The organism is Paenibacillus sp. T2-29, from assembly GCF_052921365.1.
The window spans coordinates 115,344-213,526 of record NZ_JBREVE010000009.1; the positions used below are offsets into that span (position 1 = coordinate 115,344).

Here is a 98,183-nt window from a genome sequence, read left to right on the forward strand (position 1 = left end):
CAATAGGTGCAACTTCAGAGCTCTTACGCTTTCCGTTTAGAATCAGTTCTTTTTTTCCTACAGTCAAATCCATCAGCACACCACCGCGCATAATGGTGATCCGTTGATCGCCCGCATTCCATTTGGCTTGCCCGCCAAATGCGTCCAACACATACTTGATTGGAACATACGTCGACCCATTGCGAGTCATCGGAGCTGCATCAATCGTTATTGGCGTTCCATTTACCGTCATCGATTTTTGACCGATCGTCATCTGAGCTGTTCCCTTTTTAAGTCCTTCTGTGCCGACTGTTCCTGGTGTATTAAAAGAGATATTATCAAAAGCGACCTTACCTGTCTTAGCACGCTCATCCTGACCTTCGGCTACATTGACCACATAGAGACGTTTCAGCTTCGCCGGATACGAAATATTCAAACCGCTCATATCTGCGTTAATCGTTTTCCAGCCGTTCCAGTCGATCACTTTGGCAAGATCAATATATACAGTTTTGCCTTGGGCATCTTCCAGCTCTGCACGCAGCCAGTTCAGACTCTTATCTCCTTTGACATCAATCGAGATGGATATAGCTGCCTGCTCCAGCGTCTTGCCGGATGTGCCGTTTAATTGAGCGTAAGCATACATTTTACCACTGCCGTTCGTCATGTCGTAGCTTAGCTCCAGCACTTTGGAATTGGCATGGTCTCCATCCCCTTGTACAACAGCCGCTGTACCGGTAACACCTTCCGCATTTGAAGTAAAATCAACCGGATACAAAACATTTTCGAAGTTTTCCCAGTTATTTGTACTTGCCCCGCCAGCAGACAGGAAGACAACCGCACTGAAACCATCGTAGCGACCAATGGCGTAGCCTGTTTTCACGCCCGCATCCACTGTATTTACCGTAAGCTGATTGTCCTTAACGCTTCCCTTAAAGCCGATGAACTCCCATTTGAGCGCATCTGATGTAATGCTGACACTCTGTCCATCTTTCGTCTTGGCCGTTATCGGTACTGCGATTTTAGCTCCTGCAGTAAGCGAGCCTGTCCCACTTCCTGCAGTAAGTGATGAAATTTCATCTGCTCCAAGCACGGTGACCTTGGTTGTCGCACTGGCTGAGCCACTGGATGCTGTTAAGGTAGCAGTTCCCGGTTGGGCCCCCTTCACAACACCGCCGCTCACGGACACAACAGCCGGATTGCTGGACTTCCACGTCACTTGCACTTTCGAGGTATCAAATGGATTGTAGTAGTTGTCGTAGCCTTTGAAGGAGTAGCTTCCGGTCTGACCAATCAGCAGCGTTTTATTGCCTTTGATGGTAAAGCCTTTGAGCGTTCCTTTAGGAGCAGTGGAATATACTCCCACTCCATTTACGATGCTACGTTGCTCTGTACCATATTCTGTATTGAATGTAAGCCCCGCTGTCGTATCTCCCAAATCACGAGTTACCATAGTGGTAGAGCCGCCACCATCAAGGTTCATCCCCTTCCAGACACCGATATCTTTCATCAGTGTTTGCAGCTCGCTCAGGGATACACCAACGCTATTCCCATTCTTCTCAACGGCAATGACATATGCGTATCGTTTGTCACGGGAATATCCCAAAGCCGTACGCGCACGTGTCCCGCCAATACTTGTTGTACTTCGGGAGAACGAGGTCTTCTGTCCGTCATTTACTAATATGGTATGTCCACCGATCATCATCTGAAGGTTGGAAGGATCTACTTCACTCCCTGTCGATTTGACGCGAAGGTGATAGTTCGTTTCTACGGTCTGTCCCACAGTCAGATGCGCTTTGGCATAATCAGCTGCTTTACCGTGTGTACGTAAAATATAGCCATCCTGCGGAACAGTCATATTCAATGTAGCATTTTCGGAGACTTGCGTAACCACGCCATTTTGTACCAATATTTCTGTAGGCGTTGTCGAACTGTTTTTTGGTCGCTCAATTGCTTTCCAAGCAGATGTATAAATATACATAGCATTGGAGTGACTGTAGCTGCTCCCACTCGTCTCTGGCGAGTACGAAGCCTTGTTCATCCCTGCCAAGGAGAAGGAAGACCCATCCCCAGCTTTTACTGTACCTTCGAAAGTAAATTGCTCAACCATCGGCGAGCCATCCTTCGTAACAGCAAAGGCATACATCCCTGTTAAATCAGAGGGTGTAGACATCAGCACGCCCTTGGATACCTGTCCACCGATCGGTGCTCCCTCACTAGAGGTATTAAAATAATCCCCGTTCACTCCAGCAACCGCACCGGTCTCTTTTGCCATACCGCCTGTGCTCTGACGGGTCGTAAACTGTCCGTTCTTCCCTGTCATAACATCCAGCTTTACGTACGGATTTTGCAGGTCTACTCGAATGATATCAGCCAGCGCTGTTCCTTTAGACCCTTTAAAGCGATATTTCAATAATGTTGCGCCCGAAGTAATAATCTCTTCACCCAATTTTACCGTTGAACCGGAGGCAGCACTCGCGATTGGAGCAGATATCCAATTGTTTAACGGGATTAGAACCCCAGTTCCAGCAACCGGACCGACCCATAATACTCCTGCCAGCGTTAATACAGCCCATCTTTTAGCGATTCCTTTGCCATCTACTTTCACTTTGCTGTGTTTTCTATTACTTAAAAACATTTGGATAATAGCTCCCATCTTCTTTGTATTCAAACGGATTAATCCGCACATGTACTCTACCAATAAACAAAAAAATCCTCTTATGTTAATAGACTTATTATAAAGACAAAAGTTCCGAAATCCCGCCAACTAATTCATAAAATCCAAAACAGTGAATTGACGAATACAATATTGGCGCACTATAATACACATGAACTTATGAGTTCAATTTAAACCAGTAAGTTTAAACAGAAACTTATGACCCTATCGGAAGGATGGATAATCATGAATAAACAACGGGCCATCATCATACTCACCTTATCACTGAGCCTCGCCATCACCGGATGCTCTACCGGAAAAAAAGATGCAGCTTCAGGTTCATCCGCACAGCCGACCGTTGTGCGCACTACAGTCGTCAAAAACACACCACTCCATACCGCCTATGACTTGTCAGGTACCCTTCAGGCCTATGAGGAACGTACACTAGCCTTTCAAAACGGAGGTACCGTCGCTAGCGCAGAAATCACGACTGGAACTCTTGTCCAAAAAGGTACAACCATTGCCCGTCTCGATGACGCCGACTACAGGCTACAGGTTGCACAGGCTACAGCCTCTATCCAAGAAGCTCTAGCCGGTATAGATAACGCACAGGCTAACTTACAGGCAGCTACCTCTGCGATTCAATCTGCCGATGCTGGTATTGCGAATGCTCGTGCAAATGTTAGCAAGGTCAACAAGGGTGCGCGCGCTCAGGAAAAACAGCAAGCTCAAACCACTGTCGATAAGGCACAAAGCGCCTATAACAAGGCCAAGACGGATAGCGAGCGGACACAAAAGCTGTTTGAGGCGGGGGCAGCTACCGCGTCGGATAACGAGAACGCCCGCCTGAACGCTACCACTGCTCTTCAAAATCTGGAGCAAGCGAAAGCTTCCTTATCTCTTTTGCTGGAAGGAGCCACAGCCGAAGAGCATCAATCTGTCCAAGCTTCCTTTCAGGATGCGATAGCAGGTAAAACTAAAGCTCTTGCAGCCAGCGAACAAGCAGAGGCTTCCCAAAAACAAGCACGTGCCAACTACGAGAAGGCCCTTGTTGCCAAGGATCAGGCAGAGCTGGCACTATCACGCACCCGTTTAACTTCTCCTGTGAACGGCGTAATCCTAGACAAAATCGTGAATACAGGTGATTTGGTCGCGTCGGGCCAAGCCGTCTATCGCATAGGCTCCATCGACCGCCTTAAAGTACTCCTTCCCGTACCAGACAGTGAAATTAAGGATTGGAAAAAGGGACAACAGGTAAAGGTGGCGCTCTATGAAGAAACTCGTCAGGGTACGGTGTCCAACGTCTATCCTTCAACCAGCACCGATACAGGGAGGGTTAACGTAGAGATTGTCATTGCCAATCCACAGCGAGACTGGTTACCCGGCCAGGTCATCAAAGCTGCGCATCAGGTGACAGACAAGAATGGTATTCTTGTGCCTGCTGAAGCAGTCATCAATACGGGAAGCAAGCCTTTTATTTTCAAAGATGTTCAAGGAAAAGCGGTTAGAACCCCTGTGGAGCTTGGCAATCAGGTTGTAGATAATCAATTGCAAATTGTATCCGGGCTTCGTGAAGGAGAACGTATTGTCATTAAAGGGGCAGAATCCCTATTTGATGGAAATGCGATTCAGTCGGAGGAAGGCGGACGTCCATGATTGAGTACATCGTAAAAAAACGAAAAATAACATTGCTGTTTTTTGTCATGCTGATTGTAGTTGGAACTTTTGGGTTTTTCCAGTTACCACAGCAGGAAATGCCCGATGTGACCATACAGAATGCTACGGTCACAACCGTCTATCCCGGCGCTTCACCACAAAAAGTAGAACAAACCGTAACTAAAGAGCTGGAGAAACGTATCAAGGAGGTTGAGGGTGTTAAAACGATTAATTCGACTTCTGGGAACGGATTCTCTTCTATTTTAATCGAATCCAAAAATGGAGTCGATCCTCAAACGGTTTGGGATAATATGCGTAAAAAAGTGCAGGATGCACAAGCTGATCTTCCTCAAGGCGCTGAAGTGCCTGTTATAAATGACAAGCTAACCAGCTCGTTTATCGGCTCTTATGCCCTGACTGCCGACTCATCTGCCCCACTGTATAAACTAAATGATTTGACCACCACCTGGAAAGATCAACTTAATACAATTTCCGGCGTATCCAGTGTCAAATTCAATGGTCTTCCCGATCAAGAAGTACGTGTCCATATCGACAACCAGAAGCTCCAGCAATATCAGTTGTCGTGGGGACAAGTGGCAAAAGCAATTCAATCTCAGATCGATCGGGTTCCTACTGGTAATATTGAATACAACGGACGTACCTATCAACTCATTGTTCGTGAGACTGAAAAAGCTGACGAATTAAATCAGGTCATTTTGACACGTACAAAAGAGGGTAACCCTGTTTACTTAAGAGATATCGGTACAACTGAGCTGGCACATCCTGAGGCAGAATATTTCGCTTATGTAGAGGGTAAACCGGCAATTACGCTAAGTATTGGAGCGGAAACAGGCACAGACATCCCCTCTATGAGCGAAAAGGTCAGTACCAAGCTCAAAGAGCTGGAGAAAACACTCCCTGCGGGTGTTCACTTACAGACTCTCTTTGCACAAAAGGATCAGGTAAGCCATATCTTTGACGACTTAAAGCGTGAAACGATTCTGGCCATTGCAGCGGTTATTCTTGTTTGTATGTTGGGCTTGAATTTACTCACCTCAGCTTTTGTCGCGCTGGCAATCCCTATTTCGGTTTCGATTGCCGTTATCTTTTTACCTATGTTCGGCATTACTCTAAATCAGATTTCCGTTGTCGGTCTGATCATTGTACTCGGCATACTCGTGGATGACGCTGTAGTGGTAAACGATAATATTGAGCGCAGACTTACGGAATTAGGAGAGCCACCCTCCGTTGCAGCTATAAAAGGTACCAAAGAGGTCATGCTATCTATTTTGATTGCAACATTGGCCACGATCTCTGCCTTTGCTCCATTGTTGTTTCTGCCCGGAAATGTAGGTGCCTTTATTAGACCCATTCCCACCATTGTTTCTCTGGCCATGTTAGCTTCTATGATCATGTCTCTCACGATCATCCCTATTTTTCGAGAGTGGTATGAGAAACGCAGACAGACTCGTCATCCTCAGAGGAAATCTAAACCAGTAGGCTTGCTCGGTCAGCAGATTCACTCTTTAAACAAGCTTTATTCACAAAAGCTGATGCCTAAAGTCATTCAGCGTCCCTTGCTGACGGCTATGGTTGGACTCATGCTTGGAACAGCCGCTTATGGATTAGTTCCCTTTACATCGGTTGAGCTTTTCCCTGAATCTGAAGATCCTCATGTTGCATTAAATGTAAAAATGCCTGTAGGCACTTCCATTGCGGAAACCGACCAGGTCGTTAAAGATCTTGCAGGCTGGATTAAGAAGCAACCCGAAACTTCCAAGGTCGTTTACAGTGCAGGTGGGACTGCCCCCCAACTGTTTAGTGACATTAATAGTGCGGGTGGAACTATCAGTTATAACGAAACCGTAGGTCAGATTGCTGTTGTCGGAAAAGAGAACGTATTCGATCTCAATTCGACAGTTGATGCTTGGGAACAACATGTTAAGAAATCCTACCCTGGCGTTACGGTTACCATGTATGTTCCCCGTCTTGGGATTCCAGTAGGTAAACCCGTTTCTATTCGTATCTCAGGTCAGGATCTGAATGAACTGCAAACCCTTGCCCAAAAAGCAAAGGAGCAGATCGCGACAGTTGAGGGCACAACGGGCATCGTAGATGACATAGGAATTGAACGATATGCCCTCGAGCTTGAGGTCAACAAACAAGCCATGGATCAGTATCTAGTAAGCTACACAGATTTGACTCGTACCCTTCTTCTGTTAAAAGAAGGAGCTCAAGTCAGTCAATTCGATACGGGAAGCAGTCTGGTAGATATCAAAATGTATTTGAATCACAGTAACGAGGAGCCAAGTAAGCTTTTCCAACAATTAAGTGTAGTGAATGCAGCTGGCAAGCAAATTCCATTAAACCAGCTTGTACAGATTAAACCGTCATTTGCTATTCAGCAAATCAAGCATTACAATATGGAGCGGACGATTACGGTCGAAGCTGACTTGAATGGAAGAACTGCAAGTGAAGCCATGGTAGATGTGGAAGGCAAACTGGCACAAATGAAGTTCCCTGAAGGCTATAAATGGGAGGTAGGCGGTGAAACATCCGATCAGTCCACCATATTCGGAGATTTAGGGAAGCTGGCGATTGTTGTAGTCTTACTCATTTTACTCTTGATCACGATGCAGTTTTATTCACTCTCCATTCCTATTATTATTATGACGACCGTGTACCTAGCAGCTGCCGGCGGGATTATTGGTATTTTTCTAACTGGTATGCCCATCGGTTTTATGAGTATCATGGGAATTATCGCACTTGCGGGTATTGTGGTACGGAACGGGATTGTCTTAATTGAATTTATCGAGGATGCAAGACATGAAGGAGTGGAGTTAAGGGAAGCCGTAATACAAGCCGCCGCTGCTCGCTTCAGACCGATTTTGTTGACTTCCCTGGCTGCCATTGTAGGTATGATTCCATTAGCACTATTAGGGAGCCTGCTCTTTAAGCCACTGGCGTTCACCGTCATTTTCGGTTTGTTATTTTCGGCCTTGTTAACTTTGTTTGTGGTGCCATCCTTGTATATGATTATGGCCAAGTACAAGATACACCGACAACTCAAAAAACAGCAGCACACAGAAATTACACGTGACCAATCTTTGTAATGTATGAAGTGGTAAATTCGCATGCTGTCGAGTTGGTTCCTGGAGGGAAGTATGTATGGAAAGTAAAAAAAATGATATTTTACAGGCGGCCATTCGGCTGTTCTCCAGAAAAGGCTATTATTCGACATCTGTTGAGGAAATCGCCAAAGAAAGCGGGATGGCAAAAGCATCCTTCTATAAATATTTTCAAGGGAAAGAAGAATTGCCTTTGGAAATGTGTATCATTTTGGAAAACAATATTGAACAAGACATCCGAGCTCTCTACAGTAAACCTGACCTATCTAAACACGATAAGCTGCACGGTTTTATTGTACTCTACTTGAAAAATCTTGTTGAAAACAAAGTGTATCTCATGATGGATCTTCCTGAGCCTTCCATGCTTATTTTTCAAAATGAACAACTCAATGGTGCGTTTGAACAGCATGAATACAAATTATACAAATGGGTTCGCGACTGCCTGATTGATATTTTTGGACCAGGCATTGAAGATCATGCATGGGATATAACCTTTGTGCTGAAAAGCATTGTGTTTGAATATATTCGCTTCTTTGCCGATCGAATGAATGATGAAACGATTGAGCATCTAACACAGTTTATCATCTTCTTATCCAGTTCCTTCGCAACCAGCCTGAGCAGTGCTGATCCCGCTCCACATTTGTTTTGGAGCAAGAAAGGCTGGTTACCCGAGAGCGCTTTAAGTAATCCCTTTGACCAAGGTCGTCAAATTAACGGCCTTCTCCACTCCCTGGAAGACAGTATACTGCTGTCTTCGTGGAGCTCAGAGGAGAAACAGGAGTGTCAGCAAATTTACGCTCAATTAAAGGAAGAGGCTCTGAAATCGAACCCTCAGAAAGGTCTCTTAAAAGCTCTTTTTGCGTATTTGGAGCAATATAAGGAAGTACAGAAGATATGTCATTTACTCAGAAATTTATTGGGTCTCGCACCGATATCCGAATAGTGGAGCGAAATTAAGTACACCGTGGCAAGTTCATAGTTAATAGCAAAGCATATCAAAAAAAGACTGTCTCATGCATAGCATGAACAGTCTTTTTAGGTTAATGCGTTATTCTGATGACCTACGAGGATTATAACCCCGCTTGCTCTCTCAGAATTTCCGCTTTATCTACACTCTCCCATGGTACATCCAGATCTGTGCGTCCAAAGTGGCCGTAGGCAGCTGTTTGCTTGTAGATTGGACGACGCAGATCCAACATGCGAATGATGCCTGCTGGGCGAAGATCGAAGTTATTTCGGATCAATTCAACGAGTTTTTCATCACTGACTTTCCCTGTGCCGTATGTATCGACGTTAATCGAAACAGGCGTAGCTACACCGATTGCATAAGCAAGCTGTATTTCAACCTTGTCAGCCAATCCAGCTGCCACAAGGTTTTTCGCTACATAACGAGCAGCATAAGCAGCAGAACGGTCTACTTTAGTTGGATCTTTACCTGAGAATGCTCCCCCACCATGACGTGCATAACCACCATACGTATCTACAATAATTTTACGGCCTGTCAGACCTGCATCCCCTTGAGGACCACCGATAACAAAGCGCCCTGTCGGATTAATGTAGTACTTGGTTTGCTCGTCCAGCAATTCAGCAGGAACCACTGGCAAAATGACCTTCTCTTTGATATCTGCTTGAATTTGCTCCAAAGTAGTATCTTCTGCATGCTGCGTGGAAACCACAATGGCATCGATACGGACAGGTTTGCCGTTTTCATATTCTACCGTTACTTGAGTTTTACCATCTGGACGAAGGTAATTCAGTGTTCCATCCTTACGCACTTCAGACAAGCGTCGTGCAATACGGTGAGACATAGCGATAGGAAGAGGCATTAGCTCAGGTGTTTCGTTCGTAGCAAAACCGAACATTAATCCTTGGTCCCCAGCCCCAATGTTTTCTGTTTCCTTATCTACTTCAGCAGGATCACGGCTTTCCAGGGCAGCGTTAACCCCTTGAGCAATGTCTGGCGACTGTTCATTCAAAGAAGTCAATACAGCGCAAGTATTATAGTCAAAACCGTATTTTGCACGTGTATAACCAATTTCCTTAATCGTATTACGAACAATGGATGGAATATCCACGTATTCCGATTTGGAGCTGATTTCACCAATGACGAGAACAAGACCGGTAGCTACCGATACTTCACATGCTACCCGTGCATTAGGGTCATTAGCCAAAAAGGCGTCCAATACAGCATCGGATATCTGATCACAAATTTTATCCGGATGGCCTTCTGTTACAGACTCGGACGTGAACAAATGACGACCTTTTACAGACATGAATTTCAACCTCCCACAATTAAAATACATGAGGATTTTTAATAAATCCTAACATGGCATGGCATTATTCAGTTACCTTCAACCCAACAAATGACGGAAGATATCTTTTACACCTGATTAACAAAAAATGAACCTTTTCCGGTAGGAAAAGGTTGCGTACAAGCCTCAAATGCCATGATATCCTATTTATAACAAGGTGTCAATTCATGTCATCCAAATAACAAAATTCGAAAATGAAGTGAGTTTACATGCGAACCATTTGGATCCACATGTAAATATCTCCAGTGTTTACCTACTATTTGTTTAAAATCTGTATCAATAATTACAATTTATAATGTACCAAATTCAGATAAGCTACGTTCAGCGGATTGTATCAATCTTTTAGTAATCTCTCCACCAACGGAGCCATTTTGTCTTGAAGTTAAATCGCGCCACGCTACATTTTGACTCCTCGTAAACTCTCCCAATTCTGTAGCAAATTCACTGTCAGCATTCGGATGTATATGTGCATATTGAGGATTATAAACAGGCAACCCAAACTCGGCAGCAATTTCATACTTCAAATCATCTAACCTGGCACGGCTTTCAGGAATTAATCGTCTTTGACCTCTCGACGCCATTGTATGCACCCTCCACTCAATGAATTATTTTTCATGAAGTTAGTGTGCAGTGTTTAAAGTCAACTTAGCCAAGAACAATTTGCTATCCCAAGCAGGATTTAAGAAAAAGAGTACCTTAAAAAGAGATAGACCCCAGTTATTGAACAGTATAGCCGCCACGTACCATAACGACTAAGCCATACTTTTGGCCTTCTTTTACTTGAATACCTCTTCCTTCTCTAGGAAACGATAATAAATGATTTTTTTCGACAGCCTGGTTATGAACAATTTCAGTTCCAGAAGTAATATCAATAGCACCACTGGCATCCATGCTATACACAACAGCATTTCCATTACGTAAAATAAATTCTGCTCCAGCTTTAGCAATTAGTTTCTGACCAGGCTTTACATCAACAACCTTCAAAGCCTCTGTCTGCTCCACCGTTGAACTTTTAGTTGCATTAGAGGTTCCTGAAGACGAGGTTGTATTAGAAGTAGTGGTGTTTGTTGCTGGAGCAGTTGAGCTAGTTGTTTTACTACTAATACTGCTTGCACTTCCCCCACCTTTGATGGCTTGAGCAATTTTTTGATCGACATAGCTTTTGGTTACGACTGGATCATCAGCTGTTCCAGGTTGTCCAGAACTGGAGGCTCCATTGACTGAATTGTTCATCAAAGAGCCAGCCACAATTCCTCCTCCAAGTAAAACAGCAGCCAACGATACTTTATAGCGTGATTTCATGAAGACCTCCTACTGCAGGTTATAACAAGTATAGGTAAGCTTAAATTATTGCGCACTTGCTCCAGCAGAACCTTGCATAGCCCATGGCTTATTGAAAGCCAGCTTCAAAGTATCAATACTTGAAACAATATCTTCCGCTTGTTGTTCAGCGGTAGTCACTTTCAAATTAGCCTCGTAAACCTGAAGCTCTGTAGCCAATCCAACATCAAACTGCTTTTTAGCCATATCAGCCGCACTTCTTGCACTCACCAAACCGGCTTGAATCTGTGAGTACTGACTTTCCAATGCTTTGATGTTGTTATAAATTGTTCTCACAGCTTCTTCCAATTGTCTCTTTGTGCCTTCTGTAGCATACTGAGCCTTTTCAACATTAAGTTGTTCAGCTTCATAAGGGGTATTTCCTGGAGTGCTAAAGTTATAAAGCTTCAAACTCAGTTCAGCCAAATCCACTTTTTGCTCACTCAACCAAATGGCAGTGCTGCTAGTGAGTACTTGGCTTACTTTTGTCTCTACATTATCTTTAAATTCAGAATATACAGGCTTATCCTTCAATTCATAACGTTGCTCTGGTTTGTAGCCAATCAATTGATTTAAAGATACATATGCACTATCCAAATCTTTTTTAGCTTTATCCAAAGCTGCTTGATTTTGAGTCAACTGATTGGTCGCTTGGGTAACTTCATAATCACTCGACATTTGATTATCTCTCTTGATTTGCGCAACTTTAAGTTTTCGCTCTGCATCTTCAATATTCAATGCTGCCAGTTTAACCGCATTTTGTTTTTGAAGGAGTTTATTGTATAGATCCTTCACGTTATATTCAATACCTTCTTTGGTCAGTTCCAGGTTCTTTTTAGCTGCTTCATAATTAAGGTTCGTTTGGGCATAACCTTTGTAAGCTTTATCTAGTGCTTCAACACCTGCCTCAGCGGGAACAAAGTCAATATTCTTACCCGCTTCTTTCATAATTTTCCCAGCCTGATCAATACTTGTTTCAACTGTTTTGATTGAAGTGCTATCAACAATAGCCAATTTAACTGCGTCATCATAACTTAAGGAATCATTATAGTAGGTATCATAAGTAACTTTGGTTACAGGGGCTGTGAGTGGCTTACTGGACAAGCTATTAGTGTCAGTGACGCTCCCATTAGCTTGATTCGAAATGGTCACTGTTCGTGTAGCTTGATCCCAATTTACTTTGGCGCCTAATGATTGGCTCACAAAACGTAAAGGAACGAGCACTTGACCCTTTTGAATTTGAGTTGCCGCATCGAGCTGTACAGGATTACTGTTTTTATAGGCAAGTTTAGAACCAATATTTAAAGTTAATGTATCATCATTTTTAGATGCTATTACTTTTTTGGCTTTGCTGTCCCACTCTACTTGCGCTCCCAAGCTTTCAAAAACACCACGAAGAGGCACTAGGGTTGTATTTTGACTGACTATCGGAGACTGTGTATATTGCTGAGTTACACCGTTAATAATAACCTTTATATCACCTGACTGAGCTCCTGCAAGATTAGCAAACGTAGAAGTAAGAACCAATGTGGTTAGTACGGCCACTGCAAAACGTTTCATAATTTCTCTCCTTTGTCAATAAGACTAATAAAAGAAAAGGGCTCCAAAAGGAACCCTCTTCTCATCTAATTCAGTTAACTCAAAAGAGTTGCTCTTAAATTAGTTGTTGTTTTCAACAGTTACTGTTTTAGCAGTTGCATCATAGTTGATGGATGCATTCAGCGCTTTACCAACCCAAGAAATTGGCAGTACAGTACGGTTTTTGTTAGTTACAGCTTTAACGTCCATGCGAATCACAGTACCGTTAACAGTCAACAGGTTAGTGTTCAATTTGATTTGAGCAACAGTGTCACCCTTGATCAGAGTAACTGTGGAAGTTGCTTTGTCAAACAGGATGTTTTGTGGGGATACACCCAAAGCTTCAGCTGCATAACGTACTGGCAAGTAAGTACGTCCGTTTTGAGCATAAGCAGCTACATCAGCTGTTTTAGTTTCGCCGTTCACAGTGTAAGAAGTGCTTCCCAGTGTGAAGACAGCTTTAGTTTTAGTAGCACCTGGAGCTGGAGTTCCAATAGTTGCGATTGCTGTTTCAGCAGCAGACGTATTATTGTCTTTCCAGTTTTGAGTTACACTGCTACCTTTGTACGCAGTGTAAGAAACAGCACTACCTTTCAGTTTAGCAACGATATCGCCTTGAGCTACAGTACGGTCAACAGTCAGCTTAGGAGCTGAAATTGTGATTGTACTTGGAGTTGTGCTTTCGCTATCAACGTAGAAAGTCAAACGACCTTTGTTGCTATCGCCGTAAGTATCTGTAGATACGCTCTTGATCTTAGCATCACCAGTTGTAACTTTCACATCTGGAGTAGAAGCAAAGCGAACGCCAACAGGCAATTCCAGAACTACTTCACGGTTTCCGTCTTTTGTCAAAGCTTCTTTAGCAGCTTCAGTGATTGTGATATCACCAATTTGCTGATCTCCCAGACCGATTGTCAGGGTTGGTTTGGAAGCAGCAGCCAAAGTAACTGCTTGTTTCACAGTTGCAACCTTAACAGTACCATTCAGACCTTGGCTACCAGCAACTTCAACATTCAGATCTCCGGAGAAACCTGGTTGAGTAGCAACTTCGAAGTTTTTCAAAGTCAGTTTACCTGGGTCATTAGTTGTTTTGCTTCCTTTGTAAGTCAATCTCAAAGTACGTTTGTCGGAATCGGTATAAGTAACATCTACTCCACTGAAACCATTTGCGTATTCAAGAGATCCACTAAATTCGTTTTTAGCAGGATCAGCTTTGTCAAAAGTAGACTGCCAACGAGCACCTTCTGGCAAACGCAAAGTTACTGTACGTCCTTCTACAAAAGAACCAGCTACAGCTTCTTTAACAACCAAGTCACCGATTTTTTGCTCGTCATGACCAGCAAGGATTGTTGTTGGTGTAGCTACAGATACACCACCACCGATTTGACCATAGCTACCTACTACAAGGGAGCTAACGTCAGTAGTAGCATTACCAGAAATATTAGCTACTACATCGCCTTCTTTAGTGTTAGTCTCATCATCAACGTAGAAGCTCAATGGGAGATTAATAGCACTTTGTTCGGTAGTAGATTTATCTGTGGACAAAGTCAAAGTGTCGCCATCTACAGAAGGAATTACTTTGACACCAGCACCACCATACAAGAATTGAGTGTTTGTGAAGTCAGGAGCGTTCCATTTGAAACCACTTGGCAGTTTCAATTTAATGTTTCCTGTTTTCAGTGATCCAGCCGTTTGTTCTTTAACATTCAAAGTGAAAGTAAAGTTGTCAGTGTTGGAAACAGTATCTTTAGCAGCCAAAGAGATTTGACCAGAAGAAACCACATTCGCAATCACTACTTCACCACTAGTCAAACCACTGTTGGAAGCAGCATCAATTGTTGCTTTAACTGGTCCATTGCTTGGTCCAGTTACATTAATTTTGCTGAAGTTCAGGTAAAGAGTAACATCATCACTCAGGTTAGTTCCACCAGAAACACTGATTTTTGCAGAGTTTACTCTGTTAGTACCATTGTACAAAGGTTGTGCGTCAACTTTAAGGCCAGTGTTGCCATCAAAGTCTGCATACACACCCAAACCGTAAGTAGCGTCGCTAACACTTCCAGTTTTAATGTCATTAACAGTGGTACCAATAACGCCAACAGTTTTATCAGCTTTTGAGTTATCAAACTCGAAGCCTTTAGGCAAAGTCACAGTAAAAGAAGAATTGTTTTGAAGGGATGCTTTACTAATTACTACTTTTACTCTGCCATCAAATGTACCTACACTATCTTTCACATACAATTTAGCATTGGCATCAATTGTAGGAGTATTTAGAGATGTGTAGCTGGAAGATGCATGGATAGCAGTTGGTGCAGTCAATGCTGCGATTGGAGCTGCTACACCAGCAACCAATGTTGCTGTTGCCAGCACGTTGATCATTTTTTTGTTAAACTTTGTCATAACCTTTTTTTCTCCTCCTTGAATATAAACAGAAATATTATTTTTGTCTTTTTGTCGGATCTTGTCACTCATCAGTCGTTACACCTCCTTTCCGAGCTTTATGAGAACCCTTATAAAATGATATCTGTGACAATATCACAGAAGCTTGGAATCTAGTTGAAAGAAAGCGTCCATTTATGACGTACTCCAGTATTATACAATGTGATAACAATGCAGTAAAGATTTTTTTTAGCGAATTTTGTCTTTACGCTTTTGTACCCCTTTGTTTCATACTCACCCAATTAGACGTAGCATGGGTCCAAAAAGTTGCGTCTGTTTCAAAAAAAATTTTATTTTTTTTGATTATGTATTCCGCTTTCCACAGTCATAATTATACTATTGAACCTGTTCCTCCGTCATCCTACAACTTTTACCTTCTCAACCTTAAATGTACAGGGGTATTTTCTGTACATTAATTAGGTCTTTAATGGAGTATATTCGTAACGAATAATCCATAGAATACATAAAGTACATAAAGACTATAGATTCCTTAGAAATCTAATACTCTAATACACTTTAAATAGTAGAAATGACGGAGAACAGCAATATAATGTAAATATAACGAAACAAATTATTTTACTACATTAATCTTCGCGCCATCTGAAAGCAAACTTACGCCCTTAACGACGACATTTTGTCCCTCAGTGAGCCCCTTGGTGACCTCAACCTGTTTGGCACTTTCCTGGCCTGTCTGCACTTCTACCCTCTTAGCAACAGTACCCTCCACTACATATGCATATTTCTTCCCTGCCTGCTCTGTAACAGCATCCTGCGATACTAAAATGTTTTTAGGAGCCTCTGTCTTCATATATACAGTTACAACCATCCCTGATTTTAATTCGCCAGAACCATTAGGAACCGAAATCTCGACAGGATATGCCTTGAGGTCATTATCCATTACCGGATTGACGGCCGACACTCTGGCTTCAATGCGCTTGTCTAATGAGTCCACACCTACAGTTACAGATGAACCCACCTGCATCTTCAGAAGCTCTGATTCAGAAACGTTGACTTTAGCAATGATAGGATTGGTATTTGCAATTGTAACAACTGCAGATTGCGCACTAACCATTTGTCCTTGAACTCCTGTTACTACCGATATCGTGCCGGAAATCGGAGCTTTGACTACAGCATCCACCAGTTGGCTACGTGCTGTGTCTAAACTGGCTTTGGCTTGATTTACAGAAGCGCGCGCTACGTCTATGCCTGTTTTCTGTTGTGCAAGACGCAATGATTTCTGAGCATTATTATATGTTGTTTGTGCACTTTCTTTGGATGTTTGTGCATTGTGAAGTGCGATCTGTGCATTTTCCACCGCAGTTTGAGCCTTTCGATACGCTATTTGAGACTGCTCTAACTCGGATTGAGATAGAGCTCCCGCACTAAACAACTGTTGGTTGCGATTAAGCGTATTTTGTGCATCACGTACGGAATTCTGAGCATCAAGCAAGCTGGTCTGAGCTTGAGTAATGGAATTGTCTTGCTGTACAAGCGCACTTTTGGCTTGATCCACACTGGACTCTGACTGTTGCACAGATTGTGCTGCGCCTGACTCAGCCTGTTTTAAATTGGCTAAGGCAACCTGGTATGATTCCTGGGATTGCTTAATTGAGTCCTGTATATCCTTTTGGTCTATAGTAAACAATGTGTCGCCTTTGTTTACCTTTTGTCCCACTGTAAGGTTAATACTTTGAATTTTACCGCTAATCTTTGGAGATACCTGAGCTGTCTCTTTGGGAGCAAAGCTTCCAATAATCCCTGTTGAATCCTTAATGCTACCTTTAGTCACTTTTGCCACTTGAACTGGGATTGCCTTCTGCACTGAAGCTGGTGCAGCAGGGGCCTCCCCCCCACCGCAGCCTGCTAATGCAACTGATAAAAGCAAAGTTGTGGCAATCAGAGCACTTTTTTTATTCATTATGTTTCTCCACCTCACCTTATATATGAACACTTTTTTGTAGTTTCGCTTCTTTTTTTAGTTGTTTCTTTTCTTGTCTTTTCAGTTTGCGATTTTTACGTTTTTGAATGATATTGTCCAAAATAACATAAACAACCGGAATAAGAATTAGCGTGACCAAAGCTGCGAAGGATAACCCGAATACAACAACAACCGCCATAGGAGCTTGTGTCTCATTACCGTCACCTTTAGCAAATGCCATAGGAATCAAAGCTAGTACAGTAGCCAGCGTTGTCATCAAAATCGGACGCAACCGCTCAGACGCTCCATGAATAATAGCTTCATCTCGATCTTCGCCTTCTTTTCGAAGCTGAATAATGTAATCAATCATAACAATAGCATTGTTGACGACCAAGCCGACGAGCATGATGTAACCAGTAAAAGCTGGTACACTGAGGCTCGCTCCCGTTACAACAAGACCAATAAGCACCCCAATTAACGTAGGCGGAATCGAAAACATAATAACAAATGGTGTAAGCAACGATTCAAACTGTCCTGCCATAACCATATAAATCAGAACTACAGATAGCAGAATAGCTATGGCTAAGTTTATAAAGGACTCCATCATTTGTTCATTTTGCCCGCCTCCCGTATCTGCACTATAACCTTCTGGGAAGTGGGTACTCTTCAAAAGAGCATCTATTTTTTGATTGACGCTTAGAATGTCACCTGATCCATCAATGTCAGCAGAAATCTGTACTTGACGCGTTTGATCTTCACGGGTGACACTATCCGGTACAGCGCGTTTATCAATACTTGCTACTGAAGATAAAGGTACATCAATCCCTTGTGAAGTGGTAATACGTAATGCATTCAGATAGGACCAGTCATGGCGATTCTGCTCTGGCAAAGATATTTTCACATCGATTTGATCATCACCTGTGCGATAGCTTGTTGCAACAGATCCATTAAAGGAAGTGTTCACAGCGGATAAAATTTGTGTTGCTGATAAGCCATATTGACTAGCAAGTTCTCGGTTAACAGTAATCTCATATTCTTCGCGAACCGCATTCAAAGAACTTTTTACATTGACCGTTCCCGGTATGTTCTTTACGCCAGCAACGAGATTGTCGGAGAGTTCCCTCAAGACATCCATATCGTCGCCTTTCAGATTAATGTTAACAGCTGCTCCAGTCGAAAGACCTGTTGCGGACGCCAGTGTAATCTCTGCATCCGGAATACTATCAAATTTCTTACGAAGGCCTTCAACTATAACATCTGTTGCTTGATGGCCATCCTTCAGCGTTACACTTAGTTGTGCCGAATTGGATGGAGCCGCCCCTGAATAACCAGAAAGACCACCAGAACCAACAGTCACCGTCATTTTATCCAGATCAGGAACTTTCAAAATTTCTTTTTCTATACCTTGAACAACTCTTTCAGTTTCCTCTAGAACTGTTCCATTAGGAAGTTTCACTGTAACTGAGAATTCCCCAGTGTCGGATTCAGGAATAAATTCAGCCTTAACCATAGAAATCAGAGCCCCAGCTGCCACAAACATTAATACAGTAATAATTAAAACAGATTTTCTATGATTAATGCCCCACTTCAGTACACGTCGATAGCCACCCTTAAATTTCTCAAATCCGATATTAAACCACACAATAGGGTTAATACCTTTATAAGTACCTGAAGAATATATAGATTCATCCGGTACGGTAGGCAACCAACGTGACCCCAGCATCGGCACAATCATAAGGGATACGAGCAAGGCTGCTATATGAGAAAAGATAACAGTTAGTGCCAACGGTTTAAACATAACTCCAGCAATACCATCAACAAAGACAACAGGTAAAAATACTACAATCTGTGCTAGTGCTGATGCCATAACCGCATTGCCTACTTGCTTGGAGCCGTCAATAGCTCCTTGTAGCATACTTTTCCCTTCATGTCGTTGCCTAAAGATATTTTCAATAATAACAACGGCAAAGTCGACAAAGGATCCTAGCCCCAGAAGCAAACCGCTCAGTGAAATAATATTAATGGTTTGTCCGGTGAAATACATCATCATAAACGTTGCTACGAAAGAAATTGGGATAACGATCGCAGCGATAATAGTAGAACGTATACTATTCAAAAATAACAGCAACACAATGGCTGCGATAATAAGCCCTAATATAGCATGCTCTATTAGTGAGTGTACGGAATCGCTAATGGGTTTGGAAGCATCCGTTACCATCTCCAGTTGAGTTCCCGGAGGCAGGTCCTTCCGTATTGACTCCAAACTTTCCTTCACAGAATTCGCGATTGAAAGAGTATTTCCACCTGTAGCCTTAGTAACAGAAATATTAATACTTGGCTTCCCGTTAAAGGTAGAAATAGTGGTAACCTCTTCTACGGAGTCTTCAACTGTCGCGATATCCTTCAATTTCACGCTTCCCTTACCTACAGGGATTGGGGTTTCGCCCATTTCTGAAACAGCTTTATATTCACCTTGAACTCGAAGTTGAATTTGTGTATTACCACGATATACAGAACCCGCAGAACCAGCAATATTATTAGCCGATAGGGCCTGGCGGATTTGATCCAGCGTAATGCCATAGCTTTGAAGCTTGGCCTGATCCACTGTAATCTTTACGAGTCGTTCTTGTCCACCTGACATGTTGGCTGCAGCTACTCCTGCAATTCTTTCAAGCCGCGGCTCGATAATATCTTCAGCAATAGGCTTCAGCTTGTTAATATCCTGGTCTCCTGTGAAAGCGAGGGTAATAACTGGCGTTGCATTGAGATCCACTTTAAGAACACGTGGCGAATTTGCTGCATCTGGAAGAGAACCTCTAATGGTATCAACTTTATCCCTCATATCGAGGGTTGCCTGGTTCATATCTACTCCCCAGTTAAATTGAATCATGACCATAGATGATCCTTCTGAAGACTCGGACGTGATTGTATCCACGTTCTCGATAGAAGCCAAACTTTTTTCAATAGGTTTAGTAACCAATTCCTCAACCTCAGTAGGCGTTGCGTTTGGAATACTAGTCACCACTGCAGCGTAAGGCAGCTTCATATCTGGCATATACTCGACAGGAAGCCTTAACGCAAAAATACCGCCCCCGATTAACAAAGCAACAATTAACATAAATACTGTTACAGGACGGCGTATTGAAAACTGAGACATCTCATCACTCCCCACTCACTTCTCTATGTAATATTTAAGCACACACATCCTCTACTACGATGAAATAGGCGTAAAGTTTCAGATAAATGCGCAAAAAAACATATAGAAAAATAATAAACACATTTTGAGATAAAATCTTAAAAAAAAGCAATTAATAACAGTCATTAAAGGCAAGTCTAAAACGAAAAAAGCAATAGTGCTTATCCAAAGTTTTCATCTCTTTGATATTATGGCATAGGCCCGTAATTCCAGTCAAATAGCTGATTTATAAAAAACATCCCTCTCATGTATATGAAAGGGAATTTCCATTTCTCATGGAGGGATGTTTAATAATTTCAGGTTGTTGGAAGGATTAAATTTTAGGAAGCAGTTTTTTATCAGCCATAACTTTAGCTACAATAATGGCTGCATCTCCGCGCAAGGTCAAGGATGTAGGGTTAAACATATATCCTTTTTTCAGATCACTTGCGTCTACAGGCGACCCTGTGATAAAGCCTTTCTTAGCAATAGCCAATACAGATGCTTGTGCGTAGTAATCGATCTTGTCCGCATCTTTAAAGGTCTTGGACAGATTTTTCATGATCTTGTCATGATCTGTTTCCAGCTTCAAATTCAATGCCTTGGCGATAATGACTGCTGCATCTTGACGTGTGATTACATCTTCCGGCATAAAGATTCTTGGTTGCGAACCTTTGACAATACCGGCACGCGCAGCTGTTTCAATATAACGATAATCGTAGAGCGCATCTGCGGATATCGTATTTGGAATAGACACGTCGTCGAAATGCTTCGCTCCACTGAAATTAAGCGGAATTTGCAGACCTTTGACAATCATCGACGTGAATTCGCCTCTTTTAATGTAGCTGTCAGGTCCAAAGCTATTAATTGGATCCATTGGGTTCATGACACCTTTGGCCAAGATAGCTTCGATATAATCTCTAGCGTATTTGTGCTTAATGACATCACTATACGTTTCCCCAACCTTAGCGACTACATAGTAGCCGAAACGGTCAAACGGTACTTTAATGGTATGTTTCTTCGGATCCACCACACCACCAATGTTCTGCCAATCCTTCAAATCAGGATCAAAAAAGAACACTGTCATTTGTTTCCCTGCATCCTGAGCAATACTGCTATCATACGTCAGCGTCAATGTAGCACGCTTGGAAGGTACTAGCTCGTTAGATGGGTCACGCCAGTAGAAGTTTTTGATCTTGCTACTGTCATTTTGCGATTTGTTAGCCAATTGATATGGATCAGCACCATACGTTACCGGATCGTAAGCATCTGTTTTGATATCATCTGCTGTACCTGGGTCAATCCAGAATACTGGACTGGACTTGGTAAAGCGACTTGGGAAATCTCTGTTGAAGTATCTACTTCCATCTGCAATCAAGCTCTGCATATCGGACAATGCTTTTTCAGTTTCAAATTCATGACGGTCCACCACACCATCCTCGCTATTTGCGATCGCAAAGTACAAAGTATGGCCAGAGAAAACCTGGTTTTTGAATTGCTGCGGTTGATCGTAATCCCGACGAATCAGGCTCGTTCCCTTCGCGAACGCAAGTGTAAGATTACCATCAAACACTTTGTGCGATGTTTTCATCGCTTCCATGTACTGCTCGCCAGGAATATTAGTAGGCACATATTTAACAGTAATGGTTTGTTTTAATTTTTCCTTACCTACTGTAACCACTACATCAATTTTATTATCTTTGTTGGCTTTTAGACCTGTAACGATGGCTTTGTAGGTTGATGGGTAATCAACAGTACCATCGTAATCAGAATCAAAACCTTCTTGAACTGCTTTTTCCTTACCTACCATAACACTATCTGCATTACCTGCGTTCACAACAACTTGCACAAAGTTTTGATTCACGATTCTTTTTTCAGGAAGCGGACGCAAGATATCAAAAGATGTGGATTGACCGGATACTTGCAGTCGGAAAGTAGCAAACGGTCCGCTCTTGCCGCTGTTGTACAAGGTAATGTTATAAGCTACTGGCGTTCCATCTTGCGAAATAGTTTGGTTTTTCAATACAAAACTGAAATACTTTTTGTCCGGATGGTAGTATACGAGCAGGTCTTTCAAATCTTTGCTTGTAAACTTATCCGTAGTAGCACCAGAGTTGTATGCAGTTTTGGCATCTTCCGCTGAGAAGAACTCGTTATTCAGCGTCCAGTTTACCTCACTGTCGTCCGAACCTTTAATTTCTAAAATGTATTGATCTTTATTGGCAATATCACTTAACGAACCACTCACCTGATCCGCTTTACCCAAATCAGCAAGACTGAAAGTACCAAAGATATTGATATTTTTCAGCGATGTATTGTAGTTAGTGTCATCTACTTTAGTGAAGTTTGCATCTTTTGATTTCGGTGCAATTTCGCTATATTTCGGCGTATTGCTTAGACCACTAACGGGTGTAAAAGGAATAATACCTTGTGTGTTTGGAACAGGAATTACTGGAATATTCGTTTGTGTAAAGTTTACTTTTACCGTATTGCTATACTCGATGCCTGGCTTGAACACAAATTTGATTTCATTATTTCCGTTTGCTAGTGCGTTGGCAGCCGCTGTTTCCGAGGAAGCAGCCAACTTAAAGTTCGCTCCTGAGCCATCAAGATCAACTAATACGTTGTTCACATACAAGAATACATTTCGGTTACTGCCAGTGTAGTGAATATCCGCAGCATTACTCACGTCCAGCAGTTTACCTTTAAAATAACCTAATTGATTCAGTTTGTACGTATTTAAGTTTGCACTCGATGTATTCAACGGAATTTGTTGACCATCATAAATGGTATCGTATTTCATGAATGGACCCTGTAATAAATTAACGGTTGCCTTGATCAATTTACTTGAGTCACCATTCAGGTAAAAATTTAGTACGTTTTGTCCTTCTTTAGGCAAAGTATCTACGTAAGCAACAATTTTTTTCACTTGTGTTGACTTACCATTAATTGTCCGAATCACATCTTGGGGTGAACCCACGGTATGAACCGATACACCAGAAAGCTCGTTAATTGAGCTAGGCGTACCATTAACAATGATAAACTCCATACCTACAGGCACTGATGGAGCATCAGTAGTCTTGTTCTTCATAGAACTTCCTGTTAATTTCATGGCTTCATCTATGGCAGCTGCTTGATCAGACCCGCTACCCTTGATTCTATTCAACAGCTGATTATTAAGATCCGGGAGAAAGTTCACGTCATCAATATAAGGCTGTGTGCTGCTGCGCAATGTAAATTGAACCGCAGATGCATTGGAACTCGTTCCATTTGCAAAACCTACACTCAGAGATGCACGAATCAAGTGGTCGGTTACGATGCCATCAGGCACTGTTACCTGGAACGGATATAATTTGTAACCAGTAGATGTAACAACATTGGCTGTATCAATCGTAGCATCAATTCCATTGGTATCACCAATTGCGCTACCGTTATTGCTTACGTCCGTAAATCTAGCATTAATTTTGCTCACTACTGGATCAGTTGCTCCGGAAGGAACCAGAACATTACCTTTCAAAACCACACCGCTCGTAGACGATACAGTAAAGTCAGGCGAAGTCGTCAGATCAGCAGACACATTTCCGTCCTTGTTCAAAGTCAGATCAGAAAATTCAGGTTTACCCGTATAAATCGTGATTTCACGCGTAACCGTAAGAGCTTGAGTTCCGTTACCCACTTTAATCGTCACTATATTTTTACCCGGGCTGAGTACAACACTTCCTGTTAGCTTATAGCTGGTATAGGAGTTAACAGTATACGTATTGCTACTTTTTGTAGAAGTAAGCGTTACACTGTCAGCATTAGGCGCCGTACCTTGAATGACTACTTTCACATCATCCGTACCGCTATTTCGTGCGTCTGTCAGTACCGCCGTTTGATTCTCTACTAACTGCTGGGTTTCACCATTCAGTGTGGCAGACAGATCATACAGCTTGGGTCCATCCTGATACTCAATGTAAATGGAGTCCTTCATTTCAGCCGAATTTTGACTACTTTGGAATGTAATTCGGTTCAAACCAGGAAACAGTTTAATGTCTGAAATTTGAATCGTAGAGCCATTGACCGTAATTCCGCCCTTTTGACTCTCATTTTTATTAACTACGTTAAGGTTTGTTCCATTTTTAGAGAGTTGGAATACACTATACGATATAGTACTTCCATTCACTCCGTTAATCGTACCGTTAACTGTAACACGGTCGGTATTTACCATTCTGGCCGAATCCGCATCATATTTTTCATTTGGAAAAATGAAATAAGTTCCTGTCGCAGCATGAGCCGTACCTACCAGGGCCGCCGGCACCAAGCCAATGATGAGACCAACCGTCAGCAACATGGATAGCAATCGTTTCAAATCATTGTCCTCCTTTGATTCTGTCGCACCTTGGGGTACGTAATCATTCATTACTTTTTTTATCGGTAGCAAACATACAAAAAATTAGTAAATTCTCAAAAAAGGAGGGAGTTTTTTTACAGCAAACATCAAAAAAGCCTTCAAACCTGCGGTATACCGCTAAGCTTGAAGGCTAACATTTAAATTAAAATTATAATTTCGATCGCGTCTGGGAATCTGGTTTAGCCAACAACCGAATTAGTGTGTTAAGAACAGGACGTTTGGTTTTGCCCACGAGACCAATAACTTCTGCTCCGATCTGTAGGAAGAACATCATGATACATATCACGACAAAGGTGACCCAGTTTGCTTCATTAAGCGCAGCCGACGATTGGATAACGGCTAATATACCGAAAAATACAGCAATACCGTAGATAATCAACACCGTCTGTCTGTGACTGAAGCCTAGTTCGCGCAAGCAGTGATGCAAATGGCCTTTATCCGGTGAGAATATCGGTTTTTTCTGCAACTTGCGACGAATAATAGCAAAGAATGTATCTGACAAAGGTACACCGATAATAATCAATGGCGTAATAAATGATACGATAGCAATTTGCTTGAAACCAAGCATTGAAAGCATAGCTAGAGAGAAACCTAAAAATAAGGACCCTGTATCACCCATAAATATTTTTGCAGGATGAAAGTTAAAAAATAAAAATCCGATAATACTACCTAACAGCACAAGGCAAAGCATCGCCACCATGTAATTGCCCATTAGTAGTGACATCACAGCGATCGTTCCAATCGCAATTCCTGAGACACCTGCAGCTAGTCCATCCAGACCGTCAATCAAATTAATAGCATTGGTCACACCTACGATCCAAAATATCGTAAGCGGAATGGAAATCCAGCTTTCTAAAGAAGAGTATGCATCCTGAAAAGGTACATTTACAAAATCCACACGAATATCAAAAGCAAACACGACCATACATGCCACGGCAATTTGAGCCAAAAATTTCAATTTTGCATTAAGATCAAAACGATCATCGAGAGCACCAATCAATGTAATCAGCGTACCGCCAATCAGAAAGGCTGCAATAAAGTTAATATCCCGTGAGGACAGCATTCCGTCAGGCACAAAAGGTAACATCGCCAATAAGGACAACAGAAATGCCAAGAAAATCCCCAGACCGCCAAGACGCGGCATAATTCGGGTATGTACTTTTCGGGCATTCGGCACATCGACGGCTCCAACCTTCACAGCGAACTTCTTGACAAGCGGCGTAAGTAACAGCGCAAGTCCCAGTGCCATGATGAAACCAATAATATAGATCAATAACATTTGATCATTCGACCCCCAATTTTAAAGCAATGCCTTTTCAGATGTAACCGCATTGAATTATACTCTGATCAAAAATAAATACCAAGCCTCATATTCTGGCAAATTAGCGGGTTTTAAAGGCAGATTCAAGCTATTTATCACACTTTTGTGACGTTTTCTTTTTCACGCATCACTTTCACTGCGAATTTCGGCAACGCAAGCATTCTTTTGTAACGACTAGGCTCTTTTAGGAGTCTATATAACCACTCAGCTCGTAGCTTTTGAAACAGTTTAGGTGCGCGTTTTGTTTTTCCTGATATAACATCGAAACTACCGCCGACCCCCATCATCACCGGCACGCCCAGTTGTTCCTTATATTTACCAATCCAAGGTTCCTGCGTATCCGCTCCACGCGCTACAAACAACAAATCAGGGTTCGCTTCACGAATAGCCCTAATCACCGCTTCATCCTCGTTAGGACCAAAAAAACCATCGCGCTTGCCACAAACCGTAATTCCAGGATAAAGCTCATGTACCCGCTGAGCGGTCGCTTGAATCACTTCAGGCGTTGATCCAAGTAAATAAACTTTCCAATGATAGTTTTCTCCAGCTGCGAGCAATTCATGTAACAAGTCAAAACCCGCCACCCTCTCGGGTACAGGATGTCCAACATAGTTTGCAGCCCAGACCACACCAGTTCCATCTGGAACAATCAACTCTGCCTGTTTCATCACATTCATATACACTGGATCTTCCAATGCAGCCATGACCATAATCGGATTGGCAGTGATCACTTGATGGGGGCGGCGAGACTTCACCGCCTGAATTAATACATTTAATGTATCTTTCATATTAAGCCTTGATACCTGAACACCGAAAATCGGGACGGTAGGCACACTCGTAACCTTATCAACTGTCACTGTATCCATCATCCTTTGCGACACAAGTAATTAACGATATGCTGTGCTGGTAAGCGAGCCTCACTTTTTAACAATGCAATTGCTGCCCCTTGGCTCTCGATCCATTGACTACGCTGATCCAGCAGCCGCATAGACTCGTTAGCCAGCTTTTGCGCATCCAGTGCATCTGTAGTACCAACAGGCTGGCTACCAACACGGCTGAGGAAATGATCAATTTTGGGATCGTAGGATATACCCAACGGGGGCACTTGATGGGACGCTGCATAGATTAAGCTGTGCAGCCTCATCCCGATCATCAAACTGCATCTGCTGACCTCCAAAAGCATCTGTTGAGGATCGGTAACTTGGTCACACATACTGACAAGGCTTCCTGTCCCACTAATATCCCCCAACAAATCCATTACCATCCTTGAAGCCTGTTCATCGTCAGGTAAATGGAATGGTAAGAAACGCAAGTGAACACGGCGTTCCGCAGCTAATCTTTTTAAGCCGTCTGCAATAGCCGTTAAATCGCGTTGTTCCTTATCCCAGTAGCGTACAGACACACCAACAACCGGGAGTTTATCCTCATCAGTCTCAGTTGCTGCATTATGTAGCTCGGAACCAGAGGGCAAAGGAAGCCCCATTACAGGGTCAGGTACAACATGAACAACCGGACGTTTCAGTTTCATGGTACTCAGCAAAGCAGCAGATTGCTCATCTCTGACGGAAACATATTCACAGCGTTGAAATACAGCTCGGATCATAGGATAAAATATCTTCCGTTGTACTGGGCCCATGCCCTGAGCGTATACAAACGTTGGCTTTCCAGCCCATTGAGCCAGTTTCAGAATCGCCAGATAATACGGAATGCTTTTAGGGCTTGTAGCATCCTGGAGCAGACTCCCGCCGCCACTAATGAGCCCGTCACTGTTTTTAATCGCTCTCCGCACTTCTCCCAGGCTCATACGCGGAACAGCTTCTACTCCGTACATTTTCTGTGTCCAAGCAGGGTCAGAAGATAGAACAACAGGCTTGATCGTAATCCCCGCCTGACGGCTTTCCTCTTCTAAAGCAGTCAATATCGACTTGAGCACCGCTTCATCCCCACTATTGTGAAACCCGTAATAACCCGAGATTATTATCGTTTTAGCTGTGGTGACCATTTCTTCCAACATCCTTCCAGCACTTGCCACACGACAATTGCGATGATTCCCAGCACCAATCCAAATCCCAATCCCAACAGCCCACGACTAAACGAGAGTGCTGCTGGAGAGTGAATGTGAGCAAAGGTATCGACCATCGAGGCTTGACCAATAGCAGCTATGATCAGCAAATAGATTGCTTTGCGATATTTCAAAGCCAGGAATGCCCCTGCAATAAACAGTGGGTGAGCCATTAAGAATTCCTTATTGCGCGGACGTACACCAAACGCATTCTCCAGGAAGTTACGGAAAACCAGCTCGGTGTTCGACACCGTACCTGCGTTTCCAGTACGAGTCAAATAGTAGTAGCCTGCCGCGGCGATAACAGCCAGTGCAATAACCCACAATACAGTAATCGGCATACGTAACAGTTTGGAGATTTCCTCCCGTATAGAAACGCCACGATAAAAGAAAATATAAATCGCCGCCAAGAAGATCGGCAGAATGTGAAGCAAACTTACACCTCTAAATTGGTTTAGCACCAGGCTGTAGGCAATGCTGTTCAACAGCGCAATAACAAAAGGCACTGCAGCCAGTGACAAGATCGCTGTCTGTACGTACAGTATAAGGGTGCGAGTCAATCGTTGACCTACAGAAAGTTCAGGCCCCTGTTCACGTTTAAATCTGATCGTACGCACTGCAATGATCATCGCAACCGTAGGTCCGCTAATCGCTGCAAGCAGCGCCAAACCTTGTTCCATCAAGCTGGAGTTCAAAACATAAAGCCCAGCAGAACCAACCAAACCGAGTGCAAATGCCAGCAAAGTCAATGCCGGAACGAAATAGGACACCATAATGGAGAAGAAAGCTAGCGCACCCAGTACGACGATCATTTTGAGATAGCGCTGAATGGAGGAATCGACCACTTGGAACGGTTCAGCTTGTCCCAGTTCAAACCCTTTTTTCTCCATTCGTTGTACAGCGTTGCCCGGTTTGTCTAAGCTGTGGATCAGGTTATCAACCGAGTCTTTCACCTTGGCCTCAGCAACACTGCGGCTAGGCGCGGTATTCAGATACAACATGCGAATATTCCGATCCTTGGTGGCGAGTGCAAAACGATCGGCCAACGTTTCCACATCGAGTGTTGAATCTTTATCACTTAGTGAGTATAGACGCACAACATTATAGTGGATATCGTAAGCGAGCTTATTGAAGCCTGCCTGCGGTTTCTTTAAGTTTTCGATAGCAGCTAGGCCGATATCGTATTTGTTCAGCAATTTAGCAAATGCCGCTAAGCTATGCTCTTTCTCGTTATCAGTAAAGCCTTTGACTGAATCCCCTTCAAACAAAATGCGCTTTACACCATTTTGCTGAAAGGAAGCCAGCATCTCTTCCGTCAACTCCTGGTTATAGGGAAGGCTGTCACTCATGCGTGGAACAATAAAAAATCCTTTGCTACGAAGCTGCTTCATAGCAATCGGGTCAGGCTGCATAGGCTTGAGATACGCATCCTCCGGGGATGTTTCCACAACAAGCCCTTCCTGTCCCTGATAACTCCACGGCTTTACATTGATGCCTAGACTTGTAAAGGTACGTAAAATTAACGGCTTTAATGCTTCGGCATTTTCTTTGTCAGCGAATACCATGTACGTATAATTCTCATTTGCAGGAGAAAGACGTTTTTCCAGATCCGCAACATTCTGAGTCGTATAAGTTACAATACGGCCCGCTTTACGGAAATCATCCAACGTACTTTCATACATCGCCATGCTGTTCACACCAGCCTGTTGTAAGCGGTCAAGCTGCTCATTCAGATAGTCCTGCGGATGAGCCTGATACGAAGCCGCCTCCGTCAAATCCCGATAATCGAATACAATCTCTACTTTTTTACTCGAGGATTCTGTCTTTACACGATCGGCGATAACTGGAATGGAAGCCAGCAAGCCAACCGCAACCAGAATCCACAACCATTTTCGAGAAGCTGTATTCCAATACTGCCATTTCTGATACACCAAAGAACCTCCTTAATATTCGGGATTTTGCAAAATTCAATGCTGCCCACCTTGCCATTCTACTCTTGAGTAGGCCACTCATTGAATTTTGCAAAATCCTCCGTTGCCGGAATAAGCCTATTTTTCCAAAGCCTCTTCCAGGTTATTCTGCAATACAGAGAAATGACCTCCACGGCGTACTACCCTTTGCCGTGAGAGGTCACCGATTACTTATTCCATATCAATTTACCTTAACCTATTCTATTATAAAGGGAATTTTCTCAAGCGTCTACGCGGGCCATAACAGCATCGACCAGCTGACCGATTCTTTGCTCCGCGTCTGACAGCGAGAAACCACGTACTGCAAAGTATACTTTGATTTTAGGCTCTGTGCCCGAAGGACGCAGGCAGAACCAAGAACCGTCCTCCAATAAAAACTTGAGTACGTTTTCCTGCGGAAGTCCGTCCAAGCCTTGCGAGTAGTCCAGTACTTTGTCTACCTTCACACCTGCAATCTCTTGAGGTGCGTTGCTGCGCCAATCCGTCATTTTGCTCTGGATTTGCTCCACTCCATCCTTACCCTTGAGTGTACGAGACTCCAGCTTTTCAAGGAAGTAGCCAAACTGCTCGTATAGCTCTTGTAAAACATCATAGAGCGTCTTGCCTTGCGTGCTGTAATAAGCAGCAGCTTCGGCGATCAGCATGGCCGCCAAGACAGCATCCTTGTCACGTGCGTAATTTCCTGCCAGATAGCCGTAGCTCTCTTCATAGCCAAACAGGTAGGTATACTCGCCAGTTTGGTCAAACTGGTTCATTTTCTCGCCAATATATTTGAAGCCGGTTAGCGTGTTAAACACTGTTGCTCCAAAATGTTCGGCAATGACTGCACCCATTTCGCTAGTTACGATGGTTTTGATAACTGCACCATTATTCGGAAGCTTACCAGTTTCTTTCAGTTGATTCAGCAAGTAGTAAACCATAATTGCGCCGGACTGATTACCGGACAATACCACATATTCGCCATCACGGTTTTTCACAACTGCCCCCATACGGTCAGCATCAGGGTCTGTTCCGATCAACAGATCTGCACCAATCTTCTCACCCAGCGCAATGGCCAGCTTGAACGCATCACGTTCTTCCGGATTAGGCGACTTAACGGTCGAAAATTCTGCATCTGGCTGCTCTTGCTCAGGCACAATATGCACCTGTTCAAAACCGATTTTCTCCAGTACACGACGAACAGGTGTATTTCCAGTGCCATGAAGAGGTGTAAACACAACTTTAAAGTTCTTGCCCGGTCCAGCTGCAATCAGTTCTCGGTTCACACTCACACCGGCTACCGTATCCACAAACGCTTCATCTTCCTCTTCTCCAAGCCAAACCAACAATCCCTGTGCCTCTGCTTCTTTACGTGTCAGACTTTTGATGTCAGCAAAAGAAGGGACCTCACGAATATAGCCAATCACCTTTTCAGCCTGATCTGGAACAAGCTGACCACCTTCATTATTGTATACCTTGTAACCATTATACTCGGGAGGATTGTGACTCGCCGTGACAACAATTCCTCCACTGGCTCCCAAATGACGTACACTAAACGAAAGCTGTGGCGTTGGACGCAAGGAAGGGAACAACTTAGCTACGATACCATTGCCCGCCAGCACCAAAGCTGCATCCAAAGCAAACTCTGGCGAAAAATGACGCGAATCATGTGCAATGACAACCGAAGGTTTGCCTTCTTTGCCAGCATGCTGCTCTAAAATATAGCGAGCGAGCCCTTGAGTCGCACGTCCGATCACATAACGATTCATCCGGTTACTGCCTGCCCCAATTACTCCACGTAGACCGCCTGTACCGAATTCCAGTTCTTTGTAAAAGCGATCCTCTAGTTCCTGGTCGTTGCCTTGCAATGCGCGCAACTCCTGTTTGGTTTCTTCATCAATATAAGGGTCTTGCAGCCAGCTCTCAATGCCTTCTAATGCTTTTTTACTCAACTGCGTCATACGGAATTTCCCCTCTCCATTTTTGGGTTGTCAAAACAGGATCTCTATGTACACATGCACTCGGTTCAGACGTCGTGCTTATGTCGGCAGGGCTTGTCTATTGGGGTGGGTCTGATAAAGCAAACATAATCTCGCCCTCAGCTACTACTGTGTCGCCCACTTTCGCCGTAGCTTTCCCTTTACCAAAAGCACCTTTGGAACGAGTGATTTCCACTTCAAGTGTCAGCGTATCCCCAGGGACTACCTGTCCACGGAAACGGAAACCGTCCAACCCTGCCAAAAAGCCGATTTTGCCGCGATTGCTCTCTAGGTGCAGTAAGGCGACTGCTCCGACTTGAGCCAACGCTTCAGTGATCAACACACCAGGCATAACGGGATAACCCGGAAAATGTCCAATGAAATGAGGCTCAGTCATCGTTACATTTTTAATGCCTACTGCTCTTTTACCTTCCTCCAGTTCAATAATACGGTCCACCAACAAAAATGGCGGTCGATGCGGAATAATCTCCTGAATTTGATTAACATCCAATTGCAATTTGTCCATTTACCTTAATAACTCCTCTCGCTTGCAGATTTGACTCTGTTCAGCCAGAGTTACTGCAAGCATAATATTCCCCCGCTAACGCTGTATAAAAACAGCTCATCACGGCAACAATGTTAGATATCCTTCACCTACTGCAGAAGTGAAGGTTGAGATAAGGGGCTTTTTCCGCCGGTTACGCAACAGAGGCGAGAAGAAGCCCTTTTGCTCGTGCTTGGTTTTACCCCGTAGTGTTATAAACTCCCCATCATTATACATTCATCAGATGCAAAAAGAAAATTATGCGGAAGTACCATATTTGTTGCTCCTATTATGGGGGTGAAGCGAAGTTTCCTTTGAGCCAAGGGGGAGAGGGCTACGTGATTTATTTGATCTTCCGATCGCTGTTGCCCCTTAATTTTCTCAATTTACAAAAGCCTGCAAGGTTAAAATTTAGGGGCAAAGGCGAACGCTACCGCTTCTCCAGATTCAAATAAACCTCTTCGCCTAGTTACTTTTAGCTCAAAAAGAAAGCTCGCTTCAATAATACTCGCTTGTCGCGAAGAGCAAACAAAACAAACGAAGGCCTCTGAACGGCCTCAATTGGTTGCAATCCATACTCGCTACACTGGAGGGTTCTGCGGTGAAAACATAATAAAACCCTGCGCCACTGGCACAGGGTTTGTTTTTTTATTTACTACCCACAAAATAGCGGGTTGATTTACCTTTACAAAAGTGGACAATGGCGGGTAGCAGCGGAACGAAGGATTTGAATCTGGAGAAGCGTAAGTGTTCGCCTTTGCAACGGGATTTTTACATCTAAATAACTTAATAATATGAAAATTCCGTTGCAACAGCGATCGTAAGATCAAATCATTCGCGGAGCGACCTTCTCCCACCACAGTCACTTTTTTAAAAATAAATCAAGGCGCAAATATAAGATCAATGACATGCTGCCAGGTTTTCCATTCAAATACGCCTGCCAGCCCTTGCTTACCTACAATTACATATCCTGCAATTAAGCCGCCTAACAGCGAGAACAGGAGCAACAACGGAACTACGAAATAACGAGCAGTACGCCAGCGGGATTTAGTCTTTTCAGGCACCGGACGGGAATCAGATTGTTCTTCCTTCATCACCAAATCCTTAAGCCCTCAAATTATTGGCCAGGTTCATCATCGTATCGCTAGAGGTTAATGCCCGTGCCGCCATTTGATACATCCGCTGGACTTGCATCATATCTGTCATTTCGCCCGCTAAATCCACATTAGACTCCTCAAGATAACCGGAACGCACAGATACGTCCGTTGGAACAGCACCTGCCACCCCAGCTGCCCCGAATACATCGGCTTCTGTCACACCATTTGCTAACACAAACAGGTTATCATCCCGCTGTTGCAATCCTTCTGGACGCTGTACATCCATTAGCTTAATTCGCTGACCAACTGTCGGAGCGCCAGTTCCATTAGCACGAATTAGCAATTCGCCATCGGAGTTAATAGCTACTTTGGAACCCGCTGGCGCAGTCACAGGAATATCGTTATTATCCAGCACAGAATAACCTTCGGCAGTGGTCAACATCATCGTCTCATTATCATTCGGATCAGGAATAAAATGAAAGCTGCCGTCACGCGTCCAAGCTTTTTGCCCATTTCCCTGGATTTCAAACAAGGCATTCCCCTGGATCGCCAGATCCGTAGGAAGTCCCGTCTCCTTGAGCGGACCTTGTTCCATATTTTTCATAATTGAGGTCGTTTTGACTCCATAGCCCAAATTATAGCCGAGCGGCATCGCCCGTCCATTTTGGAGATACGTTGAAGGCTGTTGCTGCACATTAGCCAATACATCTTCAAAGGAACCTTGTTTACTCTTATAACCAACCGTATTGACATTGGCGATATTATCGGCAATTAAATCCAAACGCTGCTGCACACTGGCCATAGACACCATTGCGCCAATCATGGAGTTGTTCATCACTTACCCCCTGTTATACACGGCCTACTTCGTTAACGGCCTTGTCCAAGCTTTTATCATAAAATTGAATAACCTTCTGATTCGCTTCATACGCTCTTAACGCAGCCATCATGTCCACCATCGACTGAGCAGCATCTACATTAGATACTTCCAGATAGCCCTGGCGAACAGATACAGTATCATTAGCGGTCATCATTCTAGCCGTAGCACCATCCGTATCATTCAGGCGGAAATTACCGTTGCCCTCACGAACGAGCTGGTACGGCCGATCAATCACACTAATTCCAAGCGTCGTTCCGAGCAACTGGTTGGATTGGCTGTCCATCAATTGACCCCGTTCATTTACTTTAAGCGCTGAGACAGACCCCGTCAATTGAATTGGGTTTCCATTCGTATCCAACACTGCTGAACCAGTCGACGAAAGCAATGCTCCCGTTCCATTTACTTGGAAATGCCCATCACGTGTATAGCGGACATTACCATTATTGTCCCGTACCGTAAAAAACGCTTCTGGACGATAGGTGACTTCACCGTTAGCATTGATGAATTTTCCAGCCTGATCAAAAGCCATAGGTCGACCAGTAGCCGGGTCGTTCACATTAATATTGGACTGTAACGCAAAATCCGTAGTTTGTCCACTATCCTTCAACGCTCCCTGAATGTAAGGAGAGAGGCTTTCCTCAGCAAAAACGCCAGTATTGAGCTTGCCGACCGTACGGTCCGGGTTATCAGGGTTTCCCCCCGTCATGGAAATAAGCATTTCGGGGAATGAGCGTTGAACGCTATTCTCCTGTTTATATCCCGTGGTATTCATATTAGCAATATTTTGCGTCACAGTGTCATGACGTCGTTGTTGTGTCATCATTCCGGCGGCCGCAGTATATAAACCTCTCAACATGTATCGTGCACCCCAATCCTATACTCTGCTCATCAATTATATGCTCGCATGGAGGCACTAAAGCCAAAATGCTAGGCAACCTGCCTGACCGCACACGAGTCTCTTATAGTCACTATCGGCAGATTAGAACTTTTTCTTAACCACATGATCCAAATTATCCAGCATAATTCCTGTACCTTTAACGACACAATGCATCGGATCTTCAGCAACCAGCACTGGAACACGCAATTCTTCAGCAAGCAGCTCGTCCAAACCGCTAAGCAACGCACCACCGCCAGTCAAAATGACACCACGGTCAATAATATCGGCTGATAGCTCCGGTGGGGTCTGCTCCAGTACAAACTTAGCTGCAGCTACAATCGCTGACACGGGATCTCTCAGCGCATCCTGCACTTCTTCCGCGGAAATACTTAACGTCTTGGGCAATCCGGATACCATATCCCGTCCACGGATGTCCATCTCAGCACGTCGTCCGCTCGGATGCACGGTTCCGATAGCAATCTTGATATCCTCAGCCGTACGTTCCCCGATGAGAAGCTTGTACTTCGTTTTTACATATTTCATGATGGCTGTATCAAATTTGTCCCCTGCCATTTTAATAGAAGAAGCTGTTACAACATCTCCCATAGAGAGGACTGCAACGTCTGTTGTTCCGCCACCGATATCTACGACCATGTTGCCGCTAGGCTCAAAGATATCCATTCCTGCCCCGATGGCAGCCGCTTTTGGCTCTTCCTCCAAAAATACTTCTTTCGCCCCGCTACGCTCCGCCGCTTCACGAATCGCTTTTTGCTCCACTGAGGTAATGTTCGTCGGCGCACAAATCAAAATACGAGGGTGGCTGTACCAACTTTTTCCCCCTACCCGATTAATAAAATATTTCAACATCGCTTCTGTTACTTCAAAATCGGCGATGACACCATCACGCAATGGACGGATGGCTATGATATTACCAGGAGTACGTCCTACCATACGGCGCGCTTCTTCTCCGACAGCCAGAACTCTTTTTGTATCGCTTTCTATCGCAACAACGGAAGGTTCATCAAGAACAACCCCCTTACCTTTGACGTGGATAAGCACGTTGGCCGTACCGAGGTCGATACCGATATCATTACTGAACATATTAAAAAGGCCCCCAAAGTGATATTTTAAAAAGCTAAGATTCGACAAGAAGCGGCAAATATATGTATAAACCTACGGTTACATGTCATTTTTCGTCTTGTACCATCTTTTAACATATCATACTTCAGGGGGTTGATTCAATGGCTTTGCCAGCCAATTCACTATATATTTTTAGGACTTGCCGGAAACAAGAATTCCCCTTCTTTTCCCACTCGTTTTTTTGTACTTAATTTTCGTCGCTTCACCCCCCCGCAGATGGCGGATGGATTTATGGTATTCGAGAATGTGCTTCACCTGATCGGCAAGATCCGGGTTAATTTCAGGCAGCCGTTCGGTCAGATCTTTATGCACCGTGCTCTTGGAGACACCAAATTCCTTGGCAATCGTACGGACCGTATTCCTTGTTTCCACGATACAGCGACCGATTTTGATGGTCCGTTCCTTGATGTAATCGTGCACGCTCCCGCCTCCCTACTGTGGATAGTTTGGTACATTATATGAGGAGCGTGCCTATATATTCGCGGTTTGGTGGGAAGACATGCTTCGGAAGGCCTATTTATTTGGCAAAAGCAGCTTATGTTTACCTCATGCGCTAAAACTACACAAGAAAAAAGCAGGGAATTTGAATTCCCCGCTTTGCATGCAAAGCTATGATCCATTTATTTTTTAGGAAGCAGACCTGCTGGATTCACCGGCTTGTCATCCTGGTACACTTCAAAATGCAGATGTGTTTTCAAATCCTTTTCAAGCTCGTTGCGCCCTGCTGAAGCAATCACATCATTTTGTTTTACTTGATCGCCTTCTTTTACTTTCAGATCGCTCAAGCTTTGGTACACTGTTTTGAGATTATTATCATGCGTGATTTCTACGACGTTACCTACCAGCGGATGTTGTTCCACACGAGATACTTTTCCACTCAGAGCGGCTCTCACTTCAAACGCCTGATCGTCGGACCGAGAAAGGTCAATCCCCGTGTTAGCGGTAAATGTTTTATCGTACTCTACCATAGCTGCCGCTTGCTCATCAGCTGTCGCGTTTTCGTCAAAGAAAGGCTTTACGACCTTCACTGCGCTAGCATCTGCCACTGGCCACGAGATATTTTCTGACTGAGCAACAACCTCCACACTTTCTGGTTGTTGTTCGTTAACATCGGTACTCACTGCGCTTGTGCTTTGTACCGATGGACTAGCTGGGTCAGGTTTGAAAGACTTCTGGCTAGCATCCTGATAGACCCACACTAAGGTTAGTATAATGGCTGCTGCGGCAATGTAGGCTGCCGGGTATGCCCACCTTTTGGACAACAGCTTTTTCCACGAAGACGGCCGTGAAGCTCTTCCACCCTGAAAGGTTTTGGGTGTATCTTCATGATTTTGGTTCTGGTTTTTATTTTGTTCACTCATTTGCTCATCACCTCAGTAACCAGTGTTACCGGGCGCAACTCTTTTATACTTCAAAGTTACGAAAAATTTACTAACTTAGAATACGAGAGGCATTCGCAAAAGAAATGCCAGTATAATAGTGAAGAAGAATCTGAGTGGCGGTATGACCTTCCTTGGCCATTCCATTGGCTCCCCACTGGCTCATACCGACGCCATGGCCATACCCATAGGTTGTTATTGCAATCCGGTCCCCTTCGGTCTTCCACGTAAATTCAGCCGATCGCAGCCCTAGTTTGTTACGAATCTCCGGCCCCGTAAAGACCAAGCCTCCCACCTCAATCTTCTTGATGCGATGCCCTTCTGTCTTGGAGAGTATACGAATCTCTGGCATACTCCCACCTCCAGTAGAAGCAGTGACCGCAGCACGACTCAATCCCAATCTATCGAACACGCTTTGACGGCTCAGTGTGACGGTTTCTGTAAAACGGGGGGCCAGCTGCTTGTCCCATGGACTAGACACACTTCGTAAATAGGGCACGGCCTTCGCCCATACATCCTCTGAATTTTCGGTATACCCGTTGCTGGTAGAAAAAAAAGAAGCTGTAATGGGCTTACCCTCATATACCATGATTGTATCCTTGGTCTCGCGCACAGCCTGGCGAATTTTTGCCAGATCTGCGGATTTACCAGAACGCTCCCATTCTCTAGTAAGTTTAGCTTTGGAGATGTAAGCCTGGTGTTTAACGGTATCTGTCACATCTGCGCCTGCCGGGGCGCCGCTGGTGTCATCAGCCAACAAACGCCGGGTAATGAATGTACGCGCGGCGATAGCCTGTGCTTTCAATGCCTCTTCCTCAAAGCTGGGCGGCATTTCAGCTGCTACTACGCCGACAATGTATTGCTCCAAAGGTAATGTCTCCGTCCGGCCAGTAGACGTGACGTACACCCGCACGTCCGGCTCTGCCACGACCGGAACGCTACGCGCTGGAGCAGCGGGTACGGCCGGTATCGGCGGGACACCCGGCAGGCGCGTGACGGGTGCCTCGCTCTTTGCCGTCGTATTAGACTGCGCGGGTGCGGCTGTGCGGCTCCCAGTCGGCAAAGGCTGCGCCGCCTGGCGAGGCCATGCCATGAGTGCGGGCACAGCCATGGCAAGCACCAGCACCCCTGCCATGGCGGCAAATGGCAGCCATGGGCGGCGGCTGCCCCAACGCGGGGCTCGCCCAGCTGCAGGTCGCAGATGCGGCTGCGGTCCCCGCCGCCTGCCTGCGTCGTATGTGTTACCAGGCGATGTTCCAGCGTCAGGAAGAATCGTACCGATAGTGTGTGTAGTGGAAGTCAACGCTGTGGTACGCCGATTGGTCTTGGCGATAGTCGGCAATCCACCTGTTGATTCTGCATGCTGCTGCATAAGTTTATTTTTCTGCAACGAAGTTGCTATAGAGCCAGAGCTTTCCTCCGCAAGTGAGGCCTGGCGATGTTCCTGAGGATGATGAATTGGTATACGGATGCGAACCTGTGAATCTTTCATAGGCTGAAACCTCCATCAAAGGGCTAAGTGTCCGGCTGAAAGTACAGATATACTCCAGCAGATATTTTCAATCATATGAGGTCGTCCACTTTGATAGAACCGTTTTAAGAGAACTGAAAGAATGAAAAAGACAAGCAGCAAAAACACAAAAAAAACCAAGCCCTTTCGGACTTGGTTCTAATTGCTCAAGTTTTATAACTATGCAATAAGTTAAAGCTTAGGCGAGGGAAGGCTGAATCTTCTTGAACAGATTCCCCGGAGTTTCTTCTGGTACAACGCGCTCTGTGCTGGCCGAATGATCCAGTTTGGATTCATCTACAGTCACTCTGTAAATGTCAGCCCCCAATCCAGTCAGTTTCTCAGCCAAATGAACGTAACCACGATCGATGTGATGAACGCCGGAAACCTCCGTTGTACCTTCCGCAATAAGTCCGGTCAAAATTAACGCAGCACCTGCACGCAAATCTGTGGAGGTTACTTTCGCACCCGTCAGCTTAGCATTGCCAGTTACAATCGCCGAACGACCTTCGACCTTAATCTCCGCATTCATGAGATGAAATTCATCTACATGCATGAAACGATTTTCAAACACGGTTTCTGTAATGATGCTCGTTCCTTCAGCGGCAAGTTGAAGTGCCATCATCTGAGACTGCATATCGGTTGGAAACCCAGGATAAGGTAGCGTTTTAACATCAACAGCCTTCAACGGTTTATCCGCAATGACACGAATACCATTTTCATCAGGTTGGATCGTTACACCCATTTCTTCCATCTTGGATATAACCGGTCCCAAATGATCGGATATTGCGCCTTCTACATATACGTTCCCGCCTGTGATCGCAGCAGCAACCATATAAGTACCTGCTTCTACCCGGTCGGGAATAACCGTATGTTTTACACCATGCAGCTTCTCGACGCCTTCTATACGAATTACGCCTGTGCCTGCACCGCGTACTTTGGCTCCCATGCCATTCAGGAAGTTGGCGAGATCAACGATCTCTGGCTCCTTAGCAGCATTCTCAATGGTAGTTACGCCCTCAGCAAGAGTAGCGGCCATCATAATATTCTCGGTTGCTCCTACGCTGGCTACATCCAAATAAACCTTAGCTCCGCGCAGACGACCGTTACTTTTAGCTTCAATAAAGCCCTGGCCCAAGCTTATCTCGGCGCCCAACGCTTCAAACCCCTTCAAATGCTGATCAATAGGTCTTGTTCCAATTGCGCATCCGCCTGGAAGCGAGATTCTTGTACGTCCCAAACGAGTAAGCAATGGCCCCATAACCAAAAATGATGCGCGCATTTTCCTAACCCACTCGTAAGGGGCTTCACAGGAAATTATCTTCCGCGCGTCAACACGAATGACCTCGTCTTGGTATGTAACGCCTGCTCCTAAGGACTCCAGCACTTTGTTAATGGTCATCACATCGTCTAGAGGAGGTGCATCCATAATAACACTTTCTCCTTCTTCTCCTAACAGAGAAGCGGCGATGATCGGCAGAACTGAGTTTTTGGCTCCGCTGACTTTGACACTCCCGGTCAATCTGTTGCCACCGCGGACGATAAATTTGCTCATCTATGGTTCCCTCCGCGCGTCATTTCCCTTTTCCATTCTGGAAAAAAGAACATATTCCGCTATTTTCATGCCTTGCTTTTTCATTACATAAAAAAACAAGATTTTATTAATACCCTAACTGCCATCATACCACTGATTAAAACAAGTATACAAGCGTTTTTTACACTTGACGACCACCTGCGTTCTAACGGATTCAGGCTGTTATACATGTACGGTGCTTTTGTTTACCATTGTTAACAATATGGCATGATGTTATTCGACAATTCCTGCACATACAGAGTCATAAAGTCATATAACCCGCTTACTTCATGTTAAAACAAATTCTACAGCATCTGGCTCCAAGAGATGTAGCTCAATAAGAAACCAGAAACCAACTGTCCCAAAATAATAGCAAGAAACAAGTGCAGCAATCTGCCCTGCGGTCCTTTGGGTTGCCGGATTAGTAAATCCAGCTTTAAGCTTTGCAAAGCCCACCAAGCTAACGCTATACAGATGAGCGATACGATCATAGAGATCAGCGCGGTCATACTCGCCGATTGACTTAACTGTTCAGCCAACTGCTGCTTCCCGTTCATTCGTAATTCCTCCCATCTGCGTCACAGACTTCTTTATAATACTCGGCAAGCGCCTAATATGCTAGTGCTATTTCTGTTTCCAGTACATTTATTTCGACAAAATGTGAATAATCACTTCTGTTTCGCGAATTTAAAAGGTACTAAATACCTAGCTATCAACCTAGAAATAGGACTATACTTTTGGAAAAGACAGCTAAAAAAGGGCTCGATCACAGTGATCGAAGGAAGCAAAGGCGTCACTTACCTTCTGCAGGCATTCTTAGGCAGAAGTTATGAAGTGCTCTCTTTGTCATTCCATCCGTATACTATGCCGAACCCTTTTTAAATTCCACTCAAAATCCAATATTAATTCTTATTGGTTCTGATACTTGTGGCATTCAATCGGTTAAGCGCCCGTTGCAGAGCGACTTCTGCCCGATGATGGTCTATCTGTTCCTGCTTGCTCTGGAGCCGCAGTTCTGCCCGCTCCCTTGCCGCACGGGCACGTTCCACATCAATATCTTCGGAACGTTCCGCACTCTCAGCCAAAATGACCACTTTGTCTTTGCGGACCTCAATAAAGCCCCCATTGACCGCGATCACTTCAGTTTGACCACCGATTTTAATGCGAACCGGTGCAATCTTCAAGGGAGTGACCAAGGGAAGGTGTCCTGGTAAAATCCCAAGATCGCCTTCCGAGCCGCGAACACTGATGCTGTTTACCTGTTCTGCATAGACCAGGCGCTCCGGCGTCACAATCTCTAGTAAATAGGTGCTCACTTGAATCCCTCCTGGAAGCTGTCCACAGACAGCTCACTTCGTAAGGCTCGGCTATTCTCTGCCTGTATGTTTACAACGTTTTAGCTTTTTCAACTGCTTCTTCAATGGCTCCTACAAAAAGGAAGGCCGCTTCTGGAAGGTTGTCATGCTTGCCTTCCAAAATTTCTTTGAAGCTACGCACCGTTTCTTTAACCGGTACATATTTACCCGGGAAGCCGTTAAATGCCTCAGCAACGTGGAAAGGTTGTGAAAGGAAACGCTGGATTTTACGGGCACGTGCTACCAGCATTTTATCTTCTTCACTCAACTCGTCCATACCCAGGATCGCAATAATATCCTGAAGCTCATTGTAGCGGGCCAAAATTTGTTTTACCCCTTGCGCTACATTGTAATGCTCTTCACCCACAACGTCTGGAGACAAAATACGGGAGCTCGATGCGAGTGGATCAACCGCCGGGTAAATACCCATTTCGGAAATTTTACGTTCCAGATTCGTTGTAGCATCCAAGTGAGCGAACGTTGTAGCAGGAGCCGGGTCAGTATAGTCATCCGCAGGCACGTAGATCGCCTGAATGGAAGTAACGGAACCTTTTTTAGTAGAAGTGATCCGTTCTTGCAATTGACCCATCTCAGTTGCCAGCGTAGGCTGGTAACCTACTGCAGAAGGCATACGTCCCAACAGGGCAGAAACCTCAGAGCCTGCTTGGGTAAAGCGGAAAATGTTATCAATAAAGAGCAACACATCACGGCCTTCTTGGTCACGGAAATATTCCGCCATCGTTAGACCTGTGAGGGCAACACGCAAACGTGCACCTGGGGGCTCGTTCATTTGTCCGAACACCATCGCTGTTTTGTTGATAACGCCGGAATCTCTCATTTCATGGTACAAGTCATTTCCTTCACGTGTGCGTTCACCAACACCCGCAAATACAGAAATACCACCATGCTCCTGAGCGATATTGTTAATCAGTTCTTGAATGGTTACGGTTTTACCTACACCAGCACCACCAAACAATCCGACTTTACCGCCCTTGGCATAAGGAGCCAGCAAGTCGATAACTTTAATACCAGTTTCGAGCATCTCTGCTTGAGTTGTCAGTTCTTCGAAAGAAGGCGCTTGACGGTGAATCGGATTTCTAGCCGCTTCACTCATATCAGCACCATTGTCAATTGGCGTTCCAAGCACGTTAAATACACGTCCAAGAGTAGCTTCGCCGACAGGTACAGAGATAGGCGCTCCCAGATCTATTGCTTCAGCTCCACGAACCAAACCATCTGTGGAAGACATGGCAATACAACGCACACGGTTATCACCTAGATGTTTTGAAGCTTCGAGCGTCAGGTCAATTTTGACTCCGCTCTCCAGCACAGTCCCAATATGAATAGCATTCAGAATTTCCGGAAGTTGTCCACGTTCAAACTCAACGTCGACAACCGGACCCATGATGCTCACTACGCGTCCTTTGTTCATCTTTTGGTTTCCCTCCTACAAGCTTGCACAGCCGCAAATCTGAACCATTCTGATTTGTTTTGCGCCCGCAGTTTATCATAATAGTGTAGACCCTGTTATCAAATAGTCGCAAGCCAGTCGTATTAAGACTGAGCGTTAGCCCCTGCGACAATTTCCGTAATTTCCTGGGTAATAGCCGCTTGACGAGCACGGTTATAGGTCAAGGAAAGCTCTCCAATCAACTTGGTAGCATTTTTCGTAGCAGCTCCCATCGCCGTCATTTTCGCTCCCAGTTCACTTGCTTTACCATCCAGTAAAGCGCCGTAAATGAGCGTTTCCGCATAACGGGGCAGCAATACTTCCAGCACTCCCTCTGGTGAAGGTTCATACTCATAATTAATTGAGGATGAAGCTGTAGCTGAATCCGGTGTTGCCATCGGCAACAACCGATCAACTGTTGGAATTTGAGTCAATGCGTTAACAAAGCGGTTATAGCATAGATAAAGCTCATCAAATTCTTTAAGTTCAAAGCCTTGTACGGCTTTGCTAGCAATCGTTTTGATATCTGAAAATGCAGGTGTATCTGATAGATCTGTTACCGATTCTGCAATAGGGAATTCACGACGTCTGAAATAATCCCGTCCTTTTCGCCCAATGATGAAAATCACGAATTCATCCTGTGAACGGTGACGTTCAGCAATCGTCTGCGTAACCTGTCGCAGAATATTAGCGTTATAACCACCAGCCAGACCACGATCAGATGTAATGATGAGATAAGCCGTCTTTTTAACCGGACGACTCTCCAGCATTGGATGCTTGATGTTATTCGCTCCAGAGGCAATACTACTCACAACTTCTTTGAGCTTTTCCGAGTAAGGTCGAGCCGACTCTGCTTTCTCTTGAGCTCTTCTCAGTTTGGAGGCAGCGACCATTTCCATCGCTTTCGTAATCTGCTTCGAACTCTGCACACTTTTAATCTGACGTTTAATGTCGCGCATACCTTTTGCCATGATTTCACCACCTTCAAGCTTTGGCCAAACCAAAGCTAACTTCATAAGATTAAAATCCAGCCGCACATATGTTAAAGGGCCTGTTATTGAGAGTAAAACATGCCAAGGAAGCCACAACCCAGAGGGTACGCTTCCTTAGGACATCTTTCATCATAAACAGGCAAATTCCAATATAATTAAACCGACGTGGCGAATGATTTTTTGAATTTCTCGATAGCTGCCTTCAAAGCTGCTTCATTATCAGCAACCAAGTCTTTCGTGTCGCGGATTGATTGAAGCACATCCTGATGATCGGACTCCATGAAAGACAGGAAGTCTTTTTCGAAACGTTTTACATCCGCTACAGGGATATCATCGAGGAAGCCTTTTACAGCAGTATACAAGCTCACTACTTGTTGCTCTACAGCAAGCGGTTGGTTAACACCTTGTTTCAAAATTTCCATCATGCGTGCACCGCGATCGAGACGGGCTTTAGTGGATTTATCCAAGTCGGACCCAAATTGGGAGAACGCTTGAAGCTCGCGATATTGAGCAAGATCCAGACGCAGGGAACCTGCAACCTTTTTCATCGCTTTAATCTGAGCGGAGCCACCTACACGAGATACGGAAATACCTACGTTGATCGCCGGACGTTGCCCTGCATAGAACAAGTCAGCTTCCAGGAAGATCTGTCCATCCGTGATGGAGATAACGTTAGTTGGAATATATGCAGAAACGTCGGAAGCCTGTGTCTCGATGAATGGCAATGCGGTAAGTGATCCGCCACCCAACTCATCATTCAGCTTCGCTGCACGTTCCAGCAAGCGAGAGTGCAGGTAGAAAACGTCACCCGGATATGCTTCACGACCCGGTGGACGGCGCAGCAACAGGGAAAGTTCCCGGTAAGCAGACGCTTGTTTAGTCAAGTCATCATAAACAACGAGGACGTGCTCGCCTTTGTACATAAAGTACTCACCCATGGCACAGCCAGAGTAAGGAGCAATGTACAGCAATGGTGATGGTTCGGAAGCAGATGCCGTAACGACAATCGTGTATTCCAGCGCACCATGACGACGCAATGTTTCAACAACTTGAGCAACCGTGGATTGTTTTTGACCAATAGCAACATAAATACATTTCATGCCGTTGCCTTTTTGGTTCAAAATAGCATCGATTGCGATAGAAGTTTTACCCGTTTGACGGTCACCGATAATCAACTCACGTTGACCACGTCCAATCGGAACCATCGCATCAATAGCTTTAATTCCTGTCTGCATAGGCTCATGTACCGATTTACGGGCCATAACGCCTGGAGCCTGACTTTCAACCGGACGGAATTCTGTTGTAGCAATCGGTCCTTTACCGTCTACTGGTTGCCCCAGCGGGTTAACTACACGCCCGATCATTGCTTCGCCTACAGGGACTTGCATGATCTGGCCTGTACGTTTTACTTGACCACCTTCACGAATGTCGGAGAATTGACCCAAAATAACAACACCGACATTGCTTTCTTCCACGTTGAGCGCCAAGCCCAATACGCCAGTGTCGAATTCGACCAATTCACCGGCCATAACTTTTTCCAGTCCGTAGACGCGGGCAATACCGTCGCCGACTTCAACAACAGTGCCGACTTCAACGACCTCGATATCATTTTTATATTGTTCAATCTGACTTTTAATCAATGAACTGATTTCCTCAGGTTTGATACTCAAGTGTGTTCACCCCTATCTTCTATACTCGTCTGTTAAAGGATTTCTCGAGACGATCCAGCTTGCCGGCCAGACTGCCGTCGTACAGTGTATCGCCGATAACCACTTTCAATCCGCCCAGCAGACTCGGGTCCACTATATTTTCCACACGGATTGTTTTATGTTCACGGGTTCCGAATTCCTCGGCTACCGCTGTTTTTTCCTGCTCACTTAAAGCATAAGTCGAATACACCTTAGCATGGGCAATTCCCAGCTTGTATTCCTGAATATCGAGATATCCGGCCAAGAGAGATTCGAACAAATCTGCTCTACTGCGCTGAATCAGCAGCTTAATCGTGTTAATCAGCGACGCAGACAACTTGCCTTCAAAATTGCTAGCCAGAACCTGAAGCTTGACTACTTCCGTAATGTTAGGAGAATTAATGAATTTACGGATTTCAGCATCCCCCGATACAGCTTCTACAAAAGCACGTAGCTCCTGTTCGGTTTCCATAATGGTTTGCTCCTGCTCTGCTACTTCATACAAAGCTTTCGCATACCGTTTGGCAACTACCGTATCTCGGCTCATGCTTTGCCTCCTACCTCTTTAAGGTATTGGTCGACAAGCTCTCCCTGGACTTGGTCTTCCTTGATTTCCTTTTGAATCAGTTTGGAAGCAATTTGTACCGAAGCTTTACCCACTTCGCTGCGTAGTTCGGCAACTGCCTTATTACGCTCGCTTGTGATTTCACGAACAGCTTCGTCTTTCAGGCGGACAGCTTCGTCTTTAGCCTGAATAATAATTTGTTCCGCTTGCTTGTTACCTGTTTGTTTTGACTGTTCTATAATATCGTAGGCTTCCTTACGCGCCTGTTGGAGAGCCTGCTTTTGCTCCTCAACATAAGCAACAGCCTGTTCACGCGTTTGTGCCGCCTCATTCATTTGCTGTAACACGAGTTGACGCCGCTTTTCCATAACGGAAAAGAGAGGGCCAAATGCATAGCGCGTCAGTAACCAGTACAAGATCAAAAATGCAATGATAGTGAAAACGATACTTGTCCAATTTAAACTCAATTGAAGTCACTCCTTTCCGGTGAACGTCGGTTCTGGATCTTTCATGTTCCAACGAACAAAGAAGGCGCGGATGGCTGTGCCTTCCCCGCCAAACCTTGCTTAGTTCAATTCATTAAGCCTTAGCGTAAAAAATAAATGCCAGAACGACACCGATAATAGGTAGGGCTTCGACCAGACCTACACCGATAAACATAATAGTTTGTAAGGTGGACTTCGCCTCTGGCTGACGAGCGATACCTTCAACTGTTTTACTTACGATCAGACCGTTACCAATACCTGCGCCAAGCGCACCCAAACCTACTGCGATAGCTGCTGCTATTAATGCCCAAGCTCCCATTTTAAAATTCCTCCTTAGAGATGTGTATTTGTATTGTACATGTATTTGCAGTTAAGCGCGAAGCGTACTCCTGAACTTAACTAAAAACCTGAAACATAATTCACCTAATGTTCTTCTTCATGTGTGTCAATTGCCTGTGATATATATACGAACGTCAAAATGGTGAAGACGAACGCCTGAATGCTACCGACAAAAATACTGAATCCCTGCCAAACTACGAGCCCCAATACGGAAGCAACCATACCTCCCACACCAAGTGCTGTCATTTTCAGCAGAACACTAATCAAAACTTCGCCGGCAAAAATATTACCGAATAGACGCATACCGTGTGTCAATAGTTTTGAAAACTGTTCAATCAAGTTAATTGGCAAAAAGAACGGAAATGGCTGAACGTAATGCTTGAAGTAAGCTTTGGTATTACGGAAGATTCCCAGGAAATGAACCAGGACAAAGATCATCAATGCCAGTCCAATGGATACCCCTGCATCTGCGGTAGGTGATTTCCACCAGCTGATACCTACATGGGCAGCTTCGCCCGGGTGAGACGCCTGTGCTTGTTCTAGTGCTTCTTTGACTGGAATGATTTCATGTCCAAATACTTGGGCACTTTGCACATTATCGAATTCAGTCACAATTCCGAACGGTAAACCCAGCATATTGCCCACGAAAATGAACATGATCAGCGTCATCCCCAAGGAGAGGAAGGGCTTCCCTTTTTTCAAATCCATTGTGCTGGAAATCAGTCCTTGAACGAATTCTACGACCCATTCCATAAAATTTTGCAGTTTGCTCGGATTGTCCACAGACAAATTGCGTGTTGCAGCAAATGCTAGTCCAAATACAATCGCGCAAGTCACAAAAAGCATAATAATGACGGACAAGTCAATGTTAAACCCGCCCAATTCGATAATCGGTGATTCATGCAACATGTTTTCTCACCCCTTTCTCAGTTGAGCCATTATTTTTCCTGTAGCGTGAATATGATGCCTATAATTAAAAGAAGAAATTGTCCAGTTACCAGGCTTGCCATTACAGCGATCTCATGGAAATAGGCTGGGAACTCCATAGCCAGCACCACTGCCAAAATAGAGGTCGCCAATCGAACGCCAAAGCCAATCCCCACCTTTTTCTTCTTTCCTTCACCGGCAGCCGCACTCGCAACCTGTCGAATCTTGTAGGCCATATATAGCACATTTAGACAGCTTACTCCCGTTCCCAGAATGATTCCGTGAGCAATGTCACGATGTTGGGGCATGAAGGCGGAGACCAGGAAACACAGAGCCATAATCATAAGCGCTACGATCCATAACATCTTTTGCATTCGGGTCATCTCATTCATTTGTCCCTCAGTACCTTTCCGATCACAAGGGCAATACTCAATGCGCCTACAACCAAGCCTGCGAGAACGCTTACGCCAGTCCAGATTCCAGATCCACCAAGTTTGGCATCAAGCCATTTCCCGGCATAGAAACCACCCAGTGTGCATATCGTCAAATCAATGCCGATCGCGCTCACCAGTCCTATAGCCTTAAAGGCATTTCCGGTGTTGTTTCGGTTGTTGTTTTGCTTGGAAGGTTTGACCACTTTTCTCATGTCACCCCTGCAATTCCAGTCCATTTTACTTAAATATAAGATGCTTTGTCAATTGAGATATTTTAGCGCCCTAAAGTATAAAAATCAGTCGACAAAGCATCTAAAAATGCTGTATCCCTTGGTAACCGTACAGTTTAACTGTATGCTTACCTTGTAAAGATTAATGATTACGAACGAACGCCTTTTGTGAACATTGTGTGAAATTCTTCAGGACGTTCTGTTTGAACACCATAATGGTGCAAAATCGCATTGACAATTCTTATAGATGCTTGTCCATCACCGTAAGGATTCGCTGCCTGACTCATAGACTCATACAACGCGGAATCTGTCAAAAGAGCCTTGGTCCGACTGTACACGTTCTCTTCACTTGTACCCACCAGTTCCAAGGTACCCGCTTCAATCCCTTCCGGTCTTTCGGTCGTATCACGCAGCACCAGCACAGGTACTCCGAACGAAGGCGCTTCTTCCTGAAGACCACCGGAATCCGTAAGAATCAGATGCGTGTGCGGATAAAAATTGTGCAGATCCACTACATCCAGCGGATCAATCAGCTTAATACGCGGATGGTTGCCCAAAATTTCAAATGCAGGTTCCTTCACGGCCGGGCTCGGATGAACCGGGTAAACAATAGCAATATCCTCAAACTCGTCTGCGATCCGCTTAACCGCGTTAAAAATCTGACGGTGCGGTTCCCCTTGGGACTCCCGACGATGTGCTGTCATGAGAATTAGGCGTTTGCCCTGAGCCCAGTCCAGTACAGGGTGCTCGTAGTCCTGACGAACTGTATACTGAAACACATCCGTAACTGTATTGCCTGTTACATATATTCGCGATTCAGGCTTATTTTCCTTCCGCAAATTTCCAGCTGACAAAGAAGTAGGCGAGAAATGCAGATCGGACAGCACACCTGTGAGCTGACGATTCATTTCCTCAGGATATGGAGAAAGCTTGTTCCATGTCCGCAAACCTGCTTCCACATGCCCTACTTCAATTTGCTGCATAAAGGCTGCATAGCTAGCCAGGAAAGTCGTCAGCGTATCGCCGTGAACCAACACAATATCAGGCTTCGCCTCACGCAATACGGGCTCCAGACCTTGAAGTACACGTATGGAAATTTCATTGAGTGTCTGGCGATCCTTCATTACATCCAGATCATAGTCAGGGTGAATATTAAAAACTTCCAGAACCTGATCAAGCATCTGGCGATGTTGAGCTGTAACGCATACCACGGACTCGATATGCTCCGGATGGCGCTGAAGCTCCAAAATGAGAGGAGCCATCTTAATCGCTTCCGGACGCACACCGAAAATTGTCATCACTTTGATTTTAGACATTTTCTGTTGAACCCCTTTTCATAATAAACATCTGCCTCCCAGATCATTCCTTTCTTCAGATAGATGATCTGTCTTAGCGTCCATAGATTGTGCCAAACCGCTAAAAGTAGTCTACTTGGTTCCGTACAAGCGGTCTCCTGCATCTCCAAGACCCGGAATGATGTAGCCATGATCATCCAAACGCTCGTCCAGTGCAGCGACATAAATGTCTACATCAGGATGCGCATCCTGCACAGCTTTCACTCCTTCAGGAGCGGCAATCAGATTCATCATTTTAATTTGAGTACAGCCTCTCTTTTTCAACACATCAATTGCTGCGATTGCCGACCCGCCCGTTGCAAGCATTGGATCAATTACGATCAATTCACGTTCAGTTACATCCGTAGGCAGCTTCGTATAATATTCTACAGGTTGCAATGTCTCAGGATCACGGAACAACCCCACATGTCCTACTTTTGCTGCCGGCAAAAGCTTTACGACACCATCCAGCATACCCAAGCCTGCACGCAAAATCGGGATAAGGCCCAGCATACGACCGGAAATCACTTTACCTTCGGTTTCAGCAACTGGAGTCTGCACCGTAATGCTCTCCAGCGGGATATCCCTTGTAATTTCATAAGCCATCAAAGTTGCTACTTCATCAACCAATTCACGGAAATCTTTCGTGTTGGTCCGCACATCGCGAATAAATGTAAGTTTGTGTTGGATCAAAGGGTGATCGCAAACCACCAGTTTTGCCATAATATATTCCCTCCGGTATTATCGTCACGTTCTTCCGCACCAGCATATCGAACATCCTGATTCGAAAGGATCTATGTAACCTATTTGTACAAACCAAATAAGCACAGATGCAATGCGTGCCTGTAAATCCTGTTTATTATAACATTCCCTTGGTTGATTTAACACCTGCCACCGCAACCTTTTGTCAAGGGAAAGATATGACAAGTAAAATGCTTGGCAAGGCCCATTTACGTGTGACTTTTGTCATATAAAATCATATCAAAAAGGCTTTGACGCCCCTTGACCGTCAAAGCCTACCAGCTCTAAACTTTCTGCCTGAGATATAGCCTCTGCCACCCCATGCAATTTCTTTATCTATACTTCAGATTGTCCCACGCTCCCTGAAATTGCTGAAGCATTTCGTCCTTCGTAATAACCCCTGCAATATAGGCTTGTATACTACTGCTTAAATCCTGATTCAGTCCCTTCGGGAAGCGCTGGAAGTTCCAGCTCCATATCTTGCCTTCCTTCACGTGCCGAGATATTTCCGCACCCAAATCACCTGTGGTCTCGTCACTGGACGTGATACTTTTGAAGGCAGGAACGAACTTAAACTCCTTGGTGATATAATGTTTGCCTGTTTCTGATGTAACCAGCCAATTGAGAAATTCCTTTGCCTCCTGCTTCACAGGAGAATTTTTATTGACCACCCAGTTTGAGGCCACTCCCACAGCCAGTTTATCTCCAGTAGAGGAATCATTGTCTATGGGGCTTGGAAGAATACCCAAATTCAAGTTAGGATTAATTCCATCTATTTGCGGCTGCGTCCAGTTCCCCTGGTGCATCATAGCGGCCTTGCCTGTCGAAAACAGTGTCACTTGTGTGTTGTAGTCCGTTGTGAGCGGATTGGGGTTTCCATATTTTAAAGTCAGGTCAAGCAACTTCACCCACTGATCGAACACGGGATTATCAGGGATGCGAGCAGTTCCTTTGTTTAAATCCGCAACGTAACTCTCCGGGTTCGACTGTCTGGCAAAGGGGATATTGATAAAGTGATTTCCCAGAACCCACCACTCTGCATAGCCGTTAGCAAAAGGGATAAACCCTGCTGCTTTCAGTCGCTTGGCTGCTTCCTCCAATTCATCTAACGTCTGAGGTAGTTTGGTTATACCCGCTTTTTTGAACAAATCCTTGTTGTAGACAAAACCGAACCCCTCCAGGTTCATAGGCTGTCCATAAATCTTACCGTTAACCGTCATGGGCTTACGGGCGAAATCATCCAAGTCCTTCACCCATGGCTGATCCGATAAATTCTCCAGGTACTCAAACCACGTATCGCGATCTTGATAACCCTCATTTGTGAAAATGTCCGGCTGATCGCCTGATGCGAACTTAGCCTTCAACGAAGCACCGTAATCTGTACCCCCACCGACAGATTGGATATCCAGCTTAATGCCAGGGTGCGTTTTTTCATATTCAGCCTTCAGCTTGTTCAACGGTTCCGAAATCTCCACTTTGAATTGATAAATGTGTATCGTTTTGGTCCCACTCTGTTGAGCCTTCGTATTACCACAACCTGCAAGCATACATGTAAGCAGCAACATTAGGGAGATGACAAGCAGCACTGTCTTTTTCATCCGATATCCCTCCCATCAGCCTTTAACCGCTCCGGCCGCAATGCCGGAAACGATGTATTTTTGCATCACCAGAAAAAACACAACGATTGGCGTGATTCCAAGTACCAGTGCGGGCAACGCCAAGTCCCATTGCTTGGTATATTGACCAAACAGCATATAGGTCGCAATCGGAATCGTACGCAGCTCAGGATCATTCAAAATGAGCGAAGGCAGCAAGTAATCATTCCAGATCCATAACGTATTCAAAATAAGTACGGTCACGAACATAGGGAGCAACAGTGGACAAACGATGCGAAAGAACACCCCGTAACGAGAAGAACCGTCCACTCTCGCCGCCTGCTCAACCTCAATAGGTACCGTTTTAATAAAGCCATGAAACAGAAAAACTGATAAAGGCGCTCCAAAACCCAGATAGCACAAAATTAGTCCTGGTATGCTGTTGTTCAGACTCAATACGTTGGACACTTCCATAAGCGGCAACATAATCGATTGAAAAGGCACGACCATCGCAGCCACAAGCAGTCCGAACAGGAACCGATTAAAAAGAGTGTCATGCCGAACCATTTGGTAGGCGGCCATCGAGCTGATCAGCAGCAAAAGCGCATTGCTGACGATGGTGACGATCAGTGAATTCCCCAGTGCTGTGGGAAAGCTTATTTTATTCCAGGCGTTAGCATAGTTTTCAAAACGGAAGGTTGTCGGCCACGAAGCGGAATGAGCCAAAATGTCTCCAAAAGATTTAACGGAGTTCACGAGCAAAAAATAGAACGGAACTAGAAAGATCAACCCAACCACAATAAGCAATATTTCAGCTACCCATGTGCTTAAACGATAGTTCGATGTTTTTTCCATTACATTTCGACCTCCTTTTTCTTCGTGAGACGCACCTGAATGCTGGTAATGATCGCAACGACCACGAAGAAAATCATAGCCTTGGCAGTTCCCAATCCAAGCCGATTATTTGTAAACGCTTCATTATATATGTCCAACGCTACAGACTCTGTCGCCTTAAATGGCCCACCCTTTGTCAAAGCCAAATTCAACTCAAATACTTTAAAGGACCAGGATATCGCCAAGAACAAGCAGACGGTCACTGCTGGCATAATAAGCGGCAGCACAATATGACGTAAAATCTGTTTTCGGCTCGCACCATCAATTTGGGCCGATTCAATAAGAGCATGCGGGACATTATTTAGAGAGGATATGTAAATAACCATGAGATAACCTGCGTATTGCCACACAAATACAATGACAGTTCCCCAAAAAGCAGTCGGTCCATCACCCAACCACGGTAGTTTGAAAAAAGATAGCCCTGTCGCCTCTCCCACCGCCGAAAAACCGCGTACAAATATAAATTGCCAGATGAAGCCGAGCAGTAAGCCGCCGATCATATTAGGCATAAAAAATACAGTTCGCAGTGCATTGCGGGTACGCAATGGCTTTGTAAGCGCATAGGCCAGGAAAAAGCCCACCAGATTAGTTAGAATGACACCACATACGGTAAAACGGACCGTAAACCAAAATGCATTACGGAAATCTGGATCATCTTTAAAAATATGAACGTAATTCCCTAGCCCGAGCCATCGGACATGTTCAGATACACCATCCCAGTTCGTCATGGAATAATACAGCCCCAACAGGAACGGAATGACCATAATTAAGACGAAAAACAACGCCATCGGTCCCACAAATACGAGCTGCTGCAATAATTGCGCGGATTTTCTTTGGCTCAATGCAATCACTCCTTTGTCGTAGATCATGAAGGAAAACGCGCATAATCCTTACTGTAATCGCTTATTACCCAAAAATGTAAGTTTCGAGTCGTCTGGACACAAAAAAGGCTGTTCCCCCTCCGCTAACGAAAGGAAAACAGCCTTATCATATAAGATTAAAAGGAATGACGATGAATTAGTATTGGGTTCCTGGATAGATTGGGAACTTGTCTGTCAACTCGCCAACCGCTTGGCTTGCTTTGGACAATACAGTATCATCTTTTGGATTTTTAAGAGTATCAGCAATGATTTTACCGATTTTAACCATAGCCTCTTCATCCATACCACGAGAAGTTGCAGCAGGTGTACCAATACGGATCCCGCTAGTAACAAACGGACTCGTTGGGTCAAAAGGAATGGCGTTTTTGTTGACCGTGATACCCACGGAATCCAATACATGCTCCGCTTCTTTACCTGTGATATTCAAATTGCGTGTGTCCAACAGCATCAGGTGATTATCCGTACCCCCGGATACAATGTTAATCCCCTCTGCCAGCAGTGTTTCAGCCAGCACCTGCGCATTGCGGACTACGTTTTGCGCATAGGTTTTGAATGATGGCTGGAGCGCTTCACCCAAAGCAACTGCTTTGGATGCGATCACGTGCATCAATGGTCCACCTTGAGTACCAGGGAAGATAGCTTTATCAATCGCTTGCGCCCACGCTTTGCGAGTCAGAATTAGACCCCCACGCGGACCACGTAGCGTTTTGTGTGTCGTTGTTGTCACAAATTGGGCATGAGGAACTGGACTAGGGTGAATCCCTGCTGCCACGAGACCTGCGATATGTGCCATATCCACCATGAATAAAGCACCTACATCATTAGCAATGGAAGCAAAAGCTTCAAAATCAATAGTACGCGGATATGCACTTGCACCAGCTACGATCAAACGAGGGCGGTGCTTGAAGGCCGCTTTGCGCACTTCATCGTAGTCGATACGGAAGTTGTCTTCACGTACACCGTAAGCAGCAAAGTTATACAACAAACCGGAGGCATTAACCGGGCTTCCGTGTGTTAAGTGGCCGCCATGCGCCAGATTCATACCCAGCACAGTATCTCCAGGTTGAAGAGCTGCCAGATATACCGCCATGTTAGCTTGTGCTCCAGAGTGAGGCTGCACGTTCGCATGCTCGGCGCCGAATAATTCTTTCGCGCGGTCACGTGCAATATCTTCGACGATATCTACATGCTCACAGCCACCATAGTAGCGTTTGTTCGGATAACCTTCAGCATATTTATTGGTAAGCACGGAGCCCATGGCTTCCATTACTGCTTCACTGACGATATTCTCGGATGCGATCAGCTCGATATTGTGGCGTTGCCGTTTTAGTTCAAGCCCCATTGCTTCCATCACTGCCGGGTCACTTTTACGCAGATGTTCCATCATGATTGATTACTCCCTCTCCATGGTCAAATTGTTGGGTATACAAGCAAATGCCTGTTCCTCTGTTGGGTACCTCATCATTAATGCAAAAAAGATCAGTACTAACATGCCGACATGACAAATGCTAATCGCAGTTTCCGCCGGCTTCTTGTTCCAGACTGTACACTGCCCGTTGTCCGCCAATAAGTGGAGGACGAGTGAACGCAGCTGTCACACGTGCTTCACCAATCCAGCGAAGGCTTGGGCGAAACGGAACGGCAATTGGGCGCAGATGCATGCCAATCAGCGTTTCGCCGATGTCTATCCCGGCATGAGCCTGCACGTTCGCCGCCAGACATGCATCATCCATAGAGCGATAGGCAACGGTAGCCATAGAGCCCCCTGCTGTACGAACAGGAACAGCCGCAACCTCCATCAGTCCTAATCGCTCCAGTAGAGAACGCTCAACGACCAGTGCTCGGTTCAAGTGCTCACAGCATTGAAACGCCACGTCAAAGCCATACTCTCTGCGAACGGATTCTACTCCAGACAGCACTTGCTGAGCCACATCGAGCGCTCCTGCTGTGCCGATCCGACTTCCAGCCACTTCACTCGTGCTTGCGCCAATAACCAGCAGGCGACCAGCTTTGAGACTGGCCGCTTCCGCAATTTCCCGCACGACAGAAGCGGTCTGTGCTTCGAGTGAAATCTCATGATCCAATTGTTCTACCATTGGAACCTCCTTTGGTTGAACAGCCTCTCAGAGACTAGGCACGGTTTCATGCCCCAAGTTCAACACACTCTCTCCTGATCACAATCTGACTATATTATAGCCGATGTTTCAGATTTCGAGCAGAAAAAATGGAAGAACAAGAGGCAGCAGAAGATCTGCTGTAGCTTGTATACGAAAAAAGAGCAGTCCACACCTATGTGGAATTGCTCTTTTGCCCAGGCGACCGGCCGTATATCCGATGCTCCATCGTGGTTGATCCCACTTTTGTCGCCAGTTACACCGGATTCTCATTTTTCCACCTTATCTTAACGGATTAATCGTCGAAAATCAACAGATTCCGTACAAAATAGAGGAACGGTACCGATTTTATTCGGAAGAATCTTTTAGCTTGTCCAACAACTTATGCAAAGCCGTACGGATTTCTGCCGCTGTGACATCGTAGTCCTCACGCGAACCACCAAATGGATCTGAGATATCGAAGCCCGGAATCCGTTGGTGTAATTCAATCATTCGTTCACGCTCCTGCGTCGATAGCTCTTGTCCGAGTGAAGCCATCAACTGCTGTGAAGCATACAAGCCATCTAACTCCTGTACGTCATTCAGCACTGCGTCCCGGTCCTCCACATATTCCTTCAGCGTAAATACTTTGCCTGCCGTTTGGGGGAACCGCTGTACGACATGCTGTTTATGTCCTTGTGTCAAGGTTAAGATCAGATGTGCCCACTCGGCAAGCCCGTCGCTTAAAGGAGTTGAAGTGATCTGATCGGATATATCGTGATCACGCAGAACCGCCTCTGCATGTCGGGATATCGGCGTGCCGTCCATCGCAGCTACTCCAGCGGAACGCACGTCCAGTTCCAGACCATGCTCAGCAGCCAGCTTACGCAGCATCCCCTCAGCCATTGGACTGCGACAGGTGTTCCCTGTGCATACAAATAAGATATTCTTCAACGTCTTCACCCCCCGTATGTTGAAAAAATATATAAACAGAGGATTACTCAAATCCTGTATTTATTTTACACTGTCTACGTTAAAATCAAAACATAAACATAAAGCCGAATGCCAGCAAAATAGCACCGCCCACCGCTTCTCCATAATCCCCAAGATTACGGCTGACCTTGCGCCCCAGTAACAGCCCCAGCATCGCCATCGCTCCCCCGCAAAAACCAAAGGCCAGAACAGTCAGCACCAGGTCACTCTGGAACATTCCCAGTGACACTCCCACAGAAAATGAGTCAATGCTCACCCCAAGCGCAAACAGCAAAAGACCCAAAGGCGACCGATGATCCAATACGTGTACGCCGTCCCCCTTGAAGGAATTATATACCATATGCCCGCCCAAAAGGATGAGTAATCCCCCTGCGAAGTAGGTCGTCACATGGCCTAATAAAGAACTCATATAATGGCCTGTGAACATTCCCAGCAACGGCATCAGGATGTGAAAAAAACCAATCACAGTGCTGATGCGCAGCACGTCTCGCAGGCGTATCCCCTTCATACCGATCCCTACGCCCAGCGATAGCGCATCCATCCCTAGCGCTACCGCCATGATCAGAATCGTTACAACCTGCCCAGCATCGGCAGAGGCTGCCAGCATACTCCATCCCTCCATTATCCGTCTGTTCTTGTACACGTTATGCGGACAAGGGGCAAATCAGTACAAGCAGGCACTGAAAATACCCAAAACAGAGATAAGGAGAGAGGAGAAACTAAAATAAGAGACTCAATTCTTTACAGAAGCTACAGACGGATGATTCGATGACCTGCCGCTTTAAGCAGTCGATTCATGACGGCGTCTCCCAATCCTTTCGGCGGACAGGCTTCCGCCATAATGTAGGTGACGCCGTCCTCATCGCAGCGGCGCAGTACGCCGTATAGGCGCTGCGCCGCCTCATGAAGCGCGTCCAGCTTGCCCAGCGTGTAGACTCGTTCTCCGGCGTAGCCGGCAGCATGGTCGTCGAACGCGAGCACCGCCGTGCGCTCCCCGCGCGCGGTAGCCTCCGCCAACGCGGTGCGAATCCAGCCCGTCACTTCAACAGAAGACGGGCCTTGTACCACGCTCAAGCGGCCTCGCGGCGCGTAGTGCGTATACTTCATGCCCGGCGAGCGTGGCGCCAGGCTATCGGCGTCCTGCCCGGGTGTGTCAGCCAGCGCCGGGTCCAGTACGACAGAGCGAGCAACCGTAGCGAGCTGTTCAGCAGTCACACCGCCTGGGCGCAGAATGGTGACGGTTCCGTCGTCACCGACTTGTACTACCGTGGACTCCAGCCCCACGCCCGTGGGACCTCCGTCCAAAATGCCGCCGATGCGGCCCTCCAGGTCCTCCAGCACATGCTGTGCTAGGGTCGGACTAGGTCTTCCCGAGCGGTTGGCGCTTGGTGCAGCCAGCGGACAACCAGCTTCTGCGATTAAGCGTAGCGCTATCGGATGATCCGGCATGCGCACACCGACCGTGTCCAGTCCTGCGGTCACACGCGATGAAAGTGCCTGCGACACTACTGGCAGTACGAGAGTCAGCGGTCCTGGCCAAAATGTATTCATCAGCGCTCGGGCTGTATCGTTTATTTCCGCTACCATGCCTTTTAATTGAGCAGCATCGGAAATATGTACAATGAGCGGATTATCGGACGGACGCCCTTTAGCAGCGAATACCGCCTCTACCGCTTTAGTGCTGCGCGCATCGGCCCCCAGTCCGTACACGGTTTCCGTAGGAAAGGCTACCGTCTCTCCAGCCTGGAGAAGTACGGCGGCCTCCCGTATGCCCTTTTCCGCAGTGATTAGAGCCTGTCCAGCTGAAAGCTCGTCAGGATCATCCCCGTCTGTGTTGTTCACAGAACCAACGGGAGCCGCTTTTTCCACCTCAAAAGACGAGGTAGCAGGTATAGTCGTGTCCTCATCAGGAACCAGACATCTTACATCCCACCAGTGTGTGTGAGAAGGCTGTAATGCCTGCTCCTGCCCTGCTCTCTCTTTTTTCACAAAACCTGCGTGCAAGTCATGCATTTGGTTCACTTTATCGCTCATATCAGATCATCCCATATCTTATTGTCATACAGGCCATTTCATTGCCCTGATCTCCAAAAACCCACTTTAACAAATCAGATCAATTTGGCTCTGCTATCTGCATATCTATCGTAAGTTCCATTATAACATATGGGGAAACTTACACTCGTTGTTCTCTTTTCCATAGCTCTGACGAGACGTTTAGGCAAACAAACCACTCACCCAGCTCCACAGACCCGTAAGGGCATCCCACAGGAAAAAACGTACTTCCGGCTCTTTGTCAGCAGCATTCGTTCGATTGTCTTCATGACTTGTTTTTGCCGATACAGTTTGTGCTGCTGCTTCACCGCTACCTGCATCAATAAAGCACAACGGCGGGAACAGCACACACCACCAATTTTGTCCTTTCCCTTGCCCCAGTGTAACTCGAAGCGCCTCATAATTCCCTGCTGGGTAAACAAGGCCACCGTACATTTTCGTCGGAAAAGGTACACTTGCCAGTTCCACCTGATGATCATACCCTATACCGCGTCGAGCCAGTTCCGCACCTACCAAGCGATCAATTTCAGGCAAATGTGCATCAATCAACACTCTGGCTTGATTTAGGCTTTGTGGATTATCCAGCTCACCCACCCACGCATTCATCTGCTGCACAATGGCATCCCGTATTTCGCGCTTAACCAACTGATCCTCTGGACGATCCGAATTAGCCAAAATGCGCAGTCGGATGGAATCGTGCGGAATTACCTTCAACCCTGTGGTGGCCACTCCAGACGCTAAAGTCCCTCTTGCTCCCGTGGTCATCGCAGCGTCCGTTTTTTGACCTTCCCAAGACATCATTAATATCGATATACAAAAGAGTATCATTGCAGCTTGCTTCATCCAACTTCTCATTTTCGTCCCCCCAAACCCAAACTCTATCATGTCTATCAGTCTGTCCGGTTTGGGAGAGTTTAAACCTATGAATCTCGTAAAAAATTCAGGCTATTGCAAGCTTGATCGTCACCTAGGAATATAAAAAAGCCCAGATTTCACAATCTGGACTCTTTCGTCGCACCGTTTCAACTCGCACAAATAACCATCAATATTTAGTCACAATCCGCCTGTACTAGGCTTTTTTCGCCTTCGTCAAGCTTACTCTGGAAGGCTGCGGCAGGTCATCCTCTAACTCCTGGCCATGCACCTTAATACTCATAACCAAGCCAATACTAGCCATGTTAATAAGCAACGAGGTACCGCCATAGCTTATGAATGGAAGCGTAATCCCTGTAAGTGGCATAATGCCCAGAAACGCACCAATGTTCTCAAAAATCTGATACAGCAACATGGACACAATCCCGACAATTATATACGGGCCAGCCCGATCCCGACATTCCAGCGAAATCAGGATCATTCGGTGAATCAAAATAAAATATAGCAATAGTAGCATTGAAGAGCCTACAAACCCAAACTCCTCTGCTACAACTACAAAAATAGAATCCGCATACGTATAGGGAACACGCCCGGACTGTACCGAGGTTCCTTGCAAAAAGCCCTTGCCCATCATCCCGCCAGAAGCTATTGCCAGTTTGGCATTTTTCGTATGATAAGATGCCTTCGCGGTTGCTTCTTCCGGTACCAGCCAAGGGTCCAAACGCTCTACCCAGTGACTACGGCCAATACCTTTCATAAAGGAATCAATCTCATCGTGAAACGAGATATACGCTTTGATCCCTCCACCAACGGCGACTGCAAATACGATAAATCCGATTAGCGCATGGGATGCCTTCACATTACCAATCCATAGCATACCAATGACGATGACAATGTAACCGAGCGCATTACCCAAGTCATTTTGTGCCATGACCATGGCAAACGGGACAAAGCTCACCAGAGCAACTGGAAGAACATCTTGAATAAAATACAGCTTGCTCTTGCGCTTTTTAATCAGCATATACGCCAAAAAAATGATAAGAACCAGCTTGAATACCTCGGCAGGCTGAAGATTTAAGCCACCAATTTTCAAAAAGCCTTGAGAGTTATTAACCGTCCCGCCAAAAAAGCCGAGAATCAACAGGAATATCCCGCCTCCATATACATACAAGGCTTTTTTAATGAATATCCGAAAATCGACTATCGCTAAACCCAAGATCGCTACAAAGCCCAATATATAATACCCGATCATCTTCTGGTAGTCGTTGCCGTGCTCTGCCAAGTTCGTAGGACCCCTACCAGCACTGTATACCGTTATGATACTAATCGCCATGAGCAAAACCAGAATAAAAATAACCGGACCATCAATTTTTTTCAATTTCTGAAGCATGATTTCCCCCTGAGCCGTTTCTCGGTCATACTCCTCTTATTCTAAAGGAAAGACTCGCAAAAAGAAAATGCAGCACTACTCCGAGACGCCTAGGACATGTCGCTCGATCCCCGCAAGGTCAGGAATGATTAGAATGTTCTTCCAGTGACCTGCCTGTTCCAGCAGACCAGCCACGTCTCTGGCCTGTCCCATCCCCAGCTCAAACCCGATTAGCCGGGGCGGGGCCTGAAGGAGCCCCAGCTGCTCCAGCATTGCCCGATACGGGCCAAGCCCGTCAGGACCGCCATCCAGCGCCATTCGCGGCTCATGGTCGCGCACCTCTGGCTGCAAGCCAGCGATGTCAGCAGCCGGGATATATGGCGGGTTGGACACGAGGATGTCCACCACCGTTCCCGTAAACGGCGCCAGTAGATCGCCCTCGCGGAATTCTACGGCTGCGCCGTTTGCGGCAGCGTTCTGGGCCGCCATTTCGAGCGCAGCGGCAGAAATATCCCCCGCCGCCACGTGCCAGCGCGGCCGCTCAGCCGCCAGTGTCACGGCAATCGCGCCGCTGCCCGTACCGATGTCGAGCGCGTGCGGAGCACCGCTCGGCCACAGCCGGTCGCCGTGCTGGAGTATCGCCTCGACGAGCAGTTCCGTCTCGGGGCGCGGAATCAGCACCGACGGTGAAACCGCGAACGGGCGGCCGTAAAATTCCTGCTGTCCGATAATATACTGCGCCGGTTCACCCGCAGCTTTGCGGGCGATGATCCGTTCCCATGTGTCCTTGACGGAGGAAGGGAACGGATCGCCCAGAGCGGCGTAAAACCTCGTACCTTCCAGTCCAAGCACATGTTCCAGCAGCAAGCGGGCATTATGCTGCGGCTCCAACACGCCGCAACTTCCTAAAAAAGAAGAAGCCTCAACTAAGGCTTCTCTGACACTCATGTTCCGTTCCGGCGGCATCCGATACACACAATCGCGTTCGTTCCCCAAAACTTAAACCTCTTGTTCCATCAAATCAGCCTGCTCTGCAATCGTGAGTGCTGATACGATTTCTTCGATCTCTCCGTTCATCACCTGGTCCAGCTTGTGCATGGTTAAACCAATGCGATGATCCGTTACACGGCTTTGCGGGAAGTTGTAAGTACGTATACGCTCACTGCGGTCTCCAGTACCTACTTTGCTCTTACGCTCGCCTGCATATTTGGCTTCCTCTTCCTGGCGCATCATATCCGAAATACGGGCACGCAAAACTTGCAGCGCCTTCTCCTTGTTGGAGTTTTGGGACTTGCCGTCCTGGCAGGTTGCCACAATACCTGTTGGCATATGCGTTACACGCACCGCCGACTTGGTTGTATTAACGGACTGACCGCCCGCACCGCTGGAGCAGAAAGTATCCACGCGGATATCCTTGTCTAAAATTTCGATATCCACTTCCTCTGCCTCAGGCATCACAGACACCGTGGAGGTAGATGTATGAATACGTCCGCCAGATTCAGTTGTCGGAATCCGCTGTACACGGTGCGCGCCACTTTCGAATTTCATTTTGCTGTATGCACCGCGTCCGTTAATCATGAAAATAACCTCTTTAAAGCCTCCAAGGTCATTCATGTTTGCATCCATCAGCTCTACACGCCAGCCTTGGGTATCTGCATAACGCGTGTACATCCGGTACAAGTCCGCTGCAAACAGCGCGGCCTCGTCCCCACCCGCAGCACCACGAATTTCGATAATAACGTTCTTATCATCGTTCGGGTCCTTCGGCAGCAGCAAAATACGAATTTTCTCGTCCAGCTCCCGCTTACGGGCACTCAGCTCTTCAATCTCCATTTTGACCATTTCACGCATCTCGTCGTCCAGCTTTTCTGCCTGCATGGCTTTAGCAGCGTCCAGCTCCTCAACGACAGTTTTATATTCGGTATATGCTTCATAAGCAGGCTGTAAATCAGACTGTTCTTTGGAATAATCTCTAAGTTTTTTGCTATCGTTCGCCACATCCGGATCGCAGAGCAGTTCGCTCAGTTTATCGTAGCGGTCCGCCAATGATTGCAATCGGTCCAACAAGCGATTCACCTCTTCAGTTAAATTAATATGAAACCAGCTTTAAATTCACTGGCTACAGCTCTTTATTATAACAACTATTCGATTAATTAGCTACATAAAATACTTGCTAATTTAGGATTTTGCAAAAATCCGCAAATCAATTGAAGTCGAATAAACAAAATCTCGCTAAAGAGTTGAATAACAAACTCTCAACTAATAAAAGAAATGCGAATCAAATATAAAAAGCCGCCGCCCGGGACAGGCAGCGACTACGTAATTGGTACATGCAGGCAACACATATATCATTACTTAATATGTTTGTATATAAACTCTGTTTGTTATACGCCGAGATGCATACTAAACATTAAAACGGAAATGCATTACGTCTCCGTCCTGCACCACATATTCCTTGCCTTCCAAACGAAGCTGACCACGTTCCTTGGCCCCGTTCATAGATCCAGCAGCGACCAAATCATCATAGGATACAACCTCAGCGCGAATAAATCCGCGTTCAAAATCCGAGTGGATTACGCCCGCAGCGCCAGGTGCTTTTGTTCCTTTGTGAATAGTCCATGCGCGTACTTCCTGCACACCTGCTGTGAAATACGTATACAGTCCCAACAAGCGGTAAGCTGCTTTGATCAGACGGTTCAGACCGGATTCAGCCAGCCCCAGTTCCTCAAGGAACATTGCCTTGTCTTCGCCTTCCAGCTCAGCAATTTCAGCCTCTACTTTAGCGCTGATCGGTACCACTTCAGCATTTTCCGCCACTGCAAATTCACGTACCTTTTGCACATATGGATTGCTGTCAGCTTCCGTTACACCATCTTCGCTGACATTAGCCGCGTACAATACAGGCTTCATTGTAAGCAAATGAAGGTCGCGTATAATCAACTTTTCGTCTTCTGACAATTCTACGCTACGTGCAGGTTTGTCAGCATACAGCGATTCCTTGATCCGTTCCAGTACTTCAACCTCCTGGGCATACTGCTTGTTGCCGCCCTTCATGTTTTTGCGGGAACGTTCAATGCGCTTGTCTACACTTTCGATATCCGCCAGAATCAATTCCAGATTAATCGTCTGAATGTCGCTGATCGGATCAATTTTGCCGTCCACATGGGTAATATTCTCATCTTCAAAGCAGCGTACCACATGAACAATGGCATCTACTTCACGAATATGAGCCAAAAACTTGTTGCCCAAACCCTCGCCTTTGCTGGCACCTCGTACAAGTCCTGCAATATCAACAAATTCAAAAGCCGTTGGTACCGTTTTGTTCGGTACTACCAGTTCAGTCAGCTTATCCAGCCGCTCGTCCGGTACTTCAACGACCCCTACATTAGGGTCAATTGTACAAAATGGATAGTTTGCGGATTCCGCCCCCGCCTGCGTTATTGCGTTAAACAGTGTTGATTTGCCCACGTTCGGCAGACCTACGATACCACAAGAGAGTGCCATATATTAAACGCTCCTTATATATTAGTTTTATCAGCTAATAATAATATCTAAAACCAAAAAGGACAAGGCGAGATGGTTTTCCGCACTTGTCCTTTTTGCTACTTCAAATATTTCGCACCTTCTTCCAGACCCAAAGAATACGTTTTTTTTATTATATCTTGGGTATGTTGCAACAGGAGGTTTTCAAGTTCAAACGCTGTGTCTTGAGTTAAGCTGCCTGAATAAATAATCTCGTTTATTTTAATCATATAAGGGCCTTCGTCTAAAATTTCATCAGAAATCTCTCTTGCTCTCTTTTTAATCACAGGTTCAATCCATTCATGTAGCATATGCGACACTCCTAAGAAGTAATGTTTACCACTTTATTTAGCAATGGTATAATCTCGTTTATATAAAGTCCTATTGAAGTACACAAGGAGCGAGAAAAGAATTGAAAGTCTCCCGAGGGAGATGCTTACTTCTACCGCTCATAAAGGCTAAAGGATGGAACCAGGCTGAGTATGCTCGCAGATCTGGTAGATCCAAACGTGTTATCTCCCACTTTTGCAACGGGAGAACTACTATGACTCCCGAAGATATGTATGTAGCCACCAAATTATTGGAGTGCAGATGGGAGGAACTTTATGAGTTTATAGAAGAAGGCGAATAGCGGTTATCGTCCGCTCTCCCCTGGAAGGATCGGGAACATTTTGTTCCCAAATTTCGTTGTACACATAAGAGCCCAAGCCCACGACCCCACACCCTCCTTTTTTTAGATATCGATCCTCTTACATTTATTTAATCCCAATATTAGGTTGTTTGGCAACAAAAATTCAGCCGCTGAATGTGTTACAAGTTTCGACATTAAAAGACAATAGACAAAAAAGAGCCGCTATGTAGTAGCAGCTCCAGTGATCAATATTTTCGAATTCATGAAGCCCATTTCTTCAACTACTTCATCAAACCGATGATATGAAATTGGACACCTTTTCGATGATTTAGTGACCTCGCATTCAAAGTATGCATCTTTGAAAATGCCATTAACGATTTTTACATTTTCCACATTTAATGTGTTGCTTCTATCTACATTTAAAAATTTGAACCCGTTACTATTCAGATAATTTTCCCAATGTCTTAGAGTCCCAACCATGTAATAGGTTTTTTCAAATGTATGCACTAAAATCTGATTCCTTTTACGACCTTTGGATATAAAAAGAACCTTATCCACTTGTACATTTCCACCATCTCTAAAACCTTCAGGATCTGCCGATACCGTTAAACTTAGCATTTAACATCCCTCGCTTACTTTAACAATTCTTTCGGTGGCTCTGGACTATGAATCCACGATAGGCTTGCTGTGCTTACAGATGCGACTGCAAGAGTTGTGAGGACTGCTGCAACATTGTAATACATACCAGCTTTCACTTTACTCAGTTTGGTTTTCTTCATTTTTCACACCTCCTTCTACTAGTGTTAAACTCTGAACAAAAAAACTAGCAGCTACTACCGGACTCCCCAACCACAAATTTAGGATTACAATTGCAACTCCTATACACTTTAGCAATGGGTAATATCGTTTTGGTATACGAGTCCTTCCCTCTATCCGTGATGGGGCATAGATTAAGACCAGTATCATACTTAATATCGACGTAATTAAGACCCAATTGTAGTTAAAATTTGCAAAAGATAAAGCGGTAAGTAAAACCGTTGATGCAACTATGCATGTTAGATTACTTTTTAAATGAATCCCACCAACAACTTGACGCAGTAAAGAAAAAGAAACCATTGCCACTATGGTATCAAGAACCTTACCTGTGAAAAATGAAATACCGATAGTTAATAAAATAATTGAAACAGTGTTGATTACAACGGCTATTCCATGTTTTAAAACATTCACAGATGCCGGATGATCAGGTACAACTGCTTTGATGTGTGTTGCAATATCAAGAGCGATGGAATCAAGGCTTTTTATAATATTCACGCTCCGTTCTAAGCGCATAATACAAAAACATGGCAGATGCTAAGGCAATAAATAGAATACTCAAAAAGAAATTATTGACGTAAAACATAAATGCACAAGCTGCCAACACTCCTATTATTAAGATAATAACGAGTATATACTCCCACTTAAAACGTAGATTTTCATAATCTGCTGTAAAGCCTATTTTGAATTTATACAGAAACCACGAAATAGCTAACACCCATGCACTGGTTACTGCTTGCGCTAACGATCCTTCTGCTGAGGTCTGCATTTCTGTTGTCAAGGTACCAAAAAGCATTAATATAATGGCCGCTTGGAATAACGTATACAAAAATGTGCCAGTAATAGATATGATAGCCGCCCAGATAATCGGCATCCTAACAACAGTGGTTATCAATAATGTGAACAATATAATGTTTACGGTTGGAGCAAAGAAAGCCAAAGAAGTTTCTTCCCTTAAAATGAAACTTTGCAAATTCATTATCAATCCAATAAACAATGCAGGCCATACATAGTCTAAGGCCCTAACTCTGAAAATAGTTAACATTAAAACGAATGCTGCAAATGTCTCTACAGTCGAGAAAAGCAAGAACCTAATAGGCTCCCACATAACACATAACCCCTTCACATAATTGGTAACAAATATGCTTTAATTCTATATTTGTTACTTGTTAGAGGCAATCCAATTACCATGTTAAATGGAAGTATTTATGTATTATGTGAGGTAATTATTTTCAGCTTGTCGAAACGATATCCTCCAGCTTAATCCAACTAAAATCATCTTCCCCACGAACCAGTTTTACTTCCCTACGCGCGGTGTTAATCGACGTAACTACACCAGTCATAACCGTATCGTCAAACGGGCTAAAAACAGTCACGCTGACAGGCCGGCGCGAGTTGTAGGACTCTATTAGCGCCTGTTCGATGAGTTGCACTTCCTGATCGTCCAATTCCGGTTTTCCACGGCGCTGGCGATCCTGCATGAGCTTTAAATATGCTTCCTTGTGTTTCGGTATGATAATGCGTGAACTTTCCCATAAACCATTTTCCTCAAGTTTCTTTCCCATGTATGTGGCCTCCTGTTGTGTTATGTAGAAATTATAATGCGAACACGCGTTCTGTACAAGGGATTATTTTTGCCACTATAAACAGAAAGTTTTCAATCCGTTTGTTTTTCTATTCCTACATTTTCCTATATTGTAGTGGAAGATATAGCCAAATAGGGACTTTTGATTTACAATGAGACTATTATCTTACATATAGGAGTGCTGTTGATGGGTAAGGAGTTTAAGGTTAAGTTTGTGAAGGACAAGGATATGAAAAGGTTTCATACAACAAGTATTCTGACGTCCTACACTAGAAACATGTTTGTAATCCACCTTCTCGAAGAAGTCTCACCTATACTACAAGAATTTACTGTTACGGATGGTTCAACATCCAGTGTGACTCTTGAGGACGGAAATGCAATAAACCATGTTCACGCCTCATTAGCAATTGCGCCAGAAAATTTGCCGGGTATTATTGAATCGCTACAAAAACTTTACGATTTATACGCAAATCAGTCTGCTGGTGAATAAAATGGGGAATACGAATAAAATTTATAACTTCCCCATGAATGAACTTCAAAAATTAAGTTTAACAATGGAGAACTACCAAGTAATTATGGATGAAACCATTAGTCGTGTTAAAATGGAAGTAGGGGATTTATCCCAGGAACACAATGAGATCAGAAAAGCTTTGGATGAATTAATGTCCAAAAATCAAATCGCCTCTACAAAGGAGGATAATAACATGAATGAATCAATAGCAGAACTAAAGGAAAGAACTTCATCAATAGATAATACTGTTAGACAAATAGAAAAAGATGTTGTTTCTCTTAAAAGCGATATAAAACATAATTCGGATAAAATGAATTCGAATTTAGAAGAAATAAAAAAGAGTTTGGATTCATTGAGAACATCAATGACCACACTCACCACGCAATCCGTTGAGCACGGTAAAGATATTTCTTTTATTAAAGAAACTCAAAAGGATCTTATCACAAACAAAAAATTCTATTTCACATCAGCTTTAACGATCATCGGTCTTGCTGTTACCATCTACAGATTATACTTTATTTAAAACTAAAGGCCCCGGCATAATCGCCAAGGGCCTTTTATTTTACTTACTGACTGCATTCGCATTAATCTTATTCAGTAGTAATAGGTGTTTGTACCGATTCTATTGGTGCCGGAATAGGCTCAGACTGCACCTGAGCAGGAACAGTATTGGCTACTTCCGCCGTAGCTTGAGCCAAAAAATCATTTATCTTTGTAGCCAGACCCGACACAGCCTCTTTCGCTGCTGCCTGAGCCGCTTCTTCTGTACTAACCTTGGCTGCTGCATCTGCTACAGCGGCCTCCTCTGGGCTAATGGGCTTTTGTTTCGTCTTGGCTTTGTAGTCCAGGTATGCCTTTTCGATAGCAGCTTGGACTTCCACAGGAGTCAGCGTGATACCCTTTTGTTCCAACTGTCCGGTTACATAGGATAAAGCCTCTTGTAGCTTTTTGGATCCGTCAGCCTCTTTGTACGCCGTCTTAGCTAGGGAAAAACCTTCCTCAGCCAGCTTATGCAACAGGACACGCTGTGACTCCGTTGTGCGTGCATCTATCCACATGTTGGCCTTAACCTTAATCGTATTAAGCCCGGCGATAACAATGGCTGTCAGGACTCCTAAAATGGCGGTAGCGACGGTACTTACATATGGTTGTACAGTTTCGATAATAGTTTGCATGTTTATTTATCCCCTTTCACGTTGAAAATCCCAGCTCGATCAAGTAGCGTGATCAGCCGGTAGAAGTCGTAGCTGCCATCATTGGCTGTATCGAGTACCCTTGCGGCCTTGGCATTGATGCAGGCTTGTTCTGCCCACACGGGCACTTTAGGTTGTTTTGCTACCGACTCCAGTACCTTGATTCTGTCGGCTTGTGCTTGTACCGTTTTTTGCAATTCTTTAAATGCGGTTTTCTCTTCTACTGTCATTTCTTCATCCTCCGTTTTGTTGATTATTTTCAGCGCAGCCACAACCTGTACCTGAGTCGGCAGCTTACCAGCCCGGTACTGCGCCGTAGAAAGACCAAAAGTCATTTGGAAGTGCGGCATATCCGCAATGGATTTAAAATCCCCGCCCCACTCGAAGCCCAGTTCCTTAGCAATGGCGACGACTTGCAGCCAATCCGCTTTACGATCGGTGTTACCATCCCGTTTTGTATCCCAGCTTACGGATCTACCGTCCGGGAGTAGCAGAGCAAAGTCCACAGCCACACCAAAGTTGTGGTAACTAGTTCCGCCTTTGGCGTTAGTGACCTTCAGTCCCGGCTTTGTCCTACCCTGTGCGTAAAGCGCGTTCTGCTCCGCTATGGTGCGCAAACCCTGCGTTATGACTATAGGGATTCCCAAAGAAAAAGAGCGCTCGATGAGGCGCTCTGTGGCTGTACGGACGATAGGGAATAGACCCTGCAATCTGGATAATGACTTGCTTTTCACATACTCGAGTTCCACCAATATCCCTCCTATTTAGATAAGCCCATATAGGCCACAACAGCCGCCATAATAATGCTGGACAACGATGTAATGAGCGGCCCGTAAAATTGTCGTTTAACCCATTTTTGATCTTCCTGCATAGCATCCAGCCTACTATTTGCGGCCTCCGCTTTGCGCAATGCGTCTTCTGCTGCTACTTTTCCCGGCTCCAATAGTGCAAGGCGCGTGTGGGCTTCCTCTGCGCGTCTGAGCGCTTCTACAGCAGTCTCCTTGATATCTGCCACAGTGCTTGATAGGGAAGCAAGCGGCTTTAATGTCTCTTCGATGCGTGCCAACTGAATTTGAATATCTGTCAGTGCTTTTGTGTTCTCAATGGACACTTCACCCACCCCTCCGGTATTAGACATAATAGTTCATCCCCTTTCCATATCTCTCTACAACAAAAAGAGCACGTTATATACGTGCTCCTATTTTGGAAATCCTTTCATTGTATCTCTAGTAATCTGATTTCTTTCGCTTAACAGTGGTTCGATTTGTAAACGTTTATCGCGAGCACTCAACGTTTTATCTTTCTCAATCTCGCGAATACTTGCGCTGATATCGCTGAGTTTTTTTGTCGCTTTCTCCAACACTTTAAGATCACGTTTACGTGTGAATTCTTCCCCATTAAGTTTGGCAGAAGCCTTCTCACTCGATAGCTTATCCTTCAGGTCATATAATTTTTCTGAAGATTTTGTGCTTTGCAAAGGATCAACTAAAAACGCTTTGGCAAACGGCAATTGTTCCAGTCGTTTTTCTGGCGCGTCCGGACGATCAACCAGACCAACCCCCTTAAGCATGGAATCTATAGCCGAAGTCGCGTAATTACCTAATCCAGCCGTAAGGCCTTGTATCGTATTATCCATTATGCGCGGCGAGGAAAAGTTTTTTAGTAGGCCCTCGTCTCCAGTAACAGCACTTGATATACCTGCTAAAAATTTAGCGGTTTCTGTTGTGCGAACAGGATCATACTGATCTTTATACTTCAACCCCTGTTCACGCTGTGGAATAATTGGGCCTTCGCGGAAAAATGAGTAGTTCGCCATCCCCTCGATAAAAGGCCATAACGCTGTTATTTGAGCAGGTACAGCAGCATCCTTTAATGCTCGTTTCGCGAACCCGTCAAACGCTTCTCTATCATTTTCATAAACAAACTTCAACGCTCGTTCAGGTAGATTCGCAAATATAGGCGCAATATCAAACGGCTTCGGAATTCGGGCAACTACATCCGTCCCTGGAACGGCCCATAACCAAAATGTGTCCTTCATCCACTCGGCTGCATCATCTATGGTTTGGCGCTGCGTTTCATTTGCGAGATAATGATTAGAAATAAAGAATCCTACTGTTGGGATCGTTACCCCTGATATCATCCTTGCTGTAGTTCCCACAGGGTTCTCCTTTATGGCCCGGATTAATTTTGATTTACCCTGAATATTTGCATTTAAGAACGCGACAACTCGGTTAGCCTGTCTTATTCCAGAACCGGCTCGCGCAAAGTCCATAAGGTCACGCGCACGGTATGCCGCTTCCTGCGGACTGGCTCCCTTCCGCAATGCAGCTCGATATTCACCGACTTTTGTTGCGGATTCCGTTACATCTGTGATTGTGCGAAGCGCATTGATAAATGCTTTACCTGTCACGATATTGATAAATGTTTTGCTTGGCTTCTCCTTGAGCACCGTTTCCAGCGCTTTACGGTGAATGTTTCTATCCATAGAGAGTACATTGCCGTAGGCCCCGAGGTTTTCTATCCACTCTTGGTACAGTTTTCCCTTCGAAATAGATTGAATCAGGCCCGCGCCAAAATCAGTAATCGGATTGAATCCACTTTTACTTACTACATAAGCTTGCAGAATGTCACGCATTGGATTCCGCAAGCTAAATTCAGGCGTGAGCGTGGCACCAGCCCGTAATAGTGATGCAGGCTTGGACAATGCATTCAAAAGCATGCTGGATGATTCTTTGTCCAGATTCATCAAAGCCCGGTAGACTTCTGGTTCTACTTCATACTTGACGCTTTCGCCATTCTCTTTTACATTGACCACGTTTTTGCGTCCGACCTGTTCGTCTTTCTTCAAACGTCGAATAAAATTTTCGTCCACATCTTTTTTTGCAAGCTTGGAAAGTTCAGTTGCAACTCTATTTCGTTCAGCGGCATTTACAGTCTGAAAAATGTTACGGACCATATTCTCAAGTGGGTCTATAACATCCTTTTCGGAACCTTTCAATACCTTAACCGGACTAGCTACATTCGCAAGTGACTTCGACAAGCCCCCTGCGAACGCCTCAGGCGTATCATCAAAAGCGCGAAACAATGGAATGTAGTTCTTCCATCTGTCATCTAGCACCTCGGCTAGTTCTTTGCTTATAACACCAGTATCGGCAAGTTCTTTCAGCATGTCTTTTCCGACCTGAACCAGTTCCTTTCTCGCCTTTTCCATTTCATCAGAACCATACTTTTCGATAATATCTGCAATTTCTTTGTTAGTGAATCCTGATTTGTATCCAGCAGCGTTTACATCTTTAGCATGTACGGCAAGAGCATAATCACCGAGATTGTCCGATGTGTACCCTGCTTTTTCTGCCGCTGTTATAACTGGAGCGAGCCGTTGTTTTACGATCTGATTCGCCTTCTCGGGCGCTCCTTTGTATAAGCGAGCCCGTTTGTATAGACTGTCCTCAGCACTTGCCACGCGCCCAGTTATACGCTTCTCTAGGCCAGCCAACGACTGAACATCGTCTTCGAATTGGGATCTTATCTTCTCTAGTTTTTGTGAAAACGATGTCCTGCGCTTACTTACTTTGCGGTTTATTTTTGCACTGAACGAGGCAGCATCCCCAACATCTTGATTGTTGAATCTTATAGCGTCCTCGCCTTCTTTTGTAGCAAGGCGTTCCTGTTTACGCAGCTCTTCTTTTGCAGTACGGTAAACCTTTTCTGCATGCGGACGGAAGTTTTCGCCTACCTCTTTAACCATTTCTTCTGCCCAGTCAGAAAACTTAATTGTTCCTTTACCCATCTTAGCAGCACCGATGATAGACCAGTCTTTCCATTCTGGAAGAGGGTTCGAGTTCAAGTTGTTCTTACGTTTTTGTATCCGTTCTCTGGCGGCTTTTTCCGCTTCGTCCAAGTAGTTATACACCCTGTCCCTAACGCGCGGTTGTTGGATCGTTTTGACGATTCCCTCCGCTTCTACTTCTGGAGCTATTCGTTGTGTTTCAACGGCGGTCGCCTTGGCGTTAGCCGCTTCCAATCTTTGCTGTCGTACACGTAGAAAGTTGGGCACATCAGGATCGTTTATATTAAAGTTTTGCTGACGATTAATTGACGATTCATTCACCCTTTGTATCGGTTCTCGACTTGCACCTGGACGCGCCCCCACACGTTGCAAAGGGGTAGGTGCTTCACCGACAAAAGTAGAGTTACGACCTGCTGGAAGTCCTAACGGTTCCGGTGCCCAGTCTGTAGGGTTTACAATAGCATCGTCACCACGCGCTAAACTGGAGCGTTGTCCGGCTTGTGCCATTCGTTGATCACCGCGACCAAGAGGCAAAGCTAGTGTCTCCTCTGGTAAAGTTGCCCCCCTGGTTCTTCCTCTGCTAATGCCAGCTCCTACACCTCTTATGAACAAGTCTCCGCCTGCTCCAAATGCTGCACCTAAACCTGCATTGTGCAGCATTTCCTGTCCAGTTGTTTGGTCTTGGTTAATCCCCATAGCCGTGTTTCCGACAGCCCCAGCTGCAGCACCGCTTAAAGCTCCGCGCGTGAATCTATCAGCAGCCCCGGCGGTTACTCCTGGAATTCTTGTGGCCTGTCTGCTAATAGTATTTGTAAGGGCATTACCAGCGCGTGTAGCAAGTACGCCTTCAGCAGCTTCTAGCGGGGCAGTTATTAGGTTCTGTCCTTGAACACCTGGGGCACCAGGATTAATCCCTGAAGCTGCCATCCCAGCAAGAGACCCAGTAAAATCTGCTACCTTATCGGCTGTAGCATTGCCAGTTGTAACGTCATAGTAAGGCTTATCACCTGTTACAAAACTACCCGCTTGTCCAGAAAAGCGTGTAGTAAATTGTCCTGGCTTATTGTCCAAGACAAGACCAGCAATACCCTGTGCTAGTGGCTTCACTGGTGCAATCGCAGGGAATCTTTCTACATCTTCGTCAATGCCTTCCATCCATTGTTCATATGCACTCAATGGTTTGATTGTTTTACCCGTTGCTGCTCTGTACGTACCTATAGCGTCTCTATTGCCCTGAGTGGCTTGGGCAAAGGTGGAATTCTCAATAAAGCCAGGACCAATGATAAGCGAAGGTGGCAGCTTAAGACGGTTCTTCTCTCGCTCCGCTGCCTGTCGTTGCATCTCTTGCCCTGCGTAATTCAGACCTTTGTTTGCAAAGTCCCTCACAGCCGGGTTGTTTAGGGTGTTTTTCACGGTATTTGTTACGTTGTCCAATAAAGTAGGAGGTGAAATATCGGCAGTACGATTTCGCACAGCCGCGAATTCACTTTCCGCGTTACCGCCAACAGAATTGGGATTACTCACCCGAGCCAATACTCTGGCTCTGGCATCGGATCCTTGTTTTTTTCGATTTCGCACTGCATCAAATTCGCTTGCCATCTAATCACCTCTTGAACATACTGTAATATCTTGATACGCCGCCTACCCAATTGCTATTAAGGTTAGTAGGATCATTACCAGCTCCGACAGGGGCGTATTTGCGTTGAATTTGCGGAATTGTAGTAAGACCCTTGTCTATATAATTACGTTTCAAATTAGACGCCATTTTATCAATGCCATCCTGTAAACTATTGAAGTTCATAAGACCATTCTTGCCCATCATGCCACCAACGTTATTTCGATTTTTTACGGCTTTACTGCTGCCATTGCCTGTTTCATGTACTGCTATGGCTGCTAATAGAGCCGGATCGATACCGTATTTTTTCCCAGCTTGTACAAATACATCACCAGACCCTTTAAGAGCACCACTCAGAGTTTTATTTAATGCTGCCCCACTAGCCGTAGCTGTGGGGCTAGTCAGTTTCCCGAGTATAGTTTCTTGTACTTATCAATCTCTGCTTTTTGCATACCGAGAGATGAGAGGATTTGCCGAGTTTCAGCATCACTCAGGCCAGCATCTACAACATTCTGGAACATTTCTTGACGTTTGCTTGCATCCGTGGTTATCTTGGTGCCTTCTTTAACACTATCCCCATCAGCGTTTTTGCCATAGACAGGAACCGAATATAAGCCCTGCATGCTTTGCAGAACTTGGTTAGCTGTCAGGCCACCTGCTGCACTACCTTGGTTCGCCTGCTTGTAATCCAAATCGGCCCATTGCCGCGCGTTATCATCCGATTGGATAGCAAGTGTAGCTTGACGGTAGGCTGTATTATTCTGCTCTTGCAAACTTTGCAGGGCATAACTCATTCCGAACTGCTGAACGTCTTGATCAAATTTCAAACGCCATTGCTGATCCGTAATCGCGTCACGGGCTTTTTGGTATGCAAACTGTTGGGACTGGAATGTCTGTGGCGCATTCGGATTAGAAGCCTGTCGATAGAGTCCCTGCCAATCACTCTGCGGTGTAACCAGCTTTCCGCTCAACTCACTAACAGTATTAGCGGCTTGTTGATTCGCTTGACGATTTTGCAAGTCCATTTGTTGCCCTTGAAGCGTTCGAATACCTGGGCTTGCGGTACGAGCTGAATTGTAGTTAACGTTAGCTCCATACTTACTCGGATCAATGCCCAACGCCGAAAGCTGCGCCCGGATACCGTCTGCTTGTTTCGTCAGGCTGGCACGTTGCTCTGCTGTGACGCCCTTTGTCTCTGCCTGCTGTTTGAGTGACAGTAATTGGTCAATTGCTTGTCGGCCTTCTGCTGGCAGATAATTTCCCGTGAGTTGTCCCTCCGTAATCGGATTCTGGAAATACTCCTGATTTTGCAGACCATACAAATTAGTAAGGTCGCCCATCTTATCCCGTTGTACGCCATAGTTCAACTGTTGTAGTTGCATGTCCCGGTTTGCAGCATCCGAGTACCGTGAATATGACTGCTGCATGAGCTGCGGTACAAGTGTATTCGCTAGGCTCGACATGGTATTGTCCGCAACCTGATTAGATACCAATTCAGAGTAGGAAGACTTGCCCTGCCCGTTGGCACGCAACCGCGCATTCGTGTCAGCCTGTTCCGTTTCAATATTACGTTTAGCCTCCGCCAAACTAGATGTATACGATGGATCATCCTGCGGATTGTAACTCCACGGATCAGGAGCTTTATACTGGAACGCTGGCTGATTGTTTATCATGTCATTCATCCGTTGTAACGTTTGCTCCGTTTGTCGTTGTATTGGTGTGTACGTGGCCTGTGGCGAGCTTTGTACACTGGTAGCAGCCTGCACCATTGGACTTGGAGAAGATTTAGGCTGATTAGGAACCTTTACAGGTGCGCTGGTAGGCTTTAAACTACTCCACGCATTATTAAAGCCTTGCTGTGTCGTCATGGCAGATCCATTGTTAACAGAACCAGCTTTCAGAAAGTTCTTCCCATCTACAGTTACATATCCATTGCTGTATCCAATCCGGCTATTGTTAACGCCTTTACTGTTAAGCGCCTGCCGGACACCATAATTATTGGTGGTTGCCATTTCGCACCTCCGTTCTATTTCAGAAGAAAAGAGCCTGTGGATGTACAGGCTCATGAAAATACTGGTAAAATACTCCTATCCGGGACTCACACGGAAGGAGATACCATGTCAGGTTTTAATTTTGATAGGGCTTTTAAAGAGCATTCAAGCCAAGCAATGACTAAAATAAGCAATGAAATTGAAATGTTGAAGCGCAGAAGTGATGAATATGACCAAGACTATTTTATTGCTTATGCGTTTTCGACATCGTTAACGGTCTGTCTCGAAGTGGTTCGACACGTTCTAGAAGACTATGATGAGTTCCTTGACCAAGAGAATTCGGAATCTCAGTAATCATTTTTCCAAGGTAATAGAGTAAGACCACTTTGCTATCGTGAGTCCCGGTTTTCATATTTTCCATTGTCACTTTCCCTCCGTTTCTAAGCATGAAAAAAGGGCCTTCGGTTGAGGGCCCTTAAAGATTTTATTTTTGAAGTTTTTCTAGTTCTTGTTGTGACTCTTTTATTAATATAGAATTATTTTCTATTTCTTGCTTATATGATTTAAAAAAAGGATCACTTTCTTTCTGCTCTTCCGTTAAATTCTTCTCAAAATGATCCACTCTTACCTGAAGTTCCTTTGATCTTTTTTCAGTATTTTCAATAGTGTTTTTTAGAGTTTCTATTTTCTTGGATTTAGCATAATCCTCATCCTCTTGTGAGACAACAGAATCTTGAGCTTTAACCTCACTCACAGAACCACTCCCCTCTTGTTGAAGTTTGATTTCTGAGTTATTCACGCCTACGGTAACACCTAAATTTTCGGACAGCGCACGCACGGGCAAGTAACTAGTCCCTTCTATTACAGCCGCTTGACCAATAGACTTGTCGTTCAATTTAACGTTCATCGTTTTGGTCACTTTTTGACCAACCAGTTTATCGGCAGCTGCTTGAATTTGAGGAGAAAACGAAATGCCTAAGCCAATAACAATACCAACAAAGAGAGTAGAAATAGTTTTAATCTTCTTCATAATGGCACCTCAAGTTTATTTTTTGGCACCATTATACCATATAAATCTAGTTCCCTTGACTTATTTGTGCATGAGTATGGTTTCCAGCAGCCCGCCAAGTATAAATTGTCCCGTCAACCGCTTCGAACTTCGCCCCATCAGGTATGCCGTGGTTATGACTCCCAGATCCGCCAGTTGATATGTTCGCATCAGCTTTAGCCGCTAATTCTTCGTTAAGATTTCGACCTGAATTATTATCCACGAAATTACTAAAGTCTTTTACTGTAACATCTCCTGAAGCATTAAGATTTATATTTCCACCATTCGTCGCCTCTATCGCTATAGGCCCATACGATTCCAAAGACATGTACCCGAACAATGTCTGTAATCGAGCTTTAACAATCCCGTTTGTGAAAAATTCAAGTGCTGGAGCTCCGCCATAGTTAGCAATGATTCGTATAAAGTTTCTGCTGTCAAAATAGGCTCCAAACAAATCATCATTCCAACTCATTTCAGCACGCGGATAATCATTATACCTTGTAGCAATATAAGAACCATATATCTCCACAGCCTCTACTAAACCAGCCGTGATATGTCCCAAGTTGGCTGAAATAGCGGAAAGCTGACTCACTTGGATCTTGTCTGCCGTTACCGAATTAGCTTGGATTTTTTCTGATGTAATCGCGCCTGCTTGGATTTTGTCTGCGCTAATTGCTCCGGCCTGAATTTTATCCGCCGTTACTGAACCAGCTTGTAGGTTTTTAGCCTGTATACTATTTGCCCGGATGTTGTTAGCATCCAAGTTACCGTTAATGATGAATTCCAAATCCTTCGCCATTTTTGCTACGGTGTTGGCAAGGTCTTTGACGTATATTAATAATTGGCCCAAGTCCTGTGTATCCGGTGGCCCACTTAACCGTGGGCTGTCACTCCATTGTGCCATGTTGTACCTCCGTTTGTAGGAATTTAGTCCCTTCTGTCGAATATGTACTAGGCAGAAAGGAGGGATATTGTTATGGAAGAAAGCAGAATTATCGCTGTTCGCGTAGAGCATCCAGGCACCCACGAGCAGCACATTGTCCGCTTCAAACTTGAAAGCGGAACAGAGATGGATAAAGACACTATGATCGCTTTTTTACAATTCAATCCTGATACGTTCTACACCTACGTCGTTGGTAAAAAGGCTTATGTGACAGTCGCTTTGACTGAAGCAGGAAGTCCTTATGTTAAGACCAAAGCAGATGATACAACAGCTAACAATCTATTGAGTTTGCCAAGATTCTAATTAAACACCACGCGGTAAAAATCTTTTTTCAATCGTGATGTAAGCTACATCTTTCATGTCATCAGCGCCCTGAAAATGTGACGGATGAAAGTACCAAAGTTTACTAACAGCGTCCTCATACGTCAGGTGCGGGCTGGACTCCATAGTGATTTTACGTCCATCCTTCATGTGGTACACTCGGTAGAAACGATGAGGCATTTCAGGCTTTTGCTTGAATGCCTCATCCATTTTCCATACATACTCTGCGTCAATATATTTTTCTTCCATATTAAAAACCTCCTAATATAGTGGTAACTGTCTGACCTGTCTGGTGATCTCATGTATCCGTGCCCAACCAGTACCGGACAACTTAATTCTGATCCAATTCTCGCGAGTAAACTTCGCCACGGGTATAATGACCCGTCTTACCTGAGGCGATCCACTCCCACTGATCGAGCTGACCAGCGTCCAATCCTCTCCGGTGATCGACGGGGAAACGTGAATATCCATGTTGCCGGACAACTCCACAACCACCCATAGCTTGTACCAACGTTGTTTCTGAGCGATTGTACCGCCGTTAAACGGCTTTGTTGTCGCACTCCATGCAATAGCATTCCCGGCATCAGTTTGCCCCTCTAAACGCAATACGCGGCCCTGCGCATCGCCCACGTAAAGCTTGTTCTGCATCTGGATAAAATGCACTGCTTGAATGTTGCGCCATAAACTCCAGGCTTGAATGCCCGGACGCGGATCATACACCAGCAGCTTATCTCCTGGGATATTGAAAAGCATCCGCGTGCCGTCTGTCCCTGCCGCGCTCTGATCGGTTACACCATCCAAGTAAGTGCCGATGATATCCGAAAAGGTTTTGCTTGGAAGCGTACCGCCGCCGTAGTCGTATATGCCTGTCTTATGCATGAATCGAAGGAATCCCTCTTGTGTGACCGTAGCTTTGTTGGCGACTGGCCCCATATCCTCCGTAATCAGCTTTGTATTGAAGTCGGAAGGTAGTCCACCATACAACTCGTGCAAGCTATTTGGCATTCCGATAGTGAGCTTAGTCAGGCTTCCCGTAAGCATACTAATTTGTTCCCCTCGCGAAGACTCCATTTGCCTGCGGTAGCTGCCTTCTTCGGTCAGGAAGCTATCCCATACCGTAGGGTTATCCAGCTTGGAAGCCCATAACTCCTTGCCTACGGCACACCATAAACGGTTCTGGTAGGTAGTGATGTATTTTCCACTGGCAGGAGATGAACCGCCAAGGCCCTGCACGCTGCCACCATCGTATCGCCGCATGGCGTCCACACCATTGCATCCAATCAAATTCACCCGGTCAAGGTTGCCTTGGAAATTCGTAAACGTCCACTCAGCCGATGTATTCAGACCACCTGCAAGTGTGGCCCAATCTGAGCCGTTCCAGCGCCGCCATGTGCCATCGTTGAATACGACATGAATTTCTCGACCTTCCCACACTCCCATTCCTAGTACACGACTGCCAAACTGCCCTATGGCATTGTATCCTGGTCTTGTCGTAACAGCTGGATAATCACTGGTTGTCATGTTCTGCATATCCGTTAAGAAACGGTCATCAATGGATAGTGGGTCATATGTGTTTAAGCCGCGAAATTCGCGTATAGAAACAGGTGAAAGGATGCCAGGCAAAGGCTGATAGCTTGGACTGCCATATTGGATAGGTTTCACTGCACATCACCTGCCTGATGGTTCTGAGCAGCTACATTCCATGCCGCCTTATATTGCCCCTCATAGTTAGCAGCTTTAACGCTGTCGTCCTGACTGTTGGCTATATACGCTGCCAACGCCGGTATATACGTCCAATGGTATTCTTCTGGCGCGTCCGGCTGAATCCCTAGGTTATCTGTAGTGAAGGTGCTGGTCGCGATTCGTCGGTAACGCAAAAATCCCTGCAAGTCCGCATAAGGGGCAGGGTACAAAGTGAGTGTGTGAGTATCGTCCGTGAAGTAATAGGCGTTTTGTGCTGGTGTTACATCCTCACGATCAAAGCTTTTGTACTGGAACATACCGATCAGTACCGAATCAATGTTCTTCTGGCGTACGTCAGTAGGTAAAACATAATCCGCTTGAGCAGCAACACAAGTAAAACGCGCTACCTTTGGAATCTTTACCACATTGAAAAAGTCTTGATTGACTGTATTCAACCAAACAACCTTATCCGTTTGTGGAACCTCATTTGGAACAAGAAGATCCGCTTCGGCTATAATCTGCGTTAGATTCATGTAAACTCAATCCCAGTGATGGTCTTATATTCAGCCGGTGTTATTTCTCCAAAGCGGTTCATATCTGTGATGACAGCACCTTTCAACTGCTCCGCTGTTACCCAGCGCCACTTAAATGCAAGGCTCCAGAAAGTCATTTGCTTTCAACTCCTTTAAGGTTTATAAGCTCCAGTTTGGTTGCCGCCAACTCCGTGCCCATGCTGGTTAGTAACTGGTTCTGCTGCATGGTTTGAAGCTTCAACTGTGCAAGTTCCTGGCCAAGAAGTTCCGCGCTGGTCGGTTGTGTAGAAGCTCCTTTTACAATCAGGCCACCATCCAGTGCAGTTTCTATTTCCCGTTCTTCAATTACAGCGCCTTCTGGCAATGGATTGGTCACTTGTTCCTCATAGATTGGTTTTCCATCCTTGTCTACACCATTCTGGAGTTGTCGCTTCTGGTAGTCCCAAGGGCCGATATTGATTACCTCACTGTTTAAAACGACACATTCTTTTTTCATTACAGCGCCCTCCATCCTGTGTTGCCTCCACCACCGGATTCTTTAATGTAAAGCGTAGCACTAGCTGCTCCGTCCAACCTACGATATAAAGCACCTACAGAAGCAGATAATAAACCCTCTGGACTTCCGACACCTCTATACAGCCCCATAAGATCTTTCGTATATACGGTCCCATTAGTATCTGAGAAGAACACTTCTCCCACTGAATTAGAGATTGCAAAATTCAATTGACTTGGATCGCCATAACCAAGGTATCCCTTTCGCCCAGCCGCAATTCCTTGTGGGTAGAACTCTTGATATACTTGGTCCTCCCCTACTAATTTCAAGACTGGTGCATTAGCCGATACCGTGAGAGCATCGGTCTGCCCTCCAGATGTTGTAAAAAACTCTTTCCAACTCGTCCACACTGCTGATTCTGTTCTGGATCGGAAGAAAAACCTCAATCCAATAACTGTCATATAAGTTTGTGTGACGTATCCACTAGGTTCCGCATGCACCACTAATACTCCGTAGGCAGCTGATGGAGAAGGCATATTCGTGTAATTCACTGCCTCCGTGAGTCTATATATCCCCGTATAGATTAAATCGTTTATATTAGTTCCATTTGCTGGTGCAGGGTAAGGATGTACTCCACTATTTGCCAGGCCATACGCAGAACTTACTGCACTCTCTGTAGCCGCTATATCATCCCGCGTTCCATCAACAGCCTTGGATAGTTGGGTGATACCCTTTTTAGTTAGAGAAGCATTCTGAGTCTTCTCCGCTACAGTTGCACTTAACGCTTGCACTTCCGTATCGGTATACGTCTTCGCTGATGCAATGGCACCATCCCTGGCTGCATCAGCCTTAGCCTGTGCTCCTGTCTTTGTTTCGCCAGTATTGCGCACGAAATCTGCATCTGTACCACTCATAAGCCCAGATGATCCGTTGACCACAGCATCAGGGATGACATCCGTACCACCCGTGATATGAGATGAAGCATGCGGCCCCGGTGTAGCTTCGCCTGTCGCCGTGATCATAACCTTCTTGGCAGCAGGATCAGTTGTAACAGTGATACCTGTACCGCCAGCAAAGTTAATCGCCTCCTGCTTAGAACCGGCAGTCACATCAGCCTGCCCTGGTGCTTTAAACGTAGAAAAAGCATTTTGGTTCACTTCTGCGCCTGACTCAATACCATCAAGCTTCGTTTTATCTGCAGCAGACATAAGACCTTTTGTGTCTGACGTAGCTACTGTCGTTTCAGCTTTGGCGTTCCATGCAGCCTTTTCAGCATCAGTAACGAATCGATTGGCAGTATCTTGTGCGATTATGGAAGGCGGATGTGTAGCTGGATGCACGTAATTATTTGCACCATCCTCTATTCCATCCAGTTTGGTTTTATCCGCAGCAGATTCAAAACCCGGCGTTGTTTGCGTTGCATTTGGGTGTGTATGGTTCCCAGCAGCCTTGCTATTCCAGTTATCCTTATCAGACTGTGTAACATGGATGGTTGTGTTCTGGATATGGGCCGTAAAGTCTAGATTCTTTTCATCTGTGTATTTCTTTGATTCTTCCTCCGCCTTGTCAGCCTTGGCCTGTGCCCCTCCTGGCGTTTCCCATTGTGGCGGTTGTCCGCCAGCAATATCCGAGCTGGTATCTCTCCATGGAAACCGCATAGCTTACCACCTTTCATCTACAGAATACCGTTCATACCCGTTAGAGGCAGTTTGGTACTCCTCGTATAATTGTTCATATTTATTGTTGTATTCCTGTGATTCATTACCCGTTGTAATTTCCCGCAGCACGCCATAAACCAGCAACATGTCATAATCAGGATCGAATCCTGTATCGTTGCCCATATCATCCAGCCGTAGCGGGTAAAGCACAGGCGCATGGAAGATTTTGATGCCATAAGGTACGTCCGCATCTGGCGTTGGTACTATGCCGATCTGCCCAGCCTGGAAGTAGTGATAAGGCTTGACTGATGCATTGTGAAACTGCCTCAGCGGTAATCGAATGTACTGGTCACCATACAGCATCGCCACCTCTGTAACCGCGCTTGGCGGGCAAGGCAAAGTATACGATGTTTGTCCCTCGATAAGATCAATAGCTGTACATAGGGTTTCTGACTGCTGCTGTGCCGAGCCAAGATTGCGCAATAGTCGGTCACGTACCTGGGTGATCTTCCGAAGAATGGATGCAGGAGACAACGTATGTGGCGACTTCTCAACGATTTCTTCTACTACATCGCTTACCTTCATTACGCCATCATCCCAGCGGCTTTTAATTTAGCTATCAAGGCATTCAGATCCGCAACCACGCCTGCAACATCGGTTGCTGCACTATTTGCCTGAGTAGCCGCCTTGGTTGCAGTCAGCTTGGCATCCAACGCAGTCTGCAACCCGGTTACATTCGCGATGGTGTGTGTATGGTTGCCTGCGGCTGCTGTGGTGGCTGTTGTTCCGATTGTAGGAGCAAAAGTGGCTGGTTTCCCTGTAATGTCAGCCCACGCTACAGAAGCTGGTCCACCACCAATATCGACCGGATTTCCGGTATCGTCCACAAACACCACATAATCCTGTTGTCGTTTCTCAGGAAGCTTGGTAGCATTCGCGGTCGGGATAACAGTTACATAATTAGGACTATTTTTTTCTGACAGCATTGTTTCTGCCTCCATTCTTTACTGGTTTAACTTCCGTTTGCACCCTTTTAGGTGGGTGTTTTCTAACAACTGACCGAGACACATGCCGTTTTGGTTTCAATATATTACCTAACAGATTATGAATAGCGTTCAGTGCGTCTAATTCATCACGATACATTCTGCACCTCCAAAAATAGAAAAGGGAGCCGAAGCCCCCATTAAGTTGTTACATTGTGTCCGTAGATGAATGAGTAGTTTGTGAAGCCGTAAGCCCAACGACCGATGGCTTTGTATTTAGTAGCTTCTGTATCGAAGTCGGTCATTGTACCATTCTCCACTTTGCGTCTCCATTGCCAGATATTGAATTCTTTCAACCGCGATGAATCAGCAGCAAACCAGTTCTTGCGCTTCGATGGGTCGATGAACGGATTGACGATAACCTTGATATTCCCCATATACATATTCGCATCAAAATGATTTGAACCCGGCTCATATTTGGGTAGTTCGGCATCGGGAAGCCCTGCAATTTTGAACGCAGCACGTGCATTGTAAGGGGCTACAATCAGGGTATCTGGGATAACAGCCATAGGATTACCCTTATCATCCTTCCACTCCTGCATGGCTACTGCTGTATCGTCCCAAGCATCCAATGTAAGCGGACTGTTGCCAAGATTGGATTGTACATCCACGCTGTTCGTCGGACTGTACGGGTGATCGACAGCAAACAAAGGTTTACCGTCAGGCCCTAAGTAGCTATCAGTTCGACCTCTCCAGTTAGGACCAGAGGCAGTAAATCCGTTATTCAGGAATTCCACAGCCTGCAATTGTTGAGTCTTATAAACCGCATCTGCAAGGGATGTGATCCGGCGTTTAATTTCTGTCAGTTGCAAGTCGTCGATAAAATCGCGTTCAATGATACGTCCATCGGAAAACTTGCGATTCTTGATGATCTTCTGCCACAGTTCATCAATGTCTTCATAGTAAACTTGGTTGTTCGACTTGCCCCATTCTTCCATGAGGCCCTCGCCGCCAATGCCAGTGTATGATTCAATGCTCTTGTTCGAAGTAGTAACATTGTACATAAGTGGAATGAAATCTTTCTTGTTCTTCATGGCAAGCGAATAAAGTTCTTTGAAAATAGGTTCCATTACCCGCGGGTCCCATCTTAGTGCTGTTTGCATATGTTATTTCCCCCTTAGGACATTTGGCGGTTCTTGACTTTGAACCGTGCTGTCTTTTTATTTGTATTGATATCGAATACCGCCAGCGGGCCGCCTGTAACAGTTGCAGCATTAGCGGATAGGCCATCAGCCGCCAACGTAATTGCATTAGCTCCTGTGGTGAACCCGACAGCCGCCGTGCCAGTGTATGGAGCTTCGTACCAATCGCCTTCACGAGCCTGGATAAACTCAGTCTCCTTATTTGTCCCTGCCGTAACATTGACCGTCAGGAAGCCTGCAATAGCATCTGTCGGACCAGCTTTCGTGATGCGACCATTAACTACCTTAATAGCCTCACCTGCCAAGCCTGCCTCATTGTCAGTCATGAGCAACTCCGTAATGCGTGTTGGGTCCTTACCATAATCGTTGTACACATATTTAAATCCCTGTGCCATGTTCGCTTACCCCTTTTCTATTTGAAATTTTTTGCGTACTTCTGTGCGTTCTTCGGATCAAGTCCGAACATTGCGAATGCAGATGTTAGTTCTTCCGGCGCCTGTGGTTCAAGATCAGCGTGACCGTTTTTCTCCACCTGAGCCCGTTTGTTCAGGCGTTGCGCCTTGATTACCGATTGTTCTGTGCGTTTGCGTTCCTCAGCAGCTAAGCTTGAACGGTGGACAAGCTCGTATGCATCAATTGGGTCATATCCGCGATTAAGTCGTTCCTGCATATCTGGCGTCATCCAAGCAGCTGTACCCGTGTCCGCGTCAACCTGTTCAGCCAGCGTAGGGTACTTGTCAAACAGCATCTGCCAGCCCACAAGCTGCCGCTGTTGCTGTTCCTCTTGCTGTCGATACTCTTGTTCCCGTTGACTACGCTGTACGGCCTCCTGTGCCTGTTGCAGTAACGGATGGTTGTCTAGGTATCTGTCCAATAGATCCGGGTCAATACCAGCGTTTTCGGCATCCTCACGCAATGATGACTTCAACTGTTCAAAGTCATTAAGCTTTTGCTGGGCTGCTTGCTGCTCAATGTGATCGAGGTTTTCAAGCAAAGCAGCATGATCCTTGAACCCCTGCTGCCGGGCTAATCTATCCAGTGCAGATTCATACTGTTTGGAACGACTCTCGATCTTGTCATAATTCAGACCTTTACGGGCGTGCGCCACAACCTCGTCTTCTGGGATGAAGACGTCTTGACCGTTGTATTTGACGGTGATGCCTTTAGGTTCTTCGTCTTCTGGTTGTTCCTCATCATCTATGGGTGGATCAGAAGGAACATCCGTGTCGTCCTGGTCTTCTTCGTCTGTTGCTTGGTCTTGCGGATACTCCAGATCGAACGCTGCATAAGCGTCACGAATCTGCTGTTGCTCACCTGCCTGTGTATCTACTGGCTGGTCTGTGACTTCCTCGCTATGGGTGGCGGTTTGGTCTACATCTTCCATGAAAAATCCTCCTAATCCGCTATGGGTGGCGGCAGAATAAAAGGCCCAATCCACGACTGGAAAGGGCCTAAATCGTTATGTTTTCAGCGATACGGTAATGTCGATCTCTGTACTTGATCATCAGCGGTTTGTCACAACAGCAACAATGCCAAGTTTCGTCATTTTCCAATTCTTTTATATTCACAGGTTGTCTCTTGCCACAGCAATACAGCAAATGACCATAACCCAATGAGTTTTTCCCATTCAGTTGAACCTTCACATTATGTGTCAAACTGGTCACCGTCCTACCGTGTTCTGACCCATAAGAGTGTGAGCTACCTTAGCAGCTTCCAGATTCATTTTTTGCTGCTGTAAATCCTGGTCAAACGCTTTGGCCTGCGTATCCTGTTGTTGCTGTTGACCTTGCATTTGAGTGACTGTCTGTTGAAGCTGTTGGTTTTCCTGCGACAGTTGCTGTGCTTGCTGTTGAGCCTGCATAAACTGCTGCTGCATACCAGCCGCTTCCTCGATCCGACGCTTAATAACGTCCATAGACTCCATACGGCCTGTTTGTATAACAAATCGTACAGCCTCTGCATCTACCATGGGAAGCTGTGTGATTGGGTCGCGCATATTCAACAGATTGAATACAAGCTGCAACCAATATTCACGATCCTGTGGTTTGTCCACGCTGATATTCACCAAAATATCAAACTCAGGAGTAAATTCTTCTTCAACCGGCAGCTTTTCAGGCAATTCTTCTCCTGTCACTGGATCGGTAATCACGTTACCCGTCTGAAACTCTGACGGTACACGCGAAACAATTGCCTCACGACTGATTGACACCTTACGACCAGTCACCCGGGCAATACGTTCAGTCGTATAGAATTGAACGATCAGTTCCACATACTGTGCGAAAACTTCCTCCAGTGCCTCTTGAATCATATCCGATGCTGTGTTCAGCCTAGTTCCTGCCGCAGCCATAAGTGCCTTGGCCTGTTCGCCGCTGGTCACATTGCTGCTGGCCTGCCCGTTTGCACTGTCAAACTGCCCTGGAATCTTCTGGAGCATCTTGTCGTAATAGTCCAGCGCATTGAACACGGTAGCTGGAGCATTGACACCTTGTAATTCCTTGACACCATTCAGCCTCCCAGGAGCTACAGGCAGCATAGCGCCGGGCAAGCCACGTTGTTCCTGCCATGTACGGGGTTTGGTTATAACACCTTCCTCATACATGATTGCAGAACCACCTTGTTTCGCAGACGTTTCCACCGCGATTTCCGCATATTTGTTCTTCATGATCTGTGGTTTAATCATGTCGCGCATGAAGCCCTTACCCCACGCCGATCCTTCTTCTGGGTACAAGGTTCGGGCTACAAATGGGTACTGACCATGGTCATACACATAGGATTTATGTTCTAGAAACACGCCGGATGTAGAAATGTAGATGCAATGCACTCCCTCCATCTGTCCAGCAGCTTTAGCCACTAGTTCAGATGGATCGACACCGCGTTGCAACATCTCATCGGCCTGCTCTGAAAATATTTCTTTGTCTTCCTCCGTCACCATCTTTGGCAACCCACGGTACCAATACTCAATCAAGCCTGATGTTTTATCAGTCACGTGGTTGCTACCAATGGACGTATCGTGGTTGAATGACCTGCTATCCTGCACATCGTTGTTGAAAATATCCACGTCGGATGAACCGTTATCCGGCTGTACCTTTCTTCCTTGCTCGGGCCAGCGTTTACGGAAATATTCCAACGGTTGGCGAGTGTGAATGATTACAGCTGACATCTGTTGTAAATAGATAAAATCATTTATGCGCGGATCAGGAAAGAATGTCGCCAGATCCACGGGTAGGATGTCGTTGCGCCCCGTATATCGGTTCTGACCTCGTCCGCCCTCCACAGTTGGATCAAATATAGTCTTGTACACCAGTGGACCATGGATAACCATACGGCGTACTGCCCTCAGATGCTTCTGCTTGAAGTTGATCTTCCGCAGCTCATATGGCATATAATCATTCAAATCCTGCGCCTTTCGTTCGTCTCCTGGTTCAGGTGCGCTATAATCCGGATATGGCATCCAACCTGCAAGTTTACCGACAATTGCCTCAATCTGGCTAAACGCTACGTTCTCTACGGCATCAGGTCGGCGTTTGGATACTGCTTCTGTACGCAGACCGTGCCAATGATCACCCATATAAAAGCGCTGTTCCTTACGCCAGTGTCGTTCTACGGGCTGTCGTGCTGCCTTGAAAACCTGATAATCCTCATTGACTGTATCCCACATCTGCTGTTGCTCAGGCGTATTAGGGTTGGTAGAGTCCTGCTTTTCTCCGCTCACTTCACTGAATATTCCCTTGATCTTGTCCAGCACTTTAGCCATTAGAAATCACGCCCCTTAACATCATCAATTGTCGGGTCGTCGTGCCAACTCATAGGCTTGCGATATGATGGATCTGGCGGGTGTTCTTCATAACCTTTAGCTGCCACGTATTCGCTATAATTACGGGCAGACAGACGATCAACCAAATCTTTAATCGTGCGATCTTGGTCACGTATACGCAGATACAAAAAAACGATGGTCGCTATTCCCATCGCACCGAATACAATTTCCAATTTGTTCACCCCTCAATGTATAAAGACTGTATATTTTAGTGCCTTAGCCTGAAAGCAAAACCCTGTAGTTACGCGGCTTTCGTCATTTTGCATACCCTATGCATAAAGTGTTTTGGTGCAAATACAAATAAACCCTTATGCACTAAGGGTTTCAGCTTACATACTTGTTCACAAAATCATGTCTTTTGTACACATGTCTTGCATATTAACTGTATAAACAATTACCAAAAGTGTTGCACTATTTGGTCATCATCATCGTCGTCAGAATCAAAGTTAGAAGCCCTATCGGGGATTGATTCAGGATTGGCACTCCATGCCGTCTCCTGATGATTACTTATAGTGTGTACCAGCTCCCCGGTCATTGACATCGTATCTACCTGATCATCGTTTTTCCCCTTAGGGAAGCTAAGCAACTCCGCTTCAAAATCATCGAGCCACGCTCCATCCTCCCGGTGAAATACCTTCCCTAACTCATACCTAGCAGCGATAGGCAGGGAACGAGTAACCTTATCCTTGTCCACCTTTACAGGCAGTATGGTCATACCATCACGCTTGCATTCTTGAATCAGGTTAGTACCAAACGTCTTGTCCTCAATAGCCTGAAATTTCGGTTTGTACCGCATCTCCATTTGTTTCATCAAGCCTTTTTGTTCTGGTCCCTCTATATGGGTGCGATACACATCCCGTACTAATATATCCCGATCAGGTGTGACCATGATGGTGGTAACAGCGAAATAGTCATTGATCGTCTTTTCGCTGTTCGCGGTATCCACGGTCTGAAACATCCAACAAGCATTAACTATGAAGCGGCGTCCATCTGAAAGCACAACGTATTCGATATTGTGAATCCGCTCAAAACGGAAATATCGGAAATGCTTGCGCTGAAAGATCGTACCCCCAGCAGCAGAAGGCCGTTGTTGATACAAGGCGCTGAACACGTAGGAGCCAACATCATGCCTGATTTGCTCGAGCCGTTGTCCATCAAATCCAAATTCAGCCCACAATGGTTCTCCTGGTTTTCGCCCCAACACGTCGGCTTCTTCAGCAATTGCCGGGAAGTTTATTACGGTCCAGCGGTCGCCTTTATGTGTTCCATTCTTAATAGCGTCTTGTTCCTCTTTCAATAACCGCCCCACTAGGTCATCCTCATGCCAGCGCGTCATCACCACTATAATCCGACCGTCAGGCGTTAGTCGTGTATACAGCGTAGATCGATACCATTCCCATACCTTTTCACGCATCACCTCAGAGTTGGCTTCCTCGCTGTTCTTTACAGGGTCATCAATAATGGCTATTTTTGCGCCTTTACCTGTGATCGATCCACCAACACCAGCTGCAGTAACACCGCCTCTGTGTCCTTGTATGGTCCACGACTCACTCGATTGATTGTTCTTGTCCAATTGCTGGTCAAATACATCCTGATTAGCTGTAAGCGTGTCTCTTGCTATCCGGCTGAATCCTCTGGATAGATCAATACTATATGAAGCAACAATGATTTCGTCGTCAGGATTGCGCCCTACATGCCATGCCGGAAACTTTTTACTCACTCGTTCAGACTTGCCATGACGTGGTGGCATTGTAACTATAACTCGCTTTAAATCTCCTTGGCTGACCCTTTGTAAAGTAGCATCCAACAAGTCTAGGTGAGCGCCTGGTTTGTCCATCCCGTTGCTGTCATGGTCCATAAAATATGAAAAATCAGCGAATGCGCGGGCAGATCTCACTTCACTCAGAGTCGGAAGTTTTTGAAATGATCCGTTCAAGTTCTGCCAACTCCTCTGGACTCAAGTTCTTGAGCGATTTGGAATGAGATACTTCGAATGTTTCTCCGTTCTGATTGCCAATATTGTTGTTTATCTCCTGTTTATCTTGCCATCCGTAATTATTTTTCAAATTGAATATAATGCCTGTCATGTTTTTCGCACTCGCGTTGTAAAGCTGTTCCTCTGTATAATTTTCAATTCTGGCCTTCGCTTTTTTTATAGTGTGGAAAAACTCTTCTCGATCCTCATAGTTGAGCAATGTCTTGCGATCAGTTTCCAAAAAAACGGCCAGTCCCGATATTGTAAATGGTCTAACCAATCGTTTTTCAATATTGCCGTGTCTGTCATAGAGAGGGGCCCAAGCTTCTTTACCGTCCTTATCACTTTCCCTTGTCCATATCTCCTCATAACAAGATTCGAAGTAATCGTCAATCTTTCCTTGCAATTCTTCGGCAGATTTGAATTTCAATGGTCTGCCCCCAGGATGTTTCTCCTCTGCCATCACAGTTCAGCTCCTTTCATGTGCTATCCCCGTGTACCTTACTTTACCGTTCGCTCATGCGGTGTTTCGGGTTTAGATTACGGGATGTTTATTTCTGCTCTTTTACTTCAATTACAAAGACATCTTCATCATCATCAATATAAACATCTGTAACAATCAATCCCTGATGTCTCTTCATAATTTCGTTAACTACTTCACCCATAGGTATTTTTACTTTCATTCGTTATACCCCTCCCTAGTAAGACACATAGCGGAATCGAACCGCTATAATCCTGTATGTGTCATATCCCCGGACTAAGCCGGGAAAAAGGTGTTACTTGAGTTGATCCGCCAACCGCTTAATCTCAGCAGGCGTAGCTACTCGTTCACCGTCTTTACGGTTACCACGGATGTATGCTGCGTTTTCTTGGCTGTAGTACACGACTCCCTCGCCGTCCACTACCGGATAGCCGCTTTCGTCTGCTTGTAGCTCAGTAGCAACATGTTTGCCATGTTTCGCTGCCTCTTGTTGGTTATGCAGATGCAGGATGCCGTATTGATCAAGATATGCGTAATTCTGTGCCATCGCTTATTTCCTCCTATTTGTACACAGCAAAAAGGACACCGTATAACGATGCCCTCATGCTTGCTTATTTAGTTGCGCCCTAACCCTCCGTCATGCGCTTGCCACTGCCGCTCCCTTATACTTGCGGTATGGTTCCCTAACGAATTATAGCCTTGCCTGATAACCAGAACGGCCGCGTCAGATTACCAGGGCTTACAGGATACATAGTCCGCATTACGTGCGGAACATTCTGCCGCCCTTACTGATGGGGTATTATGACCCTCTTTACGGCTGTCTCAATTTGGTGTAATTAGTTTCGATGTGGACAAGGGACTTTAACCCTTGTACTGAGTATTACCTCATACCATACTTCGCCCTTAAAGCCGTGTATGTCCTGTGTATGCGTCTCATTAATGCCCATTCCGCCACCACATCACATTTACATATTAACATGGATAAATCCTAATACCCTGCCATTCTCCTGCCAAATTCCTGCCACTATTCAACTTTCACTTCTAATCCTAGAGCGTAAGCCAACTCGGACATCGCTTCCCGTTTAAGCCTGTAGTAAGTCCGCTCCGCAAGGTTTAGTTCTAACCATACATTCACATCCAAAACATCCTCTGATTCGAGGTAACGGGTTGTTATGATCCGCTGATGAATATTTCTAAGCCTGTCTATTGCCTTTATGACTTGATCATGCGTCTTTTTAAGCCTATCAGGACCATCTACATTAATGATTGCTGCAGCTTCTACTGGCTTGCTGATTACGTTCGTCCTTTGCGATGGCTGGTATTCATAAGTTGCAGTATTTTTTATTTCCTTACGTACAAATCCTAACCGTTTGTAGATCGCTGCTTTTTCTAATGCGCCTTCAACTTGTAAAAATGTTGCGTCCTCGTCGATTTCCATTCCCGGGAAAGCGATTTGAAACACTTCATTTTTCGCCTTATCTCTCGTTTCCATATAACCGCCTCCTAGAATAATCAAAAGATGTAATCAAAAATAGTCGTCTGCCCTTCACGCGGCGAATCTGCCGAGTCCTGTATTAATCCATCATCCAGCATCCACTTTGGAGCCGTATACAGGTAATTATCCCAGACTGGTTCGCCTTCTCTGGACCGGGCCGGGTTCTTCAACTCCGCCTTTTTCGTCCACACCCAGAAGTTTTTTGCCGTTATTCCGTTGTTATCTGCCATATTTTATACTCACCTCGCTTGGTGAAACTGTCTCGATAAGGAAATACCGATCTATACTTACTACACCTATAAACAACAGTACAGCAGCTAATATAGTGGTATAAGCGTAGGTCATGGCTTGTCTCCTTTGAGAGCGTTGTAAGCTTTAGTCATGTCATCAAGCTTCTTTAATGTTGCTTCGTACTCCCCGCGGCTTACACAGTCTGCTTGTAGCCCTTCATATGCTTTCTCGGCTGCGGCTATCTCTGCATCCTTTTGTTGTATAAGGGATTCAGCCTTCGTTAAATCGTCATTCCAGCCCATTGCAGCTTTCCGGAACCGTTCGTATTCCCTTTCAAGTGCTGCATATTGTTGGAGCCAGTAAGGAAGGGCTTCAGGCGCATTAATCATGAAACGCATAAATGCTTCCTTTCTGACATTTGGACCAAGCAAATCATCAAAAATATACTCAAACTCACTACCAATGACTATTTCCTGATTAGAATCTTCTATCCACTCAGCTTCTTCTGTTTCTACCCATGCCCAAGGCGTTGGCGGCAGGCCAGTACATCCGTTCATATCCTCTTGCCAGTTACGTTCTGTCATGAAATCACATCCCCTGGTGTATTAATGACTGCATAATGAGACACGTAATCACGAAATCCTTCTCTTCCAAACTCCGTTTCAACATAAAACATATTATCTATAGCGTCATATACTGCCAAAACCATGGCCGCTGTTGATAAATGACGAGTGGCTAAATTAATAAGATAATTCTGCTCTTCCAGTTCGCCGGGATTCTTGGGATCATATTTAATCCATTCGATACGTGGTTTATCTGTCATCTATATATCCTCCCTTAGTGGGTGTAGGTCCTACACCCTGTATTGGTTTAATCCCCTACCCTTCTACATGCTCATATGTGTTTGTTTCAGGGTTGAAGATATACCAATCTGGCATCTCGCCATTATGGACCAGTTCAAACGCTAATTCATAAGCTTCCTTACTGCATAGTTCGTATTCCCTTTGCTCGTTTATCTTGTCGTATTCAAAACAGTAGAATCCGCAGTTACTGCTTCCCGTATCTTCATCCGCAAAACTATATTCGATCTTAACCATCGGAAAGATCCAAGCGAGTTTTTGAATTAAATCCGGAATTCCGTTCCATGCTGTTTCAAAAAAGATGATATCCTTACTGTTTCGATCATCAGGTTGTCCATAAGCATTCCATTTAGTACCCCAGTGTTTTCTTGACCACCCAAGCACTGTGTTTTCCACTCCCCAAAGTTTTTCATCGTCAAAACTGATGCCCACGATTCCTGGTGAATTTCCGTATACCCATTTGGGCATAGGTGTGATTTTATTAAAATCTATCGTACCAATACCGAGAGTATCATTCTTTATAAACTCAAATACTTCTTGTATTTGTTCGTCCGTACCAATAACTTTGACTTTGTTTGTAATATGATTTGGCATATCTATCATCCTTCCCTGTATTGGTTTAATCCCGATGGTCCAGCTCAAGTTCGTCCATGATCCGCTGCAAGTCTCCCAAATCCAGATTGTTATCCTCAATCCCCTCTGCTTCAAGGCGGTTAATTTCCTCGCGCAGATCGTGCCACATCATATAATAATTTGGTATCATATCTATCATCCTTCCAACGCTCCGTCAGGGTGACTGAGCGTATTGTATTGGTGGTTACTCCCCTAACGCTGTGTTGATATGGTTAAACGCCGATAATAGAGCTTGTTCATCCTTACCGTTAGCAAATGCTAAGTTCTTCTGTATAGCTGTCTTGGCTTCTTCCAGTGCCTTTTGGTATCTGTATGCTTTGTCAGTCATGTCTATTTGGCTTGAAACGGATGTATCCAGGTCAGCAGATAGCCGGGCTATTGTCCGGTCCTTCTCTCCAAGCTGCTGCTGGAGTGAGTCTACCAGGGCAAGCAGGTCTGATACCTCTCTAACTGGTAACAGGATATTTTTCTTCGCTTCGTTTTTAGCCTGCTGCACATCTTTACGGATTAAATCTACTGTCTGTTCACTCACCTTTACCGCCTCCATCGAATTTTTTGTAAAACAGTACTGACAGCATCGTATATTTATCCGTATCAAACGTGCAGTATCTGTAATGCACGTATCCATCTATGTCTTCGTATAGGGCAAATACCGTATCTCCGTCCTCGTCAACGTAAAACCGCTCTATCCGACGTTTGAGGTGTATTATCCCAACTTATTCTCTCCTTGGAGCAGTTTCCCGGTTTCCAAAGCGTGACTCTTTATCGTTGACAATGTTATACATGACCCTTTTAAATGTTCTTCACTTTCTGGATCGTGCAAGTCAGGAATATACGCTAGATAGAATCCGGTTGTTTTTTCATCCCATTCAATCACGTAGAGGCAATCGTCATAATCAACAATGTCTTTATGGTATGCTTCTTTACCGTTACGGTCTTTTAATCCGGTATATTGACCTACTGTTGCAGGATCGACCTCGCAAAAGTCTCCTTTGTCGCCAAAGATATAATGTACTCGCGGCGGAACATCAGTATATCCTTGCGAATAATAGCCAATTTCAAATTGATAGACATAGTATCCATACACCCAGCCAGTGCCATTGATCTTTTTACCACGGAATTTAATATCTCTCATGACTACTCTTCCTCCAACTCTTTAATAGGTGGCTTTATTGCCGCATAGTGGGTTACATTATTAATCCTGTAACCACCAATGCCGTACCAAACATACCCGTCACTAACCAGTGACTTAGCATGTTGTGCAATACTGCAATCCCCTGAACTTGTTATAACCAAGTGGTCTACGTGACTTTCGATTGATCTATCTGTTGGATCATACTTGATCCATTCACTCGCTGCGTTCATTGCTCTATCATCTCCTTATAGGTGGTATATAGGGGTATAGGGTAAGAGGCTATGAAGCATCAAAGTGCATCTCAAATTCTCGTTCACAGTCCTCATTTTCACATCTCAATTTATAAGTTTCCCCACATTCGTCCGTATCTGGCTCCATCCACTCTTCACCGCAATAAGGGCATTTTACGGCTGTAGATAACTGAGTAACTTCGGTATCAGCATAAGTCCTGTATATCCGCTCCATGTCGCCTTCTCCTTTCTGTTGGATAGGGTAAGAGGCTGTTATGCCTCATACTTGCGCTCTTTCTCCCGCTTCTCCCAAGCGGTTATACATGCAGATTCTATTTGTTCGGAATCGCTAAAATCATCGCTTTTTACATCAATGACAACATAATGAGGCACAATTAAAAATTCCTTTCCGCATTCACTGCATGTAGGGTGTCCGAATGCGTACACTCCTCGTTTTTCATCCGTAGGAATATCCTTAAAATCAAAATCAGCATTTTCAAAAAGGACGAACCCTTTGCATCCAGCAGCATTACAACGATGTGCTTCGATGGACATTGTATATCTCTCCTTTATAGGTAGTAGGGGGTGTATCCCCCTGGAGGTCTGTTCCCTCCTTCTTATCCCCTATGGGGCTTAATCGTTAATGCCGGGTACTTTAATGCCTG

General features: G+C 45.2%; 99 protein-coding genes and 1 riboswitch (1 of these 100 only partly in view). Of the genes, 8 read left to right on the forward strand and 91 right to left on the reverse strand.

Translation table 11 applies throughout. From position 1 onward, the window contains the following. On the reverse strand, positions 1–2,614 hold the 5' portion of the coding sequence (locus ACU1JV_RS21505) for a stalk domain-containing protein (protein ID WP_413987102.1). Its footprint begins 104 nt before the window's first position; the window shows 2,614 of its 2,718 coding nt (coding positions 1–2,614); the start codon lies at positions 2,612–2,614; the stop codon falls past the left edge of the window. 264 nt (positions 2,615–2,878) lie between these two features. Here ACU1JV_RS21505 and ACU1JV_RS21510 point away from each other — a divergent pair, with 264 nt between their 5' ends. The 3 genes from ACU1JV_RS21510 to ACU1JV_RS21520 are packed head-to-tail and all read left to right on the forward strand — an operon-like array spanning position 2,879 to position 8,359. Further along, positions 2,879–4,288, forward strand: coding sequence for an efflux RND transporter periplasmic adaptor subunit (locus ACU1JV_RS21510; protein ID WP_413987103.1), 1,410 nt, complete (start codon positions 2,879–2,881; stop codon positions 4,286–4,288). Further along, on the forward strand, positions 4,285–7,401 hold the full coding sequence (locus tag ACU1JV_RS21515) for an efflux RND transporter permease subunit (protein ID WP_413987104.1): 3,117 nt from the start codon (positions 4,285–4,287) through the stop codon (positions 7,399–7,401). Before ACU1JV_RS21510 ends, ACU1JV_RS21515 begins: the two co-directional genes overlap by 4 nt. 55 nt (positions 7,402–7,456) lie before the next feature. Continuing rightward, entirely contained in the window at positions 7,457–8,359 is a 903-nt protein-coding gene (locus tag ACU1JV_RS21520) for a TetR/AcrR family transcriptional regulator (RefSeq protein WP_413987105.1), read from the forward strand. Positions 8,360–8,486: 127 nt separating this feature from the next. On the opposite strand, the gene metK is transcribed toward ACU1JV_RS21520, so the two are convergent. From metK to ACU1JV_RS21765, 49 genes are all read right to left on the reverse strand, one after another. Then, a complete protein-coding gene (gene metK, locus ACU1JV_RS21525; RefSeq protein ID WP_013373407.1) occupies positions 8,487–9,689 on the reverse strand; it encodes a methionine adenosyltransferase in 1,203 nt (400 codons plus the stop codon). Positions 9,690–10,018: 329 nt separating this feature from the next. Then, the gene (locus ACU1JV_RS21530) at positions 10,019–10,309 is read right to left on the reverse strand and encodes a small, acid-soluble spore protein, alpha/beta type (RefSeq protein WP_413987106.1); all 291 of its coding nucleotides are present in this window, start codon (positions 10,307–10,309) and stop codon (positions 10,019–10,021) included. Between the two features lie 136 nt (positions 10,310–10,445). After that, positions 10,446–11,030 carry a hypothetical protein gene (locus ACU1JV_RS21535; RefSeq protein ID WP_058710883.1) on the reverse strand — a complete coding sequence of 195 codons (585 nt, stop codon included), beginning with the start codon at positions 11,028–11,030 and terminating at the stop codon, positions 10,446–10,448. Between the two features lie 45 nt (positions 11,031–11,075). After that, positions 11,076–12,608: a stalk domain-containing protein gene (locus tag ACU1JV_RS21540; protein ID WP_413987107.1), complete on the reverse strand. Its 1,533-nt coding sequence runs from the start codon at positions 12,606–12,608 to the stop codon at positions 11,076–11,078. A gap of 99 nt (positions 12,609–12,707) precedes the next feature. Continuing rightward, complete coding sequence (locus tag ACU1JV_RS21545; RefSeq protein ID WP_413987108.1) at positions 12,708–15,098, reverse strand: copper amine oxidase N-terminal domain-containing protein; 2,391 nt, start codon at positions 15,096–15,098, stop codon at positions 12,708–12,710. 538 nt (positions 15,099–15,636) lie between these two features. Beyond that, positions 15,637–16,983 carry an efflux RND transporter periplasmic adaptor subunit gene (locus tag ACU1JV_RS21550; RefSeq protein ID WP_058830216.1) on the reverse strand — a complete coding sequence of 449 codons (1,347 nt, stop codon included), beginning with the start codon at positions 16,981–16,983 and terminating at the stop codon, positions 15,637–15,639. A gap of 19 nt (positions 16,984–17,002) precedes the next feature. Further along, complete coding sequence (locus tag ACU1JV_RS21555; protein WP_058830217.1) at positions 17,003–20,140, reverse strand: efflux RND transporter permease subunit; 3,138 nt, start codon at positions 20,138–20,140, stop codon at positions 17,003–17,005. A 352-nt stretch (positions 20,141–20,492) separates the two neighbouring features. Beyond that, complete coding sequence (locus tag ACU1JV_RS21560) at positions 20,493–24,509, reverse strand: S-layer homology domain-containing protein (RefSeq protein ID WP_064961678.1); 4,017 nt, start codon at positions 24,507–24,509, stop codon at positions 20,493–20,495. Positions 24,510–24,699: 190 nt separating this feature from the next. Then, positions 24,700–25,830, reverse strand: coding sequence for a glycosyltransferase family 4 protein (locus ACU1JV_RS21565; protein ID WP_013373415.1), 1,131 nt, complete (start codon positions 25,828–25,830; stop codon positions 24,700–24,702). Between the two features lie 137 nt (positions 25,831–25,967). Continuing rightward, positions 25,968–26,729, reverse strand: a complete 762-nt coding sequence (locus ACU1JV_RS21570) for a WecB/TagA/CpsF family glycosyltransferase (RefSeq protein WP_040102711.1) — start codon at positions 26,727–26,729, stop codon at positions 25,968–25,970. 8 nt (positions 26,730–26,737) lie between these two features. Next, positions 26,738–27,874 carry a polysaccharide pyruvyl transferase CsaB gene (gene csaB, locus ACU1JV_RS21575; protein WP_165079746.1) on the reverse strand — a complete coding sequence of 379 codons (1,137 nt, stop codon included), beginning with the start codon at positions 27,872–27,874 and terminating at the stop codon, positions 26,738–26,740. Next, positions 27,850–29,865, reverse strand: a complete 2,016-nt coding sequence (locus ACU1JV_RS21580; protein ID WP_413987109.1) for a DUF5693 family protein — start codon at positions 29,863–29,865, stop codon at positions 27,850–27,852. The genes csaB and ACU1JV_RS21580 overlap by 25 nt, the downstream gene beginning before the upstream one ends. A 260-nt stretch (positions 29,866–30,125) precedes the next feature. Continuing rightward, complete coding sequence (locus tag ACU1JV_RS21585) at positions 30,126–31,844, reverse strand: phospho-sugar mutase (protein WP_413987110.1); 1,719 nt, start codon at positions 31,842–31,844, stop codon at positions 30,126–30,128. Between the two features lie 97 nt (positions 31,845–31,941). Beyond that, positions 31,942–32,388: a 3-hydroxyacyl-ACP dehydratase FabZ gene (gene fabZ / locus ACU1JV_RS21590; protein ID WP_013373420.1), complete on the reverse strand. Its 447-nt coding sequence runs from the start codon at positions 32,386–32,388 to the stop codon at positions 31,942–31,944. An 899-nt stretch (positions 32,389–33,287) separates the two neighbouring features. Beyond that, positions 33,288–33,500 carry a DNA-directed RNA polymerase subunit beta gene (locus ACU1JV_RS21595; protein WP_007432733.1) on the reverse strand — a complete coding sequence of 71 codons (213 nt, stop codon included), beginning with the start codon at positions 33,498–33,500 and terminating at the stop codon, positions 33,288–33,290. Positions 33,501–33,510: 10 nt separating this feature from the next. Next, positions 33,511–34,338 (reverse strand): flagellar hook-basal body protein, encoded by an 828-nt coding sequence (locus tag ACU1JV_RS21600; protein WP_264216867.1) that lies wholly within the window; start codon positions 34,336–34,338, stop codon positions 33,511–33,513. 13 nt (positions 34,339–34,351) lie between these two features. Then, positions 34,352–35,236, reverse strand: coding sequence for a flagellar hook-basal body protein (locus tag ACU1JV_RS21605; RefSeq protein WP_413987111.1), 885 nt, complete (start codon positions 35,234–35,236; stop codon positions 34,352–34,354). Positions 35,237–35,359: 123 nt separating this feature from the next. Then, positions 35,360–36,358: a rod shape-determining protein gene (gene mreB, locus ACU1JV_RS21610; RefSeq protein ID WP_016324820.1), complete on the reverse strand. Its 999-nt coding sequence runs from the start codon at positions 36,356–36,358 to the stop codon at positions 35,360–35,362. A gap of 171 nt (positions 36,359–36,529) precedes the next feature. Further along, the gene (spoIIID, locus tag ACU1JV_RS21615; RefSeq protein ID WP_013373425.1) at positions 36,530–36,817 is read right to left on the reverse strand and encodes a sporulation transcriptional regulator SpoIIID; all 288 of its coding nucleotides are present in this window, start codon (positions 36,815–36,817) and stop codon (positions 36,530–36,532) included. A gap of 200 nt (positions 36,818–37,017) precedes the next feature. Beyond that, positions 37,018–37,758: a peptidoglycan DD-metalloendopeptidase family protein gene (locus ACU1JV_RS21620; protein WP_264216868.1), complete on the reverse strand. Its 741-nt coding sequence runs from the start codon at positions 37,756–37,758 to the stop codon at positions 37,018–37,020. A gap of 70 nt (positions 37,759–37,828) precedes the next feature. Next, positions 37,829–39,268, reverse strand: coding sequence for a stage II sporulation protein D (gene spoIID / locus ACU1JV_RS21625; protein WP_413987112.1), 1,440 nt, complete (start codon positions 39,266–39,268; stop codon positions 37,829–37,831). 217 nt (positions 39,269–39,485) lie between these two features. Continuing rightward, a complete protein-coding gene (murA, locus tag ACU1JV_RS21630) occupies positions 39,486–40,841 on the reverse strand; it encodes a UDP-N-acetylglucosamine 1-carboxyvinyltransferase (RefSeq protein ID WP_040102706.1) in 1,356 nt (451 codons plus the stop codon). 323 nt (positions 40,842–41,164) lie between these two features. Further along, positions 41,165–41,416: a DUF1146 family protein gene (locus ACU1JV_RS21635; protein WP_013373430.1), complete on the reverse strand. Its 252-nt coding sequence runs from the start codon at positions 41,414–41,416 to the stop codon at positions 41,165–41,167. A gap of 345 nt (positions 41,417–41,761) precedes the next feature. Next, complete coding sequence (locus tag ACU1JV_RS21640; RefSeq protein ID WP_013373431.1) at positions 41,762–42,175, reverse strand: F0F1 ATP synthase subunit epsilon; 414 nt, start codon at positions 42,173–42,175, stop codon at positions 41,762–41,764. 70 nt (positions 42,176–42,245) lie between these two features. Beyond that, positions 42,246–43,646 (reverse strand): F0F1 ATP synthase subunit beta, encoded by a 1,401-nt coding sequence (gene atpD / locus ACU1JV_RS21645; protein ID WP_013373432.1) that lies wholly within the window; start codon positions 43,644–43,646, stop codon positions 42,246–42,248. 122 nt (positions 43,647–43,768) lie between these two features. Beyond that, a complete protein-coding gene (gene atpG / locus ACU1JV_RS21650) occupies positions 43,769–44,635 on the reverse strand; it encodes an ATP synthase F1 subunit gamma (RefSeq protein WP_013373433.1) in 867 nt (288 codons plus the stop codon). A gap of 176 nt (positions 44,636–44,811) precedes the next feature. Then, entirely contained in the window at positions 44,812–46,326 is a 1,515-nt protein-coding gene (gene atpA, locus ACU1JV_RS21655) for a F0F1 ATP synthase subunit alpha (RefSeq protein WP_016822886.1), read from the reverse strand. Between the two features lie 19 nt (positions 46,327–46,345). Further along, positions 46,346–46,891 (reverse strand): F0F1 ATP synthase subunit delta, encoded by a 546-nt coding sequence (locus tag ACU1JV_RS21660; protein ID WP_165079752.1) that lies wholly within the window; start codon positions 46,889–46,891, stop codon positions 46,346–46,348. Further along, a complete protein-coding gene (atpF, locus tag ACU1JV_RS21665; RefSeq protein WP_013373436.1) occupies positions 46,888–47,376 on the reverse strand; it encodes a F0F1 ATP synthase subunit B in 489 nt (162 codons plus the stop codon). Before atpF ends, ACU1JV_RS21660 begins: the two co-directional genes overlap by 4 nt. A gap of 112 nt (positions 47,377–47,488) precedes the next feature. Then, entirely contained in the window at positions 47,489–47,713 is a 225-nt protein-coding gene (gene atpE, locus ACU1JV_RS21670; protein ID WP_013373437.1) for a F0F1 ATP synthase subunit C, read from the reverse strand. Positions 47,714–47,817: 104 nt separating this feature from the next. Then, positions 47,818–48,642, reverse strand: a complete 825-nt coding sequence (gene atpB / locus ACU1JV_RS21675; protein WP_013373438.1) for a F0F1 ATP synthase subunit A — start codon at positions 48,640–48,642, stop codon at positions 47,818–47,820. Between the two features lie 29 nt (positions 48,643–48,671). Then, positions 48,672–49,052 carry an ATP synthase subunit I gene (locus tag ACU1JV_RS21680; RefSeq protein WP_013373439.1) on the reverse strand — a complete coding sequence of 127 codons (381 nt, stop codon included), beginning with the start codon at positions 49,050–49,052 and terminating at the stop codon, positions 48,672–48,674. Then, positions 49,049–49,306, reverse strand: coding sequence for an AtpZ/AtpI family protein (locus tag ACU1JV_RS21685; RefSeq protein ID WP_013373440.1), 258 nt, complete (start codon positions 49,304–49,306; stop codon positions 49,049–49,051). Before ACU1JV_RS21685 ends, ACU1JV_RS21680 begins: the two co-directional genes overlap by 4 nt. A gap of 167 nt (positions 49,307–49,473) precedes the next feature. Continuing rightward, positions 49,474–50,640 (reverse strand): non-hydrolyzing UDP-N-acetylglucosamine 2-epimerase, encoded by a 1,167-nt coding sequence (gene wecB / locus ACU1JV_RS21690; protein ID WP_137079396.1) that lies wholly within the window; start codon positions 50,638–50,640, stop codon positions 49,474–49,476. A gap of 111 nt (positions 50,641–50,751) precedes the next feature. Further along, positions 50,752–51,381: a uracil phosphoribosyltransferase gene (upp, locus tag ACU1JV_RS21695; protein ID WP_013312332.1), complete on the reverse strand. Its 630-nt coding sequence runs from the start codon at positions 51,379–51,381 to the stop codon at positions 50,752–50,754. Positions 51,382–51,731: 350 nt separating this feature from the next. Continuing rightward, positions 51,732–52,997 (reverse strand): ABC transporter substrate-binding protein, encoded by a 1,266-nt coding sequence (locus tag ACU1JV_RS21700; protein ID WP_413987113.1) that lies wholly within the window; start codon positions 52,995–52,997, stop codon positions 51,732–51,734. 15 nt (positions 52,998–53,012) lie between these two features. After that, positions 53,013–53,849, reverse strand: coding sequence for a carbohydrate ABC transporter permease (locus ACU1JV_RS21705; RefSeq protein WP_413987114.1), 837 nt, complete (start codon positions 53,847–53,849; stop codon positions 53,013–53,015). Further along, positions 53,849–54,730 carry a carbohydrate ABC transporter permease gene (locus ACU1JV_RS21710; protein ID WP_413987115.1) on the reverse strand — a complete coding sequence of 294 codons (882 nt, stop codon included), beginning with the start codon at positions 54,728–54,730 and terminating at the stop codon, positions 53,849–53,851. The genes ACU1JV_RS21705 and ACU1JV_RS21710 overlap by 1 nt, the downstream gene beginning before the upstream one ends. Before the next feature lie 175 nt (positions 54,731–54,905). Next, positions 54,906–56,156: a serine hydroxymethyltransferase gene (locus ACU1JV_RS21715; protein WP_016324828.1), complete on the reverse strand. Its 1,251-nt coding sequence runs from the start codon at positions 56,154–56,156 to the stop codon at positions 54,906–54,908. 121 nt (positions 56,157–56,277) lie between these two features. Beyond that, a complete protein-coding gene (locus tag ACU1JV_RS21720) occupies positions 56,278–56,865 on the reverse strand; it encodes a TIGR01440 family protein (protein ID WP_142612448.1) in 588 nt (195 codons plus the stop codon). A 206-nt stretch (positions 56,866–57,071) separates the two neighbouring features. After that, positions 57,072–57,153: riboswitch (ZMP/ZTP riboswitch) on the reverse strand. A gap of 78 nt (positions 57,154–57,231) precedes the next feature. After that, positions 57,232–57,816, reverse strand: coding sequence for a low molecular weight protein arginine phosphatase (locus tag ACU1JV_RS21725; RefSeq protein ID WP_129550118.1), 585 nt, complete (start codon positions 57,814–57,816; stop codon positions 57,232–57,234). 85 nt (positions 57,817–57,901) lie between these two features. Next, complete coding sequence (locus tag ACU1JV_RS21730; RefSeq protein ID WP_013373449.1) at positions 57,902–58,462, reverse strand: manganese efflux pump MntP; 561 nt, start codon at positions 58,460–58,462, stop codon at positions 57,902–57,904. A 143-nt stretch (positions 58,463–58,605) separates the two neighbouring features. Next, complete coding sequence (locus ACU1JV_RS21735; protein ID WP_413987116.1) at positions 58,606–59,889, reverse strand: L-threonylcarbamoyladenylate synthase; 1,284 nt, start codon at positions 59,887–59,889, stop codon at positions 58,606–58,608. 180 nt (positions 59,890–60,069) lie between these two features. Then, complete coding sequence (gene spoIIR / locus ACU1JV_RS21740; RefSeq protein WP_040102697.1) at positions 60,070–60,762, reverse strand: stage II sporulation protein R; 693 nt, start codon at positions 60,760–60,762, stop codon at positions 60,070–60,072. Positions 60,763–60,976: 214 nt separating this feature from the next. Then, the gene (locus tag ACU1JV_RS21745; protein WP_040102696.1) at positions 60,977–62,170 is read right to left on the reverse strand and encodes an FtsW/RodA/SpoVE family cell cycle protein; all 1,194 of its coding nucleotides are present in this window, start codon (positions 62,168–62,170) and stop codon (positions 60,977–60,979) included. Positions 62,171–62,245: 75 nt separating this feature from the next. Then, positions 62,246–63,145, reverse strand: a complete 900-nt coding sequence (gene prmC / locus ACU1JV_RS21750) for a peptide chain release factor N(5)-glutamine methyltransferase (protein WP_129550121.1) — start codon at positions 63,143–63,145, stop codon at positions 62,246–62,248. A gap of 3 nt (positions 63,146–63,148) precedes the next feature. Then, complete coding sequence (gene prfA, locus ACU1JV_RS21755; protein WP_013373454.1) at positions 63,149–64,216, reverse strand: peptide chain release factor 1; 1,068 nt, start codon at positions 64,214–64,216, stop codon at positions 63,149–63,151. 336 nt (positions 64,217–64,552) lie between these two features. Next, positions 64,553–65,653, reverse strand: coding sequence for a redox-regulated ATPase YchF (gene ychF / locus ACU1JV_RS21760; protein WP_446724628.1), 1,101 nt, complete (start codon positions 65,651–65,653; stop codon positions 64,553–64,555). A 98-nt stretch (positions 65,654–65,751) separates the two neighbouring features. After that, positions 65,752–65,982: a hypothetical protein gene (locus ACU1JV_RS21765; protein ID WP_446724629.1), complete on the reverse strand. Its 231-nt coding sequence runs from the start codon at positions 65,980–65,982 to the stop codon at positions 65,752–65,754. A 101-nt stretch (positions 65,983–66,083) separates the two neighbouring features. On the opposite strand from ACU1JV_RS21765, the gene ACU1JV_RS21770 reads away from it, so the two are divergent. Beyond that, positions 66,084–66,302 (forward strand): helix-turn-helix transcriptional regulator, encoded by a 219-nt coding sequence (locus tag ACU1JV_RS21770; RefSeq protein ID WP_446724630.1) that lies wholly within the window; start codon positions 66,084–66,086, stop codon positions 66,300–66,302. 222 nt (positions 66,303–66,524) lie between these two features. Here ACU1JV_RS21770 and ACU1JV_RS21775 read toward each other — a convergent pair whose 3' ends face one another. The 5 genes from ACU1JV_RS21775 to ACU1JV_RS21795 form a co-directional block, all read right to left on the reverse strand. Continuing rightward, complete coding sequence (locus ACU1JV_RS21775) at positions 66,525–66,920, reverse strand: LytTR family transcriptional regulator DNA-binding domain-containing protein (protein WP_446724631.1); 396 nt, start codon at positions 66,918–66,920, stop codon at positions 66,525–66,527. 14 nt (positions 66,921–66,934) lie between these two features. Continuing rightward, entirely contained in the window at positions 66,935–67,081 is a 147-nt protein-coding gene (locus ACU1JV_RS21780) for a cyclic lactone autoinducer peptide (RefSeq protein ID WP_153794850.1), read from the reverse strand. Continuing rightward, a complete protein-coding gene (locus ACU1JV_RS21785) occupies positions 67,059–67,613 on the reverse strand; it encodes an accessory gene regulator ArgB-like protein (protein WP_446724632.1) in 555 nt (184 codons plus the stop codon). Before ACU1JV_RS21785 ends, ACU1JV_RS21780 begins: the two co-directional genes overlap by 23 nt. After that, entirely contained in the window at positions 67,591–68,223 is a 633-nt protein-coding gene (locus ACU1JV_RS21790) for a hypothetical protein (protein ID WP_446724633.1), read from the reverse strand. The genes ACU1JV_RS21785 and ACU1JV_RS21790 overlap by 23 nt, the downstream gene beginning before the upstream one ends. Positions 68,224–68,347: 124 nt before the next feature. Continuing rightward, entirely contained in the window at positions 68,348–68,680 is a 333-nt protein-coding gene (locus tag ACU1JV_RS21795; protein ID WP_446724634.1) for a YolD-like family protein, read from the reverse strand. A 207-nt stretch (positions 68,681–68,887) separates the two neighbouring features. Here ACU1JV_RS21795 and ACU1JV_RS21800 point away from each other — a divergent pair, with 207 nt between their 5' ends. Both ACU1JV_RS21800 and ACU1JV_RS21805 read left to right on the forward strand, forming a co-directional pair. Beyond that, positions 68,888–69,190, forward strand: a complete 303-nt coding sequence (locus tag ACU1JV_RS21800; RefSeq protein WP_446724635.1) for a hypothetical protein — start codon at positions 68,888–68,890, stop codon at positions 69,188–69,190. A 1-nt stretch (position 69,191) separates the two neighbouring features. Beyond that, a complete protein-coding gene (locus tag ACU1JV_RS21805; RefSeq protein WP_446724636.1) occupies positions 69,192–69,734 on the forward strand; it encodes a hypothetical protein in 543 nt (180 codons plus the stop codon). A 67-nt stretch (positions 69,735–69,801) separates the two neighbouring features. On the opposite strand, the gene ACU1JV_RS21810 is transcribed toward ACU1JV_RS21805, so the two are convergent. Genes ACU1JV_RS21810 through ACU1JV_RS21835 form a run of 6 tightly spaced genes read right to left on the reverse strand, consistent with a single transcriptional unit; the run spans position 69,802 to position 77,821 of the window. After that, on the reverse strand, positions 69,802–70,386 hold the full coding sequence (locus tag ACU1JV_RS21810; RefSeq protein ID WP_446724637.1) for a phage holin, LLH family: 585 nt from the start codon (positions 70,384–70,386) through the stop codon (positions 69,802–69,804). Between the two features lie 2 nt (positions 70,387–70,388). Continuing rightward, on the reverse strand, positions 70,389–71,159 hold the full coding sequence (locus tag ACU1JV_RS21815) for a M15 family metallopeptidase (protein ID WP_446724670.1): 771 nt from the start codon (positions 71,157–71,159) through the stop codon (positions 70,389–70,391). Between the two features lie 5 nt (positions 71,160–71,164). After that, complete coding sequence (locus ACU1JV_RS21820) at positions 71,165–71,542, reverse strand: alanine-zipper protein (protein WP_446724638.1); 378 nt, start codon at positions 71,540–71,542, stop codon at positions 71,165–71,167. Between the two features lie 60 nt (positions 71,543–71,602). Then, the gene (locus ACU1JV_RS21825) at positions 71,603–75,793 is read right to left on the reverse strand and encodes an LPD38 domain-containing protein (RefSeq protein WP_446724639.1); all 4,191 of its coding nucleotides are present in this window, start codon (positions 75,791–75,793) and stop codon (positions 71,603–71,605) included. 4 nt (positions 75,794–75,797) lie between these two features. Next, on the reverse strand, positions 75,798–76,226 hold the full coding sequence (locus tag ACU1JV_RS21830; protein WP_446724671.1) for a glucosaminidase domain-containing protein: 429 nt from the start codon (positions 76,224–76,226) through the stop codon (positions 75,798–75,800). After that, on the reverse strand, positions 76,211–77,821 hold the full coding sequence (locus tag ACU1JV_RS21835) for a hypothetical protein (protein WP_446724640.1): 1,611 nt from the start codon (positions 77,819–77,821) through the stop codon (positions 76,211–76,213). Before ACU1JV_RS21835 ends, ACU1JV_RS21830 begins: the two co-directional genes overlap by 16 nt. A gap of 36 nt (positions 77,822–77,857) precedes the next feature. Between ACU1JV_RS21835 and ACU1JV_RS21840 the strand changes: the two genes are divergently transcribed. Further along, a complete protein-coding gene (locus tag ACU1JV_RS21840; RefSeq protein WP_446724641.1) occupies positions 77,858–78,154 on the forward strand; it encodes a hypothetical protein in 297 nt (98 codons plus the stop codon). 130 nt (positions 78,155–78,284) lie between these two features. Here ACU1JV_RS21840 and ACU1JV_RS21845 read toward each other — a convergent pair whose 3' ends face one another. Further along, positions 78,285–78,830, reverse strand: coding sequence for a hypothetical protein (locus ACU1JV_RS21845; RefSeq protein WP_446724642.1), 546 nt, complete (start codon positions 78,828–78,830; stop codon positions 78,285–78,287). Positions 78,831–78,876: 46 nt separating this feature from the next. After that, complete coding sequence (locus ACU1JV_RS21850; RefSeq protein WP_446724643.1) at positions 78,877–79,752, reverse strand: hypothetical protein; 876 nt, start codon at positions 79,750–79,752, stop codon at positions 78,877–78,879. 72 nt (positions 79,753–79,824) lie between these two features. On the opposite strand from ACU1JV_RS21850, the gene ACU1JV_RS21855 reads away from it, so the two are divergent. After that, positions 79,825–80,094 carry a DUF3892 domain-containing protein gene (locus tag ACU1JV_RS21855; protein WP_446724644.1) on the forward strand — a complete coding sequence of 90 codons (270 nt, stop codon included), beginning with the start codon at positions 79,825–79,827 and terminating at the stop codon, positions 80,092–80,094. On the opposite strand, the gene ACU1JV_RS21860 is transcribed toward ACU1JV_RS21855, so the two are convergent. The 28 genes from ACU1JV_RS21860 to ACU1JV_RS21995 all read right to left on the reverse strand — a co-directional run bounded on the left by ACU1JV_RS21860 (position 80,095) and on the right by ACU1JV_RS21995 (position 98,073). Beyond that, positions 80,095–80,361, reverse strand: a complete 267-nt coding sequence (locus tag ACU1JV_RS21860; protein ID WP_446724645.1) for a hypothetical protein — start codon at positions 80,359–80,361, stop codon at positions 80,095–80,097. It lies immediately after the preceding gene. 12 nt (positions 80,362–80,373) lie between these two features. Further along, positions 80,374–81,774 (reverse strand): hypothetical protein, encoded by a 1,401-nt coding sequence (locus ACU1JV_RS21865; RefSeq protein WP_446724646.1) that lies wholly within the window; start codon positions 81,772–81,774, stop codon positions 80,374–80,376. Then, positions 81,771–82,328, reverse strand: a complete 558-nt coding sequence (locus ACU1JV_RS21870; RefSeq protein WP_446724647.1) for a phage adaptor protein — start codon at positions 82,326–82,328, stop codon at positions 81,771–81,773. The genes ACU1JV_RS21865 and ACU1JV_RS21870 overlap by 4 nt, the downstream gene beginning before the upstream one ends. Then, on the reverse strand, positions 82,325–82,465 hold the full coding sequence (locus ACU1JV_RS21875) for an XkdX family protein (protein ID WP_446724648.1): 141 nt from the start codon (positions 82,463–82,465) through the stop codon (positions 82,325–82,327). The genes ACU1JV_RS21870 and ACU1JV_RS21875 overlap by 4 nt, the downstream gene beginning before the upstream one ends. Further along, on the reverse strand, positions 82,462–82,824 hold the full coding sequence (locus ACU1JV_RS21880; protein ID WP_446724649.1) for a hypothetical protein: 363 nt from the start codon (positions 82,822–82,824) through the stop codon (positions 82,462–82,464). The genes ACU1JV_RS21875 and ACU1JV_RS21880 overlap by 4 nt, the downstream gene beginning before the upstream one ends. Then, positions 82,824–84,479 carry a pyocin knob domain-containing protein gene (locus tag ACU1JV_RS21885; RefSeq protein ID WP_446724650.1) on the reverse strand — a complete coding sequence of 552 codons (1,656 nt, stop codon included), beginning with the start codon at positions 84,477–84,479 and terminating at the stop codon, positions 82,824–82,826. Before ACU1JV_RS21885 ends, ACU1JV_RS21880 begins: the two co-directional genes overlap by 1 nt. 3 nt (positions 84,480–84,482) lie before the next feature. Continuing rightward, entirely contained in the window at positions 84,483–85,064 is a 582-nt protein-coding gene (locus ACU1JV_RS21890) for a phage adaptor protein (RefSeq protein WP_446724651.1), read from the reverse strand. Continuing rightward, positions 85,064–85,270, reverse strand: a complete 207-nt coding sequence (locus ACU1JV_RS21895) for a head fiber protein (RefSeq protein WP_446724672.1) — start codon at positions 85,268–85,270, stop codon at positions 85,064–85,066. Before ACU1JV_RS21895 ends, ACU1JV_RS21890 begins: the two co-directional genes overlap by 1 nt. Positions 85,271–85,662: 392 nt before the next feature. Next, positions 85,663–86,625: a Mu-like prophage major head subunit gpT family protein gene (locus ACU1JV_RS21900; RefSeq protein WP_446724652.1), complete on the reverse strand. Its 963-nt coding sequence runs from the start codon at positions 86,623–86,625 to the stop codon at positions 85,663–85,665. A gap of 14 nt (positions 86,626–86,639) precedes the next feature. Continuing rightward, positions 86,640–87,059, reverse strand: a complete 420-nt coding sequence (locus tag ACU1JV_RS21905) for a hypothetical protein (protein WP_446724653.1) — start codon at positions 87,057–87,059, stop codon at positions 86,640–86,642. 17 nt (positions 87,060–87,076) lie between these two features. Continuing rightward, positions 87,077–88,048 (reverse strand): hypothetical protein, encoded by a 972-nt coding sequence (locus ACU1JV_RS21910; RefSeq protein WP_446724654.1) that lies wholly within the window; start codon positions 88,046–88,048, stop codon positions 87,077–87,079. A gap of 276 nt (positions 88,049–88,324) precedes the next feature. Next, on the reverse strand, positions 88,325–90,418 hold the full coding sequence (locus ACU1JV_RS21915; protein WP_446724655.1) for a portal protein: 2,094 nt from the start codon (positions 90,416–90,418) through the stop codon (positions 88,325–88,327). Then, positions 90,418–90,651: a hypothetical protein gene (locus ACU1JV_RS21920; protein WP_446724656.1), complete on the reverse strand. Its 234-nt coding sequence runs from the start codon at positions 90,649–90,651 to the stop codon at positions 90,418–90,420. Before ACU1JV_RS21920 ends, ACU1JV_RS21915 begins: the two co-directional genes overlap by 1 nt. A 221-nt stretch (positions 90,652–90,872) precedes the next feature. Beyond that, positions 90,873–92,414, reverse strand: coding sequence for a phage terminase large subunit (gene terL, locus ACU1JV_RS21925; protein ID WP_446724657.1), 1,542 nt, complete (start codon positions 92,412–92,414; stop codon positions 90,873–90,875). Continuing rightward, a complete protein-coding gene (locus ACU1JV_RS21930) occupies positions 92,377–92,916 on the reverse strand; it encodes a terminase small subunit (protein WP_446724658.1) in 540 nt (179 codons plus the stop codon). The genes terL and ACU1JV_RS21930 overlap by 38 nt, the downstream gene beginning before the upstream one ends. Before the next feature lie 88 nt (positions 92,917–93,004). Then, entirely contained in the window at positions 93,005–93,136 is a 132-nt protein-coding gene (locus tag ACU1JV_RS21935; protein ID WP_446724659.1) for a hypothetical protein, read from the reverse strand. A gap of 93 nt (positions 93,137–93,229) precedes the next feature. Continuing rightward, positions 93,230–93,481: a hypothetical protein gene (locus tag ACU1JV_RS21940; protein WP_446724660.1), complete on the reverse strand. Its 252-nt coding sequence runs from the start codon at positions 93,479–93,481 to the stop codon at positions 93,230–93,232. 477 nt (positions 93,482–93,958) lie between these two features. Beyond that, positions 93,959–94,426, reverse strand: a complete 468-nt coding sequence (locus tag ACU1JV_RS21945; protein ID WP_446724661.1) for an ArpU family phage packaging/lysis transcriptional regulator — start codon at positions 94,424–94,426, stop codon at positions 93,959–93,961. Between the two features lie 20 nt (positions 94,427–94,446). Next, the gene (locus ACU1JV_RS21950) at positions 94,447–94,659 is read right to left on the reverse strand and encodes a hypothetical protein (protein ID WP_446724662.1); all 213 of its coding nucleotides are present in this window, start codon (positions 94,657–94,659) and stop codon (positions 94,447–94,449) included. 111 nt (positions 94,660–94,770) lie between these two features. Continuing rightward, positions 94,771–95,244, reverse strand: a complete 474-nt coding sequence (locus ACU1JV_RS21955) for a hypothetical protein (RefSeq protein WP_446724663.1) — start codon at positions 95,242–95,244, stop codon at positions 94,771–94,773. Continuing rightward, the gene (locus tag ACU1JV_RS21960) at positions 95,241–95,483 is read right to left on the reverse strand and encodes a hypothetical protein (RefSeq protein WP_446724664.1); all 243 of its coding nucleotides are present in this window, start codon (positions 95,481–95,483) and stop codon (positions 95,241–95,243) included. The genes ACU1JV_RS21955 and ACU1JV_RS21960 overlap by 4 nt, the downstream gene beginning before the upstream one ends. Before the next feature lie 55 nt (positions 95,484–95,538). Continuing rightward, positions 95,539–96,114 carry a DUF1281 family ferredoxin-like fold protein gene (locus tag ACU1JV_RS21965; protein ID WP_446724665.1) on the reverse strand — a complete coding sequence of 192 codons (576 nt, stop codon included), beginning with the start codon at positions 96,112–96,114 and terminating at the stop codon, positions 95,539–95,541. Between the two features lie 25 nt (positions 96,115–96,139). Further along, positions 96,140–96,283 (reverse strand): hypothetical protein, encoded by a 144-nt coding sequence (locus ACU1JV_RS21970; RefSeq protein ID WP_250260622.1) that lies wholly within the window; start codon positions 96,281–96,283, stop codon positions 96,140–96,142. Positions 96,284–96,337: 54 nt separating this feature from the next. Next, positions 96,338–96,685 carry a hypothetical protein gene (locus tag ACU1JV_RS21975; protein WP_446724666.1) on the reverse strand — a complete coding sequence of 116 codons (348 nt, stop codon included), beginning with the start codon at positions 96,683–96,685 and terminating at the stop codon, positions 96,338–96,340. Positions 96,686–96,859: 174 nt separating this feature from the next. Next, positions 96,860–97,288, reverse strand: a complete 429-nt coding sequence (locus ACU1JV_RS21980) for a YopX family protein (RefSeq protein ID WP_446724667.1) — start codon at positions 97,286–97,288, stop codon at positions 96,860–96,862. Between the two features lie 2 nt (positions 97,289–97,290). Further along, positions 97,291–97,518, reverse strand: coding sequence for a hypothetical protein (locus ACU1JV_RS21985; RefSeq protein ID WP_446724668.1), 228 nt, complete (start codon positions 97,516–97,518; stop codon positions 97,291–97,293). A gap of 49 nt (positions 97,519–97,567) precedes the next feature. Then, positions 97,568–97,753, reverse strand: coding sequence for a hypothetical protein (locus ACU1JV_RS21990; RefSeq protein WP_446724669.1), 186 nt, complete (start codon positions 97,751–97,753; stop codon positions 97,568–97,570). A 38-nt stretch (positions 97,754–97,791) separates the two neighbouring features. Next, the gene (locus ACU1JV_RS21995; protein ID WP_025364405.1) at positions 97,792–98,073 is read right to left on the reverse strand and encodes a hypothetical protein; all 282 of its coding nucleotides are present in this window, start codon (positions 98,071–98,073) and stop codon (positions 97,792–97,794) included. Positions 98,074–98,183: the final 110 nt, after the last annotated feature.

What these genes read in the sequence shown, in the direction of transcription:
- ACU1JV_RS21510 (WP_413987103.1), top strand. Translation starts at nt 2,879, where the DNA reads ATGAATAAACAACGGGCCATCATCATACTCACCTTATCACTGAGCCTC.
- ACU1JV_RS21515 (WP_413987104.1), top strand. Translation starts at nt 4,285, where the DNA reads ATGATTGAGTACATCGTAAAAAAACGAAAAATAACATTGCTGTTTTTT.
- ACU1JV_RS21520 (WP_413987105.1), top strand. Translation starts at nt 7,457, where the DNA reads ATGGAAAGTAAAAAAAATGATATTTTACAGGCGGCCATTCGGCTGTTC.
- metK (WP_013373407.1), bottom strand. Translation starts at nt 9,689, where the DNA reads ATGTCTGTAAAAGGTCGTCATTTGTTCACGTCCGAGTCTGTAACAGAA.
- ACU1JV_RS21530 (WP_413987106.1), bottom strand. Translation starts at nt 10,309, where the DNA reads ATGGCGTCGAGAGGTCAAAGACGATTAATTCCTGAAAGCCGTGCCAGG.
- ACU1JV_RS21535 (WP_058710883.1), bottom strand. Translation starts at nt 11,030, where the DNA reads ATGAAATCACGCTATAAAGTATCGTTGGCTGCTGTTTTACTTGGAGGA.
- ACU1JV_RS21540 (WP_413987107.1), bottom strand. Translation starts at nt 12,608, where the DNA reads ATGAAACGTTTTGCAGTGGCCGTACTAACCACATTGGTTCTTACTTCT.
- ACU1JV_RS21545 (WP_413987108.1), bottom strand. Translation starts at nt 15,098, where the DNA reads ATGAGTGACAAGATCCGACAAAAAGACAAAAATAATATTTCTGTTTAT.
- ACU1JV_RS21550 (WP_058830216.1), bottom strand. Translation starts at nt 16,983, where the DNA reads ATGAATAAAAAAAGTGCTCTGATTGCCACAACTTTGCTTTTATCAGTT.
- ACU1JV_RS21555 (WP_058830217.1), bottom strand. Translation starts at nt 20,140, where the DNA reads ATGTCTCAGTTTTCAATACGCCGTCCTGTAACAGTATTTATGTTAATT.
- ACU1JV_RS21565 (WP_013373415.1), bottom strand. Translation starts at nt 25,830, where the DNA reads ATGTTATTGATCTATATTATTGGTTTCATCATGGCACTGGGACTTGCG.
- csaB (WP_165079746.1), bottom strand. Translation starts at nt 27,874, where the DNA reads ATGGTCACCACAGCTAAAACGATAATAATCTCGGGTTATTACGGGTTT.
- ACU1JV_RS21585 (WP_413987110.1), bottom strand. Translation starts at nt 31,844, where the DNA reads ATGACGCAGTTGAGTAAAAAAGCATTAGAAGGCATTGAGAGCTGGCTG.
- fabZ (WP_013373420.1), bottom strand. Translation starts at nt 32,388, where the DNA reads ATGGACAAATTGCAATTGGATGTTAATCAAATTCAGGAGATTATTCCG.
- ACU1JV_RS21595 (WP_007432733.1), bottom strand. Translation starts at nt 33,500, where the DNA reads ATGAAGGAAGAACAATCTGATTCCCGTCCGGTGCCTGAAAAGACTAAA.
- ACU1JV_RS21600 (WP_264216867.1), bottom strand. Translation starts at nt 34,338, where the DNA reads ATGAACAACTCCATGATTGGCGCAATGGTGTCTATGGCCAGTGTGCAG.
- ACU1JV_RS21605 (WP_413987111.1), bottom strand. Translation starts at nt 35,236, where the DNA reads ATGTTGAGAGGTTTATATACTGCGGCCGCCGGAATGATGACACAACAA.
- mreB (WP_016324820.1), bottom strand. Translation starts at nt 36,358, where the DNA reads ATGTTCAGTAATGATATCGGTATCGACCTCGGTACGGCCAACGTGCTT.
- ACU1JV_RS21620 (WP_264216868.1), bottom strand. Translation starts at nt 37,758, where the DNA reads ATGAGTGAACAAAATAAAAACCAGAACCAAAATCATGAAGATACACCC.
- spoIID (WP_413987112.1), bottom strand. Translation starts at nt 39,268, where the DNA reads ATGAAAGATTCACAGGTTCGCATCCGTATACCAATTCATCATCCTCAG.
- murA (WP_040102706.1), bottom strand. Translation starts at nt 40,841, where the DNA reads ATGAGCAAATTTATCGTCCGCGGTGGCAACAGATTGACCGGGAGTGTC.
- ACU1JV_RS21635 (WP_013373430.1), bottom strand. Translation starts at nt 41,416, where the DNA reads ATGAACGGGAAGCAGCAGTTGGCTGAACAGTTAAGTCAATCGGCGAGT.
- atpD (WP_013373432.1), bottom strand. Translation starts at nt 43,646, where the DNA reads ATGAACAAAGGACGCGTAGTGAGCATCATGGGTCCGGTTGTCGACGTT.
- atpG (WP_013373433.1), bottom strand. Translation starts at nt 44,635, where the DNA reads ATGGCAAAAGGTATGCGCGACATTAAACGTCAGATTAAAAGTGTGCAG.
- ACU1JV_RS21660 (WP_165079752.1), bottom strand. Translation starts at nt 46,891, where the DNA reads ATGAGCCGAGATACGGTAGTTGCCAAACGGTATGCGAAAGCTTTGTAT.
- atpE (WP_013373437.1), bottom strand. Translation starts at nt 47,713, where the DNA reads ATGGGAGCTTGGGCATTAATAGCAGCAGCTATCGCAGTAGGTTTGGGT.
- atpB (WP_013373438.1), bottom strand. Translation starts at nt 48,642, where the DNA reads ATGTTGCATGAATCACCGATTATCGAATTGGGCGGGTTTAACATTGAC.
- ACU1JV_RS21680 (WP_013373439.1), bottom strand. Translation starts at nt 49,052, where the DNA reads ATGAATGAGATGACCCGAATGCAAAAGATGTTATGGATCGTAGCGCTT.
- ACU1JV_RS21685 (WP_013373440.1), bottom strand. Translation starts at nt 49,306, where the DNA reads ATGAGAAAAGTGGTCAAACCTTCCAAGCAAAACAACAACCGAAACAAC.
- wecB (WP_137079396.1), bottom strand. Translation starts at nt 50,640, where the DNA reads ATGTCTAAAATCAAAGTGATGACAATTTTCGGTGTGCGTCCGGAAGCG.
- upp (WP_013312332.1), bottom strand. Translation starts at nt 51,381, where the DNA reads ATGGCAAAACTGGTGGTTTGCGATCACCCTTTGATCCAACACAAACTT.
- ACU1JV_RS21700 (WP_413987113.1), bottom strand. Translation starts at nt 52,997, where the DNA reads ATGAAAAAGACAGTGCTGCTTGTCATCTCCCTAATGTTGCTGCTTACA.
- ACU1JV_RS21705 (WP_413987114.1), bottom strand. Translation starts at nt 53,849, where the DNA reads ATGGAAAAAACATCGAACTATCGTTTAAGCACATGGGTAGCTGAAATA.
- ACU1JV_RS21715 (WP_016324828.1), bottom strand. Translation starts at nt 56,156, where the DNA reads ATGATGGAACATCTGCGTAAAAGTGACCCGGCAGTGATGGAAGCAATG.
- ACU1JV_RS21720 (WP_142612448.1), bottom strand. Translation starts at nt 56,865, where the DNA reads ATGGTAGAACAATTGGATCATGAGATTTCACTCGAAGCACAGACCGCT.
- ACU1JV_RS21730 (WP_013373449.1), bottom strand. Translation starts at nt 58,462, where the DNA reads ATGCTGGCAGCCTCTGCCGATGCTGGGCAGGTTGTAACGATTCTGATC.
- ACU1JV_RS21735 (WP_413987116.1), bottom strand. Translation starts at nt 59,889, where the DNA reads ATGAGCGATAAAGTGAACCAAATGCATGACTTGCACGCAGGTTTTGTG.
- spoIIR (WP_040102697.1), bottom strand. Translation starts at nt 60,762, where the DNA reads ATGAGAAGTTGGATGAAGCAAGCTGCAATGATACTCTTTTGTATATCG.
- ACU1JV_RS21745 (WP_040102696.1), bottom strand. Translation starts at nt 62,170, where the DNA reads ATGCTTCAGAAATTGAAAAAAATTGATGGTCCGGTTATTTTTATTCTG.
- ychF (WP_446724628.1), bottom strand. Translation starts at nt 65,653, where the DNA reads ATGGCACTCTCTTGTGGTATCGTAGGTCTGCCGAACGTGGGCAAATCA.
- ACU1JV_RS21765 (WP_446724629.1), bottom strand. Translation starts at nt 65,982, where the DNA reads ATGCTACATGAATGGATTGAACCTGTGATTAAAAAGAGAGCAAGAGAG.
- ACU1JV_RS21775 (WP_446724631.1), bottom strand. Translation starts at nt 66,920, where the DNA reads ATGCTAAGTTTAACGGTATCGGCAGATCCTGAAGGTTTTAGAGATGGT.
- ACU1JV_RS21780 (WP_153794850.1), bottom strand. Translation starts at nt 67,081, where the DNA reads ATGAAGAAAACCAAACTGAGTAAAGTGAAAGCTGGTATGTATTACAAT.
- ACU1JV_RS21790 (WP_446724633.1), bottom strand. Translation starts at nt 68,223, where the DNA reads ATGTGGGAGCCTATTAGGTTCTTGCTTTTCTCGACTGTAGAGACATTT.
- ACU1JV_RS21795 (WP_446724634.1), bottom strand. Translation starts at nt 68,680, where the DNA reads ATGGGAAAGAAACTTGAGGAAAATGGTTTATGGGAAAGTTCACGCATT.
- ACU1JV_RS21800 (WP_446724635.1), top strand. Translation starts at nt 68,888, where the DNA reads ATGGGTAAGGAGTTTAAGGTTAAGTTTGTGAAGGACAAGGATATGAAA.
- ACU1JV_RS21805 (WP_446724636.1), top strand. Translation starts at nt 69,192, where the DNA reads ATGGGGAATACGAATAAAATTTATAACTTCCCCATGAATGAACTTCAA.
- ACU1JV_RS21810 (WP_446724637.1), bottom strand. Translation starts at nt 70,386, where the DNA reads ATGCAAACTATTATCGAAACTGTACAACCATATGTAAGTACCGTCGCT.
- ACU1JV_RS21820 (WP_446724638.1), bottom strand. Translation starts at nt 71,542, where the DNA reads ATGTCTAATACCGGAGGGGTGGGTGAAGTGTCCATTGAGAACACAAAA.
- ACU1JV_RS21825 (WP_446724639.1), bottom strand. Translation starts at nt 75,793, where the DNA reads ATGGCAAGCGAATTTGATGCAGTGCGAAATCGAAAAAAACAAGGATCC.
- ACU1JV_RS21835 (WP_446724640.1), bottom strand. Translation starts at nt 77,821, where the DNA reads ATGGCAACCACCAATAATTATGGTGTCCGGCAGGCGCTTAACAGTAAA.
- ACU1JV_RS21845 (WP_446724642.1), bottom strand. Translation starts at nt 78,830, where the DNA reads ATGAAGAAGATTAAAACTATTTCTACTCTCTTTGTTGGTATTGTTATT.
- ACU1JV_RS21850 (WP_446724643.1), bottom strand. Translation starts at nt 79,752, where the DNA reads ATGGCACAATGGAGTGACAGCCCACGGTTAAGTGGGCCACCGGATACA.
- ACU1JV_RS21855 (WP_446724644.1), top strand. Translation starts at nt 79,825, where the DNA reads ATGGAAGAAAGCAGAATTATCGCTGTTCGCGTAGAGCATCCAGGCACC.
- ACU1JV_RS21860 (WP_446724645.1), bottom strand. Translation starts at nt 80,361, where the DNA reads ATGGAAGAAAAATATATTGACGCAGAGTATGTATGGAAAATGGATGAG.
- ACU1JV_RS21870 (WP_446724647.1), bottom strand. Translation starts at nt 82,328, where the DNA reads ATGAATCTAACGCAGATTATAGCCGAAGCGGATCTTCTTGTTCCAAAT.
- ACU1JV_RS21875 (WP_446724648.1), bottom strand. Translation starts at nt 82,465, where the DNA reads ATGACTTTCTGGAGCCTTGCATTTAAGTGGCGCTGGGTAACAGCGGAG.
- ACU1JV_RS21880 (WP_446724649.1), bottom strand. Translation starts at nt 82,824, where the DNA reads ATGAAAAAAGAATGTGTCGTTTTAAACAGTGAGGTAATCAATATCGGC.
- ACU1JV_RS21885 (WP_446724650.1), bottom strand. Translation starts at nt 84,479, where the DNA reads ATGCGGTTTCCATGGAGAGATACCAGCTCGGATATTGCTGGCGGACAA.
- ACU1JV_RS21890 (WP_446724651.1), bottom strand. Translation starts at nt 85,064, where the DNA reads ATGAAGGTAAGCGATGTAGTAGAAGAAATCGTTGAGAAGTCGCCACAT.
- ACU1JV_RS21900 (WP_446724652.1), bottom strand. Translation starts at nt 86,625, where the DNA reads ATGCAAACAGCACTAAGATGGGACCCGCGGGTAATGGAACCTATTTTC.
- ACU1JV_RS21905 (WP_446724653.1), bottom strand. Translation starts at nt 87,059, where the DNA reads ATGGCACAGGGATTTAAATATGTGTACAACGATTATGGTAAGGACCCA.
- ACU1JV_RS21910 (WP_446724654.1), bottom strand. Translation starts at nt 88,048, where the DNA reads ATGGAAGATGTAGACCAAACCGCCACCCATAGCGAGGAAGTCACAGAC.
- ACU1JV_RS21915 (WP_446724655.1), bottom strand. Translation starts at nt 90,418, where the DNA reads ATGGCTAAAGTGCTGGACAAGATCAAGGGAATATTCAGTGAAGTGAGC.
- ACU1JV_RS21930 (WP_446724658.1), bottom strand. Translation starts at nt 92,916, where the DNA reads ATGGCAGAGGAGAAACATCCTGGGGGCAGACCATTGAAATTCAAATCT.
- ACU1JV_RS21935 (WP_446724659.1), bottom strand. Translation starts at nt 93,136, where the DNA reads ATGAAAGTAAAAATACCTATGGGTGAAGTAGTTAACGAAATTATGAAG.
- ACU1JV_RS21940 (WP_446724660.1), bottom strand. Translation starts at nt 93,481, where the DNA reads ATGGCACAGAATTACGCATATCTTGATCAATACGGCATCCTGCATCTG.
- ACU1JV_RS21945 (WP_446724661.1), bottom strand. Translation starts at nt 94,426, where the DNA reads ATGGAAACGAGAGATAAGGCGAAAAATGAAGTGTTTCAAATCGCTTTC.
- ACU1JV_RS21950 (WP_446724662.1), bottom strand. Translation starts at nt 94,659, where the DNA reads ATGGCAGATAACAACGGAATAACGGCAAAAAACTTCTGGGTGTGGACG.
- ACU1JV_RS21955 (WP_446724663.1), bottom strand. Translation starts at nt 95,244, where the DNA reads ATGACAGAACGTAACTGGCAAGAGGATATGAACGGATGTACTGGCCTG.
- ACU1JV_RS21960 (WP_446724664.1), bottom strand. Translation starts at nt 95,483, where the DNA reads ATGACAGATAAACCACGTATCGAATGGATTAAATATGATCCCAAGAAT.
- ACU1JV_RS21965 (WP_446724665.1), bottom strand. Translation starts at nt 96,114, where the DNA reads ATGCCAAATCATATTACAAACAAAGTCAAAGTTATTGGTACGGACGAA.
- ACU1JV_RS21970 (WP_250260622.1), bottom strand. Translation starts at nt 96,283, where the DNA reads ATGATACCAAATTATTATATGATGTGGCACGATCTGCGCGAGGAAATT.
- ACU1JV_RS21980 (WP_446724667.1), bottom strand. Translation starts at nt 97,288, where the DNA reads ATGAGAGATATTAAATTCCGTGGTAAAAAGATCAATGGCACTGGCTGG.
- ACU1JV_RS21985 (WP_446724668.1), bottom strand. Translation starts at nt 97,518, where the DNA reads ATGAACGCAGCGAGTGAATGGATCAAGTATGATCCAACAGATAGATCA.
- ACU1JV_RS21990 (WP_446724669.1), bottom strand. Translation starts at nt 97,753, where the DNA reads ATGGAGCGGATATACAGGACTTATGCTGATACCGAAGTTACTCAGTTA.
- ACU1JV_RS21995 (WP_025364405.1), bottom strand. Translation starts at nt 98,073, where the DNA reads ATGTCCATCGAAGCACATCGTTGTAATGCTGCTGGATGCAAAGGGTTC.